Here is a 115343-nt window from a genome sequence, read left to right as displayed (position 1 = left end):
ACTGATCAAAAAACTCAAGTATCGTACGGTTCACCAGAATCTCGTTTTCCTTTTTCGAGAATCCGTGCCCCTCGTCTTCAAGTACAAGGTATTTCACGTCGTAGCCTTTTTCTTGAAGGGCTTTGACGATCTGGTCTGATTCTTGCTTCACGACGCGCGGGTCGTTTGCTCCCTGGATGATCAGCATTGGTTTTGTCATCGTATCCAGGTATGTGATTGGTGAATACTCTGTCAGCTTATCGAAGTCCTTGACCGGATCGCCGACCCACTGATTCATGATTGGTTTCCAATGTTCAGGGACAGAGTTAATGAATGAAAATAGATCGGATGGTCCGAAAATATCGACGACTGCCTTAAAGTATTCCGGATGGCGGCCGTGCAACAGCAGTGCCATATAGCCACCATAGCTTCCACCCATCAGTAATGTTTTATCCCTGTCGGCCATTCCGTTTTCGTAAAGGTATTCAAGGCCAGCAATGTTATCAAGTCGTGGCCCTTCACCCCAATTGCCCTCGACCATCTTGGTGAACGCCAGTCCATAACCAGTTGATCCGCGGAAATTTGGAGCGAAAATGCTATAGCCTCTGTTCACAAGGAACTGGAACATCGATCGGAAGAATTTACGCTCTGCAGCCTGCGGGCCACCATGCGGCCAAAGGATGACATGCCCATTGCTGACATCTTCCTTCGCTTTGAAAAATAAAGCTTCCATCATCATGCCGTCATAGGAAGGGTATGACAGGACTTCAGGATCTACAAGTTCCTCTTCTTTAACACCAGGAACAGCCAGGTTCGTCAGCTGTTTCCACTCATCACTGCCTGCTTCCTTCATGAAAATGTTATTAGGCTTCGTCGCTGATCCGGCAAGAATGTACACATTACCACTTTTAGCGACTGTGCCACCCTGGATGATTGAAGCTGGCAAATTACTGTTTTGATATGTTCCTTCAGCCAAATCGTACTGATATAAATAATCATTTACCCCTTTTGATGTGACAAAATAAAGGCTGTTTGTACTCTTATCAAATCGGAGAGGGCCAAACTCTTCTTTTTCAATAGAAAGAACCTTGGTAAACTCGTGAGTTTTAAGATTGAATTTTGCAAGATAACCAAAATCCTCACCATATGTAGTGGCAAAGTAATACTCGTCACCTACAAACACTCCCTCGCCGACAGTAAATTGTTCATCACTTTCAGGAGTCAGCGAGTATGATTTTCCATCCTGAAAAAGAAATCCAGGAACGTATGTATTGGCATATTGTTTTAGGTAGACAAAATTATTCTCTTCTTCGTCAACAGCTACTAAAAAGCAGCCCGCTCCCTCTCCCTCAACAACAATGCTCTCATCACCTGATTCGATATCATAACGATAAATATTCAGATAAGTTTCGTTGCCCTTGGTAGAAGTGTAGTAAAGTCGTTGATCGTCCTTTGATAAGAACGGATATATGTGGCGATGCCCTTCTGCCGTGCGAAGCGGCACCATCTCTCCACCCTCAGGAGGGATTGCGTATAACTGTCCATTTTCATCACCATCATTATCGAAACCAACCACCATAAAGCTTCCATCATGTGAGTAGCTCAATGCCTGGCATGTCTGGTCAATGAATGTAAGCGGATATGGATACTGATTAGGTAGATCCATTGCCCACAAATTGTACTTCCCTGTTAAATTCGTGCTGAACACCAATTGCTTCTCATCCGGACTAACCGTAAAACTTTGAATATTAAAGGTGCGATAAAAATTCTCGATATTTGGCTTCTTAAATTGGATCATTTCCCCAACCCCTATACTTTTTAAATTTTCTATCTATACTGAAAACTTAAACAGAACTAGGGCTAAATGTCCAGCCAAAACCAAAAAACAGTTTCGACATGTTTCTTATCCAGCCTTCACAATTAACCCAAACTGCCACAATGTCCAAAAAACCGACAAAGTCTGAAAATAAAGTCAAATCCTGCGCTTTCCCGAGAAATAATTCACACCTTTTTGCAGGATTTCCCCTAGTAAAATTGAATATTAAAACAGAGAAGAATGTCTGGAGGGTCACCGATTTGTTATTTTACTTTTGACTCATATCAACTGTCTAAGATAAAAACAAACAGGAGTTGATAGATGATGTTATACAAAAATTCACTTGAAGGTATTACGCCTGAAATGTTAGAAGGCTTCTTTGATGGATGGCCTACACCACCAAGTCTAGAGACGCACTTAAAACTATTAAAAAACAGCAGCAAAGTAGTCCTAGCACTTACTGAAGATACTGATCATGTGGTTGGTTTCATTACAGCAATCAGTGATGGAGTCCTATCCGCCTATATCCCCTTCCTAGAAGTGCTGCCAGAGTACAAGAATAGTGGAATCGGCAAGCAATTAGTCAAGCGAATGATGACAGAACTTGCTGATATTTATATGATTGACTTGTGTTGTGACGATGACCTCGTCCCCTACTACGAAAAACTGGGGATGGTAAAAGCAAATGGGATGATATTAAGGAATTATGAAATGCAATCAGGGATAAAAGCGGAATAAAGCACTCGAAAACACCTTGTTTTGTCCTTTCTAATACTTAGTAAAACTTGCCCAGAGTACAAAACTCTGGGCAAGTTTTTTCAATATTACTACATGAAAAATTGGTCCATTATTAGGACTAACTTCTTTTTTAAGACTATTTTTTTGTATCGTGTTTCCTTCTCTTCATATACTCTAACTTCATAAATAAGATTTTATCGTACTTTAGCAACCCGTTTTTTCTTTAAGTGCATTTATTCACAATGTCCAAGAAAAATTCAACATTAAAGTTCGAATTAGATTGTGGAATAAAACTATTGTCCCATTTTCAAGAAGTATTCTCTAATATCTTCAGGCAATTCTTCAACTGCAAGTATCTTTAACCTCGCAGTACCTGGTGAAGTCATTATAACAAAGGACTTCTCCTTATACTCAATGAGAGTAAATTGTCCTACTCTATTAGCGGATCTACCTTTAATATAATCCAAATCATCTCTTTCAATATTACTGTCGTACCCATCTAATATTAATTTTTGCACTTCCTCAAAATCATTTGCAAAAGTAACTTCTTGATATAGTTCAAGTGAGTTTTTAGGAGTGAAGAATGTTTCTCGAACCGCGATAGCTATAACCACTGTTAATAAAATGACTAATACATTAGGACCTATTTTCTTTCTCATTCCCACAACCGCCTAACTTTCGGATATATTAACCAAATTCTACTAAACTCGGATAAAGGAATTAGAACAACCTACCCAATAAATTATATGGATCTACATCCCAAGTTTCATATGGCACAAAGTTCTTTGCTTTTAAACAATCAATTGTACGAGACTTCATATGTGGCCGGGTTATGTAGTTATCTATATTTTCCTCGGTTAGTTGGATGAATTTTGCCTCTTTAATCTCTTCCGGTTGAATTTTAATATCTCCACTAACATATTTCGCCAAAAAAACTACGGATAATATATGTTTCGTGGCATTATAATATACTCCTGTTATGCCAATAGGTAAGATCTCTATCCCTGTTTCCTCTAATATTTCTCTACATACTGCTTTATCAAGTGGTTCTCCTTCTTCTACCTGTCCTCCTGGAGTTTCCCAAGTATCAGACCGCCAGTGTGTCTTGACTAATAGTGTTTCTCCATTTTCATTTGTAACATTTGCTGAAACTGCAATTATATGTTTTGGAGTCGTATCCAATATATATCCCTCCTTTGTTAATAACGTTCTTCAAATTTTTGAAGTTGAAAGCTCACTTCGATTAAAGTATTAATGATTTTACTGATAGTGTAGTACCTAAAACAAACACCAGGAAAGGCCCCTTGCTCTAGCTGCTCAAAAAGGGGCCTCATCCTGCACGGAGAAAGGCACACATTTAACTAAATTATGTTTCTTCACAATCAGATACTGATCTTTAGTTCTGATCCATCTTTTTTTCTTCAACCTTTATCTTTAACACTAACACCGTATCATCTTGTTTAATTATTTCTTTTACAGTCTCCTCATCTTGTAAATCAACCGTACGAAGTGAATTATTTTCCGTTTCTCTATAGACTGCTAGAATCTTTGATTCACCTAATTCTAGTTCTACTTCTTCTTCACCGATCGTATAATCCCAAGTACTAAGACGGTTAGTATTAGATGCTTCTTCAATGATAGTCGGTTGAGTACTTACACCAGGTCCATAAAGAAATACTAGTGGGCCATCAGAGTTTGGGTTAATTATTCCAAAACCCAATGACCCTTCATCGACTTTATTCGGACTGTTGCCGTAGGATAATTGCGTTATTGGTTGAGTCTCTTTTGTTCCATTCTGATACCTATCTACCCAAAGAGTAACCCAACTTGTATCTGCACTAGGTAATTTAAAATCAAAATCAAATAGGATTCCTAAATTTAAATCTTCAAAGGTGTTCACATATTCAGAATCAGAATTAACTGATATAGTCGCTGCCTTGTCATTCGAATTGGAACAACCAGAACCCAATATTAAAATGAGAATTAAGATAGAAATGTAAATTAAATAGTTTTTTATCAATGAGCCCCATCCCCCTATTAAATAACCTCGTTGTTAATTCCACACAATCATTTTTCCAGTGGCATTGGTTGTTTATTAATCATTCAATTAATTATAAGTTAATAAAGATAATCAAGTATTTTTTGATAACCAAAGGGTAAAAGGTAGGCTACTAATAAACCTATAACGATAGAAGAAGTTGAAAAAATAATTAATTTTCTAAATGAAATTTCTTTCCTATTAAAGGCGATGATGAGTACCTTCACCATTGAAAAGACAGTGATAAATATTATGATAGCTGAAAACACACTGGCTAAAATTACCTCCATAGTGACCTTCCTTTCAAGTTATCTAAAATTGTATTAATAAAAGCGCTTCTTGAATTGTCCTGCATCTTTTGCTAAATATAGAATCCAATAAATAATGTCTCAATTCTTCCCCAATCTGCGCAGCCTAAGTTTAATATAATGACCTAGGACTATCCGCCATCGTATTAACAAGTATTAAATATATTAGTATATTAGCACCAGGTAATAAAATAAATATTAGTCTTACCGCTAAAGAAGATATACCAAAATATTCAGCTATGCCTCCACAAACACCACTTATTGACTTATCAGTTGAAGACTTTTTCAACCTTTTTTTCAAGTCAATCCCCCCTCTTATCAGAATCTACCTAAAACAAACAATACCATATTTAACCAGCACTTTTATTGAACATTACTTCTCTTTAGCTAAAAGCTTCTTCCTATTTGTAAAATAAACAAAAGGGTTACATGCACTCACTGGCTGTTTGAGTTATCCTTTATTGCTCAATAATTTCTTTATTAAATTCAGTCTGTAACCTACACCTAAATAAACTAATAACCCAACAGAAATGGAGATGATAGAAGTAACTAAGGCACGATAATATAAGCTTACAACCTCTGGCAGCCATAGCTCTGTTAAAAATGCAACACACCAAACAGCTATAGACATTGCCAATACTAACAAGAAAACTTCCTTTAAACTCTGAAGTAAGGGTGACAACTTGAATTGAAGGGTTTTTTTAATGATAAAAATGTTATATAGAATTGAGACGATAAAACCAAAGTAGGTAGCTAAAATAGGCCCTGCTTCCTTTAAGTATGGAACGAGTATGAAGTTTAAAACGATCTTTAAACAGATCCCAAATATGATTCCAATGATTAATTTTTTATGCTCGTTAATTCCTTGCATAATTGCAGCAGTTACCGTAAACAAAGCAAAGAATACTGCGGCTAGAGAGTACCATTGTAAGATAAGTCCACCTATTACATGACTGTTTTCTAAGCCAAAAACCATTATATAAATCGGTTCTCCAAGAATACCTAAACCCATAGCAGCCGGAAGAGTAAAGAACAAAAGAATCTGCATCGTTTTAGAAATCTTACTTCGGACTTGTAGCATTCTTCCACTCGTAAAATCTGAAGTTATACCTGGTATTAAAGACAGACCGAATGCTGTAGCCAATGACACAGGAACCATCACGAGAATTTGAGCTAATCCAATAACTGAATTAATTGTCTCTGCTTCATCTAACTTATAGCCTATAGACTGAAACAATTTATTAATCGTAAAGGTATCGATGTTCTGATAAATAGGTATTGCTAGTCCTGTAATAACAAAAGGAATTGCATAGCCAATCAATTCCTTGAAAATTGATATAACTTTTATGTCTTCATTATTCGGACTCATATCTCTTTGTTTCTTTATTAATTCTCTTCGTTTAAAGAAAACGAATAATAAAACAATAAATCCTGCTACTCCACCTATAAAGGCGGCAAATGTGGCAATTCCTACAGCGTTTGTAAGCGAACTGTTAAATATGTGAATGGTTACATATGCACCTGCCAAGATAAAGACGATCCTGACTACCTGCTCTATCACTGTACTTAACGCTGAAGGCCCCATAGATTGACTCCCTTGGAAGTACCCTCTAAAAATACTAATTGCTGGAATAATTAATAAAGCAAAGCTGACAAGACGAATGACAAACTGAACATCCTCTATAGAATTACCTGTTTGATCATTAGGGTCGATTAATATTCCTGCTAAGAATGGTGCGGATAAATACAGAGCAGTAAATGAGATAATGCCACTTATGACCATCAAATACATTCCATATCTTAATACCGTCAAACCGACTCTATAGTTACCTATTTCATTATATTTTGAAACAAATTTGGAAACGGCAAGTGGAAGACCTATTGTTGAAATACTTAACAGAATTGTATACGGACCATAGGCATATTTATACAAAACGTACCCCTGTGTTCCTACGAGAGCCGTGAATGGGATTATATAAATGAAGCCCAGTATTTTAGAAATTAGGCTTGCTGCCGTTAAAAAGAAAGTTCCTCTTAAAAATTTGCTATCCACAAAAACACCTCTATTAATAACAACTGCTATGTAAGGTTTTCAAGCCACCTTTAGAATTCAACAAAAAAGGCGGTTAATCCTTCCTGGATCAACGCACCTCAAGTTGAATAAATGGTATTTAGGATGGAGGTAGATTGTTAAACCATTTTTGTATATTGTTCACAAGATCAGGCTTGGAAGCAGTAGATACTTTCTTTGGCTTGAACCCCCCCAGCTCAACCACTTCGATGTGGTCTTCCCCATCGATCTGCACGACGCAATAGTCTTCATATGGAGATGCTTCAATCTTTGTGACCTTTTGGTCATGGAAGAGTTCCTGGATTTCTTCAACATCTTGTGGCGTCGGGTGCCACTCTTTTTTCTCTTGTGGCTGTTCCTCATCAGACTCGTTGTTTGATGAAACTGTGTCCTTGTTTCCATCCTGATAAAGTTGAAGATGAATTTTTTGAAGCAAGGCAATGACTTCAGAGAACCCAATGAAAAGCATGCCTGTGACAAAACTGGAAAACAGGGCAGGCAAGGCGATTCCCCAATTTTGACCGACCTCTGGTGCTCTGGAACCCAGGCTCAATGCAATGAAAAAACCGCCAATCATTATTACAAACCCTATGACACGGAGCACTTTGGCAACAGTATTTTGTTTCTCCACTTATTCTCCCCCGATTCTTTCCTAGAAAATTTATATATAAATGACCTGAAGATAGTTAAATTTCTTATTCTCTCAATTGATCAGACAAACCGTCGTCGTTTCCGTATTCAAATTTCCCGATTTTCCCTTCTTCTTTTGCAGAGAAAGAAACTTTACCTTCTACATTCGCAGTTTGTTCTTCCTCTCCACTTTTCTTATATCCGACCTTTGCAATAAAGGTATAAAGACTTGGATTTTCCTGATTTTGCTCAATTGTGACATCCTTTAAGTTAATCTTATAATCAGCATTGTAAGCAAAAGTTTGGTATGAAGTCCCGCCAAATGCAGAGATGAAGGAATGAAGTCCAGAATCTGTAAAGTAGGGTCCGTATTTCTCTTCTAATAACTTATCAAGTTCTTTATTTTCTTCTTTATTGTTTACAACAGTCTTATATTTAGGATTCCACATTATATCCATAAACTTCTCATCCGGACCAGTAAACTCATGCTCAAGAACTTTTTTAATAGCTTCTCTATTGGCGTCTTCTGCATTAACGTTTGAGCAAGCAGCTATTAAAAAAACTGACATCATTATCATGAAACTTAGATAAATTGTGGATTTTGTTTTTCGCTTCTTATGAGACAATTATAATTCCCCCTTTTAAAGTAATACGTTTTATAATACATTAAAGATTCAGATTATTTTTTCTAATCATTCAACCTCTCTTGCAGTATTAATTGACTCATAAAAAGAGAAACTTCCAGCGTCAACAGGACTAATTCTAATAAAAACAGAACCATTATGATATCTGGCTCTTTACGATGTTATTACAATGATTAATAAGGAATTTCGAGAATTGTAAAGTATTATCCAATCTCTCCATCTCAGAGCTGAAAATCACTTCTTTCACATCTTTACGTATATTAATAGCTTCTTTTATAATGTCGTGCCATTCAACTGGCAGATGTGATAGTCCATATTCTCCAGCGTCCAACTTGGAAACAATATCGTATTCCTTTATTGTATAAAACTGACGTAGCAATCCGAGTACTGTCCATTCTATTTCAAAATCTATTTCGTCGGTCGGCAGCTTTACTAGATGTTCAATTGAAGTCTCAGCCATTTGGGTCCTATTTGCCCAGTACGTATTCATATTTCCAAGTACATAAGAAGATAACTCTTGAGGGTGAATATCAATCCGAAAGTCCTGTAGCTCTGGCCCGAAAACCTTTATTCCTTTACTCTTTAAAATCCACCAGGTTATCGGGTTAAAATTAAAGTAATCACCGAACAATAGTTCACCATTGTTGTAGAACGGATGTTTACCGGCATTGTTGAGTTTTCCACTATCCTCTCGAACAGCATATACTCCGTCCATTTCTGGCTTTTCATACTTGTTCGCTATTATTGTATGTATATAAGATAACGCTTCTGAATCTTCCTCTGTTAACCGACGATTCGTCAAAGTGATAAAGTCGATGTCACTTGAATCATCAACATAGGCATTCAGGGCAATGGAACCATGTATATATAATCCTTCAATGGTGTCAGGTAAATGTTCATTAAATAAGTTAATATAATCCTTTAAGACTTTTTCGACGATCATTGGTATTCCCATTACTAAATCCCCCTGAGAATGTCTGTTTATTTGTTCCTTACAGTTATTGAAAGTGCAATTAATGTTAGGCCTGAAAAAAGGGCTAAAGGAATAGCTTTAGCTATCATAAACTCAGGAAGTAGGTTTGAAAACATTGTTTTAAAAAATAAAAAAGTAGAGAGTAATGCAACGAATACCAAGAATCCTAAGAAAATTAAAGGAAAATTCTTTGTCATTTTAACAGCCTCCGTTTGTTTAAAATTGTACGCTATTTAACTTTGGGTTGCTTTTAATAAAAATTCTTAGAATAGTGATTCCAGTTGCCATAATACCCAGGGTGTAAAAGTTAATAAATAACGTATTTGTATATTGATTTAACCAAGGGTAACGATATATTTTTGAAGTTTCTATTTTAGGGCTGCCTCCTAAATCGTTAACAAGATCTATAATAAGCTTATATTCTAAAAACGATAGCAATAGCAAAATAGCAAATGCACCCCAACCGATCTTCATCCAAGTGCTAGATGCTAATTTGAGTGTGCCTAAATATCTCCATAAACTTCTTACAAACAAAATAAAAAACGCCAGTGCCGGCACTACAAATAAGAGACCTAAGTTACCATTGCCTGATATTACATGAGGCTTGATTGTAAATAAATCTACTAAATAAATAAAGACCACACTTAGGATTAACCACCAGACAATAGCCCTTGACCAAAAGCTCATACTACACCCCTTAAAGAAATTATTCATATGCCATGTTACTTCATTAATAAGTGGTAATGCGTCTCCATCAACGCACCCGGAAGTGATTATTAAATTTAAATCTCAATTTATAAATGGGTACCGTTCATTGAAATCAAAACAAGTTATAAACTACCACTTTTTCAGCTATATTTTCATTATCAGAGTTTGTGTTATACCATACTCTTACTTTTTGGCCCTGTTTTAAATCATTTATGTTGTCTAGAAAGAGGGTTTGAGGACCTACACCTGTTATTAGTGTTTCAGCTGTAATTTTCACTTCTAAAGGCATATATGAAGCTTCTGGCAAAATTTTAAGTTCAACCAGCACTAATGTATCTTCAGTAACTTCATCAATTAGTTTCTTCCCGTCATAATCTCCATATCTAATTAAATCAATAGCAAACCAGGTTACAATCACTATTGCGATTGATATGACTACCCCTTTTATTAATTTCAATTTGTAACCCCCTTATTTTAAGGTTACTGCCCCTTTAGTTAAAGATACTCCAGTATATTTTGGTTTGATCCGTGCAATAAAAGCCTTCTAGATTACATAGGTCTACAATGTTATTAACTGTCTCCTTATCGGAGCACAGTAATGAAAAATTGCTCAGTGGGTAGTCAGCAAAATACCACTAACTTGAGCCACTTGTTAAATAACCGTAAAGTCACCAGAAATTATCCTTCTTAAATAATCTATTTTTCTTAAGTCTTTATGATTATTTTGGTCTGCTCGATAACTATCCTTAGCCGAAGACTCGTAAACTCGTAAATATTGTTCAGGATTTAGTAAATAAAATTTAACTTCGCCTTCTTTATGAAGTTCTAAATCCTCTAATTGTACTCCCGCGAAATTTGGCAAAGTATCGATAATACCAAACTCAACTGATAGTCCATCTTTAGAAAATTCATGTTCATGCAAATCAATTAGCTTATATTCCATAGAATTCATTACGTTAAAAATGTCAATCCAGTTATGTATAGATAATTCAGCCGGTACTTCCCAGCCTCTTTCATCACCCGGTACATGAATATCCAAATCTTGAGCATCCCAATTAATTCCGGTAATGACCTCCAAACCTACAGAACCCATTAACAAGGGAATAATATCAATATCATTTAATTTTTTTGCAATTTTAATAAACTCGTCAAACTTGTGATTATCCATTTGCTCCTCCACATTTTAAAACAGGTTAAAACTTCATTGGATGTACTCATTTCTTTTAACTAGATTGCAGCATTTTATTCAACTACGACAGTCTAGTCCGCTTGCGATTCATCTCATACATCTTCCTGAATGCCAATAAACAACTTATTTAGACCTATAGTAAATGATCTCAGGGTCCCGTTCATCTAAATTTTCTATAAATCCACTTTCGATAAAGCCGTTAACCTTAAAAACTTCCTGCATTCTTTTATTTGATTTATTAGTTGAAGAGAATATTTTTCTAGTTGGAGATATTCCTATAAAGTACTCAATTAGTGCTGTTGCATAACCTTTTCGTCTTTCAGTTGGCCTTACTATTATTAGTGAAATGAAGCTACAATCGAAGAAATGGGTATCGAATAATAAAAATCCAACGATTAGATTTTTATCATAAGCAACTATACATCTCTCGTCTTCAATGGCTTTCTTAATATATTCACCCCTGCTATTGTTGCCAATTACCTCTTCATCTATATTCGCTATTTCATCTAAATTATGTAATTGAGCCATTTTCTGTATTCTCAAAGCTGTTCCCTCCTTAACTATTATTTCTGCTTGTTTTTCAATAACAACGCCCCTAGCATGCACCGATTAGTTGAAAAACTCGTCTTTAAGAATACTCATCCTTAATCGATCAACAAATTCACCGTTTCTTAATCTGTCTTGTCGTAATATACCTTCTTCTACATATTCCATATTCTTATATGATTTAATCGCATTTTCATTATCAATCTCTACTCTAAGCCAAATCTTGTTAAGCTCTAGTTGCTGGAATCCCCAAATAAGCATTTCGTTCATCGCAGATAAACCGTACCCTTTGCCCCAGTAGTTTTTATCTCCAATTGCTATTCCTAATTCTGCGTGCTTGTTTAACTTATCGATATTTTTAAAATCGATCCAACCAATGTGTTTACCTTCTTCAGTGATGATCGCTTTTTGTTCATATCCATTTGTCTTGTTTATACACATTTCTATCCAAGCCTGAGTTTCTTCTCTACTGAATGGAGGGTATTTCTCTGGCATATTTAAATGCTTTGTTACCTCTTTATCAAGACACCACTGGTAACGGTCCTCTGTATCATCTATAGTCAATTCTCTTAAATGAACCTTTGGCAATTTAGTTGTATTCATTTCTCTTCTCCCCGGCTGAACTCTTTATTTAGTTCTGTTGCTGAATAAATTCTTTTAATCTTGCTAAATTTTCTTCCAGAAATACAGCATGTTTTTCAATTCCCCGGCGTTTACACCATCCAATACTGTTAAAAGCATCTATGAATTGATAAAAAGGCAGGACAGTTTCTAAATTAATCAATGGTCTTATACTGTTATAGCCTTCATGAAAGGCCTTATATAGTGCAGTATCGAAAGATAAAAAATCACGATAAAGTTTGGTAAAATCAATTTCTGTTGAACCAAAGCGTACACTCTCAAAATCAATCATTCCTGAAACTTGTTCACCGTCAACAATTATGTTGGCAGGGCGAAAATCCATATGCACAAAACTTGGTCCATCTGGAGATGGCAGCTTGTGCTTCATTTGCTCAAATTTCTCAATCGCTTGAGTATATAATTGTGGATCCAAAACATTCTTTACGTCCTCAGCAAAACTATAAAATTGCTGCTCAACAAAATCAGACCAGTTTGTAAATTCATTTTGTATGCCAGATAACTTTCGGTTTGTAGGCGGGCCAATTGTGTGCATCTGAGCTTGAAGAACCCCAACCTGAAACGCAACTGTTGGCGAATCCTCAACTGTTAACGGTTTTCCTTTTAATTCAGATAATAAAAAAGCGCCCGGACATTCATCATCACCAGACCAATAATCCAACATCTCAGGAATGGAAACTCTACCTTTTAATATTTCATAGGCTTCCAATTCACGCTGAAACTTTAATTTTGTATAAGGGATTTTCAAAAATACATTTTGACCTTTCCTCAAAGTACATTTATAGACGGTAGAACTATGGGAATCTTCTACCTCGGTTAGTGAATCTATCTCCAATCCGAATTGCTTAATCACTTGATGTAACATTAAAATACCCCACTTTTTTATTAATTGGACTATCCCTATTTTTTAAATCAGTCAATTTTGTTAATTAATAGATACAAAAAGCCACCTTAAAGGCAGCTGAAAATATGATTTTTTTCTGCAATAGGAAACCTGTGTGATGTATCTCCTTACAAAACTACCTTATATCTTCAACAATTGAAAAGCTCGTGTCGTGAATTGTTTTTTCCATTAATTAGAATTCAACAAAAAAGGCGTTAATCCTTCTTATCGCAAATGATGGTATAATTTAAAAAATGCCCAAACCCATATATACCAAGGGTGTGGACATTTTATTACCGTTTTAAATAAAGCGTTAATTTGTATTATACGAATAATACGATTGAAAAAATCAACTCCCCTGCAGTTAGGGGAGTTTCAAACTTCTCCTGGCCTTCTTCTCTTATTTTTAATTATTCAATACTTCTCTCATTCTATCTTGGACTCTTTCAATAAATTGGTTAGGTGTGCTAGCGGTCGGATAAGCAATAAACGTTATAGTACATTTGCCTGAGTTTTTATCAAATTCCATATTGGCAGCATGTTTTTGTTTTCCAGAACTAGATTTGTATACTATTTCAACTGAAAACCCATTAACAGATGTCTCTACAAGACTATCCCGCATTTCACTTTCAACATCTTTTACAATGTCCTTAAATTCAGATTCATTCATTTTTTAAAACCCCTTCACTATTTATTTAATAATCTAGCAAAGAAAGCTCTTAGAAATTAATCTATTTGAAAGATTATTTAACATTCTAACAATTTTTTGCGCTAAAAGAATCATTTGAACATCCCTGTACCTTTACCGTCCTTACTCTTCCATTTGGAGAAATGGTTTTCGTTTCAATCCGGACCAGGTCGTACTCATAAGTAATGGAACGGCCCAGGGTATCTGTATAATATGTTACGTCATTTTTTTCGTTATAGGTGGAAGTGGTCTCATCCCCATTCGCATTCGGTGTGCCCTTACGGTTTACGGACTTGTGGTATTCATAGGTTGTCAAACGACCATTTTCATCGGTTACCTTTTTCAGGTTATCATTGGCTTTGTATTCATACTGGCGGGTATCGCCCCCAGCGGATTCTCCAGTCACATTGCCAATGGAGTCGCAGGAAGCTTAGGAACGGACGTACCCAATGCTTCCAAAAGAAGCACAGGGTATGTCCCCCACCTCACCACAATCTGTGATTAGTACCGAAGTTCCGTTAACTTGATTTCCGCCCTAGGTATGCCTCCATGATTCTTGGGTCGGTCAAAAGATCATTGGATTTTCCTTCTGCGATAATTTTTCCTGTTTCAAGTACATATCCATAGTCAGATACACGGAGAGCCTGTCTCGCATTCTGCTCCACTAGGAGAACGGTTGTCCCTGCTTCGTTGATCTCCTTGATGATTTTGAAAATGTCGGCTACAACAAGTGGTGCAAGGCCCATTGAAGGTTCATCAAGCAATAAAAGCTTCGGCCTGCTCAAGAGCGCCCTGGCGATGGCAAGCATTTGCTGTTGGCCTCCAGAGAGAGTCCCTCCCAATTGCTGATGTCTTTCCTTAAGAATCGGGAATCTCTCCATCACTTTTTCGATATCATGTTTAATTTCATTATCCTTTCGATGATAGGCACCCATTTCAAGATTTTCAAGCACGGTCATACCGGAAAGAATTTGCCTTCCTTCAGGCACAAGTGCGATTCCTGTTCGTACCAGCTGATCCGGCCGCCTTCCTGTTACATCCTCTCCAAAAAATTCAACCTTTCCCTCTTGCGGCTTTAAAAGGCCGCAAATCGTTTTCATCGTGGTGGACTTTCCTGCACCATTTGCTCCGAGAATGGTTACAATACTCCCTTCCTCAACCTCAAGACTAATATTTTTTAGCACATTGATTTTTCCATAGGAAGTAGAAATTCCCTGAACCTTAAGCATATAGTTCATCCTCCTCACTGCCGAGGTATGCCTCGATGACATCAGGGTTATTCTGTATCTCAGCAGGACTGCCCTCCGCAATTTTCCTGCCAAAGTTAAGCACCGCAATCCTGTCACACAAATTCATCACCAGCGGCATATCATGTTCAATCAACAGTACAGTAACCCCTTTAGCCTGAATTTTTTTTATCAGCTCAAACAAACTGCTTGTTTCTGTTTCGTTCATCCCAGCTGCCGGTTCATCAAGCAGCAGCAATTGCGGATCACTTGCAAGTGCTCTGGCAATTTCCAGTCTTCTTTGCTGTCCGTAAGCCAGGCTGTCTGCTATATTCTCGGCAAATCCAGTAAGGCCGACAAAGTCGAGCAATTCATTCGCCCTTTTTCGAATATGCTCCTCTTCCTGGCGTTGTGTTTTTGTTCTGAAAACACTGCTGAACACGCCCGACTTGCTCCGACAATGCTCCCCTACCATGACGTTTTCTTGAGCTGTCATCTGAGGGAACAGGCGAATATTTTGAAACGTACGGCATATCCCCTTTTTTGTGATAAGGTGTGGCTTGACTCCACTGATATTTTCCCCGTTAAAAACAATCTCCCCTGAAGTAAGCGGAAACATGGAGGTAACTAAATTGAACATCGTCGTTTTTCCTGCTCCGTTCGGGCCGATCAGCCCGAAGATTTCACCTTTGTTGATTGAAAAGGAGACATCGGAAACTGCGCTGATTCCGCCAAAATTTTTATGCACTTTTTTGATTTGCAGTACCATGCTCTTTCCCCCTTTTCTTCGTTTTCAATTTCATCCAGTTTAAAAGATGAACGTCAATGAGTCCCTGTGGACGGACTGCCATCATTACGAGGATGATCAAGCCGTAAATCATATAACGATACTCACTGATAAAGCGAAGGACCTCAGGCATTACTGTTAAGAATAATGCTCCAAATACCGGGCCCCAAATGACCTCGCTGCCACCGAACACAGCAAAAATCAAAATCTCAACTGCCCTGTGGTAAGCAAAGTCAGCCGGACTGATGTATGCCAGCACGTGGGCATACAAGGCTCCGGCAAACCCGGAAAGCAAAGCTCCTTGTGTAAAAGCAAGCACTTTATAGTAAGTGATGTTGATGCCCATAGATTCAGCTGCTTTTTCATCCAGTTTGATGGCAGCAAACGCTCGCCCAATCCGAGAGCGGTTTTGCCTTTTGAAAAACCATATAATCCCAATAACAATGAATAATAAGAGCAGAAAAACCATCAGAAAAATGAATTGGTTGTTTTGCAATCCCATAACCCCCGGATTGAAACCAAGTTCCTTAAAAGTTCTCAGAATTTCTCGTCCAAGATGAGGAATGCCAGACAAACCAATCGATCCCTTAGTCAAAGACTCCCAGTTTACTAAAATAACACGGAGGACTTCCCCAAATCCAAGAGTCACAATGGCCAAATAAACCCCCTGAAGTCTCAGAGTCGGAATGCCGATAATAATCCCAAACAATCCAGCCATAAGTGTCCCTGCTAAAATTCCAATCAGTATTGGAAAATCGAAGTTTAGCGTCAGAAGCGCCGAAGTATAGGCACCTACTCCCATGAACCCTGCATTTGCAAGTGAAAGCTGGCCGGTAGAAAGTGTTATATAAATACTTATACCAAGTATGACATTGATTAAAATAAATGAAGCGACCTGTAAATAGTACGGATTAATAAGTTCTCCAAGCATTTGTTCACCTTCTTATGCCGAAATTTTTTGGCCGAATAATCCTTGTGGCCTAACAAGGAGAATGACAATGATTGCTGCAAACGCAATCGCATCCCGGTAGCCCGAGTTTCCATACACCACAATGAAGGTTTCCGCCAATCCAAGGATCAGGCCGCCTGCCATCGCACCCTTGACATTCCCCATTCCACCGAGAATGATAATAGCCAGTCCTTTTAAGCCAATAGACAAGCCCATTTGAGGGGTGACCGAGTTAAATGCCATTCCGACAAGGATTCCTGCAATTCCTCCCATAGCCGAAGCAATAATCACAGTCATTGTGATGGTCTTTTTTGTATCGACTCCAAGAAGACTGGCTGTTTCAAGGTTCTCGGCAGTTGCCCTTAATGCTTTGCCAGCTTTTGTTTTTCCCAGCCAATACGAGAGTGTGTACATTAAAATAACAGAAATCATAAAAATGACTATTTGCACCAGATACACTGTAATTGATCCAATCTGGAAGCTGATTTCTGCAAAAGTATTATTGAACGGATGGTTTCCTGCACCAAATAAATGGTGTGATAAGTTTTCAAGCAGGATGGAAACACCAATGGTACTGATTAAAGGGGCAAGGTGTGAAACTCCTTGTTTATTTCGGAGCGGTCTTAACGCAAAGCGCTCCAGCAAATATCCCATGATCCCAGTCACCAAAATAGCGGCTGCGAAAGCAAGCCATAACGGTCCTTTGAAAGTGGAAGTTACAATAACACCAATGAAAGCTCCAAACATGAAAATTTCACCATGGGCCATATTTATGATACCAAGCACCCCAAAAACGAGTGTAAATCCGAGTGCCACAATGGCATATATGCTGCCCAGGGTTATTCCGTTGATTAACTGTTCGATTAACATGGCATCTCACCTTCTGATTCTTTATTTAAAAGAAATTTCCACCAGCGGAGTATTCCGCTGATGGATTACGGGCCTGACTATTCAAACACCGTGAACTTGCCTTCGTCAATTACTAGGACAGTAGGCTCCATTACAACATCTCCGTCCTTATCGAAGGAAAAGCTGCCTAGGATTCCCTGAAAATCTTTAGTTTCTGCTAATGCGTCACGGACCGCATCCCGATCTGCATCTCCGGCATTCTTTAACGCTTCAGCCAAGATATAGAGAGCGTCATACGCCTGTGCAGCAAACTGGTCAGGCTTTTTGCCGTATTTTTCTTCATACTTTTTCACGAAATCCTGGACTTTCTGGTCGTCTTTATCACCATACCAGGGAGTTGCCACAATCAAGCCGTTGGCAGCATCACCGGCAATTTTGATCACTTCAGGAGAGTTAAAACCATTGCCACCAACAAACGGAACATCAATTCCCATTTTGCGTGCCTGATCCATTATGACTGCGCCTTCGTTATAAAGAGCTGAAGCCAGGATCAGATCCGGTTTTAGACTTTTAATCTTTGTTAATTGTGCATTGTAGTCAGATTGACCTTTTTGGAAGGTTTCAATGGTCAATATTTCAAGACCTTTCTCTTCAGCGGCCTTTTTCATAGTATCGAAACCTGACTTCGTAAACACATCATCATTTCCATATAAGATTGCTACTTTTTTAGCGTCATACTTTTCAATCGCTTTATCGATCGATGCTGGAATAGCCAATGCTTCAGGCAGCGAGTTCCGGAATACATATTCACCGATTTGCGGAATCCCTTCAGCAGTAGTAGATGTGCCCATAATTGGCACCCCGTTTAAATCTGCCTCAGGACCAACTACGTTCATCTCTGTACTTAGAGTCGGTCCGATAATAGCAGTGACATTTTTGGAATTCATCAATTTCTGGGCAGCGGTTAATGCTTGATCCTGCTTGCCTGCTGAATCCTCAATGACAAGGTTGATTTCTACCTCTCCCTTTTTATTGATTTCTTCGTTTGCTAGCTTGAGTCCGTTGGTAATCGCTTCACCATACGCCGCTCCTGGTCCGCTGATATAGGATATGACTCCAATATCAGCGGTCACTTTTCCTGCCCCGTTTGCGTCCTTCTCCCCAGAAGATTGGGCACCCCCACAAGCCGACAGCAAAACCAGACTTGATAAAGCTGTAAACTGAGCAAATCTTCTAAAATGCTTTCTCATTCTCATTACTCCCTTCAATTTTTAGAAAAATAATAATATTCTAAACTATATAACAATTAAAATACAAAACTATTGTAAAGTAAAGGCAAAATAAAGATAAATTTCCCACTTAAAACTATAATTTTCTAACTACAAATCAAGTTAAATTGGCCCTTTGTACGTATCCATAACTTATCAATCGATTTTCTAGTAGATTCTCAAAAAAAAGAAGTCTTCTAAAATAAGAAGACTCCTTCACGACCGTTACTTTAATGTATACGTATAATTATATCCTCATCATGATGAACTCTATTATGCATGGATACGATTCTTTCAAATTCTCATCTCCGAATTTTGGCACTTCGTCTCCAAGAAACCAGGTTTATCATTCATAGATTATTTAAGTTAACCATAAAATCACATTTATAGACGGTAGAACTACGAGAATCTACAACCTTGGTTAGTGAATTTACCTGCTATCCAAATTGCATAATCACTCGATGTAACATTAATATAGATGGCTTAATATTAAACACCTACAAAAAAGTTTAGTTTTCAACCTGTTTGTTAAACCGTCTTCATATAGATGGGAGGTAGGCTCTCCACTCTCTCCAGGCCTCCATATATTCGTTTAGGTCGTGTGGATGAACTTTTATGCAAACCCCAATGCGTGTATATAATTGGAAAAGGACTTCACCCAAAAGCCTCTCCTTACTAAAGCAAGTGTTACCATGCCATAACGAAAAAGCGTTCATTAATGTATTTAAATCCAAATGATCAGGAGAAGAGCAGAAGGCATAAGTAAAATCATATATTCTTGGACCGATTAAAGGTGACGGATCAATAACTCCTTTTAACTCATTATCAGAGTATACAAAATTATGTACTCCAGCATCACCATGAAGATAATACTTTTCTTCTCGAATATGATATTCATTTAAGGCACTAACCAGCGATGCCACTCTTGAATGATCTTCAATAGAAAGAAGATCGCCTATATTCTCCTTTGCAGACTCTAAACTAATCTGGTTAAAATCTGACCATGATTTACTTTTTCGCCCATTCACTCTGCCCCAGGGAATATCCTGGTCTACCTTTAGATAATGATTGAATAGCTCATTTATTAAACGCGTCATCCATTTCAGTTTTGAACCACGATGGAAGTGCGTTTCTCCTGAAATATAAGCGTAGACGAGAAATCCTTTTTGATCGTCAATATAATGTAGATTTGGGAGCAACTGTACATCTTGATAAGCAAGTAGAAAGTCCTTAGTAGAGTTTATAATAGATGGATGATCAATTTTCAAAACATAAGTTGGTCTATTTTTAACAAATAGAATATATAAAACACCACTGGTTGTTCCACTTTTTAAGGTTTCGAATTCCACTTCATTGCTCGTTATTAAGTTATTTTTACTAAAAATATTTATTACTTCATTTATGTTTGCCATCTATATTCCTCTTATTTTTCATAGTAAATAAAAATTAACCCCTATACATTATTTCAGACTTCTTAAATACATAAGTTTTATAATCGCCCGTATCTGATGAAAAACTTAAAATATTCCCATCCGTTGGTATTCCTTCAAAATAAGCTCCAATACAGCCTGTTGTGCATCTGTGACCAGCAATAAGAATATTTAACTCTCTTGTTCCATGCTGATTCTCAAGTTCATTCATGAAACTAAACACCCTTTTTACAAACTCATCAGGATCTTCAATCCCTTTATAAACCGAGGAATCAGGTAAAGGACCAGCCATTTTAACCTCGTTAACGCTTAACCTGTCAGCTTCTCCTAAATCAAAAACATCCAGTCGTTCATCTATATGAGCTTTTAGCCCGGTAACAATTTCTGCTGTTTGGACTGCACGATCCTGTGGGGACGAAAAAACAATATCAAATTTTATGTTTTGCAGCCTATCTCGTAATGCTTTTGCCTGTTCTATTCCATGCTCGTTTAATGCCAAACCCTTTCTCCCTTGCATTTTTCGTTCTTTATTTAAGTCTGATTGTCCATGTCTGACTACATAAATCATGCCTGGTCCCCCCTTTGTAATGTGAAATCGCAACTTCGATTAAGGTTTGTTATTTATAACATTCAAATGGCGTTACACTATATCACCATATCAATGATTCTTTTAATATGGTCCTCATTATGTTCAATATTAACTTGATTGCTCAGGTGTTTATTAAGCCTGAAGACTTCCGGGATTATACCGTTGATTGTTTTCATAATCTTTTCTGGATTCCGGCCGCATTCCCAACTCTCCAGAAGTGATAAATGCCAATGATCTAACCTGCTTCTTTCGCCCTCAATCTTTGACCAAACACCGTAAGGGCTATCCAAATGTTGTTCCATTTCCATATACCATCCAGAAACGACTAACCATCGGACTCGATCTAAATTAGATAAGGCACAATATATTTCACCCCTCATCACCGCACGATAAGTTTCGTGTATGAAGGCTAAAAGTTTTCCTCTCCAAAACTCTACCTCATCCGCTGAAGGCTTGTAATTTTTATACGATGACTCGTTTATGACCTCACTAATAATGTTGCTAGGGTCATATAAAACCTTATATCCTTTAAGCCAAATAGATGGCACAACTTCCTCAGGTGAATGATACCAGCTGTCAATTTTCACAAAAGAATCATAATGAGTCACTACTACTGGTGATGCTGGATTGAAATCCTCGTAAAATAAAACATTTCCCCAATTAGCTGCTCTGTTCCGTTTTGCATTAATAAAATCGGCTTTCTTATCAAGAGTAACAATAATATGTAAATCGATATCCGAGTAATTGTCATAGTTACCTCTAGCCAATGAACCAGCCTGATAAATAGCCAAAACATTTGGATCTGATGTTAAATCATTTAATGCACTCTTCAAGTGAGCATCACGATATTTTGGCAATGATAAATCCCTTTCTAAATGTTTACTTGTAAATCCCACACACATTAACCATCTCCTTAAATTTTAGGGGGTTCATTAGTTGAACTGTTTCTTTTTTCCATTTAACCTTTTGTTCATAGAATTCAACAAAAAAGGCGTTAATCCTTCTTGGATCAACGCACCTGTAACTATTTCCAACTTTCAAATACAACCTGATAGGTGAATAAAATGAGTCATGAGATACGCTTTTCGTTCTAGAGTTTTATCCAATAACACCTTGGATTATGGACCTATTTGATCGACCAGTACTGGTTTAATTCTTCTTATTATTAATTTGATTGTAGATTGCTATTAGTACAGCCAAAATTGCTCCTAATAAAGCACCTATACCGGGCTGTTCTGAAAACATTCCTATAAAATATCCAAAGAGAGCACCGATTACTATAAACCTAATTAATTCTTGTGGCATTTACTTACCTCCAGCTTAATTTCAAATTAAACCATTAAATAATCAATTAGAACCCCTGAAGATATTAACATAATACCAACCAAGAAGTTTACTTGCTTCTCATTAATTTGTGTCTTTTCAAGAATATAAATAGGTATTGCTATTGAAGCCAAGAACTGGAGACTGTTTAGAAAGTAATTTTCTTGGAAGATTATTATATTGGGGTAATACTGATAAATACCAGAAACCAACCCGAAAATAAAAAGAATCATAGGTATTCTTAATTTCCATTTCATTCTTTGCTCATCTCCCAAATAAAAATAACCACTTTTCCACTGATATGATCTGTTTGATAAATCTTCATTTGCTATTGCTATTAATCTAATTTCTCAAAGATCTTATATAACAATAGTTCTACAATATTGGTAGAAATCCCTTGTTAATTGACCCAATAAAAAAAATGCACCACCCCATATGAGGTGATGCATGCTCTAATCAACTTTTTATCGTTTCTTTCAACCGCACTTTTGAAAGTACTCCTGCTATAAATGGAAGTAACGCAACTAAACCGATTGCCCAGTTGACACCTAGTAGGTCGGCAATGATTCCTGCCATTAATGCACCGAATGCATAACCGCTATCTCTCCAGAATCGGTATACTCCCATTGAGGAAGCTCTCCAGTCTGGTTCGGCTACATCACTGATCGCCGCTTGCAAGGTTGGATAAACCATCGCAGTACCCAGGCCCAACAAAAGAGCACCTAAAATCCATAGTGAATATTGATTGGCAGCGAGTATGAACCACAGTGCAGCGGCTTGTGTCCACATCCCGTAAGTGATTAGAACCTTCCTTCCAATCTTGTCGCTTAAGGTTCCCGTGAACAGCTGAAAAATTCCCCAGGCAGCTGGATATACCGCTACAATGGTCCCGATTTGCCCTACGGATAATCCTGCAGCAGCGAAATAGATAGGGAAAAGACCCCAGGCCATTCCATCCTTAAGATTCGTTGATAAACCCGCAAAACTAATGGTCGATAGATTCTTGTTTTTCCAGGTTGTCAACGCAAATACTTCTTTTGCCGATCGATTTTTTCCGGAACTGACGGTTCCACTATTCTTAATTTGAAGCTTCAAATGCTCTCCAGTATCCTTAACAATTAACGATAGGATTAATCCGACTATAACTATACCTATTCCAATGTAAAATGGCTCGGGTCTCAATGAATAGGATGAGGCAATATAACCAGAGACAGCCGCCATGATCGCTACTCCTGAATAGCCTGCAAACTCATTCAAGCCAACTGCCGTACCGCGCTGGTTCGCTTTTGAAATGTCAATTTTCATATTCACCGTCATCGACCATGCCAATCCCTGGTTAATCCCTAGCAGGATATTCGCGACAATGATGACCCACCATGCGTGTGCAAATATGATGAGGATTGGTACGAAAAGACCAACAAACCAGCCGAGCAATAATACTTTTTTACGTCCAAGACGATCTGCAATTTGTCCTGCGAAATAGTTTACAATTGCTTTAGAAAATCCAAAACTGATAATGAATGATAACGCAGCACTTGCAGATGCCAGACCGAACTGCTCTTCGCCAAGCAACGGAAGAACGGTACGCTCAATCCCGACCATTGAACCGACAAACAGATTTGTCACGACCAAAAGAATGAATTGCACGATGTTTTCTTTGATTCCGATTTTAGGTTGCAAACTTATCACCTCCAAATAAAAAGCCCGAAACCTTCAGGCTTTAAAAAAATTACATTCCTTGATTTTCTTTTCTCATTTCCTTAAAGTTATCTGGCTGTGGTGGAACATTTTCAGTCATGAATTTTACAAATTCATTTTTATTCCCTTTTTGAAGGGCAAGGTTATAGCGCTTTTCAAAACCTATTGTTGATGATGGCTTTCCGCTCAACCCTCTCCCACAAACTGAACCAGAAAAAGCACCTGGATAAACTTCAATATGTTCATCCAATTCCATCAATTTCTGAAGACTGTTATATAAGTCATCCGCACCTTTTTCAATAGAAGAAGCTAATTCTGTACGGCCAGCGTCGCCAACCATCAAAGTATGACCTGTCAAGACAAACCAAGGCTCCTCTCCTCTTCGAGTATCAGTGACGACTATTGAAATATGTTCAGGAGTATGGCCAGGTGTATGCAAGAAAGTTAGCTTTGTGTTTCCTGCCATAAGCACTTCTCCGTCCTCTACTGCGTTAAATTCATACGTTGTCTCAGCAGAGCTGTGAAGGACATATTTCGCACCTGTTTTTTCTGCCAGCTCTCTCGCACCCGATATATGGTCTGCATGTAAGTGTGTATCAATGACAAAAACAATATTCATTCCGAGAGTCTCTGCTTCTTTGATATAGAAATCGACCTCTTCTTTTAGCGGGTCAACAACAACTCCTTGTGAAAGGCTTCCACAACCAAACAAGTATGAAGCTGCGACTGGATTCATGTGTAAATACTGACGAAATAACATTTTTCTTCCCCCTTAATTAGTGCTGTATTTGTTTCCATTCATTTATTCCTGCATCAAGCAATGTAGCTCGGTATCCCCTGGATTTTAAAAGCTCTACTGCTTCAGTAGCATAGACACAGTATGGCCCGCGGCAGTATGCAACAATCTCTTTATCTTTCGGCAATGATTCCAGGTGGTCTTCAAGTTCCGAAATTGGTACTGATAAGGCATTCGGTAAATGTTCGTGCTTATATTCTTCAAATGGCCTTACGTCTAATAAAGTGACAGCACCCTTATTCAACTTTTCACCTAACTCCTCCAATGAAATAGGACTTAGTGAGTTTTCTCTCAGAATGTGACCTTCCCTTACAAGCTTCACATCTGAGATCCGATCCTCAGCCGTTCCTCTTAACGCCAGCACAAACATTAATACTTGTTCACTAGCCAACCGATAAATCACATAGTTTTTGTCCCTTGAGTAAGTGACAAGTTTAGAATCAAGCAATGCTTGAAGGTGCTTTGAGGTATTGGCTATACTCATTTTCGTATCAGCCGCCAGGGCTTCAACCGTTTTAGGACCTTGAGTCAATAAATCTAATAGTTCAATCCTCTTGGGACTGGAGATTGCTTTTCCAATCCGAGCAAACTCGCCGTAAATGAAATCCTTAAATTCCCGAGCTTCGATAAAGATCACCTCCAAAAACGCATTTAACTATTCAACTGATTAGTTGAATAGTAACATCCGAACAATCTCTTTGTAAATGCCTTTGCTTTAAATAAAATAAGAACCATGCCATAGTGTTCACCTGTTGGCATGGTTTTATTTTGGAAATGAATGATAAAGATCTTCAAGATTTCGTTATTGAATCTTAATAAGTAATAATTTTATCAGCCCAGAAGGACCATTCTGCAAGCTCATCCATTGTGCTTTTATGCGAGCTTTCATGTAACTCTTCTTCAGACATACCGCGAGCATCCATACAGCTGCCGCATACGCCAACGTCAATTCCCTTACGCTTTGCGACAGTGAGCATTTTTTCCAAGTTGTAATATCCATTTGGTGTTTTTTGATTCTTTTTGGCACACGCAGCTGCATCAGCGATCAGGAATACCCTTACTTCCGTGTTCTCTTTTCCAGCGATAGCGTTTGCCTGCCTTAATGCATTGTAGGCGCGCTCTGTTCCATATGGTGGGTCATTGACGATGAATAAGAATTTCATTTTTACTCCTCTTTTCTTCTAAGTTTTTAAAATATCAGCCTGTTACATTCTGTTTAGAGATAACAGGAATGATTTCCGCTTTGTTCGCTTTATGGAACTTTACAAAGATGATGATATAAAGAATTGCTGCAAATACAGTGCTAACATAATTCACGATTGATAGCACATTTCCAGGAAAGTAAATTCCCTGAACATAAACCCCCAAAACTTGGGAGCCAACGAACGCTCAAACCATCCCCCATTGTGTCGGGGCAAACTGACTCTTGAAAAAATCTCTTCTAAGATAGTCAAAAAGCAAGTATACGGTGAAAATTCCCCAGCCAATGGTGATAACGTAAGAAGCAGTAATCAGGAAAAATGAAATGACACTGGCATCAAAGGTAAAGATATTTTGAAAATGACCCATGATCCGGTAGAAACTTAACCCTAGCAAACAGGTAATTGGAATCACTAGAAAGAATGCCGGGAGTATAGGTTTATCAGGCAATTGGGCATTTTTTATCTGAATGTAAATCAAGAACGATAGCTTTGCCACAAACAAGAATACTCCAAAGACCAAAACGAACAATGATGTTACGGATGCGAAGGATGCAATGGCACTATTCTCGGCCATTGAGGCAATCCCCGTTCCAGCCAGGCTCACTAGGCCGAAAGCGAAAACATCAAGCAGCCAGACAAAGTTCAATTTACTGGCATCCATCGGGTTGATGAACCAGCTTTTTGCCACTTTAAATTCCAGAAAAAATAACGAAACCCACAGAATCATATAGAATAGTAGTGATCCCCACATGAGAGTCTGTATAGACAAACCTGGCAGATAGAAAGCAAATGGGCCCCATACAACGTTTGCGGTCATTGATAATGATGCGATTGGAACAAAAATCGTTATATTTGTAAGCGGGTTTTCTATAAAGGAATTGAACTGATTTTTTGTTATCAGCCATGAAGCCATTCCCCTTAAAAAGACAACAGTAAGAATTAGGTTGGCGGCAGTTGAACCAAGCATGATTAATACTAAAATCGCATTAAGAATGACTTGTGATGGACTCATTTGAGACCATAATAAGTCCGAGATTTTGATTAGGCCTTCTCCATGAGGGATGGCAAATTGCAGATAGTTGAACGCCATCAGGGATACGCCTCCAGCAGCCAGTGCTGCCTGGAACTTAATAGGAGCAAACTTTAATTTCATTCTTTTCAACCTCCTTTAAAACGTAATAACCTTATCTGCCCATTCGACCATTTCGATACAGTCCTTCATTGTTGAGATTGGACAAACCGTCTGGTCATCTAACTTCCGAGATTGAATGCAAGTACCACAAGCTAAAATGACACCATCATTCTCTAAGAAATTATTAAACTCTTTCGCGGTGTTATATTTTTCGTGGGTAACATTTTCACATTCCACACCTTCACCCATCAAAAAGATCGTAACCTCATGCCCATGCAGTAGCGATGCGTTTGCAAACCTGAATGCATTCCAGCTTTTTTCTGGTTCTTTCGTCTCAATGATTATTCCAAATTTCACTGTATGTTCCTCCTTAATGTTCTTTATATTGTCATTATAGAATCGATCAGTTTATAAAGGAAATGCATTATAATTATACTGTCATGAGTATTATGCATAGTTAAGTGAACATAAAAAAAAGAGTTAAGAACCATTAAGGTCCTTAACTCTCTATCCTGATTTTATTGATTGTTTCAATCTGGGAAGCTTTTTGTTCAACAGTCCTTCCAATTTCATATAAAGGAAGGCTTCTCTCAAGGAAATATCTTTGTAAATGAACAGCTTGGTCAGGCGAAACAAATATAAGCAACCCGCCAGAGGTTTGTGGGTCATACAACAAATATTCTTCTTCCCTAGTCAATGCATCTCTATGTATGACGTTTTTGTGGAAGGAGTAGTGATTTTTAATGATCCCCTCTGGAACAGCACCTCGTCCAAGCAAATGAAAAACATCTTTGAGATAAGGGAGTTTATCATTAAGAATCTCAACAGAAACCTGGCTTTTCTCTGCTACTTCCGAGAGGTGTCCTATTAGACCGAATCCAGTCACATCCGTACAAGCATCGATGTCTACTTTGAGAAAGGCCTCTGATGCATCACGATTTAAGGTCATCATCAGGTCTACCACTTCATTTACCTGCTGCTCATTCGCTAGCTTTTGGTCAATAGCAGTTGTATAAATACCTATGCCCAGAGGTTTAGTTAAAAAGATTAAGTCTCCTGGCTTAGCACCCGATTTGGTGATGAATTTACCACCCTCCGGGATGAAGCCTGTGACACTGAATCCATATTTAGGGGAATCATCGATCGTATGCCCGCCGACAATTGCCACACCAGCTTCTAAAGCTTTATCAGCTCCGCCTTTAATCATTGATTCAAGGTAGCTTAGCGGAAGTGATGAAATCGGGAATTCGATAATATTCAAAGCGTACTTCGGAATTCCGCCTTTAGCGTATATGTCGCTGAGGGCATTGGCAACTGCAATGGCACCAAATTGATATGGGTCGTCTACGATCGGAGTTATGATATCGACAGTTTGCAGGATAGTTCCACCTTGATGGTTAAAGGCAAAGACGTCTTCCCCAATTCCTGCAATAACTTTCTGATCGTCTGTTACAGGTATATCGCGCAACACTTGCGCTAGGTCCGAGGACCGGATTTTACATGCTCAGCCAGAGCCTGAAGAATATGAGGTTAAAGCGATATTAGGGTTATGCATACTCTTCTCCTTCTTATTTTTAGTACCTTCATCATACCATGTTAAGAATCCGAGGTGTAAAAATGGATTTTCACCAATTAAAAAGTTTTTATTATGTAGCAAACTACCTTAACTTCTCCAAAGCAGCAGAGAAGGTCTCGCTCAGCCAACCTGCCGTTTCCAGACAAATAGAAGCATTAGAAGTATATTATAAGCTGTCCCTCTTTACTCGTAGTGGACGGAAGGTAGAGTTAACTGACGCAGGACGAAGATTGCTTCAATATACCGAAAAAATCCTGTTGCTGACAGAAGAAACAGATAAAGCAATGACAGCATTGACGAATCTTGAAACAGGAGAAATAAAAGTAGGGGCATGCACAACAGTCGGTAATTATATTATGCCGCCTTTAATCATAGACTTCCAAAATAAATATGAAAATATTAAGGTGGATTTAGTCATTGATCAAACAGATATCATCCTTGAAAAATTAAAAAAGGGGAAATTGGATGTAGCAATAGCTGCAAAGGCAAATAATGATCCTGAATTCAACTATAAGGCGATTTTAAAAGATGAATTAGTACTCGTCGCTGGAAAAGGTGCGAGAATGGATGGGATATCCTCAATACACCAATTAAAAAACCAGGCATTCTTTTTAAGGAAAAAAGGATCGAATACAAGGGAACACATCGATCAACTTTTTGAACTGAATGAATTCAGGCCAACTAAGGTTTTTGAGTTCGATACAAACGAAGCTATATTACAATCAATTAAAAAAAGCCGAGGCATTGGTTTTTTGCCTCAGCATGTTTTGCATGATGAACTTGAATCAGGACAGTTAGAAGGATATGAAATTCAGGAAAAAAGCCACAGAAGCTTTTCCATCATCTCGCCAAAAGAGAAATTCATCAGTCCTTCTCTTTTGATTTTAAGTAACTATATTAAAAAGAACATTTTTGCTTACATATAAAAAGATCCTATTGAGCAGACAACAAAGGGGGAATTTTGTTATTTTCATCAGTAAAACTTATGAATTCCACTTCATTAACGTCATATATTTAGGGTCGTCCATTAATTCAATACTTTTGCAAACAATAGTGATGGTCTCAATTAATTCATTATTTCCATCTTATAATTCAGTGGTTTCTTTAAACACACTACTATTTTTGTTTGTTTTCTTTAATGGCATTATATCCATCATATAATAATAAAGTAGATATATTCCGAAAATAATTTTCTTCACAATCACAAACCAACTTTAAATGAAATACACATAATAATAAGCTCTCTCCTTCTAAAGACTAGTAGGTGTTATTTCCGTATTTTTATTTTAGCAACTCCAATAGTAATAAAAACACTAATAAATCCCGATAAAATGTACGCATATGAAAAATAAAATGCTTTAGTTTTCCATTGAATGAAAGGAACTACTGAAGTAATATCCCATCCTGATAAGAACCTTGGTACAAACAGTAATCCCAAAAGAAAAATGATTACCCTCTCACAGACAACAGGAACTAGACTGATCCATAATCCTTCTTTTATTGAATAGTGACTAATCCTTACATAGATTCCCGCAATCACGTAAGGTACCACAATCATCATTACAGAGACAAAATACTTTACATAAAGTCTATTCTCCTCGTTAAATCGATGCCTATTATTCCCTAAATACTCTGTTTCAGGAAATATTAAAAAACCTGTTACTGCAGAAAGATATAAGGTTACGAAATAAGAAAATGTAATAATAAACCAACCACCCACATACTTCATTTTCTCTCTCCTCCAGTGGTATTAGAATGTTTCACTACAAGTATAGTTTCTTCTTATAGTTTACCTAGTATTTCTAGGTATTTCAACAAAATTTACCAATTGCTTACTATAACAATCTGCTTCGTTTGTTTCATTAAGCATAAAAAAAAGCGTTGTTCTTGATTGGATCAACGCTCAGGTGCTATCTATCAAAATTAATTCTATTCTTTTCAATCCTCCATCTGTATGTTAATTAAACAAGTCCCTCTTTTTTCCGCTGAATTAAATAGACGATAAGACCTACTGGACCGGTGATAATTGTTAAAATCCAAAAAATATGTCTCTTTATACCGACAAAGTATCTGTCTGAATCATAATAAACCCACACTCCGATTATGATGAACAATGATAAAATAACAGCAATTTCGATTTGATAACCGCTAAAATCTGTATTCCTGGCTAAACTCCACCCCATTTTCCAAGCACTCCTTACTGTTTTTTATATAACGTTTTACGAATGCGCCAGAAAAAGGTTTCAATTTTCAGATTATTATACGTGAATGGATTTTAAAGCGATGCAAATAATTCTGCTTTCAAGCTTCTATAATAGGGAAGTCATCCGGAGGGTCTGTGATTTCTAGCCTTCAAGCAATTGCATATAATATAAAGTTTCTTCGTCCTCGGTTTCTACTATAATAACTCCTGTTTTGCCATCACCCGTATCATACAAAATCGTTCCTTTAGGTAACTTTGTAGCTGAAAAGTCACTAAAAAACAGGCTGGAAGTTGTTACTTTTTTGATTTCACCAATTTCTTTTCCTTTTTGAATATTACTCTTCATTTCCTCAAACCATTCAAGATCGGTGACATTATTGTACATAAACCCATTGTATTTTAAGACATCCACGTACTCATTCCTTTTGAGAACATCTCTTGCAGTTACCTTCCCACCATCGGCACTACATCCTGCTACCAAAATAAGAGAGACAAATACAATTAAAACCAGTAGTTTATTTATGATAACCTCCACCTTTTCCTTATAAAACTAACCCCTTCTATAAATATGACATTCAACAAAAAGGTGCATGAATCCTCCCTGGACCCATGCACCTGTGAGTTATGAAATGACCGAATAGAAGCATGTGTCGGTCAGTCTGCTGCCATCTGCTGATAAATCATCATTCCGTAAAATACCTTCTAATTCAAATCCAAGTTTTTCGGGGATGGCACGACTTTTTAGGTTGGTAGATTCACATCTAATTTCAATTCTCTTGAATATAATTTGATTTAGACCGAATTCTGTTAAAGCCTTTACCGCCTCAGTCATATATCCACTGCCGCTAAACTTCGTATTGATCCAATATCCTATTTCACATTTAGGAATATCCCAGTCGATCCCTTGAAGGCTGGCAGTTCCAATGAAATCATTCGTCTCTCTATGAAAAATAAGAAAACGAAAGCTTGTTCTTTTTAAAAAGTTAATATGCGCTTTCCTAAGGTTAATCTCGGTTTCCTCGACTGAAGGCAGCTTTTGGGCAAATGGCAGCCACGCTTTTAACTCATTGAATGAATCTCTTATTGCCTGGTTGACGATGCTTCCGTCACCTGTCCGATTCGGCGCTCGAAGCATTAATCTTTCTGTTTCTAACTGGGTTGGAATGTTTAGTAATATAGGATCCTTCATCTTATTTCTCCTCTCCGCTCTATTGATATCTCGAAAAAATGCAACAAAAAAACTCTCACCACCCAAGAAATGAATCTTGAGGACGAGAGTTTGACTTCGCGGTACCACCTCAGTTTGTTGATCTGTCACCAAACCAACCTCTTCGGGTACTAACATACCCTATCTTTATATCGGAAGAACCCGTCTTACGATCCCTGAATTATCATCAGATTGGTAAGAAGCTCCGAGACTTTATTCATTAAGCTCGATATTACTCCATTTCAGCAGCCAGGAGCTCTCTGTAAATATCAATCACTTAATTACTCTTCTCTTCAACGCTATTATTAATTAGAATTTTAAAATATTTTAGCGGTAATATTAACTGATGTCAATATATTCCTCCCTATAAAGAAGCCAAAAGCTCTGTAATATCCTCCAGAACATAATGTTTTTTTAAACCTTACAAAAACAAGACTTATATGCTCCAAGCTCTTTTGGTAACAAAACAGAGGGCTACCCAGTTTTACTAAAGTGAGCTTCAAGGTCAATTCCCATGTTCTCGACCCCACTTGTGCATTTCTTCTAAAAGAGGTTTTAGAGATAGTCCCATTTCGGAAATGGAGTATTCCACTTTTGGTGGCATTTCAATGTATTGCTTTCGTTCAATCAAGCCTTCTTGTTCGAGCTCCTTTAGCTGCTGACTAAGCATTTTGTGGGTTATGCCTGGCAGAAGTCGTCTCAGCTCGTTATATCTGTAAGTGCCTTCAAAGCCAGGATGCCAGAGAATGATGAGCTTCCATTTGCCGCCGACCTTATAAAATGGTGTACGTTGAAGACCCATTCGGTAATATTTTTTGAAATTTATACCCATAGCTATGAACTTACCTATTCGCAAGGGGCCTACTAAGATGAAGAAGTGAATGTTGCCTCCCTATCATTGAGACAAAATTAACTAGGAAACCCAGGGACGTTTCTACGTATGAGAAAAATCGTTGGGTACGTTCCCGTGTCTCCCATTAAACAACTTTTAATAGACATTTGTAGCTTCCTCAGTTTCCGAAATGTCCTTAAACCAATTTAATAGACATTTACAGACTGCCCAGCGTCCGAAATGTCCTTTAAACCACTTTTATTAGACATTTCAAGCTCCCACAGTCTCTCAAATGTCTATTAAACACCTTTTATTAGACATTTCAAGCTACAACAGTTTCCGAAATGTCTATTAAACACCTTTTATTAGACATTTCAAGCTACAACAGTTTCCGAAATGTCTATTAAACACCTTTTATTAGACATTTCAAGCTACACCAGCTTCTGAAATGTCTATTAAACCACTTTTATTAGACGTTTCAAGCCCCGTCAGCACCTGAAATGTCTATTAAACCACTTTTATTAGACAATTCAATACCCCCAGTTACTGAAATGTCCTTTAAATGCACGTGCATAAACAGCATCGGGACGTACCTGGTGCTTGCAAAAAGGAAGCACATGTACGTCCCCGGGGTTCTTTATTGCTTTGCTTTTATAAGGTGAGCCTCATATAAATCGATAATCTCTAAGAACCTCTCTGCTTCTCTAAATGTATGGTCTGCTAAGAGGGGATGAATATTGCTTTTAATTCGGCAAGCCTCTATTAATTCTCTGGCTGTTTTCTTAAAGTCTCTTAGTGAAACTACTGAAACTCTGTTTTGGTCCAGGAATTGATCCAAGATTGGGACTGTTTCAGATTGTGGACGCATGGTGTCTAAATCAACCGCCTGGAATACCAGCTGATCAAAATCATGACTAAACTCATTAGCTTGATCTACTAGCTTTCTTTCGGAAGGGTCTAAGAGATGTCCGATGAATTTTGCATGGTCGGCCATAATTTTTAAAAAGAAAAGATTTTCTTGAATGATTTTATCAGGTTGGGGTGCAAGTTTTCCTTCGTTAAGCTCTTTTAACCTGTTGGCAAAATAAGCAGCTTCTCTGCTAACATGGTCAACCAATAATGGAAAATTATTTGTTCGGATTTCACAGCGCAGAGTTAAGCCTAATACCTTTCTCTTGTAACTCCAAATCGCAACAGCCGCTTGATAAACCTCATTGTTAAAGGCCTGAACTTGGCGTATATCCGTGTCCGCGGAAAACCTTGAGAGCTTTTCCTCGATACGCTCAAAGACATTAATAAATTGTTGAGCCTCAGCTATCAAATGCTGTTGTTCGTAAGTAAATCCGAGGCTTAAAAACAAAGCATGTTCCTTCATGATTCTGGACCAAAACTGTATTTCATCCAACGACCTGACAACAATCGGATTTGCCATTTTCCCCACCCCTAATACAGACTTCCCCCCATCATATGTGCGTGTACATGTCCTTATTCTTGCTATTCAAACTAACCATCTTCACATAAAAAAATTAATCTGTACCAATAAAAAATACGGTCATCCTCCTGCTCTGGATCACCGCACGTTTTATTCACTCAATTAGCAATTAACGATTCTGTCACTCATATCAATGCTCTTCATCACTTTTATATTCCAATATATCTCCAGGCTGGCATTCTAATGCTTTGCAAATTGCCTCCAGTGTGGAAAGCCGTATTGCTTTTGCTTTGCCATTTTTCAAAATAGAAAGGTTAGCCATTGTGATTCCAACTCGATCTGAAAGCTCTGTTACGCTCATTTTCCTTTTTGCCAACATCACATCAATATTAATTATAATTGCCATTATTATCACCTCAGACTATTAAGTCGTTCTCTTCTTTGTAATCGATGGCTTCTTTTAAAAGTCGCTGCAGAACTGCTGCAAAAACAGCAACCACCAACGGAGCAAAAACCATCCCCATTCCGATGAGGATAAGGCCCGGAGCATCATCTACCTCCGCTAAAACATAGACAAATGGGAGGGCAACCACGAACAATCCGCTGATAATGATCGCACTATTTTTGATTTTCTTTAGAGCGATTACAGATAAGTCAGAGAAAGCCTCGTTTCTGTCGATATACGTTAAAAGGGTAAATGATTGATACAGAGCGAAGTAAAATGGAACGGCCGAAACATACAGAACCATTAAAATTGCGTAAACCGCAAAAGCCAGATCTGAACCTCTTTCCATTGCCTCATTCGCCTCAGAAGCGATCTGAGGCAATAAAAACAGACACAAAGCCAAAACCGGTATGCCGATAAAAATTACAGCTACCTTCAAAAAAAGTGTTGAACCTTTTTTCATCACAAGCACCTCATTCATTTAATGTCAATTTGAATTTATCATGTTATTTATTGATTTACAATAAATTTTTATTAAAAATAGTAATTATTTTATTGAATAACACAAAAAAAGCGTCAATCCATTTCTGGATCAACGCCTTGTTAAACTACAGTCACTATTTTTCAGAGGCTTCATCCTTTGAAGCATCTCCATGTTTTACACCTTTACTTTTGTACGGCTTGAAACTCTTAGCTTTATTTGCACTAGCTTGCCAGCGATTCCAGCCTTTCTTGCCAGTACCTCTTCCTGTTCCGCTCTTGCCCTTTGCTTTACTCAAAAAATCAACTCCATATTCTTGTACGTTCATTGTTTAGTTTTATCCATTTTCTTTGTGTAAAAACCAAATCATCATAAGTATTAATCATATACCAGTCAGCCATTTATTTCTACATATAAAAACAGTCCAACTCACTTTGGAATCGGACTGCAAACTGATGTGTTTTTAATGCACTCGAATGATTTCATATATATCTTCATCGTGATGAACTCTAGTATGTTTTGATTCGATTCTTTCAAACTCCTCATGTCCGACCTTTGGCAATTCACCAATCCACCAATTTTTGAATTCATAGATAAGGTCAGCTAACATTGCGATTCCTCCCGGAAATGAATAGTGTTTTATTTACACTCTTATTATACTTGTGAAGAGTTTCACATGTAAAGCGCTTTCATTATATCCGGAATAGCAAAATAATATAGAATTATGAGAAATTTAACCAGCTCTATTTAAAAAAATAGATTCATTTTTGCAGAATAATCCCCCAGACTTTGAACAAATAATACTCATGATAAGAAGGAGGTTTTTTTATGCCAAATCAAAATGACAACAAGTTCAGGAAAATCCAATCTGAAAGCTTCAAGCAAGGTAAATCACAAGAGGAATATGCAGCTGAACTGGAAATGAATAAGTTAAAAGCGCAAAAGAGAAAGTAAGCCAAAAATGCCGTGGCGACTGCACGGCATTTGGCATTTCTATTTACCCTTCAATAAAGGTATATCCACCTCAACACCCAGACGCGTCAAGACTTTCCCCAGTGTCTCAAGGCCCGACTTAGGATTAATTTTCGTTTCTAGATAATATACTTCACCTGTAAGTTGAGACTGATAGGTATGAAGCTGCGTAAATGGTCTTTGATCTGGATGGATTGGCTGGAGAGCAATACCATAACGCTTGCCATTATCGGTAGACCCTAGGATGATCCCCGCTTTTACCAGATCGTACAAAGGAAGACGATTGTCTTCGATCCATTTCAAGGCTTCCTTCCAGATCGCAGGAACGCTAGAGCCCTCAATAATAGATTGACAGCCATTCATCTTTACTTTTACATATAAAGATTCCCACTTCTTGAAGCTTTTCCGCTCTGTTGAAGTGTCGTCATCAGCATGCACGGACTTGTCTGTTACCTTTGCCTTCAGCTGGTCGAACAATTTTTCAACAGTCCCTACTCCAACATTGGCATACTTCGCTAAAATCACCAGCTCCATTGGCAGCTGGCCAACTGTGTAAATCTGGTCCTCATTCAATTGCCTTAGCAAACTTGGAATACCCGTGAAATCCTCAGCAGTTAACGGAACCTTTTTCAATTCTTCCGTCACAACAATATGACTCGCTTTGTAAAAGAAGAACAACTCCCCTTGACGCTTTAATGTCAGGTTTCTGCGAACTTTCTCCTCTTCAATAAAGGTTCCAAGCTCTTCGAAAAATTGCTCATCATTCTTCTCGTTATAACGCTTCACATTCTTGTGCAGGCCGTCGAGATCACCTGGGAGCTCACTCATGATCCGTGCTTCTTGTTCAGCACCAAGACGAATCAGAAAAGTTTCCGATTTATCAAATCGCTGCGGCAATAGAAACGCATCCCGCAGGAAATAAGGAATCTCAAGTGACCTTCCTTTATAAGTGATCGTCCGGATTGGTGTAAAACCAGGCGTTTCCTGAACTTCAACTGCAGGAGAAGCAACAGCCGCTGCAACCTCTGCTTTCGCTGGAGTTTCTGCTTGTTGCGGAGGATTTTTCAACAGATCCTCCAAACCCTTCAACCTGACCTCAAGCTCAGACATATCAAACGTTTTTTCTGCCTGGGGAGAAGGATCCTGATATTCCGGCACAGTTACATCCACAGGACCGTACACCTCAACATACCATTTCACAATGCTATACAAGGCTTCCCATGATAAAAGCGCCTCTGAGAAGCGGAACATCCGCGCATCATGTGCCGCCTGGTTTCCCATTCTACGTACCAAATGCAGCGCATCGCGAATCTCAGGAATCAAATAACCCTGATCATTAAGCAGATCTAGCCGTTCCTTCAAACCAGTCCGTGGGTCCTCTGGCATCCCCTCTGCTTTCGTTACCTGCTGCAAGATATTTTCAATAAACACCCGTGAATGAGTCAGCATCGTTCTCGGGCTGGAAAAGATACTATTATCTAATTCCTTAGCCAGCAATGCCAATTCCTTTGAAATCGGCTCTAAAAACTGATAAAAGTATGTATTTGTATTCATAAATTGGTCCCCCGATTGTAGTCTTCTAAGATTTTATCATAATAATAGTCTCTTTTTAGCTTAAACCGGAAAATGGAAGACCACCTATTTGCGCGGCGGGAACTTTTATTCGCTAATAACCGGAAGTTATTCGCAAAAAATGACTTTTTTGCAAAAAATGATTTTATTCGCAAAAACAACCCTTTTTTCGCAAACTGGAAATTATCTTCGATTTTTACGAATTTTTCATTTAAGTTACAAACGGTCTCCTACTCTAAAATAAAGACATAAAAAATACACTCCATGCGAATGAATATAAAACAAGGATTCAATTCCAGGAGGATAATTATGAGAAAAGTCATTTGCATCAATAACGAAGGTTTAGAGTTGGAATTCAACGTAGGTGATAAATATGATGTGGACAGAGAGTTTGACACAACTTATATAGTGACCAACAAACTTGGTAAAAGGCATACCGTTTTTAAAACTCATTTTGCACTAGTTGATGAATCAGAATCAGCGATCTAATATCCTATTGATGAGAGGACATTAACCACCAGTAGCAGTTTACTGCGTATAATTCATACAACTTCATCCAATTTATCAGGATTCCCGTCCAAAACCCAACAAAAAAATCCCTCGACATCTCGAGAGATTTTTTTATCATGCATATTGAATTCCGGCTGCTTTTACCTTATTGATATCCCCGGAACTGCATGGTGTGACGCCGTATGTCATGCCGCAGCTTGGGCAGTTTGTGATTACAGCTTCCATCGTGAACATTTCTCCGCATTCACATGCGATCTGGTGCGCGACGCGTGGCTTTATTTTTTCCTTACCTTTACTCTTCACATGGTCAACAATTGCTTTGCCATCTTCTAATCTAGAACATCCACAGCTCATGAGAAAAACTCCTTTATGTCTTAATTAACACTGTTAACATAGCATAAAGGGTTTACGAAGCAGTATAAGAAAAGTCACACCCATCAGGAACAATGTGATATACATGCTTCAAGATGGAGCTCTTTTTTTCCATTCTCGATTGTTAAAATCGTTAAGCTTGTACCATGAATAAATGGCGGGTCCCACAATTGCTTTATGGAAGCATCTCGGCAAAGAAGGTAAAGAGTCTTGATGACGACTCCATGCGTAACAATCAGTACATTTCCCTCTTTGAACTTCCTTTGCAGATCTTCTAAGAACTCCAACAATCTTTCCTGGACTTGTAAAAACGTTTCTCCACCTTCACCAGCAAAGGCTTCCGGTTCGTTCCAGTAGGCATCGTATGATTCCGGAAATTGTTCTCTAACATCGGAATCCGTTTTCCCTTGCCAGTGACCAAGATCAATCTCCATCAGCCTGTCATCTGTAGTCAAAGGAATTTGCCGCTCCCTTTTTACAAGTGTTGCTGTTTCCAACGTTCGGCCGCTTGGTGAAGAAATGATCTGGCAGAACTCGGTATCTTTAAGTCGTTCACCCAATGAGCGCGCATCTTCTATCCCCTTAACCGTAAGTGCCGAATCCAGGCGGCCCTGGCTTCTTTTCTCTTTATTCCATTCCGTTTCGCCATGTCTGATTACATATAATTGAAGCACGTTCTCACCCCAAATAATGGATTTCATGATAGTACCCGCCTGCCTCGGAAATCAGCTTTAACTGCATACTTTCCGGATAGACAGCAATAAAACAGGTTGATGGCCCTGAAGACTTTGACAGATTAAGATTTGAAACCAAATTTTCCTCAGTAAAATGTATATCTGCAAAAAGGCTATTAAGTTCAAAGAGAATGCCTTTCGAGCCAACCGGCATCGTCGCAACAGATTGAAGCCCGCAAATCCGTTCAAATACAGCTAACGGGACAACCTCAGCTTCCCTCTCGACTACTTCTTGCCCCACAAGCGGACGGCCAATAACTGCAATATTGGTTTGATTGGTGAAGGTCAGCTGATCAACTGCTTTTCTGCCTCTTGTTTTCCCGATTACAGTTATACCAACAGCCGACTGATTCATGGAAAAATTACTTTCCGTGCTTCCCGTGATGCTTATATTCGGCTTCCCCAGTTCAGCTATGCCCTGTTTTATTCCTTTTAAAAGGACGTCCCAGGCATCTTCACCGCAGAAGTTCTGCAGCGTGACAGCAATTGGCTCGGCACCGGCGCTCATACACTCCATTACTGCGACTCTGAAAGAATAGTAAGCAACGGTTTCATAAGGGACTTGAACCGCATCCCACTCCTTCAAGCCGATTGAGCCACTATTGTCACTCGCAATAACCAGATTTTCATTTCCAGTTAAAGGAATCATTAATATGTCTCTCAATGAAATGCCCTCCTTCAAGATTTGTAATCACTATCTATGTCTCTCTTGATAACGGAAGGCTGTGTTCCAGCAATTTTACAATCCTAGGTAAAACAATGAGAGCGAGTAAAGTATTTAATAATGAGCCTGCAAAAAGGGATGGCACAATTGCCAGATAAAAAGACTTACCCATTAAAAAGATAAAAGGAAGCGGAGCAGCGAAGCTATTTCCCATGATAAATAATACACCAGCTGACCAACGTTTACCATTTTTATACAACAACGCAAACAGATAGGCCAACAGAGCCATCTCGCCAGCAACTAATAAATGAAGTGGGCCGAGCGGCATTCCGCCGATTATAGCCGAAAGCAAATGGCCAAGCCCGCCGGCTGCCGCACCAGCAGGTCCACCCAACAAGCCAGCTGCCAACAATGCTGGAAAGGAATCCAATGCCACACTTCCAATGACGGCGGGTATTTTGATAGAAGCCCCAACAGCTGAAAGGGCGATAAACATGGCCATCCAGGACATCTTCCTACTCTTCACTCTATTTTTCCCCCTTGCGTTTTCCTTCTCTGAAAACTCTTCCGCTGCGGACATATTCAACATCCTTGAGGTTTAGACGGTAATTGATCACTCTTGCGAGAGCAAAGAAATAATCAGACAATCTATTTAAAAAATGCAGTGCAGTTTCTGAAACTTCTGGATCAGCCTTCAACAATGAAACAACCAATCTTTCAGCTCTTCTCGTAACCGTGCGGGCAATATGGATCGAAGCTGCAGCAGGGGCGCCTCCCGGTAAAATGAATCTTTCAAGCTCAGGAGCTTCAACAATCAGCTCATCAATTTTCTTTTCAAGATACTCAATTGAATCCTTTGTCAACTTAAGTTCCCTCGACTTTTTCACATTCGCTAAGTCTCCGCCACAGTCAAACAGTTCGTGTTGGATTTTTTCAAGGTCTTCTAGTACATCCTGAAAAATCGACGGATCTAGCTGGGTTACAGCCTGGCCGACAAAACAGTTGACTTCATCCACGGTTCCATATGCTTCAACCCGAATATCATCTTTTTCAACCCTGCCTCCGATTATGCTCGTTTTTCCTTTATCGCCTGTCCGCGTATATAATCTCATCGTCCATTCTCCTTTATTTTAGTTTTTGGCTGATACCATACCATATTACATCTGCCCGCTCAGCAACAGACATAATATCCTGGTAGATCCACCCGGTAATGTCGCGCCACCTGCGGTCCTCAGATACCATCGGAACAATTCCTTTTGAGATATCACAGCCGATTAAAATGACTTTCCGCTGACTGTCCTGATTTTCCCACTCAAGCCATTTCTGGATTAATGACTGCCATTTCTGCCGAGTCTCATCCAAACTTATGCTCACAGCCGATTCCCTGAGCCAGACTTCCAAGCCTTCGAAAACGACGATTTTCTCATTATCAGGCTCAAGAATGGGGTCTTTTTGATAGGCTGAATGCCAAGAGTGCTCGGTCTCATTTAGCTGATATTGCTCCCTGACCCATTTTGATTTGCCGTTAAATGCTCCTCCTGTAACGAAATGCAACGTTCACCCCTCCTTAATGCTTCGATGTCCCACATTAATTTATATCCATGGCCATATGGAATTCTCCATTCCCAAAAATCTTTCTTTTCAGCAGCATATCGGGCCAATAAATAACGGATAACTCCACCGTGAGTCACCAACGCTGAACTTTTTGATCCTAGGTCCAGAATCTCCTCGGTTAATTTCCGCCATCCTTCCTCCACCCGATGAGAAAATACAGCAAACGATTCTCCGTTCGGAGGTGTGACCTTGAAAGGTTCAGCAAGCCACTTTTGATACACTGGCTGGTCCTTGAGCTGTTCATAAGTTTGACCTTCCCAAACGCCAAAATTCAGTTCCCTGAACTCTGGCATAAGTATTGGAGTTTCTTGAGGGAAAAGAGTCTTCGCGGTTTCTCTGCATCTTCCCAGGTCACTTGTATAAATTCGGTTATAGCAAACAGGAAACTCTGGGAAAACCTGCGCCGGAATCAAAGGTGAATCGGTCCATCCCAGATATGCCTGGCGGTTATTTTTCTCCGTCATCCCATGGCGAAGTAATGTAATAACCACAGTGTCATCCATAACAAAACCTCCGTAAATTCGACACTTGCTCCAAGGGTATCACCCGTCATTCCACCAAACCATTCAATGATTTTTTTCCGCAGGAACAGAAAAATGAGAAAGGAAGCAAGGATATAGCTGGCAAAGCCAATATATAAATCGCTAACAAAAGAAACTCCGGCAAAAAAAAGAAGATAAACAGGGTAAATCCATAACGTACTTTTTGTTGAAGCATTTTTAAACAACGCACCCAGTCCTTCTTTTCGAGCCGGCCTTACCACAAGGAGCAAAAGGCCCATCAACATCCTGCTTAGAAATGGGATAGCAATTGCTAGCAGATAAGTAGCACTCTGCAACATCAGTATTATTTCATAAATAAAGAAGAATTTTGCGCTTAACAGAATGATTACCGATATGACTCCAAATGCACCTGTCCGCGGATCTTTCATAATATCCAGACGCTTGTCTTTGTCACCGTACGAGAAAAAGGCATCACTTGAATCAATCCAGCCGTCGAGATGGATTCCTCCGGTTACAAGGATGGCTGCAAGCCAAAGGGCAAACGCCGCCGCTAGAGATGAAAAGGGTGTCCATTCAACAATGGCATAAAGCAGACCTGCGTAAATTCCGCCTTGCAGTAACCCGAGTAAAGGAAAAGTCTGAATCGCTTTCTCCAAATGCTTTTTATCCATTGGCAATTCTAAAGGAATAGGAATCGTCGTGAAAAATTGCAAGTTAATGAGAATTCCCTTAAACCAACTCATGTCCGGTTCCCCACTTTTCAGAAATTTCCTTCAGCCCTTCCCAATCAAGATGACGCTTGATATGGGCAGCCAATTCATCGTACTTCTGATCCTTTAGCCTGCTGATATAAACAGGGTCACGTTCTGGTTCGCCTTTAGCCTTGCGAATGGAATTGAGCCAATGATTTCTCCATTCATCATTGTTGAAGAGATGGTGCAGGTATGTGCCAATTACGCGCCCATTCTTTCCATAATAGCCTTCTTCCTTACCGTCCTTTAAAAGTAAGAACCGCTGGCATTCAGATGATAGCAAGGTTTCGCCAAGATGGATTTCATAGCCTTCAACAGACAGATTGAATCCTGTATTCGGGTGAACCACGGCTTCCGTCCGAGTCGTTGTCTTGTCTGGCAAAAAGGCGGTGACTGCAGGAATGATGCCCAGCCCTTTTACCTGAGCAGAAACCAATCCGGTGTCACTTCCATATGGATCGATAAGCCTCTCGCCGAGCATTTGATACCCACCGCAAATTCCAGCAATAAAACCGCCATTCTCAGCATAGTGAACGAGCCAGGTGTCAAACCCCGCTGCCTTAAAATACTGCAGATCCCGTATCGTGCTCTTGGTTCCAGGCAAGATAACGGCATCAGGATGTCCAAGTTCATCCAGTCTGCTCACCCAGCGAATGGAGACGTCCGCTTCAAAATAAAAAGGCTCGATATCACTGTAGTTTGAAATGTATGGAGGCTTTATTACTGCAATATCCAGACCAGTTCTGTAGGTTGAGGCAGGAATGGATAAGGAATCCTCTCCGTCAATCATATGGTTTTCAATGTACGGAAGTACACCCAGAATAGGAATGCCCGTCTTAGATTCAAGCCATTTTACCCCATCCTCGAATAATGACAGGTCACCGCGGAATTTATTAATGATCAGCCCTTTCACGCGCGACCTCTCCTCAGGCGTCAGCAGTTCGAGAGTTCCAATGATGCTGGCAAAAACCCCGCCTCTGTCAATATCCGCCACGAGTACCGCAGGTACGTCGGCAATTTCGGCTACCTTCATGTTGACAAGCTCCCGGTCTTTCAAATTAATCTCCACAGGGCTTCCGGCACCCTCCATCACAATCATCTCAAACTCCTGATCAAGATTTTCAAAGGCTGTCTGGATTGCCTTTAGGCCCTGTTCATAAAATGCATCCCGATACTTCTTTCCGGACATCGTTTTCAAAGCTTTCCCAAACAGGATGACTTCCGAATGCTGGTCCGACCTGGGCTTCAGCAATATCGGATTCATCATTACGGTTGCCTCTGTCCTGGCCGCCTCAGCCTGGATTCCCTGTGCTCTGCCAATTTCTTTTCCATCTATGGTCACATAGGAGTTATTGGACATATTCTGCGACTTAAACGGTGCTACCCGTATGCATTCATTTGCGTAGGCTCGGCAAATACCAGTCGCTATCAGGCTTTTCCCAACATCTGAAGCTGTACCTAGTATCATGATCCCTTTCATGTATTGCCAGCACCCTTCATCAAAATCGGCACTCCAGCCTCTACTAAGTAAGCATGATTGCACTCTTTTACGAGAGCTTGATGAAGCTGGCCAAGAACCTTTGAGTAAGCAAAAACCAGCTCCTGAGCAGCCATTGGTTCCCATAGGACCTCATTGCTGACAACTATTAACGCCCTTGATTGCTTCGCTACTTGTTTAATCTCATCTAAAATCTTGTTGTATACCGTTTTTGCATATTCCCTGTCCTTCCACTGGCCTTCCTCATGAAAAAATTCATTATTCAATAAGGTTGTCAGACAGTCCAGGAGAACAATATCATTCTTCGAAAGTACACTTGAAAGCGGGGAGAGGTTCCTCGGAATCTCCCAGGTTCTCCAATTTAAACCGCTGTATTCACGATCCTGTTGGTGACGCACGATTCTCTCTTTCATTTCATGATCACTTGGTTGTCCAGCAGCGACATAGTGCAGCTGGCCGGAAACTTCGGCTTCCCATTTACCGGCAAGTATTTCGGCAAAACGACTTTTCCCGCTGCGAGCGCCCCCGCTTATAAAAATTAAAGACGACTGTTCAGCCATTCATCAACCGCCCCCATCAATTTGTCATTGTCACTGCGCCCCTTGATGGCAAAACGAAGCCATCTTCCCTCAAGCCCGGGGAAATTAACTGTGTGCCTTGGGATCATTCCTCTTGTAACCAGGTATTTCAGGAAAGGAAGCTGATCTTCCATAGAAGGATCCTTCAATAAATAAAAATTAATTCGTGAAGGAGAAACCTGCAGGTTCCGTTCTTTATAAAACTGAAAAAGACGCTGTCTTTCCATTTCGATAAATGTAATTGTTTCTGATATGTATGTTTCACAATCGAGGCACCATTCTCCTGCCTTTAAAGCAATGGCATTTATGCTCCAGTGTGGCTGGAACGAGCCGAGACTCTTGATCACGGATGGATCAGCCAGCAAATAGCCCAGCCTCAGACCAGGAATGGCAAACATTTTGGTCATCGACCTGATAATAATTAAATTCGGATATTCATTTATATATTGGGCGATTGATTCGTACTCCGCGAGAAAATCGTAAAAAGCCTCATCTACAATCAATAGACATTTATGCTTTCTGCACTCCTCCAGCAACTGTAGAACCATAGTTTTGGGATAGTAGACACCTGTTGGATTATTCGGATTGCAAAGAAATACAGCATCCGCGCCTGCAAGCTTTTCACATAAGCCATCGCCTATCCAATCCCAGCTGTCAGGCTGCAATTGATGGTACTCCACCTGGCATCCATTAACCCTGCACGCTTCTTCGTATTCGGAAAAAGCCGGCTGGACAATCACCACTTTTTTCCCAGATAGCATCCTCCCAAGAAGAGAAATGATTTCCGCGCCGCCATTACCAAGCAGGATCTGGCTTTCTTGCAATCCCTCCTGTTCGGCCATTTTTTTCTTTAGGACCGTTCCTCCGGGATCTGGGTATTCAGTAATAACCTTAAACAGACTTCCCCAATTTTCTTTTACTATAGGAGGTGGTCCAAGTGGATTAATATTCGCGCTGAAATCAACCCTCTCACTCGGAAAAGGCAGATTCATTGCTTCAAATAAATAGTGAGGATTGGAACCATGAGATGGCCATTTCATAAAGCGAACCTCCCAGCCACAGCAAGATGATAAAGAGTGGAACAGTCGCTGTAACGATTTTATTTGCTACTAAAATATGATTTTTTTCAAGTTTGATCAGCGCATCACCCATCGTCGCACGCTTGGAAATGATACCTTTATAATAATTTACGCCACCGAGCTGGACACCGAGAATGGCAGCAACAGCAGCCTCTCCCCAGCCGCTGTTCGGACTCGGATGCTTTTTGGCATCACGCCTTACCAACTTCCAGGCATCTGTTCGGGTCATGAATAGCGGACGCTTGCTAAGCAGTATGCAAATAGACGTAATCCTGCTGGGTATCCAGTTAGCAGCATCATCGAGCCGAGCAGAAGCCCAGCCGAATTCAAGATATTTTTCGTTCTTATAGCCAACCATGGAATCACATGTATTAATTGCTCGATAGATAATAGCTAGAGGAGCTCCGCCCAACAGCGCCCAAAACAGCGGCGCGGTAATTCCGTCGCTCGTGTTTTCGGCTACAGTCTCTACTGCCGCCCTGACAAGTTCCGGTTCTTCCAGCAATTCAGTATCACGGCCAACAATCCAAGAAAGCTTATGTCTCGCTTCTTCTAAATCTTCGTTTACGAGTGGATAATATACCGAAAGTGCCGCTTCCTTCAGGCTCTTTTGCGCAATTGTTGTCGAAATCAGTATGGCTTCCACCATGATTCCGGCAACCGGATGAAGAAGGTAGAAAACAGACGTCACCAGGAGGGCAGCGCTTCCGGCGATCAGCAGGACGACAGCGGTCATCGCCACTCCTTTTGACTTTCTATTAGGACCGACATTCAAGCGCTGGTCCAGCCTGTTAATCAGCGATCCCATCCATTTGACAGGGTGCGGCCAATCCGGGGGATCACCAATAATCAAATCAATGATGACAGCTATCGTCAAGGCGATAAGATGATTCAGAATCATTTGCTCACCCTTTTCCTGCTGTTCTTGATGGCGCTCACCGTACATTCATGAATACCATTGCCAATCACCATGCCCAATGGTGTAATACTGCCAGCATACTCCAGCTTTTTTCCTTGCTGGGTAGCTGCAATCAAGATACTGTCTGTAGATGTACCTGTTGCTATCGTCCCGGTAAAACGGTCCCTGACCTCCAAATCGTGCAACGCCTTTGTTTTCGCTTCTGTAGCCGTCATAATGCTTTGGATAAAAGCTTCCTCTGTCAGCTCTCCGTTAATAAATACCCACGTATTAATTGTTCCCTGGGATTTTTCATATGGATTTTGCCCACTCCTCGAGACGTCAACAGCATTACCAACCCCTGCGGTAACCACGATAAAAACAGAGAATCCTTCTTCCTGATATAGCTTAAAGCTTACATCCTCTAGCATTACAGCCGTCATCATCCCCACTGTTTTGGCTGGGTCGAATCCGTGCTGACTTAAATAGTGAATCATTTCTTGGCGGTGGTCACTGCAATCGTAATCTTTGTCCACATGCCGGTTGACGAAGGCGTTGTACCATCCGGTACCTGAGCCGACAACACCAGAAGACATTGCTTTTAAGGGAATAGGTGATTCTAATACAACGAACTTTTCAGATATACTAAGAAGAACTTGGCCTATTTTCACTTGCTCTGCCCCCTCTGAAATAGTTTCAGCTGTCTGGGTAACGGGATTTTTGGCAGTGAAGAACTTATTATTTAAAAATGTCCGGATAAACAGCTTTTGCAAGCTCCTCTACTCCCTCGGTAAGCCTTGGACCTGTACGCGTAACTTTATCAGAATGGACATCTACGACACGGTTTTCTTTAAGAGCCGTGATGGTCTCCCAGCCTTCTCGGCTTAAGACGTTCTTAATTGGCTCTGGAGTATAGTAGCCATATGTTGTTACAATCACGTCAGGATTGCTTTTAATGATCGACTCTGCTTCCATCTTTGGCCATCCTTCTTCTGTTACAGAGTTTTTAGCGTTAATGATTTGCAGCATTTCATCAACGAACGTATTTTTACCAGCAGCATATAGGTCCGGTGCCGGTGAAACCTCAACTAACACCGTTTTCTTGTCTTCCTCTTTTATTGCCTGTGCTTTTGCTTTGATGTCCTCGACTTTCTGTTTCATATCCGCAATTAATGTTTCCGCCTTTTCCTTCTCACCTGTAGCTGTGCCAATCAAACTGATCGTCTCGTAAACTTCATCGAAGTTTGTTGCATCGTTTACGACAAGAACCGGAATCCCAGCATCTCTTAGCTGTTGAAGTCCTGCTTCACTATTATGGGCACTGGATTCATGTGCCAGGACAAGATCAGACTTTAATGAAAGGATTTTTTCAACATTGAATTCCATTCCGCCAATCTTTTCTTTTTTTGTCACTTCTTCAGGGTAATTATCAAAATCAGAGACGCCGACAATTTGTTCTCCCAAATCCAATCCATAGGCAATTTCCGTATTGCTAGGTATCAGTGAAACGATTTTTTCTGGCTTCGCTTCAATGGTGACTTCCTTTTCCGTTACATCCGTTACTGTGACAGGGAATTTCATTTCTGCTTGCTGTGCTGTTTCATTTTTCTTTGCAGTGTTTTCCTTGTTCTGATCGGCATTGCCGCCACCACAGCCTGCCAGTGCAAAAATTGTTAATAATAGCGCAATCAAAAAGGCATTAAACTTCTTCATCTCTCATTCCTCCAAATAATCTTTTAATCAATGTAAATAGGCTTGCCTTATTGGCACCCTCTAAGAAATCTGTCTATTAAACTAAAAAAACACCTCCATTTTATACATGGAGATGTTTGTATCGGTTCCTCTGATAGAAAGCCAGAATCGTTCCAAACACCTCCTATCCTCGTAGGTTGTGGCGCTAAGAATCAGGCAGGTCTCCTGGCTCATGGTCATCGCTTTCAAGCGCCTTCCCATACTAAGTACAGTGGCATTGGCTTGAAGCTCCCATTTACAGTGGCGGGACCGCGTTGGATTTTCACCAACTTCCCTATTAAGTCTATAAACGACAACTCCGTCTATAAGACACCAGATTCTTTGTGTATTAAATTTTCCGCTGATTGTTATTATACACAAAATAATGTCGGCATAAGTAATAATTTGTATAAAATTTCCGCGAAATTTTTTATCAATCTAAAAAACTACGAACCATTTTTTTATCCGACGCTCCATATAAAGCAACCTTAGGACAAAGCAAATGGGAGTGAAAGTTAAACCTGGCGATCCACTTTTTTCAAATAATCCCCAATCACCTGCAAATACTCTTCCGGTTCTTCCATATAAGGCATATGGGCACTTTTTTCAAAAACATGGAACTCAGACCCTGGCGTTAAACGGGCATAATACTCAGTCGATTCTGGTGTTGCCTCATCAAAACGGCCGCATGTATAAAGCGTCGGACACTCAATCTCACCCAGCTGAGGTGTGCAGTCGAAAGTCTTAAGATTGCCCTTCACCGTAAATTCAGATGGCCCCCACATTGTTTCATACACAACAGGGTTCTTCATGCCAGCTCCAGCTTTCAGCCACTCTAAATCTGGCTCACCTCGGAATACGAATTGCTTATTGAACTCTTTGATTGCTGCCTTGAATTCTTCAGAATCCGTCTCACCGCTTTCCTCGCAGCGAATGATCGTCTCCTGTACGTCTTCCGGCAGCTTGGCAATATTCCTTTTCTGGTCCTCTTCCCACAACGGTGCACTCAGGCACGGACTTGAAAAAATCACGCTCTTCACTCCGCTCGGCTTTGTCAGCACATAAGCTGCTGCCAAAGTCGTACCCCATGAATGTCCAAGAATATGAACTTCATCTAGCTTCAGCGCCTCACGAACCTGTCCGAGCTCCTCAACAAACCGGTCAACATTCCAAAGCGACAGATCATCCGGACGATCCGACTTCCCGCAGCCAAGCTGGTCATACATGACAACAGGGCGATCCTTGCCCAGCGCCTTCAAACCTTTTAACGAATAAGTCGAAGACCCTGGCCCACCATGTAAAATAACAACCGGTGTCCCTTCCGCACCCTTATTATAAATTTCATACCAGACTCTCCCGCCGGTAACCTCTACAAAACCTTCTTCGTACATATGTAATCCTCCTACTTTGAAATTAATCCCCTACAGATTTACTTTTTCAAAAACCTTATGTATTCTAATTAACTTTCTCAGTCTGTTGCTCCAGCAAAGGTTCATACATCATGATCGCGTGATTTTCAGTAACGAACTCATCATCAATTTGTATTTTCTCCTTGTTGAATACCTTTCGGTGAATGGTATTATGTCTAACATATCCTCCCCAGTATTCCCGAGTGATTAAATGCTCCCGTTCATACACTTCATACGTTTGGATCGGTTGGGATTCGGACCTCCATTCACCAACTAAATGAGTGTCACTCAAATAAACAACTAATTGATAGGTGTTGTTCGTCTCATTTTTAATTTGCAGGTCAAGGTAATTATAAGCACAAGTAGCCCCACTGCCAAAAGGCTGACTTCTTTTGGAATCTGGAAAAACATCGTAGCTATGCCGATACCTTTCAGTAATGGTTAATGGAGTGTGCAAAGTCATCCAATAGATCAGGTTTGATAATTGGCATAGACCCCCGCCAACCCCTGTCGTAACCTTTCCATAATGAAGGATCATTCCATCAACATAACCTTTGCTCTTCGTTGTATTTCCAAGTAACCGCCAATAAGAGAAGGTTTCACCAGGCCGGATGATCACTTTATTCAGCTTTTTGGTAGCGATTTTGAGATTTTTCACCTTGTTATGCTGTAACCACATATCAACATCCTTCAATTCCCGAAGGAGCAAAGTTTGATGGGTGAATACCAGCTGTTTCAGCGGACGATCTTCTTTTTTCACAGAGAATTTCTTGTCCCCGAAAATCCAATCCAAATATCTTTTGGAACGGTAATACTTTTTCCCAAGATAAATTCTCACAGGGCTTCTTTTAATAGGCTTTAAAGACTCCATACGGCCTCCTTTTAGGGTTGCATCCTTTTAAAAAAACTAAATCCAATACCTAATAAGTTCGCCTCAACACGGAAATTTCCTTTTTAATAGTGATCCGAATGCAATCAAAAAAGAAAGTGTCCCAATCATCGAATTGAGACACTCCCTTACAAAACTATTAATAGCCGCTGTCAGGTCCAACAGGTACAATTCCATTATAATCCGTCATATATCCTGCAAGAGGGTAATACGGGATGTTATACCAGTCTTCTGGATTCACCTTTTCAACTTCTCCAGTTACATATCCGTGTACCAACGATTTCAAAGCCAGGTAATTCTGCTTTGTCAGGTATCCATTTGATTTTTGGCCAAGACTTCCATCAGTAGAATTTCCTTTTGTCTCAAAGAATACAGCAGGGTGACTATGGTTTTCCGGGTTCAGACTCTTGTAGTTCAGCCCCATCATCATCGCTGACACAACTCCGCCCTTGATATCGATATCGTAGGCTGTTCCTTTTTCTCTATCAATCCAGACTTGGTAGCGGTCAATATGTGTATAGCCATAATCTTTCAAATCATCATAGACATAAGCCATCATCTGCTTTGTGATGTCATTATATCCTGTACCAGGAAGTGTAGGTCCATCCGGAGCAAGAGAGATTCCAAGCGAGAATGAAGTGGACTCGTTCGTTCCATAGACTTGCTTAAGCCCCTGGTGGTGAAGGTCGATGGCGAAATCAGGCTTAACATCCGCCCAGTAGGCATAAACCACTTCTGATTCTTTTGCTTCAAAACCGTTAAGAGTCCAATCACGATTCAAATCAATCAATTTTCCGCTATCAGCCAATTTCGTATGGCGAATGTTCATTTCTGCTCCATCCGGATTATACATTGGGATGAAATAAAGTGTTGCCTCTTCAAGCACCTTTTCAACATCCTTGTCTCCGCTTTTCGCATACGTCTTTAAAAGCTGGAGTGCAGCTTCGGTAACCAATTTCTCGTTTCCGTGGATTTGAGCCTGAATCCAGATTTTTTGAGGTCCTGTCCCCACTTTTGCAACATAAATACTTCTGCCCTGTTCTGACTTTCCATACTGATCAAGCGTCGATACTTCTACCTGTCCCTTGCTGCTACTCTCAATGTCTTCAAGGATTTTGATAACTTCATTGTAAGAGAGGGTACTGTTAATGTTAGTATTACCATTTGCAGACGGCCCTCCAGGCTGTAGCGCTGCATATGCAGGTGCGCTGAACGCAAGCACAAGGATCAAGGCAGCCGTTGCGATTTCCATTAATCTTTTAACCATTTTATGTATCCCCTTTCTAAAAAGTCGTCGCCCCTTATTCCACCCCTCCTTCTCATACATTTCGGGACGCTAAATAAATGATATATTAACTTAGCAACATTTTAATAGTGTAAAAAGTATGAATGTTTTGACAATATGAGACAAGTACTTGAATAAGCCTTTGGACCCTTCATCTATTAAAAAAGTCATAGAAAAAGTAAAACAGGTACAACAAAAAAACAGCGAACAAATCGCTGTTTCAAAGTTTATATATTTTTTGCGCTGTCCACTCAATTTAACCCTCTTCAACCAACTGCACTGCTTTCTTTTTCGTAAAAGAAGTAATGAATACCCCAATAAAAACCAGGCATCCGCCAATGATTTGCGGAATGGCAATCACCTCGCCCAGGATAAAAAACGCTGCGACTGTACCAAATACCGGAATTAGATTCAAAGAAATCGATGCTTTAGATGGACCGATCATTGCAACCGCACGATTCCATAACAAAAACGAGCATATGGAGGGAAAAATTCCTATGTAAAATAGAGCACTCCACTCTGCAAGATTTACTTCACCGACCGGAACGAACGCCAACTCTATAGCCACAGCTGGAATCATCACCATAAAACCAAGCGCAAGCGTAAAACCGAAAATTGCAAGCGAAGGCAGCTTCCCGGAAATCTTTTTAATATAAATAGAATATAAAGACCACGAAATCACAGCCAGCACCATAATTAAATCGCCAATATTAAACTGCAAAGCTAGCATCCTCTCAACTGACCCATGCGTGATGACAATCAGCACACCGACAATTGAAATCACCATCGACACCCAGTACTTCAACTCCATTTTTTCTCCAATCAGAAGAGCTGATAGCAGGAAGATGAAGAGAGGACTAGTACTATTCAATAAAGTTGCATTGATCGCCGTCGTGTAATTGACCGCCCAATAAATCAGCAGATTAAATCCAACTACTCCGGTCACCGCCAGGAATAACAGCAGCTTGAAGTGCTCCCTTAAGGCTGCCCTTTCATGTCTGAACAGCTTGATGATAACCGGAGACATGATGAGAACGCCAATCCCCAGACGGGTGAAAGAAATCGTCACTGGCGTCAGCGACCCAGCAAGAAACTTTCCAGCAACCGCATTGCCGCCCCAAAATAATGCAGCACCAACCAGAAGTAAATATGGAGCGTTTCCAAGCCTCTGGATCAATCTGTCTCCCTCCTTACTTTCACCAATTAGTTTTATTCCGAACATGGAATCCTTTATTACTTCTACATTATTATTATAATACCCTTTTATATAAAAACCGCGAGCCGGGGTACACTCTTTTTCATTATTATATAAGATATGAATGAATTAATTATAAATAATCGTATTAAAAAGAGGAATGCCGCGTCGCCGCGGCATTTTTTTCTTTTATTATTCATTCCTGTAAAAAATTCGAAAGCCGTTAGCAGCTCTTCAGCCATAACTATCTATAATCCCGAATACCAGCTTCAAAAGCCTGTTCATCATCATTTTCTATTCCATGCAGTGCCTCCTGAAGGGCGAAGGTACTTTTATAAAAATGAACACGCTTAGCTATTTCTTTACCGTTCGGATATTGATCAATACACTTATTAAAGAAATCTTCACCATAACTGGAGAGCAGTCCCGCAAAGTCATACGCCGGGTCCCCTATACCAGACCCACCAAAATCGATGATACCAGAAATTTCATCAGTCCCTGAATTCCATAAAATGTTGGAAGCACCGAAATCCCCATGAATCAAGGCAAGATCTAAGTTTGAAAGTGCCTCTCCACTCAAGAAATCCTCGAACGATTCTGTTACACTGATTTGAGATTCCTTACTCATAAAAGGAAACAATTTATGTTGAATTTTTTCATAAAGATCACTCATTTCCTCACGAGGATGACTTGCCTCCAATTGTAATTCCCGACTTGCTAATTCTCCAGATATAGAATGCAATGCTGCAAGAAAAGAAACCAGTTGTGACGCCAGCCCTCTAAGCTGCTCATCACTCTTGATTTCAAGTAAACTTTTCCTCCACAAAGGATTGCCTTCAATTAAGTTATATCCAGTAAAAACTTTACCTGGTTCTAGCTCATCAAAGGCTTCGTATATTGGAATCGGGATGGGCACCTTTACGAAGTCTTTTATGTATTTTAAAATCTCGGTTTCTCTTCTTAATTGAATGATCCCTTGTTTATATTTGGGGAATCTGAAAACCAGCGATTCATTGACAATAATGACGTCATTATTCTGGCCCATTTCATTATCATAAAAATCGTTAATTATAAGGTCAGGATGTTCACTTTGTATCTGTTCAATTAACTTATGATTCATTCAATAGTTCTCCCTTTTCAATAACTGAAAATTTTTCTCCTATCATAACTCCAAAAAAAAACAATTTCACCTTGCTCTAAGATTCTATTAAGAAAATTATGATTCATCATCTTTTGAGGGCTTGCTATAATAGTAATTCTTAATGTTATTACCAGAATTATTGCCAAAACCATTTTTCGCTGGTGAAATTAAGAAACCCAAGACAATGCCCATTGAAAACGCGAATGCTGATAACGTGAATATTTCTCTTTTCTTCATACTTTACTCCTTCGAATTAGATTTGATCATACTTTAAGATGAAGCTACAAACTATAAGACGAACTTCCTCGTTGCAATAGCAATTCACCCAACTATTTACTCTAAAATTAGTTTTTTATATTTGCCAAGAACTCCCCTATATTAAATCCCAAATGATAGGAACCATACCAGATCCATAGGGTTATGAGTAATGTTGTTAGGATTGGAATCCTTTTTAAAATCAATCTCTTTTTAGGACCCTTCATACAGATAACTCCCTTTTACAGTAAAATATTTCCATTAAATTATCTCATAAATTTGCCCTATACTCAATATGTAATCTCTTTTCTACTAAAATATTACACTTTTAGAAACCTGAACCTCTCTTTGTTCCCTGGTAGACAAATTACGGATAACATTCTGGATAAAAATTAGCAGTATAAGCATTGTTCGTTAGGCTACATTAGGTTCAGAAACTCAGACAACGAAAATAAGTCCAAAGCTTATTGAGAACAACAAAAAAAGGAGCAAATCGCCCCTTACTGGTTTTTCAATATGTGTTTAAAATCTTTTATTTCGCTTTCGTGCTTAATAGAACGAGCAGCTAGCGTATCCATAACTCTTTGTTGATCTCCCAATAATTGACCGCTTTGCCCCGCAAACACCGAAATACTGCCCAAACCTGGGGCTACTTCGAAGCACAAGGTACGTCCCTTCGTTTTCTTAAATTAAGAAAAGCACAGGCAACCTACCCTGTGCTTCAACTCGTCATTTTACCTTTTCCTTATTATATATATTCAACTTCCCCCGTAGCACTCTCAACTGCTTCATCAACTGCTTGTACTCTTCATACTCGATGTTGCACAGCTTCAGTTCGGTGGCTATTTTTTGGACAATGGCTTCTTTTTCTTCCAGGGCTTTTGGCTGGAGTGAGATGCAGACTTTCCTTTCGTCTGCCGTCGACCTCTCCCTTTTCACCCAACCGCTGGCTTCCATCCTTTTGATCATCGGTGTTAATGTTCCGGTGCCAAGGTTCAACTTTTCTCCAAGTTCTTTAGCGCTTTGTCCATTCTCCTCCCACAGTGCCAGTAGGACTAGATATTGCGGGTAGGTAATTCCGAATGATTCAAGTGCTTTGGAGTATAGTTTATTGAACTGGCTTCCTGCTTCATAGACTGCAAAACAGAGTTGATTTTCCAGGGTTAAAAAATCATCCAATTGACTCATCCTTCACAAGCTTATAATAGATTTGCGATATCCTTCTCAATTTTACTAGGTTCAGTCGTCGGTGCATAGCGTTTTACCACCTTGCCATTCTGATCAACGAGGAACTTGGTGAAATTCCATTTGATATCTTTTGAAAGCAAGCCGCCTTTTTGATCCTTCAGGAACGTGAATAACGGATCTTCATTTTCCCCGTTCACATCAATCTTCGCAAACATCGGGAAGGAAACTCCATAGTTCATCTGGCAAAACTGCGTTGTCTCATCTATATCATTGAACTCCTGATCGTTGAACTGGCCACATGGGAAACCGAGAATTTCTAAACCTTTCTCCTGGTATTGGTCATACATTTCCTGCAACCCTTTAAATTGAGGTGTCAGCCCGCACTTACTAGCAGTATTGACAATCAACATTGGTTTTCCTTCATATTCAGTTAAAGATTGCTCCTGGCCATTTGTCTTCTTAACGGTAAAATCGTATACAGTTTTCATTTATAATTCCTCCTCAGAGTACACATATATATCGTGTACGATTTAATCGTATCAGATTTTATTTCCGTTTTCAAATGTGAGGAGCAATTAAATCATCTTTCTCTTTTTATTCTGTTAAAAATAAGATACAACATCTTCGGTCAACAGGGATTAATAGTAAAGTAATTAACATAACCATCCTGCCAAATCGGCTATCATTCCAAAACATAAGGATCAACAAGAACAAAAAGCGCAAGCGCCTCGTTCAGCCCCGACAAGCGCTGGAGGGCCGCCCAATGAAGTCGTTCTTTGACTTCAATGGGCGGATCGAAGCGACTCGAGGGGCTAGGCGCTGGAGCTGGATTAAGAAAACCACATGCAGTTATCCACACCTAAATAATTTTATAATTTCCTTAACAACAAAAAAGCCAATCATAAAGTGAATTGGCCTGATAGCAAACTAGAATTACCTTTTCACATAATCCACCAGCCACTTTTTTATAAAAGGTGTGTGGACCGAGGATTTGATTCACACACCTTTATTAATAACAGCGATTAAATGGTAATCCTTTTAATCTCTTTATACTCCGGCTTCCACATGGCCTCTGCCACTGCCTTTTCGTCATCAGTGATATCTGCCCTTGCGATTCCCTCAGTGATAGCAGCATCGATAACGGCCAACGCAACTTTTTCAGATACTTCCTGTAACTTGTCGATGTTTGGCAGGAGTGATGCGCCTGGCTGATCATTGCAGCACATATCAGCAACAGCGTCTGCAGCAGCAGTGAACATTCCTTTTGAAATAATTTCTGCTTTTGCCACGATGGCTCCGAGCCCTAGACCCGGGAAAATAAAGGCATTGTTAGCCTGGCCGATTTCATAGGAAACTCCGTTGTATTTTACATCCTCAAACGGACTGCCCGTTGCAACCAGGGATCGCCCTTCTGTCCATTGAATCAAATCAGCTGGGACTGCCTCTGCAAGTGATGTCGGATTGGACATCGGCATGATGATTGGGCGCTCAGTATGCGTCGCCATCTCTTTGATAACACTCTCTGAGAAGGCTCCGGCTTGTCCTGATGTACCGATCAGAATCGTCGGTTTCACCCTTTTGATCACTTCCATCAATGGAATGATGCCCTCGCCATTCCGATCCCAGCCTTCCACTTCATCAATTCCACGGACATATGGTTTTTGGAAGTTCAGGACATCTTGATGTTCCTCCGTCAAAAGGCCTCTGTAGTCAACTGCCCAGAACTGGTCATAAGCTTCATTCTTCGATAAACCTTCAGAAACCATGGCATCCACCATCTGATCAGCATTGCCAATTCCAGCAGCACCAGGCCCAAAGACAACAATCCGCTGATCCTTCAATGAACTCCCTGTCATCTTCAATGCAGACTTTAGAGCTGCAAGGGTGACAGCACCTGTTCCCTGGATATCATCATTAAAAGTGAGAATCTTCTCTCCATACCTCTCCATGATTTTCCGGGCATTTACATTGCCAAGGTCTTCCCAGTGCAGCAGGACATCAGGGTGAAATTTTCTTGCTGTTGAGACAAACGCATCAATGAACTCATCATAACGCTCTCCACGGACTCGCGGGAACTCGTTACCAATATAAAACGGATCGTCCGCAAGAGCCTTGTTGTTCGTTCCCACATCCAGCACCACCGGCAGAACCCGGCTCGGATTAATCCCTGCAGCAGCAGTGTAAACCGCAAGCTTACCAATCGAGATGTTGATGCCCCCAATTCCCTGGTCACCAATGCCAAGGATACTTTCCGAATCGGTGACGACAATCAAATCAATACCGTTTTTAGCATGTCCGAGGTTCTTAAAAGCCGTTTCAATCCCATCGTGGTCATCAATCGATAAATACAGTCCACCCGGCCGGCGGTAAACCTGCGAATATTGCTCGATCGCCTCTCCGACTGTTGGAGTATAAACAATAGGGAGCATTTCACTCAAATGGTCCTTTAGCAGACGGTAAAACAAAACAACATTGCGGTTATACAAGTCATAAAGGAGTCCATTTTTAAATAAATTGGTGGTCCTGATCGAATACTGCTCATAGACCCTGTTAACTTGCTCATCGAGCGTGAGCACCTGGGGTGGCAACAACCCTTCAAGTCCCAGCTCCTCCCGTTCTTTTTTGGTAAAAGCAGTACCCTTATTCAAAAAAGGATTCGACAAAAGCTCCTTTCCTCTTAACGTCGTCTGGATCACATTAGAATTCACCATCTATCTCCCCTCTTTCATGTGTAAGGTATGTTAATTATGTATACCCTTTTCACATGCTGATAAAAGTAGGAGAAGTGCTTACAGTTCAAACCTAACAAACCTGGAAGAACCATGAGTTTTTTATACATGCCCCCAGATTAGCTTCTTTTCTCAATGGCACTATGATATCCAACCTTCCTTTTAATTAAATTTAATACGTAAAAAATGCAGAATTAACGTAACAGGTTCAGTTATCAATTTGCGGACTAACTGACACTTCTGTAAGGGGCGAACCACAGTTCATTTTGACTAGCAATTTTGCTAGTAGAAATAATCTGGGGAATGAAAAAAACGCTTAACAGTAGCGTTAAGCGATTTTTATATAAAGATTGAGTCCATCTTTAACTAGAGCACCCGTTAGTTTAAGTGCATTGATTCACAATCCAGCTAATAAAATAAGCTCCGATAAATGAAACAAGGACCCAATTAAGGTCCTTATTTCTGAAAACACAGTAGTAAATTAGATAGTAAGCTCATCAGTCAGAACCTAAAATCAAATTCCCTTTAGAATCGAATTTAGACCAGCCATCTTCTAGACTTGGATAATGCATACCTTTTTCAATTGAACTCCCACCATTCATAGTGGGTGATTCAAATACAATAAGCAAAACGCTATTAGTATTTCTATCGTACTCGTATTCATATATCAGATTTGGTTCCTCAGCAAATTTATAAACAATCATCCATCTTCCTGTTTTAAAGTCCCTTGATGACCTTTTTTTGTATCCTTGCTCCAAATCTACTTCCTGAGCTTCCATATATGTATCGATTCTATCTTCTGCGATATTCTTATAACCAGGAAAATTCACATACCAAACAATAAAACAGACTAAAAAAATGACAATTGCACTAACCCCAACAAACACTTTTTTCTTCACAAGAATCACCCTTAGTGTAATATTACACTAATTGTAACATAAAGAGGGATTATGTACTACCAAAAAAATCCTTTTTTTATTATCCTGCCTCTTTAGTTCAACAACTTCCTTAAATCCATTCTTGTATAAGTTTTGTTATAAGTCGTACCATCATCATTATAAAAAATGGCTTTTTTCAAATATGGTTCTGAAATTGGTTCGTACCCGTGTTTGCCAATTAATTTTATCATTTTGGGATTTTCTAGTGGGTCAACACTCACAAATATCTCAGAATAACCCAAATCCTTTGCAAGTTTTTCTCTATACCTTATTAAACCTGAACCTATGCCATTACCTCGATAATCCTCTTTTACATAAAGGTCACTTAATTTAGGAAGAGTGATACCATGTAATTTAAGAACTCCAAAGCCAAATATAAGCGAATTTTGTTCAGCGATTGCTAAGTATGCTTCCTTTTTCGCATATTGCATTAAATATTTCGTAAATAAATCTTTATTGTTTCTAATTTTGCATAAACCAGATAAGTCTGTTTCATTAGCTAATCTTATAGAGTATTCCATTTAACTCCCCCTTGATCGCTTGCCCAACATTACTGCCCCGTTCGTTTAATAAGCAATTCAACAAAAAAGGACGTTAATCCTGCTGGATCAACGCACCACTTAGTTCAACAAGGAAAATTTATTTCCCCTCACTAATCCCAATAATTGAATATGACTTCGCCAATTCTTTTAGGCTGCCAATAAGCTACTTGTTCCAACTCAGCACTATTCAAATCATTATCGTTTTGTAAGATACCCTTTTTAGAACCAGGTTTTAATACTAAAGGTTCATTTAGTTCCTTTACACTCAAAACTTTATAAAGTGAACAAAACTGTTTTAGTTCGGGTACATCAATAAAATTTATCTTTCCAAACCTAACAACTGAAGCAAAAGCTAGATAAGGATAGTGTTCATTAAGTATTATATGAAAATGCTTATTAAAAACCTTAACTTCAGTGTCATAAAAATTCATTGGATATTGGGGTTCTTTAAACTCAAACAAATTACCTCCACTATTATTTACAATAGTAGCACACACCTGTTTAAATTGTTTTCCATCAACTTTAGGAGGCTTATTGTTCTTTGAACTATAAAACCCAGTTATACCATTATGAAGTTTCATATAATCTCCATTCAAAAATTTTGTCCTTTATTAAGAATATAATTCCCATGCATTCTTCCACTATCCTTCCCCGTTTGTTTAATAAGGAATTCAAAAAAACAGATGGATCAAGCCTTCCTGGAACAACACACTCGTTCAACAATGATTAATTATTATCTAAACACTTTATCTATTTCGTCCTTGTCGTAATCTAATATCCAATCATTGTATGTATTATAAATGTCTCGTATAGATTCAGGTGAGATAGCAAGCAAATCACATCCTCTATCATCGTACACATGAAAAATGGTTTTCCTTTTGATATTTAAAAAATATACCCTATGAAAAATACTTGGTTGGATTCCTAAATCCTGATTGCATACTGCTTTTAATAATGGTGTATCAGATACTTTGCATTCAAGGGTAAACCTATGTGTTTTATATTTTCCGTCTTCATCATCTTCTGGGAAAATATAAGGCATTTCTGTATACCTCAATTTATATAGGACTGATTTTTCATTGATATATGGAGAAAATATCCTCGCTTTCTGCTTGTAGGGTTTTCCATCTCCAAGATCTCTTACATCTACTACAACAAGAATTTTCTCGTCTTGTAAATGTAAGGATTCAAACAACGTGACAGCTCTCTTATAAACCCCTTGCACATAAGGACTATTTAAGTAATGATACTCTCTATCCCACTCTACTCCCAACTCGAACCGTATGCCGATTTTCCAGTTGTAAAACAAGGGTGGTCTAAGAATTAAGTTGGGGAAAAATTCATTCATATAGTCATTTAAAACCATTCTGTACCCCTATTTTTTCTTTAATTTTGCCATTCCTTCTTAAACTAAACTACTCCTAAAGTTCAATAAGGAATTCAAGAAAAAAGGTGGTTAATCCTTTCTGGATTAACGCACCCGGTGCCAACAATATACACAAGCAGTAATTAGTCATTCACGATATTAATTTCTTTTATTGGATAATAAACAAAATTTGTTGTACCAATGACCTTTTCCATTGGGATCGCCCCAATATCACGGCTGTCTTTGCTTTGCCGTCTGTTATCTCCCAATACAAACAAACTATCTTTAGGGACAGTACCACTACCAACAGCGGTCTCATTTAAAGTGAAAGAGTATGTTAAAGTTCCATCATTAAGTCTTTTCTTATATTTTTCTAAATAAGGTTCATTGTATGCCTTCCCATTTATATATAAGACATCATTTTTATATTCAATACTATCACCTGGGAGTCCGATTACACGTTTTATGTAATCCCTACCGTCTGGGGCGTGAAACACAACAATATCAAATCTTTTCGGTTCCCCAATTTTGGTTACAACCATACGTTCCTTGTCTTGGAGAGTAGGGTCCATTGAATGACCGTCAACAACAATGGGACTAAAGAAAAAAGTGCGAATAATAAATACTAAAACAATTGCAACCATAATGGACTTTACCCATTCAAACGTTTCACTTTTCTTCCTAATCAATACTTTCCCTCCCTTAATATGCTAAAAATTTATCCTTATTTTACCACAATTACTTGGATGTTTATTATTTTTCTTCAGCTATTCTGCTTCTTAATCTCAATAAGGGTTTCAATAAAAAAGTGGATAACCCCTCCTGGATCATCGCACCAGCTAGTAGAAGAGTGACACTAACAAATTATACAAAGAATGAATGATGATTACCGACCAAAGAGACTTACTTTTCTTATATATAAATCCAAATATAATACCCAATACAAAAACTGTTAATATGGAACTGAAAATATAAGGGAATTCAAACTGACCTTTATAAAACCAAATAGGAAAATGAATCGATACAAAGAGTAAAGCTGTAATTGCATTTGCTATCCAGAATCTAAAAGAATCCATAAGTTTTCTTAACAAAAAACCTCTAAAGACAATTTCCTCAGTTATTCCGACTAATAGAACAACATTGAGCCATTCGCGTAACTCTAGTTGAAAATCAATACTATTTTTTAAAAGTGTAATATTTAAAATCGAATAAAATAGCAAAACTAAGGATGCCCAACCTATCCATTTCAAACCATTTTTTACGTTATAAAGTAACCCTAAATAGGAAAACGGATTCCTTTTCTCCATAATTATAACTAATAAAATTACAGGAATGACCCAAATAATTATTTTTATAATGGCTGATGTTACAGCTCCTGGAACAGAATCTATCGAATCTAAATATAGATTCAACCATAATTCTCTGATACACCATAGGGTATAAAATGCTATGAAATATACCCAAATATAATTTTTATTCACTTTTAAATCTATTAGAAACTCCCCCATATCTTCTTCAATAATCCTGCCCCGTTAGCACAAAAAGAAAAAACTATATAAAATTGGCGAGACAATGATAGAGATTAATCCTGTGGTTCTTCCCAGTCTTCATCCAGAACCAGTTTTCCGTTTTCATCACGTATATATGCGGTGCCGGGTTGTGAATTCAGTAGTGGTATTATTTCTCTGTCGTAATTACAAATAGTATTAATTTGGTATACTGAATGGTTTTCGGGGTTTTCCATATATTCATCACTTTCATCGCCCGCCATAAATCTCCAACCACTATCTGGATTCCCGTTTTGGTATGGCTCTTCTCTATACATAAAGCCAATTTTACACCCATCAACGGTTATTCTGTCAGTAGCAATACATCCCTCATTAGAGTCAATTAGTCTTTCAATTTTGTCACTTGAGATAATGAATTTTTTACCTTTCTTTTTAAATCCAAACATTGATATGTAGCCCCCTTTTTTATTAGCACCACTTCTTCTTCGACTATCCTGCTCCGTTTGTTCAATAAGGACTTCAACAAATAAGGCCGTTAATCCATCTAGATCAACGCACCCGATAGTTTTGATTACCCTTCAACAATTGCTAGGTATTTCAAAATTTCTCCTTCTGATTCAACAATTAAAATATCTCCTCTTCCCTTGACTGAGAAAATCTTTGCACCAATTGGAAGTTTATTCGCCATTTCATCTTTGAAATCGGTGTTAGTATCATTTCTTGTTTTTATTTCACCGATTTGAACGTCTTTTATTAAAGACAATTCTTCAACCCAATCGATATTAGTTTTGTAGATTACTCCATCATATTGAAAGATATCAGCATGAGGGTCCAATGTTAAAACTTCTTCAGCATCAATATTATCGCTTGATACTCCCGTTGTTTCGCCTCCATTAGAGCAACCATTAATCGTAAATAATGCTAATGCAATTAAGACATAAAATAACTTTTGAAGCAACGTATTACCCCCTTTATTATATAGATGGTTATTCCTTTATCAAAAGCTCCTTCTTCAACAAAACTGCTTCGTTTGTTCAATAAGGAATTCAACAAAAAGAGCGTTAATCCTTTCTGGATAACACCCTATTAATACAAAAAGCTATTTACTCTATGGATAATCTTTTAGTTTCATTAACCAATGAAACTTTACCCAAAACTCCTATAACATCTATATCTAAAACATATGACGAATTTTCATAGTTACGATATTTCAGTTCTCTGTTCATTACAAATGCGCCTGGTGAATATCCTCCGCTCACAACTTGCATTGTAATTAGCTTGTTTTCCCCATCTTCAATAACTTTTAACTTAAATGCATCACAATTAGAATCTAAACAATTAACATCATAAGTCTGTTCCATCCACATTACAAAATCTGATTCATTTGGTTTTGTTATAAATAATGTTGTGCCAATAATCGCAATTACTCCAATTAAAGACAAGGTAATCACTTTTCTCTTTTTCATTAAACACTCTCCCTAAAAGCAGATATCAATTTATTTTTAATTTTTTCATACCTTTTAAATAATCCTGCTTTACACGGCGAACATTAATTAATCTTAATAAAATTAAAGAATCATTATTCAACTAAACTGCTTCTTTAGTTTAATAAGCAATACTGTTATTTCATTTACTTTCACCTAAAATTCTATATAAAATGGGTGTTTGCTATTATCAAGACAGTATTCAATTCTTTGCTTAAAGTTTCCCACGGTTACCATTTCTAATGCTTTCTCAATTGGATAGAACCCTACTTCTAAACTCTCTGATGAAGTTGTTAATTCTCCTCCGATTGGCTTAGCTAAAAACAACGTATTACATATTGATTTGTTCACATTCTGAAATATTCCACAGAATTTTAGAACTTCAATATCAATACCAGATTCCTCTTTAGTTTCTCTTACTGCTGCATCTTTCAAAGACTCACCTTCTTCAACTATTCCCCCTGGCATTTCCCATCCTCTACTAGGTCCCTTAATTAACAAAATTTCCTTTTGAACATTGATTACAATAGTTGCTGCTGAAACAAAATGTTTTGGTGGTGTGTAAATTTGTTGTGTACTATGTACCATAATAATCCCCCTTTTTCTTGTTATAGTTTTTTAACAAAACTGCTTCTTATGTTAAATAAGGATATTCTCAAAAAAAGGGTTTCCCCCTTCTGATCAAGGCACCCAATTAGTTCAAATGCTATAATGATTATTCAAGAATCTTGGTAGTGATCAAATGTGATGCTATTAGAGAAAGTAGTATACATACAGGTTCAAATTCGTCAAAAATCCCTTTAAATGAGATAGAATCAACAATAAAGTATATGGCTATTGTCAGAAATACCAAGGTGAAAAGATAAATTAGATTACGCTTAATTCCCAAAATAATTAATTGTTCTTTATTTAATCTTTCATTCAACATGATCACTCCTTTTTAATAAGCTTTTGTAACTATCCTACTTCGTTTGGTTAATAAGAAATTCTACAAAAGGTGGCAAACCCTTCCTGGATCAACTCAACCGATACCAGTAATATAAACTTTGCAAATACACTTCTATTCTAGTGGTTTTAGTAAGTCTCCAATTAATTCGTTTGAAATGTTTAATGCTTCTTTTCTACTTTTTGCTGGTCCAGATATTAAAAGCCCGGCTTCAGGATGCCAACTATAAGAAGCATTATCTCTTCCTGATTCAATGTGTTCATAAACAATAATGGATAGTTCACTAAAATCTTTGTTTATATAAAGAATGCCGTAGGAGGAATCCCCGAACAATAAAGAACCTCCGTTTTCAAGAAAAACAACTTCAACTTGTTTCTTATCAATTATTAAATTTGTCGGCACCTCTCCATTTATATCAATAGTTCCTTTAAATCGATCTTGGTTGAAAATTTTTCTATACAATTTACCTTTAATTGTTATTGTAACTTCTTTATTTATTTGATTGCTTTTACTTCCAACTCCATAAACAATTCCGTCAAATGCTTGATTGATTTCTTTTGGTACGGAATACCAAACTACAAAGCTAACTAAACCTACAATACATAGGAAGACTAAATATAACTTCTTCAGTTTTATTGGAATATACCCCCTAATCTTTACCAAGCTTTTTTTTCATGGCTTTTGATTTATTATCCGCTTTTTATAAAGACCTCATCATTCGTTTATATTCAACATTTACAGAGAATTTCCTTTATCGAGTAAAATGTACTGTTAATTTAAAATGAAATTCATCAAAAGTAATAATGGTTTTAAAAATGTCCTACAAATCAAAAAGGCCAAATCGCAAATGATTTGGCCTTTTGTTCCTTGGATTACCGCCTTCTGCTTCGCTTACGCAAGAACGATGGAGTATCAAGCGAGTCGTCTTGAAGCTGGGTACCCCGTTCGTAATTCCCAGGCTCTTCGTAGTCAGGTGACTGGCTGTAATTGCCCGATTGGTTGTAGTTACCGTATTGGCCATAACTGCCGGACTGGCTATTGTTTTGGCCTCGGCCGTAGTCCGCCGATTCTGCATGGGCAACAGGCTCTCGCCGTCTCGACTGAGACTGGTATTGCTCACGGGAATTGGCAATCATGCCTCCAGGTCGGCGAGATGTGTTCGACAGCGGAGCTTCCTCCTCATTAGGGTCGAAGCCGGTCGCAATCACGGTCACCATGATTTCTTTATCCAGATTTTCATCGATGACCGATCCAAAAATCATGTTAAGCTGGTCATCTGTTGCAGCCGCGACAATATCGGCTGCTTCCTGGACTTCATACAAACTGAGGTTCATGCCGCCCGTGATGTTCATCAGAACACCTTTCGCGCCATTAATGCTTGTTTCAAGTAATGGCGAGGAGATGGCCTTTTTGGCAGCTTCGACAGCACGGTCATCGCCTGAAGCTACACCAATGCCCATAAGAGCCGTTCCTTTGTTGGACATGATCGTTTTCACGTCAGCAAAGTCAAGGTTAATCATGCCTGGCACGGCGATCAAATCGGAAATGCCTTGGACACCCTGCCTTAGGACATTGTCCGCCTCACGGAAGGCTTCAATCATAGGTGTTTTCTTGTCGACGATCTCCAGCAATCGCTCGTTTGGAATGATGATTAATGTATTAACGGCTTTCTTCATCTCTTCAATTCCGGCTGCCGCATTTTGTGCCCGCTTGCGGCCTTCAAAAGTGAACGGACGAGTCACCACTCCAATTGTAAGTGCACCAAGTTCGCGTGCGATATGGGCAATTTCTGGCGCAGCTCCGGTCCCGGTTCCGCCGCCCATTCCGGCCGTTACGAACACCATGTCGGCACCTTGCAGGGCATCCTTGATCTGCTGCCTGCTTTCCTCGACAGCCTTTCTGCCGATTTCAGGTTTGGCACCAGCTCCAAGGCCCCTGGTCAGCGAACCGCCGATTTGCATCGTGACCTCCGCTTTTGACATGTTAAGAGCCTGCGCATCTGTATTTACGGCAATGAATTCCACTCCCTGCACGCCGTCCTCAATCATTCGGTTCACAGCATTATTTCCTCCGCCGCCAACCCCAATTACTTTTATAGTCGCAAATTGATCGATATTGTTTTCAAATTCTAGCATTTAAAGTCCCCCTAATTAGCTTCAGATCTTGCCCCCTATTTATCTCTATACCTATAACATTCGACACCGACTTGGATATCCTGTCTTTTCTAGCGATTTGTTAAAGAACTGTAATTTTAGAGTAAAAAAGTGTCATTCTTCATGGAAATGATGCAAAGGCTACTGTGCAGGGTTTTAGAGAAGTCAAGGAAATCACACGCTTGAACGACTTTTTTTAAAATCGGAGTTCCAATTTACTCTTTTACAAAAAGTTATATATAGAGTATCAGACTAGAAGTTAGCCGTTTTTCTTAAAAAAATTGATAAAGGGAAACATATCTTGATTATTTTTGGTAACAATAAGTCAATATGGCATTTATCGTTTTTCTACTGAAGATTCCCTCAACAATCACGAAAAGGGCTTTTAGCCCAACGATGAGGGAATAGGCAAATAAGGAGATTATTATATGATATTGTTCATTTATCTCTTATTAAACGGAATCGCTTTACTTTATTTCATTAAGAAAAAGAAAAATCTCCACATTCTAGAGCTCACGCCTTATTGGTTTCTTGCTTCTTACATCGCTCAGAATTACTCTGCACTATGTTATATGAATTTTAAAACTCTGCACATCCCTGAACATTTACCTCTTGAAATGTCGCATTTTTTTAGTCGAATCAACCTCTATCCAGTGATTATGGTTTTATTTTTGGATTATTATCTGGTCACGGATACATGGTACAAAAAGGGCTTTTTAATGATTTTGTTTGTAGCTTTATTAACAAGCGTAGAATGGCTGAACCATTATTTGGGTGTATTGATTCATGTGAATTGGCAGTTTTGGTGGTCACCTTCCGTTTGGTTTGGGGCTCTCATATTGCTGATTGGCTTTATGAAGGGATACCGCATTTTACTTTTTAAAGGAGGACCTTACAAATGAATGTAAAATACGATTGGAACGAATGGTTCTTTCTGATCTCTTCCGTTGCAGCATTATTAGCATTCTGGCCCATCCGAAAATACTTCCGGCCAGTGATCGTCCTTCTTATCTGGATGTATAATATTTTTCTCGTTTCATCGATTGACTACTTTTTAATCGCAACCCCTTTTAAGGCCTACTATTTTGGTGATAATCCTACATACGAACTTTCTGGTGCACTATTTCATTTATTCATGTATCCTTGTGCTTCTTTAGTATTTCTTTATTTTTACGACAAGTTCGAAATATACGGTAAAAAAATGGTTATGTATATTTTAGGATGGACAGGATTTTCAGTATTATATGAATGGATTTGTGTGAAAAATAACGCCTTAATTTATACAGGCTGGAAGCTCCTATATTCTATCCCCGTTTATCCAGCAGCAGCCATCCTATTAATCATTTTCTTTCATTTTATTAAAAATAAATATCAGGAATTGGCATACTAAAAAGGTACACGGTGAATAGTATCTTCTTTCATAATCAGGGGGAATCGCATATTGAAAAAGTTATTTGCTGTGATAGGTCTTGGGCGTTTTGGCGGAAGTCTTGTTGAGGAGTTTCATCATCTTGGTTTCGAAGTTCTGGCTGTGGATGTGAATGAAGAACGAGTGAACCGCTTTAGCGAATTGGCAACCCATGCAGTTGTGGCCAATGCCATTAACGAAAATAATCTTAAAGAATTAGGCTTAAAAAATGTAGACATTGCGATTGTATCCTTCGGTGGTAATATTGAGGCTAGTATCCTCGCAACATTGCTGCTAAAGGAATTGGGTGTCAAACAAGTTTGGGTAAAAGCATTAAGTGAGAATCACCAGAAAGTATTAGAGAAAATCGGAGCCGATCGTGTTATTCACCCTGAAAGGGAAATGGCCAAGAGAATCGCCCACCATGTTACTTCCGATAAGATTGTTGATTTTATTGAGCTTTCCAAGAACCACAGCATTGCAGAAATAATCTCTACAAAAAAGGTAACGGACAAAACATTAAACGAGCTGAATGTCAGGTCCAAATACGGCTGTACGATCATCGGAATCCAGCGAGGAGAAGAATTTATTGTTTCCCCTTCAATTGAAGAAGTCATTTGCCCCAATGATATTCTCATCGTGTTAGGTCATAATAATGAAATTCATGCATTCGAAGAAAAAGGAGTCTAATTTTGAATAGCTTGAATAAGAGGACAAAGGTTACTTTATTTCAAACATTTCGAGATAAAACGGGATAAATACCACATCTTTACGGCCGTCGAGTTGATTGTAATCAATTACCTTATAACCCAGCCCCAAGTAAACTTTTGTTCCTCCGTCTTTATAGGTATCTACTTGAATAGAGAAATTAGGGGGTCTGTCCTCCTTAGTCAAATAGTAGTCTCTTCCAATCATAATTAATGTGGCAATTACCAAAACAGTGCGCATAAAAACTTTTTTATTTTTCATCTACACCACCTCTCCCCTTCCTCAACTCTACTCCTACCTATTTTACCGGTTATTATCATCATTAGAATTTTCACGGACCAACTCCTCTATATAATTAAAGTCAATTGGCTGGTCTACTGAAGTATAGAAAAATCCTTTATACCTTATTGTGTCTTTTGAGTTTATGATAAGTTCCTTAATTTCTTTTCCTTTATCATTAAAAATAGAAGTGTTAAAACGATACCCCAAATAGCCGATTGAAGATTTCCCTTTTTGGAATGTTATTTCATTCAGGTTAGTGATGATATGATTAATTTTATTTTCATCAGTGATATCAATGCTATAACCAGTACTTCCATCAAAGACAGTGATCTTTGAAACGGTAGCAGGGTCTATGTTCAGGACTTTATGAGGTATATAAGTCCCTGTATAAAGCAAAATCAACATTAATGGAATAAGAATGAATATCCATATCCTTCTTTTCACTCATAAACCCCCACTATAAAACATTTTTCCGTGCGTTTATTTTATAAAATAATTCCACTAAAAGAACAAGATTTCCTGCAACCATATTTTTATCTTAAGGAAATGAACAAAGTGTTTTCGAAATAAGTCATATAACCTGTGAGTTATTATACAAATCTTCTGGCAAGTGGTCTTATAAATCTATATTTTTAATACATAGTTTATAAAAAAACAAAAGTGGTAGTTTCACCCTCACCCAGCTTTAACGTCGCCACTATAAAAAAGCTAATAATCAGTAGCATGAGTCATGACCTCCCCTTTCAAAAAGGTACGTGACTAAAACAATCCTAGAAAAAGCACAGGGTTCACCGTCCCTGCGCTTCTCTTATAACTGTTTATACTCTTTCAACTTCCCACGCAGCACTTCTCAACTGCTTCATCAACTGCTCATACTCTTCATAGTCTATTTCATCCTTCAATTTTAAGTACAGCAGCTTCACGCGACCTTTTTAAATCTGTCACAAATCCGTCACAAAAATCACCTTCCCTACCTGTCCCTTTTAATTGCCTCGCTGTATATAGACAGTGAAAGGGCGGTGCAAAATAATGACAATTAAATCAGGGGTCATTGAAGGATTTGAAGGGTATTCGCAGTTCGTTTCGCTGGAGGAGTTCAATCGTCATTTGGAAATGTGGCTTGCTGTCCATAAGCATGATTTTTCGAAGGGAGAATTGGTTGGTTTGAAGAGGCTGGCCCGCTTTGCTGCTAAAATTCCAGGTGTCAGCAACGCTAAAATCGGAACGGTGTTGAAAGCTATCCATGAGGAATACAACGAACTCGGCATTTCCCGTTCCACTTTTAAACGAATGATCATTAAAGCCAGCAATCTTGGTATCTTCACCGTACATGAAACAGAACGTAAAAACGGTTCACAATCCAGCAATCTATATGTATTCAATCGTTTTCCTAACAATGAACCACCGAAAAAGGAAAAAATGAACCACCAAAATAAAACTATTATTCCTTCTGAAACTAAAACTATAAAGAATAATAAACGTGAAGAAACAGCATTTCACAAGGCACCAGAAGATCATCTTTTCGTCAGTGACAGAATTCCAAAACCATTTGTCGATCTGGCAAAATACTTTTTCCCAAGCGCAAAGGCCATCGAGGAATTTTGGAAAATGACAACGATCGCTGCTTATAAAAATAACCAGGAAAACGAGGCAGAAACCATTCTGTCCGTCTCCCTGGATTCTTTTAAGCAGCTAATTAGAAAAATGAAGACCAAGGTGACAGTTAAAAATCCGCTTGCCTACTATACCGGCATTCTGAACAAGAAATTCCAGGAACTATACTTTGGGGAGCTATTTGAAATGGGGTTTTAACACTTTGACATGATGGACATTGATCTTATGCCAAATCGCTTTCCAGTTCTTTTTAACAATCCGCTCCTCATAAATCGCAGCACGTTCTTTTGTTTCTGTAAAAAAAGGAGTCGGTTTCACTTCAAGATTAAGGACATCTTCGATCCCGCTAGGAGCGATCAGAACCAAATTATTCTCCTTGTCCAGCTTTACACCGAGAGCCGTAGCTCTTTCCGGAAACTTCGAGATCGCATCTATACAAGAACTATAGGGCGGAATCTGATTGACAACATGCATCCTTGCTTGATTTTTAACAGACCAGGGTACATCAGGCAAGATCCTTCTCAACTTTTTTTCTAAGAGCTTTTCTACATTCTCATCAATGTTTGTTGGATCAAAATAAATAACATCCACATCCTGGGTCAGCGTTCGCTCTTTAAATTCGTGCAGTTCATCCCAAACTTTCGAGCGGACAAACCCTGCACAAATCCACCAGTCAGGCAAACTCAGTGTGCTGGCAGCTTGGATAATTTCCATCATTGTGTCGTCGCTTTGAATTAAGCGTATTACATCATTTTTGCTTTTCAACATACAACCTCCCATTAACCGAACGTATATTCTTATTGTAACACAATGAGTTGCTAAGGGAATATTTTCCTTTAAATATGTCGTAAGTGCCATCCCTATTGTAAAATAAAAGAAAAATAGATTAGTTCGCCGGAGGCCATATGAAAAAAGTTATTTTGGTAATGTTATTTTGGGGTATGATCATTTTCTCCGTTATAGCGCAAGTATCAGACAAATTCATTAATTGGCTGAGTCCAAATGCGCTTTCTCTTATTGATGAAAGAATGACATACACATTTGTTCCCATGATGATGAATTTCTTTGTTTTATTTTTAATGTGGAAAATAAGAATTCAAAAGTCCTGGTTTCTCTTTTTCTTCATTGTTAATGTGTTCTTATTCTTATTCTATATTTATTACCAATACGGGGATTGGGGTCTTGGGAGAGTCAGATAAGCGCTAACATGCCCCCTTTTACAAATCAAAAGCGCTAATAACAGATATCAAGTTAACACAGTTCATTTACATATGATTAATAGGTAAACAATTAATAAAATGGCATAAAATCACAAGTTAATCACATCCTAAAATCAAAAGATATTAGGGAGGATTACCTGTGCCAGAGAAAGCTTCCATTACTTCTTCCGAATTAGCCACTTTATGGCTTACCTATCAGGAAAAAACAATGATTTTACGAATACTGGAATACTTTATAGACAAAGCTGATGATGAAAAAGCCAGGGAAATTATGACAAGTTTGTATAGACAACTTGAGGTATATGTAGGCAAAATCGTAGAAATCTTTGAGCAAGAATGTGCTGTCATTCCAGTCGGATATACACCAGAAGATGTAAATAAACATGTCCCTAAGTTATTCGACAATGGCTTTGATATTATGTTTGTCCGTTTAATAAAAGAAATCAGTATGGGAATGCATGCATTGAATTTAACGATGACGTTTCGTGAGGATATCAATATCCTTATGGCAGACCTTACCGCTCTCAGCCAGAAGTATTACAGGATCTGCACGCAATATTTACTTGAAAAAGGGCTGCTTGTAAGAACTCCTTACGTACCGATGCCAAAGACCGTCGAATTTGTAAAGAATTATGATTACTTTGGCGGGCTACCCATCAATCCATTTAACCAGAAGAGGACCTTAAACACACTCGAGGTGGCCCATATTCAAAAAGGAATCGAAGCAAATCTTACAGGTTTGCAGATGATCTTAGGGTTTGCCCAGTGCGCCAATGATAGCGAGGTTAAGAAATTCTTTCATGAGGGTGCAGAGCTTGCAAAAGGGATTGTCAAAGAATTAAGTGAGTTAATGATCCAGGAAAGTCTTCCTGCCCCACAATCATCGGGAGGAAATGCAACTCAATCCACAGTCGCTCCATTTTCGGATAAATTAATGATGTATTGTACAAGTCTTTTCTGCAGTTTTTCCCTGGGAAGCACCTCACTCGGAACTGCTTTTAGCTTACGGAATGACCTGCCTGTAAAAATGACCATCTTTACGAAGGATGTTTTTGAATATGCTCATAAAGGTGCCAAAATCATGGTTAAAAACGGATGGATGGAAGAGCCACCGCAAATGGTAAATCACAAACAATAGAAAGCGCACGGTGGCACTAAATAGTTCGGTTGTGAAGTGGAAAATCCAAATTCAAAAGAGAAATAGCAGGTACTTTTATACAATTCAATCCCATAGAAAAACGCAGAGGTTTTTCAATCTCTGCGTTCTTCAAGTATTTTAATGACTTGTTCTTCAACAAACGCTTCCCAATAGAGGTACAGAAGAAGACTGGAAGGTTAATTTATTATTGCTTAGTTCCCCTAACCGCAACGGTATGATACCCCCTTGAATCTGGACCTTTGATTAAAGCAACGTCAGTAAATCCTGCATTCTTCATATACGGAATAACTTGATTTTCAGTAATGCCTCTTATGCCTTCCCAAGTTTCATCTTCTTTCCCGTCAGAAAAAGTAAGTATGACAACTCCGTCTGGCTTTAGAACCCTGAAAATTTCCGATAAAGTCGTATCTATATCAGTCCAAAAATAAATGGTTTGGATACTGAAGACCGTGTTGAAATATTCATGATCAAAGGGCAATTTATTGAGATTTGCTTGCACTAGTTTTGCTCTCTTTTCCCTTATTGCCTTTTTGTTTCTGAATTGTGCTGATACAATAATTGTTGGAGAAATGTCCAAACCGACTATTTCTTGAGTTAAATCCTTTTCTAAAATTAATTTAATGGCATAACCGGCCCCACAGCCCAACTCTAAAATCCTGTCTCCTTTTTGAACATCCATTAACTCTAATGTCCAGTTTGTTTCAGTCTTGTGCTGCCTTACCATTTTTTCACCAATATATGTACCTATTATTCCTTTTGGCATTTCATAATGTCGATCGATAAATTCTCTAGTTTTTTTAAGGAAGTCCATACATATCTCCTGTTTGAATTGTGTTATATATTTTAATTCGACAATCATGATTTACTCTTTATTCATCTTCTCAACCACATTATCAAGGACTGTATTTACATCCGCATAACCAAAATAATGTACATACATGACTTCTTTTCCCCTTGTAGCAAATACTTGCTTCAGCTCCTTTTCTTCACGGACAATCAAAAGATCGAGGTCGGGGTGCTTCTTTTCTACAAAATCACCCTGGTTGGTTTCAAAACTGTAGCGCTTGATCAAATCCGTAATCAAATGTTCTGCCATGTCAGGGAACCGGAGTTGATAATATTGTGTATGTATAGACGGTGAATACTCCCCGCTGCCATCTCCCCATAATTTATCCCGAACCAGCCCGTGTTCATCAGCTTCATATTGTACAGGTGCCAGAAGGCTCCAGGCAAATGAATATCGATTACTCCAATCCACACCATCCCCTAAATATGTAGGTTTTGGTCGCTCTAATTTAGGTTCCCTCTCAACATCTGCCAGTCTGACAATCGGCAAATTCACGTCTTTTTCCGGCAATGTTTTCGTATCCATTTTCATTAGGTGTACAAATGGAATAATAGCACTTAATCCAATCACCACCGTAAAAAGAAAAGTAATAGCTCTATGGAATGTATGTCTCTTTTTCCACGGAGAATGGTGGTCAATTGGTATACCTTCAGCTAATCTTTTGCGCAAATCACGAATGGAAAAAGCAGCTTGTACTGAAGCATAAGCGATATAACAGATGTAAATAGCCAAAAGCGTTTGATGGACCATGATTCCCTCCACCATTACCAACGTTGGTGTCCCGTCCAGGAACAAGCTAGAAGCTAACATACCAATCATGAGAAGCAGGCCAAAAACGATGACAGCAGCATTAAATACCAATTGTTTATCCAGTTCCTTCAAGGAATACGATTGCTCTGAAGGGTCAGTGTATAGCTCCGGCGCATTCAGCTCAGCAGGTGATGAAAACGCATGAAAAGAACCATAGCTGGTGACAAAATCCCAGCCTTTATCGCCATACATATCAACTTGCTCAGCCGATATCTCTTTACTGATCGACACCACTACCCTGTACCTCATGTTTTTCGGGTCTGCTTTTTCAAACTTGACAAACTGTCTCCCCAACTTTTTCAGAAAGAGCCCCTCAGCCGCCATATCTGACAACCAGCTTTCAAGCTCCCCGATTCTCCAATAATCACTAGGACTGAGTTTGTATACTGTTTTCATTCCCCGTCCCCCTCATCTAGTATCACACGATTTTAAGCAAAGCTTTTAACCGACCACATTCTAAAAACATCTATTCTGCCTATTGTTCGGTTATTACTTATGAATATCAAGAGCCATGATAATGTCGATTTGCTCCTCATCGCCCATATAGAAGGAATGAGATCCAACCTCTACAAAACCCATTCTCTTATAAAAAGCAATCGCATTTTCGTTCTTCTCCCAAACACCCAGCCAGATTTTAGTTTTAGTATGGAACTTCGCAATCTCCACCGCTTTATTCAGCATATATCTGCCAAGCCCATGTTTTTGAAAATCGCTTTTAATATAAATCCTTTCAACTTCAAGCGCTTCACTTCCCATATCCTCAGACTGCGCCTCATTAATATTAAGCTTTAAATACCCGGCTAGCTTATTGTTAAAATACACAAAGAAAAACTCAGAAGAAGCGTTGCTCAATTCTTCTTTCAATTGTTTTAAGTTAAATGCTTTATCCAGATAGGCCTTCATATTCTCGGGAGAGTTCTGTTCCTTGAATGTCTCATCAAAAGTTACATAACTAATTTCCTGCAGTGTGAGTAAATCATCAAGAGTGCATTTGGTTATTCTGATTGTCATGTTTCCACTGCCCCATTCATATAAGCGCAGTGACGTTAACTGCGCTTCCAGTTATTGAATTTATAAAAAAGAAATATAGAGGTTTCTTCAAACTTAGTCCTCCATCACCAACGGTGCATCCTATAATAATTCCATTCTTCAAGAAATGCCACGGGGAATCATGTATAGGAATATTAGAACAGAATTAAGAATAATACAGAGAGTGGTAGCAATGATGAGAAACCACCTAATACCTCTAACTGTAGACCTCACACCAAAAACTAAAATGAGGACAAATCCTATTTCTATTGAAACATAAATGAAAGTCCATATATCCCAGAAAGGAAACATTCGAAAAATCGGATAGAAAACCACCGCTGAGATTGCCAATAGCAATGTCAATATAATTAGTAATAGATCCGTTGTGCGGTCCTGCCCTTCATTTTGCACCAACAATCTCACCTCATATTAGTAACATGATTGGGCCCATTGGACAAAAGCATCTCTACTTACAGTTATGTAAATCCCAACTTCATTGGCAGCACAAGAAAGCTCTTTGGCCTATGAATTTTTCTAGATAACTACTATTCTGATGGAAACCTATATGTTCCCTCCCAGACTATCCAAAAATTACATCCTTCCAAGATTTATGTTGGGATATGAATACCTCAATTTTTATTCACTATATTCAAATTCTAGACGTTATACTTTCAAAGTCTGCTAATTTACTCCTATATTTTTCCTATAAAAAGAAGTTCGACATACTTTGCAACATTCCTCCTATTTAAAAATACCACCTCTTTAGTCGACAGTTAATAGACCGGTTAATATACAATGACAAAAAATGTCCGAAGCAGTTAGGCCCAATTAGGTAATAGATAAACGCATCTTTAAACTAGAGTGTATAAATTACTTCACTAATCTTGAAATGACCGGCTTTAAAAGATGCAAGTTTACGTACAAGCTATAACAGGAATAAGTCAATATAACTAAGATTGGGTGATAGTAATGTTTAAGGATTATACATTGGATATTTATTTGGTGGAAATAGCCAAGTATTTTGGATGGGTGATTTTGATTTTAGGTTTAAATTTAATCCTCCAAAGGCTGGCTAAAAGGTTTGCTGGCAATAAACCGGAGTTCAAAGCAAAATTTCTGCCAAGTTTTATTTCGATCCTGAATTGGGTTTCCTTCTATGGGATCATTCTGTTATTTTTATTTACTTTTTCAAGATCTCGATGGTTTTTATCCCCAATCTATACTATTGGGGATGTAGAAATAACTGTGGCACTTATCATTATTTCTTTTATGGTCATTTCCATTGCCCACAGATTCTTGAGAATCTTCACTAGATCGATCCTTTCCTCCTTTTTCGAATACTATGAAGTGGACAAAGGAGTTGGCTATACTTTAAGCAAAGTGATCTATTATACATTTATGATTGGTGCCGTTATATTAAGCTTTTCTTATGTCGGTATTGATTTAACTTCGCTGGCAGCTGTTTTCGGCGTTCTGGGCATTGGGATCGGGTTTGGAATGCGTAATGTGGCAGGCAACTTTATCTCTGGAATTATCATCCTGTTTGAGCGGCCTTTCGAAATCGGGGAAGTCATTCAAGTGGATGATAAAGTCGGCCGAGTAGAAAGAATTCGGCTTCGCTCGACTGTTGTGCGGACAGTCAAAGAAGGAAAACTGATCGTACCGAACCAGTATTTTATTGAACAAATCATCAAAAACCGCTCTGGGGCGGAACGACTCGCACAGGTGAATGTTTGTGTTTTATACGGAACGGAAACAAGTACAATAAAATTGTTGCTGGAAGAGTCAATTAAGCTCGTAAAAGAAAGGTCGAATGGTTATTTGCCCGCTCCTTCACATTCTGTTAGATTCGTAGACTTCCGAAACAAAGCAATGGAATTTGTAGTGGAAATACCGGTTAAGACATTAGAAGCAAAAGAAGAAATCGAGAGCGAACTACGCTTTATCATCGCCGACATTTTTTCAGAACAAGAAATCGAAGTACCCGATGTTTTTGTTCAAAAGGCCGCTGAGTAGAACATTTGTAATATAGATATCAAGTTAAGTACATTCAATTTTGAAAAATAGCCTATCCTTTCTATATATCCATAGAAAGGTAGGCTATTTTTGTTACTTGTTAAACGAATCTGAATGGTACATTAAGGAATTCAATAATAAAATATGTTATTCCTTCGTTGAGCATTCATTAACTTAATAGGATATTAATTACGCAAGATATGGTAATCTATTATTGGAAATATTTCACTATGAAAGGTCGATCATTAATGGAAGCATATTTTTTTCCCGTATTGATGTTAATAATTGTAATGATTTTAAACCGCAATTTTGCCAGTATCAAGGGCTGGTTGGAGAAAAGCGTGTGGCCAACATTCTCTCTTCTTTAGATTCTCAGGACTACACCCTCATGAACGACCTCTATCTACCGAAAGAAAACGGACAAACTACCCAGATTGACCATCTATTAATCTCCCCTAAAGGTATATTCGTGATTGAGACGAAAAACTATAAAGGCTGGATTACTGGTTCTGAACATAGCCAGTACTGGAATCAGACAAACTACAAACGCAAAGATAAATTATATAACCCTATTTGGCAGAATTCAGGCCATATAAAAGCTCTACAGGCACAATTAGGTGAAGTGGCAGCAGAAATACCCATCCACTCAGTGATCGTTTTCGGAAAAGAAGCAACACTGAAATTCAAAGAACCATTCAAGAATGCCTATGTCATAAAAAGCAACGAGCTTTTGGCTACAATTGATAAAATCCAGGTCAAACAGGAAGTATCCCTTTTTAAACGCGGTAAAGTGAAGCAATTACTCGCCCCATTTCTCATCCAGGATAAAAAACAAAAGAGAGAAATAAAGAAAAAGCACGTCTCCGATATTAAAAACGAGCTTAAGCAAAAGAAAACAATGGTGACAGAAAACATATGCCCTCGCTGTGGAAGTCCCCTTGTGTCCAGAACAGGTAAAAAAGGTAAGTTCAAAGGCTGCAGCAGCTTCCCAAAATGCAGATTCATAGCATAAGAGTTATTCAAAAGGGCGCTAAAATAGTCTGGTGTTACATAGTCATTTTATTCGTTACAATCTATGACCTTATAATTATGAAAAGGTGAAAAACATGAATTTCGATATGATAATAGAAGATCCGTTACAAGCAAACGTTGAGAGAACCATCGAGAGAGTAGCAATCAGAGCAATCATAATGTCAAATAATCGTATTCTGTTAGTTCATTCCAGTAGAGGAGACTTTAAATTTCCGGGAGGCGGACTTGAGGAAAACGAAAGCCATGAGGAATGTCTAATACGAGAAGTGAGAGAAGAAACCGGTTATATTCATTGCACTGTCAACGACAAGGTTGGCACAGTCACTGAACGGAAAATGGACGAGTATATCGACAATGCCCTATTTGAAATGACCTCGCATTATTATCTTTGTGAATTAGCATCTGTTGAAAAAACGGCCCAACAATTGGAAGGGTACGAAGCTGAACTGAATTTCACACCCAAATGGGTTACCCTGGAGGAAGCCATTAAGCAAAATGAAAGCTTGATAGAAAGATACGAGCAAAATGGCTGGTTGAGGCGTGAGACATTTGTGTTGAAACAACTTGAGAATATGCTGATTGAGGAATGTATATAAAGCACTGGTAAACAGCTTATCATTTATTGGTAAACTATTTGTCACTCCGTGGTAAAAACAATGGCAGTAGTGGCAGTGATCATTAAATTTCATGTTGATTTATGATTCGCATTGTGTGATAAACTATGACTTCCCTGGTGAATAAAGCAAGAAGCGGAGGAACGTCCCTGCGCTTCTACTTGCTTTCGTTTAAGATCTGGATGAATTGAGGCAATCCTTTATCTAATAATAGTTCAAATATTTCTAGCATGTCTTCTTCGGTGTTTTCATTTACCTCAAGAAGGTTTTGCAATATGACGCCGTCTACTGCTCCTAATAACCAGGATGAAAGTGCTTTGTTTAAAGGTGTCTCTTTAAGTCCATACAAATTGATTAGAATTTCCTCAATACGGAGATTCCATTCTTGGTATTTTTGAGTGAATTTTTCCTGCAGTTCTTCATTGCCTAATAGAATTTCATGGGCAAAATGGTATTGAAGACGATTTTCCGTGTCTTTTTTTAATCGTTCTTCCGTTTTTTGGACAATTTCCTTGATCACCCTGTCTTTTGCTAATTCTTCATTCAACATTCCCTTTGCGATGCGAGTTGAATCCGAGAGACTATCATCAAGCAGATCATAAAATATATCGTCTTTGTTTTTATAATAATGGTAAATCGCCCCTGTGCTCATCCCGGCTTCTTCAGCAATGGCCCGCACTGTTGCCCGATTAGCTCCATGCTGGCTGATGACTATTCTTGCCGCCGCAAGTATCTTTGACTTTCCATCCACTTTCATTGTCATCCTCTCCTCATTACTTTTAGAATACCATAGCACATCAATAAAGAAAATTTTCGTTTGTGATACTTTTCACATTGACTGTTTAGGGATTTGGTCCTATACTAAAAACATAACGAACGTTCGGTTTGTTATAAACTTAAAAAAAAGGGTGAGATAAATGGTTATTTGGCCACATGTTTTGTCAATGCCAATCTACATGGCGCTATTGTTAGGGATTATTGTATTCTTTCGTAAGCACTACAAGCTTTCTGCTTATTTTTGGCTTGCCTCCCTGTTGACTATTCCTTTTTGGTTAATGGGAAATGTAGACGGATGGTTTCGTTGGGCAAAAATATTAAGCGTTATCATTCCTACGATTATTGTCGGCTTCTCACGAATTGCTGTTTATGAAGATAAAAAAGGCCCGATATGGAACTTCCTAAAAAGTAACAAATTCTTATGGTTCTTTTATGCCATCCTGTTCCTGAATATTGCTGAAGCCACGATTAAAGATTTAACTTTAGGAAACTACTTTAATGCTGCTTGTGGCTTTCTCCTATGTGTAACAATTCCTTTTGCTCCAAAATTCTGGAAAATCACAACAGAGTCCTATGGTGATTTAGTAGCCTATACAACAGGATCATGGAATTTTATATACACTTCCTGGAATGCTTGCTTTGTATATGCAGAATCACCAATGTATTTTGCCAGCTCTGTTTGCATCCTGTTAGCCGCGGAACTTTATCCTGTCATCAAGAAGCGACCTGAATTATACATCACTGCCCGTATATACACATTAGCTGCACATTTGTTATTAAGAGCTTGCTTTGATATTTTCCCACTTGTTATGGACTCCTCATCTTGGTTCAACCCTGAAGTATTAAAATTCTGGGGAATGATTAACTTCATACTGATTGTCCCTTACGTTTTCTGGCATATGTGGCAGCTGCACAATGACCAGGCAAAATATAGCTTCAAGCGCCTTAAATCAGCATAAACCAAACGTTTGGATATTTCGTACTACTATCACCAAAATTATGCTCACTATTGAGCAATCCAAGGAGGCAAGTGTGATGGGCTTGTTATATGAATCCACTGGGTTTGTTGGTTGGGGAATATGGGTGTTTGTTCTTTTTGCTCTAATGGCATTTAACGAATTTAGCCGTACGACCAAGTGGGGAGGAATTTTTCTTTTCCTTATTGTTCCGGCCGTATTGACCATCTTTGTGTGGCCAACAACAGCTGCCCCGGGCAATGAATACGGCACTGGAACTTGGTTTAACTGGGTTAAGACTTATTCTGCTCTTGCAGGTTGTCTTGGTTTCATGATTATTCGCTATTATCCATCGCTTACAAAAAAGAAGTGGGTGCTATGGTTTCCTCCTGGAATCCTTGCACTAAACATTCTGGAGGCATGTATCCGAGATTTTCAAGTATACACTTATGGAGTCTGGAACGGAGCCTATATTGATCATTTATGGGTAATGTCCGGCCCATGGAATATCATGAATGGAATAGCAGGATTGCTGAATATTGTCGCAATCTGTGGATGGACTGGTATCTATATCTCCAAAGATAAATCCAAGGATATGATTTGGCCAGATATGATTTGGCCATGGATTATTGCATATGATTTATGGAATTTTGCTTATACGTACAACTGTATATCTGATCACTCATTTTACAGCGGATTGGCGTTATTGCTTGCATGTACCATCCCCACCTTTTTCATCAAGAAAGGGGCATGGCTGCAGCACCGGGCTCATACACTGGCATTATGGATTATGTTTGTCATGACGATTCCTTCTTTTGCAGATAGAATCGCACCAGTGCCAACTACCCATAATCCAACGGCATTCTTCATCGTAAGCTTGGTATCATTGATTGCAAATATTGCATTAGTAGTTTATCAGTTTTACAGAATACGAAAATATAGACTCAACCCCCTTAAGGATGAAATCTATATAGAAACCAATTCATACCAACAAGTGCTTGAAGATAATCGAATTGCCGTATAGGCAAACTAGGAGAAGGATAGGGTTCGATCCCTGTGCTTCTCCTTCAGCTTTTAAAGAAAAAACAGGACAGGGAACGTCCCCGCGCTTCTGCCTATCGAAAAAGACATATATTATCCCTCCTTCCTAACTCGTAACATAGTCAAAACTAATTGCTTTAGTTCTCTATTCTGACTACCTGGCACCATCTTAACAGCACCCATCCTGAACTTCTCTCGAAACTCCACATCAAAATACCTCATCGAATCCGCTTGATCACTCGATGTAGGAGTCATAATGTATACTTCTTTGACTGCCTTTTCCCCAGATTCTCGATGTATAATTCCATCTCGGTATTTATGCATTTCTCCTAATGCGGTTCCTATGTTACCAGGTACCCTGTACTTCGGATCGAACACAATAATGCGATTCTCTCCTTCTATTACGATATCCGGAATCATTCTCTGCGTATAGGTATGGAAGGTCTTAGAGTTATATTGATAGGATTGCTGAAAGTATAGGGTCATGCCGTTTAACAAGGGTACAGAACTCTGTTTGTTTTCAGCTAAGTTCAAGAACAATCCATCTCTTGTTGTCTTAAAAAGATTGCTAGTGTCTTTAATTAAATTGGACTCTCTCAATATTTTAACAACATACATATAACACCACATTTCATACAAGAAAAAGGTGTCCTTCAAAGCGATGGGATAAGACAACCCTATCCCTTCCCTCTTATGCTTATAAAGCTTATCAAACCACTCATACCATAATCGATAAACAGGATGCTTCCTAAAGGTCTGTGTTATGTTGTATGGACCCTTATTCTCGTCAATCTCAGTTAAAAATGGGCTATTCATCCAGTATCGAATAACCGATACATATCTTTTGGCTTTTAATGAAACAGAATCAATTTCTGCTTTTTCATAGCTTCTTAGCAGCCTGAATAAATCTATTACTTGCTGCTTTAGGATCTGATTCTCATATAGGTTTATCGTTTCGTATGTTTTAGCCGTTTCAACATGCGTAGGAATATCTCGACCGTGCCCTTTTCTGTCCAACCAAGATAAAGTCGTCTGTTCAGCTCTCTGAACTTTTTCTCTTTTCATGATGGTAGTCTGTTTCTTTAATTTTCTGATTGGCTTGCTTTCTATCTTCGAAAAAATTTGTCGTAGCTGCTGAAAGTTCCGCTCGATATAACTCCATTGCGTCCAAGATGGCTCTCGACCCCTTCCGAAAGTGTTAACCTGTGTTTCCAAACCAGATAACTGAAAACAAATATTGGCTTCCTCCAAAATGCCTTCAATCATTAAAGTATATTGCTCTTCAGTTAGCTTACGTTGATCAGGATAAATATAAGACTCAAACTCCTGGCCATTAATGGAGATTCTTAAGTTTCCACTTTGAAACGGAGTAAGCATAGTTGCATAGAGAACATCCTCTTGTCTATAAAATGGTAAAGGTACATCCTGGATTGTGACATCGATGCTCTCTCCTTTATAACGGAGTTTATACTCAGCGGCTTCTGTTAAATACGCATCGGTAATATGGATCCATCCTTGGTTTACATCCAATATTTCAAGGTAGTTATCTCCAGAACTGAGTGGCTCCATAATACTCCAACTCCTCTTGCATTCGTTTGACATGTTTTAGTGAGATGGAATCAGCCTCAAGGTTTTCCTTAAGCCAAACTTCCATCATTCTTAACATTTCAGCAATCCTTTCATCACCACGAACCTTCGTTAACACCTTTTCAGAAATAACGCGATCCAAAGCTTTTAAAGACTCCATTTGGTGTTCCTCAGGCAACTGATGATTAACAAACAGTTTGCGCAACATTTCCCCCATTGTTCGATATCCAAAATGAAGTTCATACGTTAATAACATCTGATGCAATTCCTTTAGCATCGCAAACTCTCTACCAAGCACTTCCTTGATATCCTGGTCCGCTCTATCCCAGTATGAATTAAAGTCAACATCAGACAAGGTCATGACAAATGCACGATCAAGCACCTTATCAGAAATTGAATGAGTCGTTTCATCTACATTAATCGTACCTAGTAGATAAACATTTGGCGGAATTAATAGCTTTTTAGGGATTTCATCTACATGGTCATCTTGATGCAACGGTATTTCTTTTCTTGATTCAACCGCACTAAGATAATCACTTAAATAGTATTCAACTCGAGCGAGGTTCATTTCATCAAGTAAAATAAAATGAGGTTTCTCCCGCTCCTTCAAAGCATTTAGGATAACATTAAGAAACTCTGTTCTTACATAGCGCTTCTCAAATGAACTATAGTATCCAAACAGAGCACTCGCATCAGTCCAATCAGGCCTTACTGGAATAATCGTGAAGTACGGATTTTCATCCTCATACTCCAGACCATAGACAGCATTAGTATACAGTCGGCATAATTGAGTTTTTCCGGTTCCAGAAATGCCGCTTAAAAGAACAAAATGCTTATCATCAAGGGCAGTTAAGTTCAGATGCAGGTCCCGGATAATTTCTTTTGAAAAGGTAAAAATACTATTTGTTATAGTCTGATATATTTCCTCAAACTGAAAATTCGGTTCAAGTAAATCAGTATTCTCAGCCGGTGCATCCACTAAATCCACTTCTTCATCCTGTTCTTCAGTAGGCAATTCAAGTTTTTTGCTTGCATGGGCAAATAACAAAGCAGCGTCAATGAAGTTTTTCTTAACTTGTTCATTACCTTCAACAAAGGTTCTAGTATCATTATTAAAACTACCAACTTTATAAACATTGCTTCCTGCTTCAATTCCATGTTCGTTCAATAATTTCATTGCCTCTGCCATTACTTGATGGTTATCCAGGGTTTGTGTGGTAAAGGATTTTGAAATCCGCCATTCTTTAATACCGTTACCTAAAATTTCACGAGCATTTGTAAATATATGATTATGCCCTTCTATCTGTACCATGATGGTTTGGAAAGGAGAAAACTTCTCATGAAACTCAAAATAATATAGAAAACCCTTTGTAACCATCTGATCGCTTTCATAGATATGAAACGATTGTCGCTTGGCATTTGTTTTGTACCCTTCCACAGAAGAGATATCAACTGAATATGTACGCCCTAGTAGTTCAGTTTCCTTTATATTTCTAGTTGAAGCCACTGCCATCAACGCGTTGTAAGTTTTATGAGAAATATCAATTTCTTCATTAAAATAATTTCTATATTGCTCCAACTGATTCCACGTTTTCAGTAAGTTATCAATTAAGAACTGTTCCTCTAGGCTCCCTTCTAAAGGGAGACTCATTCCAATTTGAAACCACGGTCGTCTTCGTGGTTTAATACAATCTTTTATATACTTTGCGAAGTCCTCTCTAGGAATTTTCTCTTTTTCTTTCCAACCAGTCAGAATATCGAATTCCAGGGGAATAGAGTTTAGTACACTATGTATCTTCTCATTTTTATACCAGGCCCAAAACGGAATAAAGTTAATCTCATGGTGGATAAGTATTAATTGGCTGAATCCATTAAGTTCTAAAGTAATTAAGTTATATTCCTTATCGTTCACTTTGGTATACAAACCGACAAAATATTTGCGGCCAATATCCGAGACTTTTTTCTTCTCAGCATAAGTTGGATTTCTCGCATCATGATAAGTTGTAGACAGCGTAGTATCGTAGCTACGAATATATACATTTTCATTTAGTTGAATATCTAACATATCTACAAAACGTTCAAACAATCGTTTAATAACTGGAGAAATTTCATCCAATGCCTTTCTGCATCGGAATTCTGTATTATCCATATTTAAAATAGATTGAAAATGATTGAGATTAAGCACAGAAGCACCCTCTTTATTTATTGATGGCTTTATTAATTTAATACTACTAAAGATGGTATGGAAATAAAAGGCTGTGAATAACTCTAAATAGACAATATTCTTCCTCAATAACAAATATAAAAGCGTTCCCGTTTCATAGAGATAGGATTACCTTTTTATTGAAAGCAGCAAAATTGAAGCATCCCCTTCAACAAAGGGGATGCTTCATTTCATTTATACTGGCTGCTCCACTATAATCCCATAGTACTTGCATATCCAGGATCATTGCAGCGCTAACCACGTTTAAGTATTTGTCGACATGGACAAAGGAATTTCTTTTTATGCTGAATCCTTTGTTCTGCAATATTAATTCAACACTCTAATAGCGTAATTGGCAATCTAGTAATTCCTTGCCGGATGATTTATACTGTAATTACAAATTTGTAAAAAATACCCTTTTGATACAAAAGCAATCTAGTTAATGATAGAGGTGATTGATATGGAATACTTTACTTTGGAAGAACTAGTGGAGAAAGCGCACGAAGCAGAGGGGAAAACTTTTGGAGAAATTGATATTTATGACAGGTTGGAAAATAAAAAAGCGAAAGGCGGGTTAGGGCAAGTTATTGAAGAAAGTTTTTTTGGTTACACCGTAAATTCAAATGCCCAGCCAGACTTTGAACATTTAGGTGTCGAATTGAAGGTTACACCATTCAAACGTAATAAAAACGGATCGCTATCGGCCAAGGAACGCTTAGTCCTTAATATCATCAATTACATGGAAGAGGTACATACTTACTTCTACACATCAAGCTTCTGGAAGAAAAACGAGAAATTACTGCTAATGTTTTATGAATGGCTTCCTGAAATTGACCGGAATGATTATCGTATTTATAAAAGTATACTATTCACATACCCCAAAGCTGACTTAGAAATAATAAAGCAGGATTGGGAAACCATCATTAACAAAATCAGGAATGGCAATGCACATGAAATATCAGAAGGTGACACGAATTATTTAGGCGCATGCACAAAAGGGGCAAATAATAAGCAACTACGGACACAACCTTTTTCTAATAAGTTGGCTATGCAACGTGCATATTCCTTGAAGCAGTCGTATATGACCGCCTTAGTCCGCAAATATATTAAGAATGAGGATTTGGTAAGTTTCGCTTCTGCGGATGACTTGGAAAAGAAGACCTTGAAAGATTTGCTCGTTGAAAAGTTCTCTCCGTATATAGGGTGGACTGACGAACAAATAGCTGATCAGTTCAATATAAAATACAATCCAAAATCAAAAAGTTTTGTACCAAGTATAGTCAGTTCTTTTTTAGGGATTAAGGGAACCAAGCTAGATAATATCGAAGAGTTCGCTAAGGCAAATATCCAGTTTAAAACCATACGCCTTGAACCGAATGGAAAACCTGAACAGCATATGTCTTTTGAAAATATCGATTTCCAACAGTGGATACAGGAAACTTGGGAAGATAGCTATATCCGGCAACGTTTCCAGGAAACCAAATTTTTGTTTGTTGTATTTGAGTTTAGAGAAACCAAAAAACAGAACCCGGACAGGAAGTTATATTTCAAGGGAATCAAGTTGTGGAATATGCCATTAAAAACAATCGAGACTAAGATAAAAGAATTATGGAGTAGTGTAAATAAAGTGATCAATGAAGGTGTAGTGATTGAATACAAATACTATGGGAAGAAGTTAGTTGAAACGAATAACCTTCCCAAAATCGGATTCAATGGAGTTACCCACCTCAGGCCAAAAGGAATAGATGGAAGTGATAAAATCGTCTTGCCGGATGGACAAAAAATGACGAAACAATGTTATTGGTTAAATAACAGCTATATTGCAGAAATAGTTAAGAAGCTAGATTGATTTCTTTTTTTGAAACTTAAATTGTCTATTATCGTCGTCTCTTTCAAAGTAATTATTCTACCTGTTCCATGTTTAATTTCCTCTCTAGTTGGTAGAACATAGTAACAATGCCCTGGGAAGGAGATAAACGATGGTGGACCAGCAAAGAAGTAAAATCATGTCTTCAATCAAGGCTGTTTCAAAATTGGAATCCCTTGTCACACAGGAGCTCTGGAAAAAAGGTTTACGATTCAGAAGGAATGTACGTGGAATGGTTGGGACTCCCGATATAGCTATTAAGAAATATAAAGTAGTCATTTTCATAGATTCTTGCTTCTGGCATTTTTGCCCAATCCACGGTAAAATGCCAAAAAGTAATATTGATTTCTGGAAGAAAAAACTTGAAAGAAACCAGGAGCGTGATAAGGAACATACCCAATTCTACCTACAAAAAGGGTGGCATATTTTAAGGATTTGGGAGCACGAAATCCGGCAAGATTTTGATAAAACAATCGAAAAAATAGCCACTTTCATTGAAGATGCGAAATCAGTAGAAGCCATATAAGAATAAGGGCCTTGACTAGTCAGTCAAGGCCTTTCTCTTATCTTTAAAATAAACTTAGTTGCTGCGGATCATTCTTGATTGCTTCTTGCTCTTCTTGCTCAATTTCAAGAATGCGTTCGCCCATACGCTGTATCAAGCCCACAACAAGAGCGTTACCCATGCAAAAGTACCTCATTCGATCAGACATTCCTTCTGTCCAGTTATCAGGAAAACCATTAAGACGTTCGCACTCCACCGGAGTCAAAACACGAATTCTCTTGGTTTCTGGGTCTTCAATAACATGGCTGCTCCTGTTAATTGTACCCTCGCTTGTCAACATAGTCCGGCCTGGCTTATCCAAAGTTTCTGGAAAAGCCATTCCTCCCTCTGAAAAGACATAACTATGACCACTCGCAGAAGTACGTTCTATTTTCTTGGGACCTTTCAGATACTCAAACTTTTCGATTTGAGCTTCTGATAAATAATACTTCTCATCTACATTTGATTCAATTATATCATTCAGGGTAATCGGTGATTCAAGCTTAGGCGTGACTTCTTCTGTATACACAACTCCATCCCTCATGATACCCGCGTTCATATATTTGCTGTAGAAGTGTTCTGAGATTTCAACTAAATCCCGTGGCAGTATGAATGAATCAGGATTGTATTTCGATGGATCATCCGTAACCGGGAAAGCTCCGGCGAAGAAACCTTCTCTTTTAATCATAAGTTCATCTTCAATGTTTTGTCTTACCTTAAGATACGGAGAGTCATTTCGAATAGCGAAAATGAACACTCTTCTCCTTCTCTGGGCCTGTCCATACTCAGCAGCATTAATCACACGCCATTCTACAGAATAACCCAAATCACGGAAACTAGCTAGCATGACAGAAAAGTCTCTCCCCCGTTGTTTTGAAGGAGATTTCAATAGACGATCGACGTTCTCTAAAAGTAAGTATTTCGGGCGCAAATCAGTCGCTAATCTAATAATCTCCCAGAATAAGACACCCTTTTTCCCTTGGATTCCTTTTTCTCCAGAAAGTGTTCGAGCAACTGAATAATCTTGGCAAGGAAACCCACCTACTATCATATTAACGTTTAAATCTATTAATCTACTCGCATCAACTTTTGCGATATCTTCGTTTGAATGAATTCCCTTTCCATCGAAACGTCTAGAATAGCAAGCAAATGCATCCTGTGCTTTCTTGGATGGTTCCCATTGATTACCCCAAACAACTTCGAATCCATTTGTTGCTTCCAAACCTAGCCGGAACCCACCTACACCGGCAAACAATTCTGCTACCTTTAACATATTGAACATCCTCTCGGTATTACGAATTCCCAAGATATATTATAATAAAGATTCTTCCTTCGATCAATCTTTAAGTTGATTTAACTCAATCTGAATTACTTTCTCAATTAAAATATTTTAACATAATTCTCTACAACTATGTATGGTAAACTGTCGAATTTTATTATATAACCTATTAATATATTGTACCATGAACATGATTGCAAACGAACATTAGTTCTTTATTTTTATTTCCTACAGGAGAAAAAACAGTACCCAAATTAATGAGTACTGTTATTAGCTCTCCTTTCGAAATGCGCATGCAAACGATATTCTGCTATTTCTCTTGTCCATTTATAGAGAGTCTCTTGGTCCTCTTCTAAAATATCAAAATTAATCCTAAACATCCCATTTAAAAAGCTGGTTAATCCATCGTTTCCACGATTCCACAGGGTCATTGGCATCGTTTCAATGAGCTTGCTGACTGCTTTCTCATTGTATTCCCATAGTTTTTTCGATGATTTATCCGAGAAATCAATCCGCTTTCGATATTCAGTTTCAGTTAAGTACCTATGGAAAAATGGAGCTACTTCTCTTGAGGTAATCGGTTTATTCCATTCTGTGACCCCAAGATTAAGCATTGCCAACAGCAATACCATTTTATAACTTTTTGACATACTGGTTTTCTCAACCTCAACCAACCAATTCTCATAACGCTTATAAACGGCCTTTTCCTGTTCCGTTAGCTCATCAGCCCAGCTTAAGAAACCAACATATGAGTTAAACTCTTGCTTATAGTGTGTTGAGTCAGAGTGCCCTTTAAGATGTAACTCAAGGTAAGTTGGCCTTCTGCCAAGGTCATTCTTAAGCTCCAGGTAATCATTTAGCAACTTTTCCTTGCGTGGAGATCGCTTTCTTGTCATTTCCTTGAGGAGATTAACTACCTGCAAGTCCAAATTTAGTTCGCAACTTGCAGGAACTCTTGGTTCGATTTTCTTTGATGTCTCTTCACTTCTTGCCGTATCGAACAAACTTAGCTTAACATCCGCATTACGATAGTTCCCGATTAAATCGATAATCACGCAATGCTCTTTTCCAGGAGCTAATCGGAGACCACGTCCAACCTGTTGAGTGAAAACAGTCAATGACTCTGTAGGCCTTACAAACAGAAGTGTATCTACCGGTGGAATATCTACCCCCTCATTGAATAGATCAACAGTGAAGATTACATCCAACTCCCCAGCTTCCAGCTTATTTATGGCGTCAGCTCTTCCAACTTCCTTTTGTTGAGAATGAAGACTGACTGTTTTACATCCTTGTTTATTAAAATAGCTTGATAGAAAGTTTGCCTGGCGAATCGAAGAACAAAAACCAATTGTCCTTGACTGCTTTTTATCTTCCCAAGCACCCAGTATTTTCGAAGCCATTTCTTCTTTTAACTGTAAGTGTAGAAGTTCTTCTTCATCATAACGTGTTCCCAACCAGGTGATTTGGCTGTAATCCGTTTCATCGTACACTCCATAATACTTAAAAGGAGCAAGCCATTCACGATTAATTGCATCAAGAAAATCAAGTCGGTATGCGACATTTCCATCACAAATCGCATACACATCCTTATTGTCATTACGATCAGGAGTTGCCGTAATTCCAAGTAAGAATTCAGGTTTAAAGTAGTCCAAGACCCTCTGATAAGATTCAGCTGCTGCATGATGAAATTCATCCACTATGATAAGGTCAAATTCATCTGGACTGAATCTCTCAATATGCGCCTTCATACTCAAAGTATAGATGGAAGCAAAAATAGCATCTGATTCGCTATCCTTGTACTTTCCGTTATATATCCCATAATTTTTGTTAGGCATTATATTTTCGAAAGATTTCCTTGCCTGGTAAAGAATCTCTTCCCTATGTGCTATAAATAAGACCTTCTTAAAATCTTTAGCAAAGAACCCAGCGAGATAAGTTTTTCCCAATCCTGTCGCCATTACCACAAGTGCCTTTTGGTATTCTTCTTCCCTAGTCTTATCAAGCTCTTCAAGTGCTTCAATTTGTGCAAACCGTGGCTTGATATCTCCATACGTTTCACTTATCGGTGGATCATGGATAATTTCAGGCTGGACAGGCAAGTCCTTTTGAGTAGGTAACATCATATCCAGCTCTTCAGAAAGAGACACAGGGACGGTTCTTGTGTATCAATCAAGAATCGAAAGATTTTTTTATGAAATCTAAAAGGCCTTATCCACCAAGGGATAAAGCTTTATGAGAATATAATCTACGCAAAGGCTTCACAGTGTGTAGAGTGTACCCAATAAATAATAATATTGTTTTCATTAAACTAAATAGGTTACTAATTCTTTTCCTCACCATATGCTTCCAAATATAATCCTTTTAATGCCTTCCTAGCCGCTCTCCTCGCACTCCTTATATCAGTCCCAATACCACTAAAATCCTTATAAGGCGGTTCTTCCTGGCATATTGTCACGACTACCTTATAATGATCCTGATACTTTATGATTTCCATCTCAATTTCATCATTATACTCATTAATGAGTCGGGAGACGCTGCGGTCAATATACTCTAATGGATTCATATAGGGACTCTCCATTCTATTGGGGCCTTTTGTTCTTTTTATTAATGACCTTCATCTCTTCTACTTCCCTTTTATATACATTAATGTATTCATCGTTTTCTTATACTTCTTCTATTTTCTCTACTAATTCTGAGGACTTCATTTCTAGTACAACAGCTAATTTAAAGATGGTTGGAAGTGTAGGATGATATTGGTCTCTTTCTAGGTTGCTGATTGTGTTTCTGTCTTTTGGGCTAAAGTCGGCTAAATCTTCCTGACTAAGCAGATGTTGTTTTCGCAGCGCTTTAAGAATTTTGCCAACAATAATGGTCTCTTCTTTTTTCAAGGGAATGACTCCCTTTTTAAGACCATTACAAACTTATTCTTCAAATAGATACACGTATATAACTAGGCATTTGTTTCCTTAGTGCAACATTTTTTTATTCGCATAGAAAAGCGGCAGTTCAAGATAACTGCCGCAAATTTCTATTTATTATTTTTAGAAGGAAGCAAATGAAGAACCTCCTATTTAAATTCCAAAATCAATTGAGGCAAGCAGATGCCTGGTTGTCTTTTGATAGAGGACACATTCAACAGCTCACTGTCCTACTCCCACTTAAACACATAACTTGCCACGATGAATCCGCCAATTAACCAACAACCAAGGATAAGTGTTTCTGTCCATAATTGGAGGAATGGTGTACCGAGGTTCATCGTCTCCCTCAATGCGGAGCTCAAATGGGCGATTGGCAGGATTTTCACGATTGGCTGGATGATGTCTGGCATATTGTTAATTGGGAAAAAGACTCCTCCAAGGAACAGCATCGGGAAGGTGATGAATCCTGCAATCGGGCCTGCGCTTTCCGGGTTTTTTGCGATTCCGGCGATAATGAAACCGAGTGCCATGAAGGCAAGTGTGCCAAGGATTATGAAGAAAATCAATGCAAGCCAGGAACCAGCGACGTGAATGCTAAAAACAAAATGAGCGATCAGGACGACGAGCAGTGCCTGGGTTCCGTTGAGCAGCAGGCGTGCGGTGATTTGTGCGGCGATAAAGGTGGAGGCTTTCAGTCTCGTTCCTTGCATTCTTCGCAAAATTCCTCTTTCACGCCAGGCGGAGATTTGGCCAGCGACTCCGTTCATGTTATTGCTCATGATCATCATTGCGACGATTCCTGGGACAAGGAAGTCGACATAACGGATGGTCAGCGCTTTGATACCTACTTTTTCAACCGTTACGACCGGCTTATAGTCTGCAAGATCCTTGCTGTATTGATCAATGATTCCATTCACAACCGTTAGGCCAAGCTCTGATGTTGTGAGATTTTTTTCATTATAATAGACAGAAAGTGTTGAGGGTTCATTCTGCTCCTCCAGTTTTGCTTCGTATCCTTTGGGAATCTCCATGAATAGCTGGATGTCTCCATTTTTCAGTGCTTCTTTCCCGCTTTTGACATTTTTGAACGTTATCGTTTCAAGTCCGTCATTTTTGTAAAATCGTTCTGCTAAATTCTTTGAAGCATCACTTTGATCTGAGTCGATCAGCCCTACAGAAAGGGAAAGATTGTTTCCATTTCCGGCAAAGGTTCCGAGGGCAAGCATCAAGATGATCGGAAAGAGTAAGGTGAAAAATAAGACCTGCTTGTTTCGGGCGAAAATCCTTAATTGTGCCAGCGTTAATTGCCAATAAGCTCTCATGATTCCCTGATGCTCCTTCCCGTCATATGAATGAATACATCCTCTAATGTCGCTAAGCGAGTCTGTAAATCCTCAATTTTGAACTGATGTTCTGCAGACGCATGAATCAAGGAGGTCAATGTAACTTGAACATCATCCGTATACAACTGAACAAAGTTGTCTTTGATCGACACTTCCTCGACTCCATCCATTTTCAAAAACCAGTCTTGTTCTGGAGGGTTGCTCAAATGGAATTCCACAGAACTTGTGGACTGCAGTTTTTTGACGAGATTCGTTGGCGTGTCAAGAGCGATCAGTTCACCTTGATCCATGATTCCGATTCGGTCACATAGTACGTGGGCTTCATCCATGTAATGCGTTGAGAGAATGATTGTTTTTCCTCGCTCTTTCAACCGGAGGACGATGTCCCAAAGAGTCCTTCTTGCCTGCGGATCAAGACCGGTCGTTGGCTCATCGAGGAACACGATGTCCGGATCATGGATTAGTGCAAGTGCAATGGCAAGACGCTGCTTTTGCCCGCCTGATAGTCCTTTGATTCGGTCATTCCGCTTCTCTGTCAGAAGCATATCTCCGATTAGTCCATTGATGTCCACATGAGTCGGATAAAAGCTTCCGTACAAATGCAGGATTTCTTCTACTTTTAACAATTCAAACAAGGAGGTGGACTGAAGCTGTACCCCAATTACCTCTTTGACTTTGTTCACTTCTTTGATCACATCGTAGCCAGAAAGTGATGCGGTGCCTTCATCTGGCTTTCTCAGGCCAACTAACATTTCTATCGTTGTCGTTTTGCCAGCACCGTTGGGACCAAGCAGACCGAAGATTTCACCTTTTTCAACTTGGAACGAAACTCCCTTAACAGCAGTAAAGCTGCCGTATCGTTTTTTCAACCCTTTTACATCTACTATACTTTCATTATTCATGACAAGCCTCCATTGAATGGCAGTTGTGATTAGTATGATTTCATTATTTCCTGTGACTCCATTTGGAATCAGCTTATTTTCCAAGGTTCCTATTTAAATTCCATAAAAAGATTTGTATTCCTTCAATGACTCGTCTCAAATGATATTGAAGAAACAACATTAACATCAAAATAATTATATTCTATTTGGAGAGACTGCAGTTTCAACTTGGGAAAGTTGCAATTGAGGTCTTATTATCGGGCTGTTAAATACGTCTAGAAAGTGGCCTAGTGAATAAAAAAATTAATTAAAAAAACCTTAATATTTAAAAAACAAAAGCTAGAATGATTGTAATAGAACAATAAAAAATAAAAACAAATCTTATTCATAGAGGAAGGATGATATTTCTGTTAATTTTCTATAGGAATTATCAAGGGGGGAACAATAATTTGGTGGTTGTCGAAAGTTATGGAGTGATTACCACCAGTTTAAAGGATAAGCAAACAGCTATAAGAACACATAAGAGAAAAATAAAACGATTAAAGGCGAAACAGAAGTGAACCATAAAATTGAGCAGCAGATTTTTCAAGACCTTATTTAAGGTCTTATTTTAATGGCGAAAAAACCGCTTTCCTATCTGACCAACAAGCTTAAGAAAAGTAATATAATCCCCCTTACACCTTTTATTAAAACGTCCTCAAGTACATCGACAAAAAAATAGTCCTGAACGGGATGTTCAAGATCAGAATCTACTTAGTATACTTGTTCGCATAGCTCGACGCTACAAATGAATCAGGTTTGATTTCTGCTTCCAGCCCGATTGATTCAATTCGCTGAATCATCTCATTCACATACACTCTTGTTTTGTTTTTCGTGCTTCGGCCAAGGTCTAAATGGCCCACCATCCTGAAGCTGGCTCCTTCATTGACGTAAGGCAGCAATAGATCGATAATTTGGTTTTGCTTCTCCGGAGTGAACATATAGGCAACTTCCTGTGTATAGGTTGTCTCCATCGAAATTTTTTCCTGTAGGGATTCAATTCGCCTTGCTATATTAACAGACCGGTAACATGCCCACACACCTTTGCCTTCCCGCTGTATGACAACACCTGTTATGAAGCGCGTGTACGTACTATGAACTTGGGAGTCTGTGCCTATGATCAATCGATGGCTGCCACTTGGCTGCACTTTGATGAATGTCAGGATATGCTGGAAAACTTCTTCAAAATCCATGTTCCGCTTTGACAAATTCTGAAAACCTTTTTGTACTTCCATTTCAATCACCTGCAATTCGGAAAATAGCTGCACCCATTTATATGCCAAAATAGCAACCATTATCCACATTTTCACCTTTCTAATGGGATACAATGAGGAAGCATAAAGAAAGACCAGCCCCTTGCTGATTAAAGGGCTGACCTTGTCTACGGCATTTATTCTTCTAGAAAATATTCTTCATTCACTACTGTAAATTCATCGATGACCTCTCCGTCTGATGTAACCGTCGTAAAGGTGATTTGGTCTTTATCAACCTTTGCCTGCATGGAAACAGCGATGTACTCCATGTTTACATATTCAAATTTCTCATCAGCAACAGCGTCGTAGTGTTTTTTGCCAGTTGTTCCGGCTACTACATAAACAGTACCATTTGAATCTTCCTTGCCGGCCTTCAATTTTTTCGTCCTGCCATATGAGTGGTCATGGCCTGAGAAGACGATATCAATTCCTAGCTCATCCACGACTGGAGGCAGTTTTTCATTCATGATGTCATTTCCGCCAAACGGATTTGTAAAATACGGCGGCTTATGTGTCACAAGGATCTTCCACGGCTTGTCTGAATTCTTCACATCCTGTTTCAGCCATTCAAGCTGCTGTTCCAGCACTTCTCTTTCGCTCGTGTACCCTAACACGCTGATATGCATGTTATTGTAATCAACTGAGTATGTCCCGCCTCGATCGATTTCAGGCCCGTTTTCAGGTGAGTTGAAAATCGCTTTGGCCAGACTGCCATCTGCGTCGCCCATGTATTCATGGTTGCCTAAGGTTCCGACAAAATCGGTTGTGCGAACCTTATCGTACTGGCTCAGTGATTTCAAAGCGCCATCCCACTGCCCAAACTTGGACGATTCATCAATCAGGTCTCCGACATGAATCATGAATGATAGGTCCTTTTCATTCAAATCTCCAAGGATTTTATTAAAATCAGTCAGGTCTGAAGGAGACTGAGTATCCCCGAGGACAGCAAACTCGAAGCTTTGCTTTCTTTTCAATGTCGTGAATTCATCAAAATCTGACCAGTTCTTCCCATCACCAACTCGATAGATGTAGGCAGTATCCTGCTGCAGTTTTTCCAGTTTCACTTCATTCACTCTGACAATCCCGTTCTTCTTGATATCCTGCTCGCCTGAGAAGACCTGGCTGCTTGACGATCCATTAATCGTTTCAAGAGCCGTTTCACCCTTTCTTTCATAGTCCTGTTTTCTGGCAAATTGAATCAAACTTTCTCCTTCTACCAATGGACTGGACATCCAGGTGAACGCCTTTTCCTTATATGGATTTCCTGTTGGAGTCGATAGGATGTTCTTCATTTCGTCGAGTTCTGCAAGTGCAGGATAGGTTTGTGTATTCCACTTGAACGAATACTTGCCATCCTTGACAGCGTAAAGGGCAACTTTCTTTACGTCACTTGTCAGTGATTCAATCACGAGCTTTCCTTCGTGATCCGTCTTTCCTAACAGAACAGGCTCATTTGCACCACCGACTAGAGCATATACTTCCGTGTCTTTTTCCACTGAGTTTTGGTCATTTTTGACCGTCAAGGTGAATGGCTTTCCAATCAGGATTGGCTCAGCTTCAATGGCATAGGCCCCTTCCACATTTACGCTTACTGGTTCCATTGAAAAGGTGGAAACAAAGTTTTCACCCCGTGGAGTCTGGTAGATTAGCTCAGCTTCCAAAATTTCGTAAGTTAACTTGCTTCCTTCCTTCACTGAAGCAGGAATCCTGATTTTGATGGATGCCGCGTCTGCATTGGCAGCAGGTTCACCACTCTTGACAATGTTCATGGTCAGCAAGCCCGTCTCTTCTTCATAACTGAATGTACTCGTCTTAAAGGCATCCGCAAACTGTACATCGTCTACTGGGAAATTCTTGTCTACTTGAAGCTTAATAGCAGATCCGGTTATCTCATTCGGATTTGTCGCCTTAACCGCCAGCTCAAACACATCTCCGAGAAGCGCTTTTTCTTGCTTCTTCATCAAATCGATTTTTGCTGAACCAGTATTAACCGTAAAATACACCCTCTTTATTGCCTGGTTGCCAAACTGATCTGGTACCATTAGCGTTACTTTATGCGTTCCGTCTGCCCAGTTCAGTCCGCTTAAAGATATGCTTCCGTCCATATCATAGGAGAAATGTCCTTCGGTGCCGCCATAATTCTTGCCGTCCACAAAAACATTTATTTTTTCCCAGTCAATTCCCGTTTTGAATGGATCATCATCATACTCATTGACTTCTGCTTTCAGTTTCACTGCACTGGTCGTAAAATTCTTGCCTTCCACGTTAATGGACTGAATCACCGGTGGATACAAATCATCCATTTTTTCACCGTAGACGGCACGGATATTATCAACATAGATAGAGCCTTTCGTCATCGGGCCGGTAATCCCTGATTTTGTAGACATCAACCTGATTGTCTGTGTTCCTGATAGTTTGAAAGGACCAGTAAAGGAGTCCGGGATTTCCGCCTCAACGTATTTCCAGCCCGTCCAGTCGATGCCTGGCTTCTCACCAGTAAAATTGAGGGCCTGACTTTTGTTATTGCCGTCAACGATGAGCATGCGCAGCCAGTAGCCTTGAGCTTCAGGCGTCCCATAAACCCACATTCCGATTCCTGTAGGATTATCACTGATCGTTGTATTCGCACCCGGACCAGCATAAACTCCAAGTGTCGTCCCAACCGGTGAATTGGTAAAATCAAAATCTAGCTTTAATGACTGATTGCCGAACCTTACTGGGGAAGGATATTTCGAAAGGCTCACAGCCCCTTTTTCACCGCGGTTGGCAGTGGCCGTCCTCCAGCTTCCAAGGTCTTTTTCAAAATCGAACACCACTTCAGGAAGCTTCCCGACTGAAACCTTCATTTCAGCAGAGAGATCCGTACCCTTGAGACGGGCTTTGATCATCCCGGTTACATTATGCTCCCCCGTATGCAGTACGCCCGCTTCATCAATGGCTCCCATTCCTTCTGGTATCTCAAATTCAATATCGTTTAAGTTCCAGTCTACTTCCCGTTTTTGAAACTTAGTGACGAGTCCAAGACTCACTTCGCTGTTTCTTGCCGCGGTCAGTTCAGCAGCTGAAAAGGTCATTTCATCCGGCTGGGCAATTTCGATGATGCTTTTGCCCACTTCTCTCCCTTCATGCTTTAAGAGAACATGAAATTGTCCTGTTTTTCCATTGGAAACAAATGTGCCATTCTCAAGTATTGTACCGAATGAAGGATCGGACAGCTCCCAAGTTAGTCCTGCTTCTGGCAGAGGAGCAGAAGCCATTGACTTATCCCTGCCTTTTGCGGAGAAGGCTATAGTTGATCCGGGTGTGAACGATTGGTCATACGGCTGTACATAAGCTGATTCAAAAACATGATCAGCAGGGGTATTGGAAACGATCAGCCACGAGTTGGCAACGCTTCTTTCTGCCCTGTCAGATGGTTTATTATCAACCTCAAGCTGGTCTCCCCCTAATTCACGTGTTGTGAAGGTTGATGATCCGCCGCCATCCAGATTAAGTGCACTCACCGCTCCAAGGTCTATCATCATTTGGGCCAGGTCAGGCATTGAAATCCCGGCTGAATACGGCTCTTGTCTCCCGTCTACAACTACAAAAAACACATCTCCATCCTGTTTGATTCCGACCGCTGTCCTCGGCTCTTTATCCGCACCGGTTTGCGGAGTCTGATAGACTTGGCCGTTTTTTACTAGAATCGCATTCCCGCCTAAAGCCTCTTTGATTTGGTCTTTCATTCCTCCAAATTCGCCTGGAGTACCAATCACAGCCTCGCCGGATTTTTTAATCGCAAAAAATTCCTGTGATGAAAGCGACGTGCCCTTAATGGCCTGTCCATCTTTATAGACATAGCCAGAAGGCTCTCCAGTTGCCATATTGTAAAAGTCAGCATTCACTGCAGCGACCACAGTATGGTTTTCACCGTTTGCCGCTTCCGCCTGTTTCCTGACCGGCTGCAAACCGAAGGCAGTGCCATCATTGGGTGTGCCAGCCTCAATGGCAACAGTTGGATCTTGCATGTCTACCTCAACAACAAAACTCTCAAGCTTTTTCCCTTCCTTGCTTTCAAAACTGTAATGCTTTTCCATGACTCCAGAGGCCAGATCGGCGTTGTACTGATTGATCGGCGTCTGAATGACCGGCGAATTCAAATCAAAGTTTCCAAGTGCTAACGTTGATACTGGAGAAATCAACGTGCTTACCATAACTGCGGAAACTACAGTGGCTTTGAGTCCTTTTTTCCATTTTTTCTTCATCGTTCTCCCCCTTCAAAGGATGTTTTAACCGATATGTAATGCTTCTCTTTCCTTCTCAATCATATTTTGCTTCTATTAATCTAGTATTAATTAAATATTAAGTTATTAACATTTATGGAAAAGGGAGGAAAGACCTATTAGGAGTTGGGAAATTAGTCGATGAGGATCAATCAGTTAGGTTCTTTGCTTCAAAAGAGAGATTATGAGTAATAACTTCTAATTTATGATAAAATAATTCATTGAAACTTAAGCATCAATAAAATGGTATTATTGGTATATATTCCATTTCGAAAGGTGATTTCATGACTATTAAATATAAACACATAATTTCTACACAAAAAGAATTTGAAGAGTTTCGTTCTGCTATCGGAAACCCTAGCCCAAGGGCAGCCAATAAAGTCATTTCTTTTGTTGATGATCATTGCAGAAACTTCATTTCAAAATCCCCCTTTTTATCTTTATCCACTTCCCATATAAGCGGTAAATGTGATGTTTCACCACGTGGAGACGCACCTGGCTTTGTGGCGGTACTTGATGGAAAGCATTTGTTTATTCCTGAACGGCCGGGAAACCGAAGAATGGATTCTGTGCACAATATCATTACTAACCCTAATATTGGCCTGCTCTTTCTAATCCCTGGATTAGGTGAAACCTTACGAATAAATGGTAAAGCTTATATTAGTCGTGATCCTGAACTGCTTGAGAAAAGTGCTGTGAATGGAAAAGCTCCTTTGTTTGGTATTTTAGTAGAAGTTGAAGAATGTTATGCTCATTGTGCAAAAGCATTTATCAGATCTGAATTATGGAAGCCTGATACATGGCTGCAGAAAGAGACTCTTCCCTCTGTTCCCAGCATGTTAGTCGCTCACTCAAAGATTCCGAATGTTTCTGCTGAACAAGTAGCAATGGAATTGAAAGAAGGTTATACAAATAGGCTTTACTGACAGGAACTTTTTTAATGTATAAAGAGATTTCTGATTCGATGATTTAGAAGAAAGAACTAAAGGTGATCAAAAGATCTGCGTTCATTCATTGATATGCATTTTCGGTAAAATAAAAAGGCTGAACCAGCACCTTACCTGGTTCAGCCTATTCTTGCTAGAAGCCGTTTTCTATTAGCTAATATATATAAGCCAAAAACTCCAAGAAGTGCTTTGATGGAGTCAGCTAATACATGGAAGCATGGGACGTACCTTTGCTACCCATTTACTGAAAAGTTCCATTTGATTCCTTGTGATTTTTTGGTCACGGAAAATCACTAAATTTGTTCGTTTTTACAATTCACGTCCTGTTACTTTCTCCTGACAGCCTGCGGGACATCTACCTAAAATGCTTCATTTATTCTGCTAAACTCAAGATCATTCATAAAAGTAATACTCTTATAGAGGGTGGGTTCACTCTGTTTTCATAGTAGTCATCCATGACAATGCAAACAGACGACAGTGAGTTAACTGCCGCCTGTCATATCTTTATTATTTCGCTTTTGCAAAGGAGACACAGGGACGGTTCTTAAGTATCATTCGAGAATCGAAACCAATCTAAATAGGGGAATATAAAATCACGGCAACAAAGTTAAAACCGCAAAAAGTACATATTTGACCCAGCTAATAAATGCCATATTGCTTGGAGTTAATGAAACTGAAACCAACTCCATATATAACAAATGGCTCTACTGTAAACAAGACTTCTCGATCAACAGGAAAAGCAGTCCCTGAGTTGATACATTTCCATTAAATGTCCCCAGAAAAAGATGATGAGCCATCCCATAACAACATATAACACAGTGGATGTTTGCAATTATAAAAACGAGCAAAAATATGCTTTCTCAGTGATTTCTTCAGTTCAATTTTTACTGATTGGGCAGCAAAGAGTTCGGGATACATTTTGGCAAGTCCAGGTTTTTATTTTTTAATCCAGTGTCCAGCTAACCATATACTCCTCTGTCAAACTGTTCGGGAGCTCTATTCCGGGGTCTGCAACTATCCATCGTCCCTTGATTTCCAGTTCATCGCATGCTAACTCGAACTGAGCCATAGTGATGCCAATATCGAGTATTTGCATGTCATATCCTAGCCTTGTACTGTAATTGGGGGTATGTTCAATATAAAAATGGCACTTTTGACGATCTTCAGACAATACTAGTCTCCATGGCTGTTTGTTTGATGCTGAAGGCCCCAGCCTCACCATCTCGATGGGAATCTCAAATTGAGCGGCATTTACTTTATCAAGCGGATCTGCAAAACTCCCGTCAAAAAACAACTGATCCCACGGTTTTTTATTATCGGCTTTCACCACATAACGAAGCGCTTTATCAAATACTCTTTGCTTTTGTTGAGGATAGCCTGATGGCGTGATACATGGAATAAACTCTCCTTCTGCAAGCTGAATTTCTCTTTCAAAGGAATTCCTGCTGAAGGTCCCGCCCATCCAGCATGTTCCCAGTCCAAGCTCTGTCAAATAAATCACCAGCTTATGAAATGTAAAGGCGAATTCAAGCAAGGAGTATTTCTTATTTTCACACAGACCGACCAGATAGACCTGCGGATTTTTAATAAATCCATAAGTTCCAAGCTTGATTCCTTTTTCTGATACATTGTTGGTAATCTGAACAAGCTCAATTCGGCCTTTATTGCCAAAAGGCCCTATTAAATTGTCTTCAGATGCTATGTATTCTTTGATCCTTTTGTAATCAATTTCAGAAAACTTTTTTGTATCATATGCTCTGATGGATTGACGATATTTCATTGTTTCAATAGCCGATTTATCATTACTCATTATGCACCTCTTTTAACGTGAGCAAAGGGACGTACCTAATGCTTCCAAGCAGAATAACAGCAGGACTTCTTCCAATGAAGGAAATCACCTCATTTTACATAACTAAACTAGATGCAGATGATACGTCCCGCTGCTTCTCCCCATCTCAATCTTAATCCCCAAGCAAATTATTTCGCCACTAAACTCTTCAAAACTAGGTTCAAATTTTGTGGGCGTTCTGCCAGTCTTCTCATGAAATAACCATACCAGTCATGCCCAAATGGTACGTAGGTACAGAAGGAATATCCTTCTTTCACTAGTTCTAGTTGCATATCTATTCGGAAACCATATAGCATTTGGAATTCAAACTTATCTGTCGGAATATCATTTTCAATTACAAATTGTTTAACTGCATTAATAATATTATGGTCATGTGTTGCGATTGATGTGAAACCTGGATGTAGCAATCGTTTCTTGATAAGTTTCAAGTAATTCGCATCAATCTCTTCTTTTTTCTGCAGAGATACTTGTTCATTTTCCTTATATGCGCCTTTTACGAGTCGCAGCCGCATATGCTTTAAATTATCAATATCCTTTTCTGACCTGTAGAGATAGGCTTGAATGACTGTACCGATATTGTCGTATTCAACTTGAAGCTGCTTTATTATATCAAACGTCATTTGGAGATGACTGTAATCTTCCATATCTATATTTACAAAAATTCCGTATTCTTTTGCTGCTTTCATGATATCCTGCATATTTTTTAGGCAAAATTCTTGATCAACATCTAATCCCAGTTGTGTTAATTTAATCGATAAATGTGCGTCTACACCTGATTGTTTAATGGCTTGCAGTGTTATAAGGACATTCTCTTTGGCTTCTATTGCTTCATGCTCATAACGAACAAATTCACCTAGGTGGTCTACTGTTGCGCTAATACCATAAGAGTTTAGATTCTTTACTGATTGTATCATTCCATCTGTGTCAATTCCTGCTACAACCTTCCCCGCCCCGAGTTTAAATCCCCATTTTTTTGCACTAGCATTTAATAACTGATTTTTTGACAACGCCATGAAAAAATCTCTCGCTATAGCCACTGCACATTATCCTTTCTGCTTTTTATTGGGAAGCTTTCTTATATGTTAGATACCCTTTTCACTTGTACTATAACTTATTGTTCTATTCTCTAGATTTAAGGGTGTTTCCTTACAACAAAATGACTGCAGCAATAAAAAAACAAGCCTCTCTATTCAACACAAGGCTTGTCTGTTCTATTTGACGCTAAAAAGGAGTCGGCTACATATATTTATGGGCAAGAGGCCTTCAATATAAATCCTATTCTTGTTCCCTGATTTCCACTTTCCAAATCATATGGTCAAAATTTTCGCCCCAATAATCCTTTAATAGAATATCTGGTTCTCCAAATTTCTTTTTCCAGATAAGTTGTGCTCTTTTATATCCACTATCCAGGCAAAATTCTTCTATCCCTTGATTTCGCAATGTTTCATACATTGCCTTCAATAGTAAATTTCCTACTCCATTCCTCTGGTGGTCAGGATGGACAAATACTGTACCTACCTCGACAAGTGCTTCAAAAGCATGATCTGAAGCATTTCTTATGATTTCATTTGCTGGGCCAAATTCAATTGAACCAATAATTTTGTCACCATATAATGCTATTAAAAAATATCTTTCCAAACCATTGCTTTCAAAATCACTAGTTAAGTATCTTTTCTTCACTTCTATTTCTTCATTGATATCATTTAATTGATCACCAATCCCCTCTTTATTAAATGTATCGATGATCACCGTTCTAAAAAAATCATTCAACTGTTCACGATGTTCAGTTGTCGGTCTTCTAATATTCGCATGAAGCATTCAAAACGCCTCCAAACACGGAATTTATTGATTTAGGGCAACAAACTCAAAACCGCAAAAAAGTGCATAACGGATCCTGCTAATACAAACAAATGCCATATCGCATGGTGGTAATGAAATCCGCGCCAGACGTAAAAGATAGCTCCTACTGTATACAGGACTCCTCCAATCACCAGGAATAACAGTCCTTGTGAGGATACATTCTGTGTCAGTGGTCCCCAGGCAAAGACGATCAGCCAGCCCATGACGACATATAACACTGTGGATGTATTCAGGAAACGTTTAACGAACAGGGATTTGAATACTGTTCCGGCAATGGAAAGGCCCCAAACGATTCCGAACAGAGTCCATCCTAATGCTCCTTTTACGGCTATGAAAAGGAATGGTGTATAGGTGCCGGCAATGAAGAAATAGATGGATGAGTGGTCCATGATTTCAAAAAAGTCCTTTGCTCTCCCTGGTGGGAAGCTGTGGACGAGGGTTGATGATGTGTATAGCAGTACCATTGTAACACCGAATAAGGTGAAACTCACGACATGCCATGCTGTTCCGTATAGGGAAGCGAATACGATCAGGATGACGAGGGCTGCGATGCTTAATAGTCCACCGATTCCATGGATGATCGCGTTTGCGATTTCCTCTCGCTTAGTAAATACATGTACATTGGCCATACTATTGACTCCTTTGCTCTATATAACAAACGGTCGGTCTGATCCGTTTCTTCTATTATATTAGAACAATAGTATATCACTTATGACTTTAATAACTGAAATGAAAAAGGAGCGGAAATTTCCCGCTCCTTTCATATATCTCTATTTTCGGTTCCCTTTTAGATCTACTCCAATAGCTGCGCCATTTCTGCTTGAGTCGGCGACTCCCTTAAAAGTACCGTTCTCACGGTCGACCAGGATGCTTTGGACATTGCCGATGGTCGTTGGGCTAGGTCCAAATTTATGGCCCATGGCATTCAGTTCGTTAAGAGTGTCAGAGCTGATACCATCTTCATAGCGGTAGGAATTTAGATTGTTAGTGTATATTCTAGGCTGCTCGACTGCTTCCTTGAGCTCCATATCATACTCAATGGCATGGATGATGGTTTGCAACACTGAGGTAATGATCGTCGGGCCTCCTGGTGAGCCAACCGTCAAGACTGGTTCGCCGTTTTCAAAAACAATGGTCGGTGTCATACTGCTCAACGGGCGTTTGTTCGGCTGAACTTCATTCGCACCGCCAGGGACTGCATCAAAGTCGGTCAATTCATTGTTCAGCATAAATCCGTAACCAGGCACCATGATTCCCGTTCCAAACACCTGTTCAATTGTTGTTGTGTAGGAAACAACATTTCCCCATTTGTCAGCAACAGTAAAGTGAGTTGTTTCTCCATACTTCCTGTCATTTGGCTGGCTTGTTGGTGTAAAGTTCGCCTCGGAATTTTCATACTTCCAAGGGTCACCTGCCGTAGGAGACTGATTAACAGAGTCCATGCTGATTAGCTCCTGGCGCTCCTTGATGTAATCAGGGTTGAGCAAACCATTCACAGGAACATTGACGAATTCAGGATCTCCAGCGTATGCTGCTCGATCAGCATAGGCAAGATGCATGGCTTCAGCCAGAAGATGATATTTTTCTGCAGAGTTGACATCATATTGGGACAGATTGAAATCGTCCAGTATTTTCAGCATTTGCAGCAGGAAGACACCGCCAGAACTTGGAGGAGGCATGCTGGCAATTTCGTAGCCTTGATAGTCTCCCCACACTGGCTCATCGACAGTTACATCATACTTTGCCAGATCCTCAGGAGTCATCGATCCACCAAAATCCTGGACAACATCCGCAACTGCTTCTGCAATCTCTCCTTTATACAGTGCATCAGCTCCATGTGAACGGATCAGCTTAAAAGTTTTAGCCAGGTCGTCCTGAACAAGGACATCTCCCTCTTGAAGTGGCTTTCCGTCAGGCAGGAAAACCTCACCAGCTGCTGATTTTGATAACTTGTCCTGATTATCGGCAATCGCATCTGCAAGGACTGAATCAATTGGAAATCCCTTGTCTGCTAGCTTAATAGATGGACCGATCAGCTGCTGCAGTGGACGTGTTCCCCACATTTCAAGTGCTGTCTCAAGCCCTTTTAACGTTCCCGGCACTCCTACTGCCTTACCTCCTGTTGAACGTTCTGAAAAAGGAATCGGCTTCCCGTTTTCATCCAGGAACATGTCTGGCGTCGCGCCCTCAGGAGCACGCTCACGGCTGTTCACGATTGTGGTTTCCTTTGTTTTTCCGTCATAAACCATCATGAAACCACCGCCGCCGATCCCGGACATCATCGGCTCTACTACGTTCAGCGCAAACTGAATGGCAACAGAAGCATCTATCGCGTTTCCGCCCTTGCGAAGAACCTCAGCACCAATCTCTGATGCAAGCGGGTGGGCCGTCGCAACCATTCCATCCTTGCCCACATCCACCTGGCTGTACTGGTCGTAGCTGAATTGCGGTTTTTTTGCCAGTCCTGCTGCAGGCATTGTACCGGCCAGTAACAGAACACTTAGCAAAGCAAACAGCCCGGTACGTAAGAAGTTTTTCAAAATGAATCCCTCCTATTTAATTTGATTTCAATATTATGGTAGTGGAAATAGAAGAGTAATAGCAAATATTTAACCGAATTTTCCCAATTTTAAAACTATAATACTAACTGTTTTAGCGTAAGGGGTAAATTAGGCACAGAAATGGATAGTACGAAAGGATGATGGTGTATGAAAAATTTATCCCCTTGAGGAATTAATACATTAAGAATTAATCAACAGCATTTCAGAACCCTTGCATACTCCCGACAAAAAAAGAAGCAAAGGATTACCCTGCTTCCATTCAATAATCAAAATAACATCGTGCTACCTTCTTCTCCCTCTCCATATACCCAACTGAAAAATAATCACTGTATATGTAACGAAAATCGAAGATGAAATGATGATTTGCTGATGATTAGACCAGATTGTAAGAATGTTTTTTTTAAGGTGGCCTGTCAGGTACAGATAGTAGACATACACTAAGAAGAAGGAAAGAAATAGTAAGAAGACAAAGCGGAGCATACGAAAGAAAGTGCTTCCTTCGAAAAACGTTCTAGGAACTTTACTTTCTTTGTTAGAAAGTATTGTTTTAGCCATCAACCACACCCCATTACGCACGATTCACATTCATATACTTTAATATTCTTCCCCATCGGTCTATTTCCTTTTTAAAAACAAAAGCTCGTACCTATAAATTAAGAGAACCCTCTATTTCTTGAATTAATTGACCGTTATCACGTTTGTACGGGTCTATTTTTCGTACTATAATGAAGAAAACAATTAACAGGGAGTTGTAACATGGCTAAACATAAGATCTACACAATGAGTTTCGCAAGTGTCTATCCTCATTATGTGAATAAGGCGGAAAGAAAAGGACGGACGAAAGCTGAAGTTGATGAAATCATCACTTGGTTGACAGGGTATAGCCAGGAAGAAGTAGAAGCAATACTTGAAAAACAGACAGACTTTGAGACCTTCTTTGCAGAAGCTCCCCAACTGAATCCTTCGAGGGATTTGATCAAAGGTGTGATTTGCGGTGTCCGAATTGAAGAGATCGAGGAACAAACCATGAGAGAAATCCGCTACCTGGACAAGCTGATCGATGAGTTGGCAAAGGGAAAAAAGATGGAGAAGATTTTACGGAAATAAAAGATAAACACTGACCCTATATATAATGGTCAGTGTTTTTTTAAATTTATATAAACTAGTATAAGTCCTAATTAATAAATCCAATTACCGGTGCATATCTGCTTATAGAACATACGAACCGGTGAGTGAAGGATAATTGTACAAATTTAAATGATATGCCATAACTTCAGTTGTACCTGTACAGAATTATCCAAAGAGGAAATTGTACTTCTTCATTCATTTTGATTAATGTTCTAGTCTTACTCACCTACCATACCGTCGTTATCACGATCGTCCATATATGGGTATAACCAATGATCACTTGTTATTGGCATACTGAAACCTGCTGCTTTTGCCTCCTTGATCGTCACCTGTCCATTACCGTTTGTATCAACACTCGAAATATCATCGTTTGTATTTGAACTAGTATCTGAAGGCTCATTGCCTGTTAAACCGAGTGATTCATTTACTTCATCAGGATTGACATTGTCAAATGTATCAACGATCACATTACCCATTAAAGTATAGGTATACTGATAACTTGAGGGAATATGCGTTTCCGTATTGTGATATGTGATAATTGCTTCAAAATTAGTGGCTCCGCCTGCGCTACGGATCACTTCTTCCATATAAGCTTGATCACCATGTCGGTTGAGCGTACTATCTTGTGGGGTAATGTTATAAGCATTTGATACCCCTCCGAGAGAATCAGCAATGATATGCCCCTCATCTAAAACGTCACTTTCGACGCCAGGAACCTTTGCCTCATCAGAGTAGTATCTGCCAGAAGATAATACAGGTTCGTTAAGGTCATCTTGTAAAATGATTTCGTCAGCAATGACACGTACTAGTTGCCCGTATTCATTAGTAAATGCCCAATATTCACGGTCCCCATAACCAATGTCAACGACGACGTTAGGTTCACGAAATCCTGACAAATCACCACCATCAACTTCAATTAATTTGTATCCCGAGAACAGTTCATCATTTGATTGGCTTGGTTTTTCCTCTACTACTGGTTCATTGACAACCGCAGCTTCTTCTTTTTCACTATTTTCATTTGTATTAACTGTGGTTACTTCTTGTGGATTTGTTTCTCTATCTGGTTTGGATGTATCTTCTACGTTGGTACAACCAACCATTAATATGGTTGTTAAAAGTAAGGTTAAATAATTCATTTTCTTTTTCATTTCAGGACTCTCCTATAATAGTTTCATAACCTAGATTAACATTGTTAACCCATTGATAATAGTACATTCCAGAAATAACTTATTTCAGTATATACTTAGTTCCAAGTGCGTAGTATTAAAAATTTCTATAAAGGCTTGTATAGTCTCAAATTGAAACTCGAACTTTTGTCATACAGTTTAAAAATTGATAAGGAGATAAAAAAAATCCAATTCGCATTATGTGAGTAAACCGTTCCATTTTAGGGTGCATCTCCTTTAAATGACAATGAAAATGGCGTGTAAACTGATATCAGTTTTGACACGCCATTTTTCTAATTTATTGTATTTTCGGAACCATAAATATAATGGTTCTTATTTAAGATAAGCACCCTTATCTTTAAGTGCTTTTTTTCACAAAGGTTGCTTTACTATATAAGAATGCTGCCTCTTTAGTGAGAAAGAGCGACTGCTTTTGTTCAGCAATCGCACCAGTAATCAGAGTATAGAAATTATGTTTTTATAAATAACTACTCAGGTGTAAGTTTGTAAATAACTTCACCATTTGCATTTAGAAACTCCATTCTTAGTACATCGTTCTTGTATACAGCCATTTTTTTTATAAGGGGTTTTCCTTTCGAATCCTTTGAGATTATTGTCATATCACTATTTTGATTTTTGCCCATAAATGCTCGGTGAGCGTTTCCTTCATACAATTTATCAAGTTCTATTTTTTCCTGATCACTTAAATCAGAGTTGTCATTTTCTTTTTGTTTCTCAATTACCCAAGAGATTGGAGTATTACGTCTATCAAAAACTGAGAACCCATAAAATTTCTGTAGAACCTAAATTCGCTGGTGAATTAGCAGCACAATTAGTTTATATTTATTTTATTTATTTTTATAGAATTCTATAAAAATAATCAATTCTTCTTTTTCAAAAGTTGTTTTTAACGGTTTTTTGTCATTGAACACATAGTATACCGGGAGAGCAGCTGCAGTTAAGTCTCTTAATCCCGGAAACTCCTTCTTGACTTCCTCAAGATCATCACGAACTTCGAATGTATTAAGCAATCCCTTTATTTCAGGGTCGGAATCGGTTAATTCTTTTTCTCCAGGCGGGACGACCGCAAGCACCCTGATTTCCCCGTCCCTTGGTGCCAGCAGGCCTAGATAAGGTGGCTTTGGAACAGCCTCCAGGTACTGGATCATTTGTGCCTTATCCTTTGCAGTATAAGTCAAGTATTCATTATTGAACACAAAGTACATAGGAATGGTTGAAGGTGCCCAGCTGCTTAACCCTGGAAACTCTTCTTTGACAAACTCAATATCATCGTATATTTCAAACCTTTCAAGCGGCTTTTTCGCTTCAGCAGGCAAATCATAGTTTGCGCCTTCTCCTGACGGAACAACCGCCATAGCTGTAAGTGCTCCTTCTTTTTTTGCCAGCATGTCGCCATAATAATTCTGCTCAACGTTCAGCTTTAAATAATATGAAACAGAGTCATTTTTCCATTCCGCATTGATAATTAAATAGACAATTCCCCAGCTTTTATGGCTGTAAGGTATAGGAAAACCCTCCAGGTAATCGTAATCGGTTTGCTCTTTTGAAAAGCTGTCCCATTCACTGACCGTTATTTTTTTTGGCTGGCCGCCTTCTGGAAAGGCGATTGTCAGGGTGTTATCTTCCTTTACCTTATCACCAGGCAACCCTGCGAGCATCTCTACTGGATTTTCAGTACTCTTCTTTGAGCCGCGCCAGTCATATGGGCCTGGATGAGCGTTGATGGAGACGCCTTCAACAGAAATATCCGGAATCGGAGGCTCTTCTTCTTTATAAATCTTATATTTGTCCAGAGCAAACAGGATCAGAAACAAAATCACAAAGCTAGTGCCATACATTAACATTTTCTTTTTCATATGAAGCTCCTATCTATCATGACGGAATATATTCGATAATCAATTCGCAATCTCCTTTTCTTTGGCTGTTAAATCCGGTTGATCCTGCAATCGGGTTCACGGTATGTTGGAAAAATATTTTTAAGGTAAAGCCGGATTCAGCATAATTTACTGCGAAATAAAGAATCCCGGCGACTGCCAAGGCTTGGAAAGGTGATAAAAGTTGTACATTCATTTTTGCACGCGTCGAATGAGCTTCACTGCTATACTTTTTTAAACTAAACACTCTGTTAAACGTGGCTGTTGATTTCCGCTCCCGTACAATCCTCTTCTTCAACATAACTGCCCCATTAGCTCAATAAGGAATTCAACAAAAGGTGCCTTAATCCTTCTTGGATCAAAGCACCCTTACCTTAAATTATAATGGTTCACAAACTTTTTCAGTCCTGTTAACTCACAGAATTAATTTATACTCCAAGTAATGCATCGGCAATTATTTAAGCAGATAATCAATTCTAAAATCTAACATTTATCTTTCAACCTCAAAGTTAAACAAGTTGGCAAGTCTGACTAACTCCTCAGAATCACCCTGCTTTTTATTCAACAACCCCTGATTAGTCATATAGTATACATAATTTTTGGTAACGATATATAACGCAGCTGATCCATATTCTGTTGTAGGTTCATGTAGAAATGCCCGTTGCCCTGAAACATTTATTTCCGTGACTTTTGTTCCGTAGAGGGGATATTCGGGTAAAAAATATCTACTCATTTCTTCAACTGATCCCGTTTCATTCTTTGAATAATGTACTGAAATAAACCTTCCTTCTGAAGTCGGGTAAATCGCCTGTGTATATATTTGTTCTTTACTACCTATTTTTCCAACAGATACTCCAAGAAATGGTTCTCCTGAGATTGTATTGATCTCCTTGTGGGCATCCATTGGATAAACAACATATTCCATCCCTTTTTCGGTTAAAACCGGTCTCTCTTTCCCGTCGATTACTTCCATTGTATACAGCTTTTCTTCTTTTGATAGCATCCCTGAAACAAATGAATCTTCATTCCCCAATTGAATAACAAGCAAAAAAAGGAGAGAAAAAGTGATACTTATAGTTGATAGGTATCCAAAAATTTTGAAAGCCCGAGATTTAACCTTTTCCTTATAAATTTGCCTCTCCAGTTTTCTCCTGACTAAATCGGCTTGCTCCTGACTCCATTCCAAATCATATTCTACTTTCTGAAGAGCACGATTATAAGTGTTCAATTCACTTTGTATGTTCATTTAACCCCGACTCCTTAATTAATCTTTTTTCCAAAGCTAACATCCCACGATGCAATGTGGACTTTACTTTACTTTCCGAACAATTCAATATCTCCGCTGTTTCGGTAATTGAAAAACCCTTGATCTTTCTAAGGATGATAACTTCCCGGTGCGAATGTTTAAGCGCACTTAATGCTTCGTGAATTTCCTTTGAACTTTCTTTAAGCTGGACCACATTTTCTGGCAATAGTTTAATGTCAATTTGAGGTTGGAATAACTCTTTAAAAAAGCGAATTGGCTTTTGTTTTCTCATGTGGTCAACAGTCACATTATGAGCGATACTGAACAACCATGTTTTTTCGCTAGAATCCCCTTTGAAAGTATGATGGTATTTATAGGCCTTAAAAAATGTTTCCTGAGTTAAATCCTCAGCTTGCTGATAATCTTTTGTAAGCATAAAAATAAATTTAAAGATTGTTTGATGATACAGATTGTACCACTCATGAATATCCTCTTCCCTGTAGTCAGCCATCTAATTTCTCTCCTTGTTAATTCACTTAATTCTTAGACGTGTGGGTTCGAAAAAGGTTTTGGTTTGTTTTATTATTTTTCTTTATATTTTTATCGGCTCCTATAGCAAAAAGAAGGAGCTGGCATAGCAACTCCTTCTTAAATATAACTTTATTGATAGTTTAATTACTTTGAAAATAACGTTCGAGTGACAATGTTAAGTCTTTAAGTTCAGCTATCTCTTCGCTGCTCCACTTATTTCTTTCAACAGCTCTTAGAACCTTTTTTGAAGCTGTAAGCAGACTGTTCCCCAGCTCCTCTAATTTGCAAATTGCGGTGAATTCCAATACCCTTTTTCCCTTATCAAATTCGAACGATAATTCAATACGAGATGGACATACTTTTTTCCCGAGAATAATAGGAGTTCCATCCATAAAGTCAAACTTGAATGTTCGGCCTATAGAAGAAACTAACAATCCTTTAAATGATTTAATCCACCAAGATAAAATAATTACTACAAAATCAGACCATCCTTCATCGGGAAAATAACGATGGTAATCAACAACAAAAGAAATGTTCCCAATAATATTTTGGTTGAATTCTAGTTCTAGTGAATCTACTTCTACCTCTATAGAAATGGTTTGTTCCATTTATATCATTCCCTTATCATAAGGATACCGATAATATTCGACTCCTTACGATGCCAATCCTTCTTCAACATTCCTGCTTC

General features: G+C 38.9%; 127 protein-coding genes, 1 pseudogene, 1 riboswitch and 1 other annotated feature (1 of these 130 running past the window's edge). Of the genes and pseudogenes, 18 read left to right on the top strand and 110 right to left on the bottom strand.

The features are described 5' to 3' along the window. Positions 1-1777: the 5' portion of a S9 family peptidase gene (locus TY49_RS01940; RefSeq protein ID WP_041964197.1), read on the bottom strand. The gene continues 29 nt to the left of window position 1, outside the view; the window shows 1777 of its 1806 coding nt (coding positions 1-1777); the start codon lies at positions 1775-1777; its stop codon lies beyond the left edge, outside the window. A gap of 342 nt (positions 1778-2119) precedes the next feature. On the opposite strand from TY49_RS01940, the gene TY49_RS01935 reads away from it, so the two are divergent. Beyond that, on the top strand, positions 2120-2533 hold the full coding sequence (locus tag TY49_RS01935; protein ID WP_041964233.1) for a GNAT family N-acetyltransferase: 414 nt from the start codon (positions 2120-2122) through the stop codon (positions 2531-2533). A 293-nt stretch (positions 2534-2826) separates the two neighbouring features. On the opposite strand, the gene TY49_RS01930 is transcribed toward TY49_RS01935, so the two are convergent. The 35 genes from TY49_RS01930 to selD all read right to left on the bottom strand — a co-directional run bounded on the left by TY49_RS01930 (position 2827) and on the right by selD (position 28594). After that, entirely contained in the window at positions 2827-3192 is a 366-nt protein-coding gene (locus TY49_RS01930; protein WP_041964196.1) for a hypothetical protein, read from the bottom strand. Positions 3193-3253: 61 nt separating this feature from the next. Further along, positions 3254-3715: an NUDIX hydrolase gene (locus tag TY49_RS01925; RefSeq protein WP_439646147.1), complete on the bottom strand. Its 462-nt coding sequence runs from the start codon at positions 3713-3715 to the stop codon at positions 3254-3256. A 214-nt stretch (positions 3716-3929) separates the two neighbouring features. After that, the gene (locus tag TY49_RS01920; protein WP_052442050.1) at positions 3930-4553 is read right to left on the bottom strand and encodes a YgaN family protein; all 624 of its coding nucleotides are present in this window, start codon (positions 4551-4553) and stop codon (positions 3930-3932) included. 98 nt (positions 4554-4651) lie between these two features. Continuing rightward, positions 4652-4861: a hypothetical protein gene (locus TY49_RS01915; RefSeq protein WP_041964194.1), complete on the bottom strand. Its 210-nt coding sequence runs from the start codon at positions 4859-4861 to the stop codon at positions 4652-4654. Positions 4862-4991: 130 nt separating this feature from the next. Next, positions 4992-5180, bottom strand: coding sequence for a PspC domain-containing protein (locus tag TY49_RS01910; RefSeq protein WP_041964193.1), 189 nt, complete (start codon positions 5178-5180; stop codon positions 4992-4994). Between the two features lie 150 nt (positions 5181-5330). Continuing rightward, the gene (locus TY49_RS01905) at positions 5331-6932 is read right to left on the bottom strand and encodes a putative polysaccharide biosynthesis protein (RefSeq protein ID WP_041964192.1); all 1602 of its coding nucleotides are present in this window, start codon (positions 6930-6932) and stop codon (positions 5331-5333) included. Between the two features lie 118 nt (positions 6933-7050). Further along, the gene (locus TY49_RS01900) at positions 7051-7581 is read right to left on the bottom strand and encodes a hypothetical protein (RefSeq protein ID WP_041964191.1); all 531 of its coding nucleotides are present in this window, start codon (positions 7579-7581) and stop codon (positions 7051-7053) included. A 64-nt stretch (positions 7582-7645) separates the two neighbouring features. After that, a complete protein-coding gene (locus tag TY49_RS01895; protein ID WP_041964190.1) occupies positions 7646-8206 on the bottom strand; it encodes a hypothetical protein in 561 nt (186 codons plus the stop codon). Between the two features lie 154 nt (positions 8207-8360). Beyond that, positions 8361-9179, bottom strand: a complete 819-nt coding sequence (locus tag TY49_RS01890) for an aminoglycoside adenylyltransferase domain-containing protein (protein WP_041964189.1) — start codon at positions 9177-9179, stop codon at positions 8361-8363. A gap of 26 nt (positions 9180-9205) precedes the next feature. Next, on the bottom strand, positions 9206-9394 hold the full coding sequence (locus TY49_RS01885; RefSeq protein WP_041964188.1) for a hypothetical protein: 189 nt from the start codon (positions 9392-9394) through the stop codon (positions 9206-9208). A 19-nt stretch (positions 9395-9413) separates the two neighbouring features. After that, positions 9414-9884: a hypothetical protein gene (locus tag TY49_RS01880; RefSeq protein ID WP_041964187.1), complete on the bottom strand. Its 471-nt coding sequence runs from the start codon at positions 9882-9884 to the stop codon at positions 9414-9416. Between the two features lie 133 nt (positions 9885-10017). Continuing rightward, positions 10018-10362 (bottom strand): hypothetical protein, encoded by a 345-nt coding sequence (locus TY49_RS01875; protein ID WP_041964186.1) that lies wholly within the window; start codon positions 10360-10362, stop codon positions 10018-10020. 34 nt (positions 10363-10396) lie between these two features. Beyond that, positions 10397-10519 carry a DUF2711 family protein gene (locus TY49_RS25630; RefSeq protein ID WP_500778254.1) on the bottom strand — a complete coding sequence of 41 codons (123 nt, stop codon included), beginning with the start codon at positions 10517-10519 and terminating at the stop codon, positions 10397-10399. 38 nt (positions 10520-10557) lie between these two features. After that, the gene (locus TY49_RS01870; RefSeq protein WP_041964185.1) at positions 10558-11073 is read right to left on the bottom strand and encodes a nucleotidyltransferase domain-containing protein; all 516 of its coding nucleotides are present in this window, start codon (positions 11071-11073) and stop codon (positions 10558-10560) included. 144 nt (positions 11074-11217) lie between these two features. Then, the gene (locus tag TY49_RS01865) at positions 11218-11622 is read right to left on the bottom strand and encodes a GNAT family N-acetyltransferase (protein WP_041964231.1); all 405 of its coding nucleotides are present in this window, start codon (positions 11620-11622) and stop codon (positions 11218-11220) included. An 81-nt stretch (positions 11623-11703) separates the two neighbouring features. After that, on the bottom strand, positions 11704-12243 hold the full coding sequence (locus TY49_RS01860; RefSeq protein ID WP_041964184.1) for a GNAT family N-acetyltransferase: 540 nt from the start codon (positions 12241-12243) through the stop codon (positions 11704-11706). A 28-nt stretch (positions 12244-12271) separates the two neighbouring features. Next, entirely contained in the window at positions 12272-13144 is an 873-nt protein-coding gene (locus tag TY49_RS01855; protein ID WP_041964183.1) for a phosphotransferase family protein, read from the bottom strand. Between the two features lie 424 nt (positions 13145-13568). Continuing rightward, complete coding sequence (locus tag TY49_RS01850; protein ID WP_041964182.1) at positions 13569-13832, bottom strand: hypothetical protein; 264 nt, start codon at positions 13830-13832, stop codon at positions 13569-13571. Between the two features lie 85 nt (positions 13833-13917). Beyond that, complete coding sequence (locus TY49_RS01845; protein ID WP_041964181.1) at positions 13918-14256, bottom strand: hypothetical protein; 339 nt, start codon at positions 14254-14256, stop codon at positions 13918-13920. A gap of 112 nt (positions 14257-14368) precedes the next feature. Continuing rightward, positions 14369-15079 carry an ABC transporter ATP-binding protein gene (locus TY49_RS01840; RefSeq protein WP_041964180.1) on the bottom strand — a complete coding sequence of 237 codons (711 nt, stop codon included), beginning with the start codon at positions 15077-15079 and terminating at the stop codon, positions 14369-14371. Beyond that, positions 15072-15845, bottom strand: a complete 774-nt coding sequence (locus TY49_RS01835; protein ID WP_041964179.1) for an ABC transporter ATP-binding protein — start codon at positions 15843-15845, stop codon at positions 15072-15074. Before TY49_RS01835 ends, TY49_RS01840 begins: the two co-directional genes overlap by 8 nt. Then, positions 15817-16794: a branched-chain amino acid ABC transporter permease gene (locus tag TY49_RS01830; protein ID WP_041964178.1), complete on the bottom strand. Its 978-nt coding sequence runs from the start codon at positions 16792-16794 to the stop codon at positions 15817-15819. Before TY49_RS01830 ends, TY49_RS01835 begins: the two co-directional genes overlap by 29 nt. A gap of 12 nt (positions 16795-16806) precedes the next feature. Continuing rightward, positions 16807-17682 (bottom strand): branched-chain amino acid ABC transporter permease, encoded by an 876-nt coding sequence (locus tag TY49_RS01825; RefSeq protein WP_041964177.1) that lies wholly within the window; start codon positions 17680-17682, stop codon positions 16807-16809. Between the two features lie 77 nt (positions 17683-17759). After that, on the bottom strand, positions 17760-18911 hold the full coding sequence (locus tag TY49_RS01820; RefSeq protein WP_041964176.1) for an ABC transporter substrate-binding protein: 1152 nt from the start codon (positions 18909-18911) through the stop codon (positions 17760-17762). Between the two features lie 557 nt (positions 18912-19468). Further along, the gene (locus TY49_RS01815; protein ID WP_041964175.1) at positions 19469-20341 is read right to left on the bottom strand and encodes a hypothetical protein; all 873 of its coding nucleotides are present in this window, start codon (positions 20339-20341) and stop codon (positions 19469-19471) included. Positions 20342-20375: 34 nt separating this feature from the next. After that, on the bottom strand, positions 20376-20927 hold the full coding sequence (locus TY49_RS01810; RefSeq protein ID WP_041964174.1) for a histidine phosphatase family protein: 552 nt from the start codon (positions 20925-20927) through the stop codon (positions 20376-20378). Positions 20928-21004: 77 nt separating this feature from the next. Next, positions 21005-21850, bottom strand: a complete 846-nt coding sequence (locus TY49_RS01805) for a nucleotidyltransferase domain-containing protein (protein ID WP_232310352.1) — start codon at positions 21848-21850, stop codon at positions 21005-21007. A 247-nt stretch (positions 21851-22097) separates the two neighbouring features. After that, entirely contained in the window at positions 22098-22253 is a 156-nt protein-coding gene (locus TY49_RS24480; RefSeq protein WP_156972577.1) for a hypothetical protein, read from the bottom strand. 474 nt (positions 22254-22727) lie between these two features. Continuing rightward, entirely contained in the window at positions 22728-23951 is a 1224-nt protein-coding gene (locus TY49_RS01795) for an MFS transporter (RefSeq protein WP_041964172.1), read from the bottom strand. A 49-nt stretch (positions 23952-24000) separates the two neighbouring features. Continuing rightward, a complete protein-coding gene (locus TY49_RS01790) occupies positions 24001-24729 on the bottom strand; it encodes an MBL fold metallo-hydrolase (protein ID WP_041964171.1) in 729 nt (242 codons plus the stop codon). Positions 24730-24745: 16 nt separating this feature from the next. Continuing rightward, complete coding sequence (locus TY49_RS01785; protein WP_232310350.1) at positions 24746-25402, bottom strand: ArsR/SmtB family transcription factor; 657 nt, start codon at positions 25400-25402, stop codon at positions 24746-24748. A 175-nt stretch (positions 25403-25577) separates the two neighbouring features. Next, positions 25578-25928, bottom strand: coding sequence for a DsrE/DsrF/TusD sulfur relay family protein (locus tag TY49_RS01780; RefSeq protein ID WP_041964170.1), 351 nt, complete (start codon positions 25926-25928; stop codon positions 25578-25580). Positions 25929-25962: 34 nt separating this feature from the next. Continuing rightward, positions 25963-27120: a selenoprotein TsoY gene (gene tsoY, locus TY49_RS01775; protein WP_376797733.1), complete on the bottom strand. Its 1158-nt coding sequence runs from the start codon at positions 27118-27120 to the stop codon at positions 25963-25965. Positions 27121-27135: 15 nt separating this feature from the next. Beyond that, the gene (locus TY49_RS01770) at positions 27136-27456 is read right to left on the bottom strand and encodes a DsrE/DsrF/TusD sulfur relay family protein (protein WP_041964168.1); all 321 of its coding nucleotides are present in this window, start codon (positions 27454-27456) and stop codon (positions 27136-27138) included. 142 nt (positions 27457-27598) lie between these two features. After that, positions 27599-28594, bottom strand: a complete 996-nt coding sequence (gene selD, locus TY49_RS01765) for a selenide, water dikinase SelD (RefSeq protein WP_084135347.1) — start codon at positions 28592-28594, stop codon at positions 27599-27601. Between the two features lie 122 nt (positions 28595-28716). Here selD and TY49_RS01760 point away from each other — a divergent pair, with 122 nt between their 5' ends. Further along, positions 28717-29601: a LysR family transcriptional regulator gene (locus tag TY49_RS01760; RefSeq protein WP_041964167.1), complete on the top strand. Its 885-nt coding sequence runs from the start codon at positions 28717-28719 to the stop codon at positions 29599-29601. 341 nt (positions 29602-29942) lie between these two features. Here TY49_RS01760 and TY49_RS01755 read toward each other — a convergent pair whose 3' ends face one another. The 10 genes from TY49_RS01755 to TY49_RS24475 form a co-directional block, all read right to left on the bottom strand. Then, entirely contained in the window at positions 29943-30404 is a 462-nt protein-coding gene (locus tag TY49_RS01755; protein WP_041964166.1) for a hypothetical protein, read from the bottom strand. A 232-nt stretch (positions 30405-30636) separates the two neighbouring features. Next, entirely contained in the window at positions 30637-30858 is a 222-nt protein-coding gene (locus TY49_RS01750) for a hypothetical protein (RefSeq protein ID WP_041964165.1), read from the bottom strand. Positions 30859-31020: 162 nt separating this feature from the next. Continuing rightward, entirely contained in the window at positions 31021-31413 is a 393-nt protein-coding gene (locus tag TY49_RS01745; protein WP_041964164.1) for a hypothetical protein, read from the bottom strand. Between the two features lie 87 nt (positions 31414-31500). Further along, positions 31501-32067, bottom strand: a complete 567-nt coding sequence (locus TY49_RS01740) for a GNAT family N-acetyltransferase (protein ID WP_041964227.1) — start codon at positions 32065-32067, stop codon at positions 31501-31503. 75 nt (positions 32068-32142) lie between these two features. Continuing rightward, positions 32143-32391, bottom strand: a binding site (T-box leader). Between the two features lie 199 nt (positions 32392-32590). Continuing rightward, positions 32591-32917, bottom strand: a complete 327-nt coding sequence (locus TY49_RS01735; protein WP_041964226.1) for a winged helix-turn-helix transcriptional regulator — start codon at positions 32915-32917, stop codon at positions 32591-32593. A gap of 637 nt (positions 32918-33554) precedes the next feature. Next, on the bottom strand, positions 33555-34349 hold the full coding sequence (locus TY49_RS01730; protein ID WP_041964163.1) for a DUF2935 domain-containing protein: 795 nt from the start codon (positions 34347-34349) through the stop codon (positions 33555-33557). Positions 34350-34539: 190 nt separating this feature from the next. Continuing rightward, positions 34540-34755, bottom strand: coding sequence for a helix-turn-helix domain-containing protein (locus TY49_RS01725; RefSeq protein WP_041964162.1), 216 nt, complete (start codon positions 34753-34755; stop codon positions 34540-34542). Between the two features lie 10 nt (positions 34756-34765). Next, positions 34766-35257 carry a DUF2975 domain-containing protein gene (locus TY49_RS01720; protein ID WP_041964161.1) on the bottom strand — a complete coding sequence of 164 codons (492 nt, stop codon included), beginning with the start codon at positions 35255-35257 and terminating at the stop codon, positions 34766-34768. A gap of 154 nt (positions 35258-35411) precedes the next feature. After that, entirely contained in the window at positions 35412-35573 is a 162-nt protein-coding gene (locus tag TY49_RS24060) for a DUF3934 domain-containing protein (protein WP_084135345.1), read from the bottom strand. Positions 35574-35738: 165 nt separating this feature from the next. Beyond that, complete coding sequence (locus TY49_RS24475) at positions 35739-35885, bottom strand: hypothetical protein (RefSeq protein ID WP_156972576.1); 147 nt, start codon at positions 35883-35885, stop codon at positions 35739-35741. A gap of 218 nt (positions 35886-36103) precedes the next feature. Between TY49_RS24475 and TY49_RS25360 the strand changes: the two genes are divergently transcribed. Beyond that, on the top strand, positions 36104-36229 hold the full coding sequence (locus tag TY49_RS25360) for a hypothetical protein (RefSeq protein WP_023614463.1): 126 nt from the start codon (positions 36104-36106) through the stop codon (positions 36227-36229). A 39-nt stretch (positions 36230-36268) separates the two neighbouring features. Here the strand turns inward: TY49_RS25360 and TY49_RS01715 are convergent, their stop codons facing one another. Further along, on the bottom strand, positions 36269-37801 hold the full coding sequence (locus TY49_RS01715) for a DUF4145 domain-containing protein (protein ID WP_232310344.1): 1533 nt from the start codon (positions 37799-37801) through the stop codon (positions 36269-36271). A gap of 327 nt (positions 37802-38128) precedes the next feature. On the opposite strand from TY49_RS01715, the gene TY49_RS01710 reads away from it, so the two are divergent. Continuing rightward, positions 38129-38308 (top strand): hypothetical protein, encoded by a 180-nt coding sequence (locus tag TY49_RS01710; RefSeq protein WP_041964160.1) that lies wholly within the window; start codon positions 38129-38131, stop codon positions 38306-38308. 135 nt (positions 38309-38443) lie between these two features. Here TY49_RS01710 and TY49_RS01705 read toward each other — a convergent pair whose 3' ends face one another. The 35 genes and pseudogenes from TY49_RS01705 to ftsZ all read right to left on the bottom strand — a co-directional run. Then, entirely contained in the window at positions 38444-38683 is a 240-nt protein-coding gene (locus TY49_RS01705; RefSeq protein ID WP_041964159.1) for a hypothetical protein, read from the bottom strand. A gap of 83 nt (positions 38684-38766) precedes the next feature. After that, positions 38767-39402 (bottom strand): histidine phosphatase family protein, encoded by a 636-nt coding sequence (locus tag TY49_RS01700; protein WP_052442048.1) that lies wholly within the window; start codon positions 39400-39402, stop codon positions 38767-38769. Next, a complete protein-coding gene (locus TY49_RS01695) occupies positions 39380-40099 on the bottom strand; it encodes an AIR synthase related protein (RefSeq protein ID WP_041964158.1) in 720 nt (239 codons plus the stop codon). Before TY49_RS01695 ends, TY49_RS01700 begins: the two co-directional genes overlap by 23 nt. Before the next feature lie 34 nt (positions 40100-40133). Further along, positions 40134-40625 carry an ECF transporter S component gene (locus TY49_RS01690; RefSeq protein WP_041964157.1) on the bottom strand — a complete coding sequence of 164 codons (492 nt, stop codon included), beginning with the start codon at positions 40623-40625 and terminating at the stop codon, positions 40134-40136. A gap of 1 nt (position 40626) precedes the next feature. Beyond that, positions 40627-41211 (bottom strand): cob(I)yrinic acid a,c-diamide adenosyltransferase, encoded by a 585-nt coding sequence (locus TY49_RS01685; RefSeq protein WP_041964156.1) that lies wholly within the window; start codon positions 41209-41211, stop codon positions 40627-40629. Between the two features lie 13 nt (positions 41212-41224). After that, a complete protein-coding gene (locus TY49_RS01680; RefSeq protein ID WP_041964155.1) occupies positions 41225-41653 on the bottom strand; it encodes a bifunctional adenosylcobinamide kinase/adenosylcobinamide-phosphate guanylyltransferase in 429 nt (142 codons plus the stop codon). After that, positions 41587-42216, bottom strand: coding sequence for a histidine phosphatase family protein (locus TY49_RS01675; protein WP_041964154.1), 630 nt, complete (start codon positions 42214-42216; stop codon positions 41587-41589). The genes TY49_RS01680 and TY49_RS01675 overlap by 67 nt, the downstream gene beginning before the upstream one ends. Next, positions 42174-42959 carry an adenosylcobinamide-GDP ribazoletransferase gene (gene cobS / locus TY49_RS01670; protein WP_041964153.1) on the bottom strand — a complete coding sequence of 262 codons (786 nt, stop codon included), beginning with the start codon at positions 42957-42959 and terminating at the stop codon, positions 42174-42176. Before cobS ends, TY49_RS01675 begins: the two co-directional genes overlap by 43 nt. Continuing rightward, positions 42946-44448: a cobyric acid synthase gene (locus TY49_RS01665; RefSeq protein ID WP_041964152.1), complete on the bottom strand. Its 1503-nt coding sequence runs from the start codon at positions 44446-44448 to the stop codon at positions 42946-42948. Before TY49_RS01665 ends, cobS begins: the two co-directional genes overlap by 14 nt. Beyond that, on the bottom strand, positions 44445-45026 hold the full coding sequence (locus TY49_RS01660) for a bifunctional adenosylcobinamide kinase/adenosylcobinamide-phosphate guanylyltransferase (protein ID WP_041964151.1): 582 nt from the start codon (positions 45024-45026) through the stop codon (positions 44445-44447). The genes TY49_RS01665 and TY49_RS01660 overlap by 4 nt, the downstream gene beginning before the upstream one ends. Next, complete coding sequence (gene cobD / locus TY49_RS01655; RefSeq protein ID WP_041964150.1) at positions 45005-46084, bottom strand: threonine-phosphate decarboxylase CobD; 1080 nt, start codon at positions 46082-46084, stop codon at positions 45005-45007. The genes TY49_RS01660 and cobD overlap by 22 nt, the downstream gene beginning before the upstream one ends. After that, entirely contained in the window at positions 46041-47024 is a 984-nt protein-coding gene (cbiB, locus tag TY49_RS01650; protein WP_041964149.1) for an adenosylcobinamide-phosphate synthase CbiB, read from the bottom strand. Before cbiB ends, cobD begins: the two co-directional genes overlap by 44 nt. Next, a complete protein-coding gene (locus TY49_RS01645) occupies positions 47021-47692 on the bottom strand; it encodes an adenosylcobinamide amidohydrolase (RefSeq protein ID WP_232310342.1) in 672 nt (223 codons plus the stop codon). Before TY49_RS01645 ends, cbiB begins: the two co-directional genes overlap by 4 nt. 67 nt (positions 47693-47759) lie before the next feature. Further along, entirely contained in the window at positions 47760-48734 is a 975-nt protein-coding gene (locus tag TY49_RS01640) for an ABC transporter substrate-binding protein (protein ID WP_041964148.1), read from the bottom strand. A 177-nt stretch (positions 48735-48911) separates the two neighbouring features. Then, a riboswitch (cobalamin riboswitch) is annotated at positions 48912-49105 on the bottom strand. A 162-nt stretch (positions 49106-49267) separates the two neighbouring features. Beyond that, entirely contained in the window at positions 49268-50143 is an 876-nt protein-coding gene (locus tag TY49_RS01635) for a proline iminopeptidase-family hydrolase (RefSeq protein WP_041964147.1), read from the bottom strand. A 64-nt stretch (positions 50144-50207) separates the two neighbouring features. After that, positions 50208-51032 carry a VanW family protein gene (locus TY49_RS01630; RefSeq protein WP_041964146.1) on the bottom strand — a complete coding sequence of 275 codons (825 nt, stop codon included), beginning with the start codon at positions 51030-51032 and terminating at the stop codon, positions 50208-50210. Positions 51033-51189: 157 nt separating this feature from the next. Continuing rightward, entirely contained in the window at positions 51190-52317 is a 1128-nt protein-coding gene (locus TY49_RS01625) for a M14 family zinc carboxypeptidase (protein WP_041964145.1), read from the bottom strand. Positions 52318-52591: 274 nt separating this feature from the next. Then, positions 52592-53512, bottom strand: a complete 921-nt coding sequence (locus TY49_RS01620; RefSeq protein ID WP_052442046.1) for a DMT family transporter — start codon at positions 53510-53512, stop codon at positions 52592-52594. Positions 53513-53774: 262 nt separating this feature from the next. Next, positions 53775-54650, bottom strand: coding sequence for a phosphotransferase family protein (locus TY49_RS01615; protein ID WP_041964144.1), 876 nt, complete (start codon positions 54648-54650; stop codon positions 53775-53777). Between the two features lie 96 nt (positions 54651-54746). Further along, positions 54747-54908: a hypothetical protein gene (locus tag TY49_RS24470; protein ID WP_156972575.1), complete on the bottom strand. Its 162-nt coding sequence runs from the start codon at positions 54906-54908 to the stop codon at positions 54747-54749. 747 nt (positions 54909-55655) lie between these two features. After that, complete coding sequence (locus tag TY49_RS01610; protein ID WP_052442045.1) at positions 55656-56105, bottom strand: MarR family winged helix-turn-helix transcriptional regulator; 450 nt, start codon at positions 56103-56105, stop codon at positions 55656-55658. A 20-nt stretch (positions 56106-56125) separates the two neighbouring features. Continuing rightward, complete coding sequence (locus TY49_RS01605) at positions 56126-56602, bottom strand: glutathione peroxidase (protein WP_041964142.1); 477 nt, start codon at positions 56600-56602, stop codon at positions 56126-56128. 534 nt (positions 56603-57136) lie between these two features. Further along, a complete protein-coding gene (locus TY49_RS01600; protein ID WP_041964141.1) occupies positions 57137-58825 on the bottom strand; it encodes an NAD-dependent malic enzyme in 1689 nt (562 codons plus the stop codon). 515 nt (positions 58826-59340) lie between these two features. Further along, positions 59341-59742: a DUF3139 domain-containing protein gene (locus tag TY49_RS01595; protein WP_041964140.1), complete on the bottom strand. Its 402-nt coding sequence runs from the start codon at positions 59740-59742 to the stop codon at positions 59341-59343. 92 nt (positions 59743-59834) lie between these two features. Beyond that, complete coding sequence (locus TY49_RS01590; protein WP_041964139.1) at positions 59835-60302, bottom strand: GNAT family N-acetyltransferase; 468 nt, start codon at positions 60300-60302, stop codon at positions 59835-59837. Between the two features lie 131 nt (positions 60303-60433). After that, complete coding sequence (locus tag TY49_RS01585) at positions 60434-60904, bottom strand: hypothetical protein (RefSeq protein WP_041964138.1); 471 nt, start codon at positions 60902-60904, stop codon at positions 60434-60436. Positions 60905-61056: 152 nt separating this feature from the next. After that, a complete protein-coding gene (locus TY49_RS01580; RefSeq protein WP_041964221.1) occupies positions 61057-61671 on the bottom strand; it encodes a DUF3885 domain-containing protein in 615 nt (204 codons plus the stop codon). 161 nt (positions 61672-61832) lie between these two features. Next, positions 61833-62378 carry a signal peptidase I gene (lepB, locus tag TY49_RS01575; RefSeq protein ID WP_041964137.1) on the bottom strand — a complete coding sequence of 182 codons (546 nt, stop codon included), beginning with the start codon at positions 62376-62378 and terminating at the stop codon, positions 61833-61835. A 150-nt stretch (positions 62379-62528) separates the two neighbouring features. After that, a complete protein-coding gene (locus tag TY49_RS01570) occupies positions 62529-63101 on the bottom strand; it encodes a CPBP family intramembrane glutamic endopeptidase (protein WP_198135569.1) in 573 nt (190 codons plus the stop codon). A 170-nt stretch (positions 63102-63271) separates the two neighbouring features. Beyond that, positions 63272-63643 (bottom strand): DUF2185 domain-containing protein, encoded by a 372-nt coding sequence (locus TY49_RS01565; RefSeq protein ID WP_041964135.1) that lies wholly within the window; start codon positions 63641-63643, stop codon positions 63272-63274. Between the two features lie 125 nt (positions 63644-63768). After that, positions 63769-64155, bottom strand: coding sequence for a hypothetical protein (locus TY49_RS01560; RefSeq protein ID WP_052442044.1), 387 nt, complete (start codon positions 64153-64155; stop codon positions 63769-63771). Positions 64156-64300: 145 nt separating this feature from the next. Next, positions 64301-64663, bottom strand: coding sequence for a hypothetical protein (locus TY49_RS01555; protein ID WP_041964134.1), 363 nt, complete (start codon positions 64661-64663; stop codon positions 64301-64303). A gap of 174 nt (positions 64664-64837) precedes the next feature. Beyond that, on the bottom strand, positions 64838-65269 hold the full coding sequence (locus TY49_RS01550; protein ID WP_041964133.1) for an NUDIX hydrolase: 432 nt from the start codon (positions 65267-65269) through the stop codon (positions 64838-64840). 472 nt (positions 65270-65741) lie between these two features. Then, on the bottom strand, positions 65742-66290 hold the full coding sequence (locus tag TY49_RS01540) for a hypothetical protein (protein ID WP_041964131.1): 549 nt from the start codon (positions 66288-66290) through the stop codon (positions 65742-65744). 508 nt (positions 66291-66798) lie between these two features. Beyond that, positions 66799-67762: pseudogene (ftsZ, locus tag TY49_RS01535) on the bottom strand (cell division protein FtsZ); the annotation flags it as partial. A 446-nt stretch (positions 67763-68208) separates the two neighbouring features. Between ftsZ and TY49_RS01530 the strand changes: the two are divergent. Genes TY49_RS01530 through TY49_RS01520 form a run of 3 tightly spaced genes read left to right on the top strand, consistent with a single transcriptional unit; the run spans position 68209 to position 69878 of the window. Continuing rightward, a complete protein-coding gene (locus TY49_RS01530; protein ID WP_041964129.1) occupies positions 68209-68682 on the top strand; it encodes a hypothetical protein in 474 nt (157 codons plus the stop codon). Beyond that, positions 68679-69170 (top strand): hypothetical protein, encoded by a 492-nt coding sequence (locus TY49_RS01525; RefSeq protein ID WP_041964128.1) that lies wholly within the window; start codon positions 68679-68681, stop codon positions 69168-69170. Before TY49_RS01530 ends, TY49_RS01525 begins: the two co-directional genes overlap by 4 nt. A 51-nt stretch (positions 69171-69221) precedes the next feature. Next, on the top strand, positions 69222-69878 hold the full coding sequence (locus TY49_RS01520) for a potassium channel family protein (protein ID WP_041964127.1): 657 nt from the start codon (positions 69222-69224) through the stop codon (positions 69876-69878). A 30-nt stretch (positions 69879-69908) separates the two neighbouring features. On the opposite strand, the gene TY49_RS01515 is transcribed toward TY49_RS01520, so the two are convergent. Together TY49_RS01515 and TY49_RS01510 are read right to left on the bottom strand one after the other, a co-directional pair. Then, on the bottom strand, positions 69909-70157 hold the full coding sequence (locus TY49_RS01515; protein ID WP_052442043.1) for a hypothetical protein: 249 nt from the start codon (positions 70155-70157) through the stop codon (positions 69909-69911). A 42-nt stretch (positions 70158-70199) separates the two neighbouring features. Next, positions 70200-70622: a hypothetical protein gene (locus TY49_RS01510; RefSeq protein ID WP_041964126.1), complete on the bottom strand. Its 423-nt coding sequence runs from the start codon at positions 70620-70622 to the stop codon at positions 70200-70202. Between the two features lie 585 nt (positions 70623-71207). Here TY49_RS01510 and TY49_RS01505 point away from each other — a divergent pair. Beyond that, a complete protein-coding gene (locus TY49_RS01505; protein WP_041964125.1) occupies positions 71208-71990 on the top strand; it encodes a hypothetical protein in 783 nt (260 codons plus the stop codon). Here the strand turns inward: TY49_RS01505 and TY49_RS01500 are convergent. Continuing rightward, a complete protein-coding gene (locus TY49_RS01500; protein ID WP_041964124.1) occupies positions 71970-72560 on the bottom strand; it encodes a nucleotidyltransferase family protein in 591 nt (196 codons plus the stop codon). The genes TY49_RS01505 and TY49_RS01500 overlap by 21 nt on opposite strands. A 591-nt stretch (positions 72561-73151) precedes the next feature. Here TY49_RS01500 and TY49_RS01490 point away from each other — a divergent pair. Next, positions 73152-74150: a DUF3231 family protein gene (locus TY49_RS01490; RefSeq protein ID WP_041964122.1), complete on the top strand. Its 999-nt coding sequence runs from the start codon at positions 73152-73154 to the stop codon at positions 74148-74150. Positions 74151-74355: 205 nt separating this feature from the next. Here the strand turns inward: TY49_RS01490 and TY49_RS01485 are convergent, their stop codons facing one another. The 3 genes from TY49_RS01485 to paiA all read right to left on the bottom strand — a co-directional run bounded on the left by TY49_RS01485 (position 74356) and on the right by paiA (position 76839). Next, positions 74356-75030: a class I SAM-dependent methyltransferase gene (locus tag TY49_RS01485; protein WP_232310340.1), complete on the bottom strand. Its 675-nt coding sequence runs from the start codon at positions 75028-75030 to the stop codon at positions 74356-74358. 3 nt (positions 75031-75033) lie between these two features. Continuing rightward, positions 75034-76224 carry a DUF2812 domain-containing protein gene (locus TY49_RS01480; RefSeq protein WP_041964120.1) on the bottom strand — a complete coding sequence of 397 codons (1191 nt, stop codon included), beginning with the start codon at positions 76222-76224 and terminating at the stop codon, positions 75034-75036. Positions 76225-76317: 93 nt separating this feature from the next. Next, positions 76318-76839 carry a spermidine/spermine N(1)-acetyltransferase gene (gene paiA, locus TY49_RS01475; RefSeq protein WP_041964119.1) on the bottom strand — a complete coding sequence of 174 codons (522 nt, stop codon included), beginning with the start codon at positions 76837-76839 and terminating at the stop codon, positions 76318-76320. A 987-nt stretch (positions 76840-77826) separates the two neighbouring features. On the opposite strand from paiA, the gene TY49_RS01465 reads away from it, so the two are divergent. The 3 genes from TY49_RS01465 (at position 77827) to TY49_RS01455 (ending at position 80501) form a co-directional block, all read left to right on the top strand. Beyond that, complete coding sequence (locus TY49_RS01465) at positions 77827-78873, top strand: mechanosensitive ion channel family protein (protein ID WP_041964118.1); 1047 nt, start codon at positions 77827-77829, stop codon at positions 78871-78873. A 214-nt stretch (positions 78874-79087) separates the two neighbouring features. After that, a complete protein-coding gene (locus TY49_RS01460; protein ID WP_084135343.1) occupies positions 79088-79885 on the top strand; it encodes an NERD domain-containing protein in 798 nt (265 codons plus the stop codon). A 94-nt stretch (positions 79886-79979) separates the two neighbouring features. Continuing rightward, positions 79980-80501: an NUDIX domain-containing protein gene (locus tag TY49_RS01455; RefSeq protein WP_041964117.1), complete on the top strand. Its 522-nt coding sequence runs from the start codon at positions 79980-79982 to the stop codon at positions 80499-80501. Between the two features lie 175 nt (positions 80502-80676). Here TY49_RS01455 and TY49_RS01450 read toward each other — a convergent pair whose 3' ends face one another. Beyond that, complete coding sequence (locus tag TY49_RS01450) at positions 80677-81276, bottom strand: TetR/AcrR family transcriptional regulator (RefSeq protein ID WP_232310338.1); 600 nt, start codon at positions 81274-81276, stop codon at positions 80677-80679. Between the two features lie 160 nt (positions 81277-81436). Between TY49_RS01450 and TY49_RS01445 the strand changes: the two genes are divergently transcribed. Continuing rightward, complete coding sequence (locus TY49_RS01445; RefSeq protein ID WP_041964116.1) at positions 81437-82255, top strand: hypothetical protein; 819 nt, start codon at positions 81437-81439, stop codon at positions 82253-82255. Positions 82256-82331: 76 nt separating this feature from the next. After that, a complete protein-coding gene (locus TY49_RS01440) occupies positions 82332-83276 on the top strand; it encodes a DUF5692 family protein (protein WP_041964115.1) in 945 nt (314 codons plus the stop codon). A gap of 110 nt (positions 83277-83386) precedes the next feature. Here the strand turns inward: TY49_RS01440 and TY49_RS01435 are convergent, their stop codons facing one another. Next, a complete protein-coding gene (locus TY49_RS01435; RefSeq protein WP_041964114.1) occupies positions 83387-84862 on the bottom strand; it encodes a DUF2357 domain-containing protein in 1476 nt (491 codons plus the stop codon). Next, positions 84837-87065, bottom strand: a complete 2229-nt coding sequence (locus TY49_RS23745; RefSeq protein WP_052442040.1) for an McrB family protein — start codon at positions 87063-87065, stop codon at positions 84837-84839. The genes TY49_RS01435 and TY49_RS23745 overlap by 26 nt, the downstream gene beginning before the upstream one ends. Positions 87066-87543: 478 nt before the next feature. On the opposite strand from TY49_RS23745, the gene TY49_RS01425 reads away from it, so the two are divergent. Together TY49_RS01425 and TY49_RS01420 are read left to right on the top strand one after the other, a co-directional pair. Then, positions 87544-88932: a Sau3AI family type II restriction endonuclease gene (locus TY49_RS01425; RefSeq protein WP_041964113.1), complete on the top strand. Its 1389-nt coding sequence runs from the start codon at positions 87544-87546 to the stop codon at positions 88930-88932. Between the two features lie 130 nt (positions 88933-89062). Then, positions 89063-89476: a very short patch repair endonuclease gene (locus TY49_RS01420; protein ID WP_041964112.1), complete on the top strand. Its 414-nt coding sequence runs from the start codon at positions 89063-89065 to the stop codon at positions 89474-89476. Between the two features lie 43 nt (positions 89477-89519). Here TY49_RS01420 and dcm read toward each other — a convergent pair whose 3' ends face one another. The 8 genes from dcm to TY49_RS01380 form a co-directional block, all read right to left on the bottom strand. Then, on the bottom strand, positions 89520-90767 hold the full coding sequence (gene dcm, locus TY49_RS01415; RefSeq protein WP_041964111.1) for a DNA (cytosine-5-)-methyltransferase: 1248 nt from the start codon (positions 90765-90767) through the stop codon (positions 89520-89522). Positions 90768-91027: 260 nt separating this feature from the next. Next, the gene (locus TY49_RS01410) at positions 91028-92896 is read right to left on the bottom strand and encodes a DEAD/DEAH box helicase (protein WP_084135341.1); all 1869 of its coding nucleotides are present in this window, start codon (positions 92894-92896) and stop codon (positions 91028-91030) included. Between the two features lie 197 nt (positions 92897-93093). Then, positions 93094-93336, bottom strand: a complete 243-nt coding sequence (locus TY49_RS01405) for a hypothetical protein (protein WP_041964110.1) — start codon at positions 93334-93336, stop codon at positions 93094-93096. A gap of 100 nt (positions 93337-93436) precedes the next feature. After that, the gene (locus tag TY49_RS01400) at positions 93437-93661 is read right to left on the bottom strand and encodes a helix-turn-helix domain-containing protein (protein ID WP_232310337.1); all 225 of its coding nucleotides are present in this window, start codon (positions 93659-93661) and stop codon (positions 93437-93439) included. A gap of 260 nt (positions 93662-93921) precedes the next feature. Continuing rightward, positions 93922-95013 (bottom strand): ABC transporter permease, encoded by a 1092-nt coding sequence (locus tag TY49_RS01395; protein ID WP_041964109.1) that lies wholly within the window; start codon positions 95011-95013, stop codon positions 93922-93924. Next, on the bottom strand, positions 95010-95936 hold the full coding sequence (locus tag TY49_RS01390; protein ID WP_041964213.1) for an ABC transporter ATP-binding protein: 927 nt from the start codon (positions 95934-95936) through the stop codon (positions 95010-95012). Before TY49_RS01390 ends, TY49_RS01395 begins: the two co-directional genes overlap by 4 nt. A gap of 728 nt (positions 95937-96664) precedes the next feature. Beyond that, the gene (locus TY49_RS01385) at positions 96665-97249 is read right to left on the bottom strand and encodes a ribonuclease H-like YkuK family protein (RefSeq protein ID WP_232310336.1); all 585 of its coding nucleotides are present in this window, start codon (positions 97247-97249) and stop codon (positions 96665-96667) included. Between the two features lie 95 nt (positions 97250-97344). Continuing rightward, complete coding sequence (locus TY49_RS01380; protein WP_041964108.1) at positions 97345-101454, bottom strand: phosphodiester glycosidase family protein; 4110 nt, start codon at positions 101452-101454, stop codon at positions 97345-97347. A gap of 302 nt (positions 101455-101756) precedes the next feature. Here TY49_RS01380 and TY49_RS01375 point away from each other — a divergent pair, with 302 nt between their 5' ends. Beyond that, a complete protein-coding gene (locus TY49_RS01375; RefSeq protein ID WP_041964107.1) occupies positions 101757-102398 on the top strand; it encodes a pyridoxamine 5'-phosphate oxidase family protein in 642 nt (213 codons plus the stop codon). A gap of 964 nt (positions 102399-103362) precedes the next feature. Here the strand turns inward: TY49_RS01375 and TY49_RS01370 are convergent. The 5 genes from TY49_RS01370 to ggt all read right to left on the bottom strand — a co-directional run bounded on the left by TY49_RS01370 (position 103363) and on the right by ggt (position 108605). Then, a complete protein-coding gene (locus tag TY49_RS01370) occupies positions 103363-104229 on the bottom strand; it encodes a nitroreductase family protein (RefSeq protein ID WP_041964106.1) in 867 nt (288 codons plus the stop codon). A gap of 167 nt (positions 104230-104396) precedes the next feature. Next, entirely contained in the window at positions 104397-105305 is a 909-nt protein-coding gene (locus TY49_RS01365) for a proline dehydrogenase family protein (protein WP_041964105.1), read from the bottom strand. 238 nt (positions 105306-105543) lie between these two features. After that, positions 105544-106086, bottom strand: a complete 543-nt coding sequence (locus tag TY49_RS01360; RefSeq protein WP_041964104.1) for a GNAT family N-acetyltransferase — start codon at positions 106084-106086, stop codon at positions 105544-105546. 32 nt (positions 106087-106118) lie between these two features. Continuing rightward, the gene (trhA, locus tag TY49_RS01355) at positions 106119-106757 is read right to left on the bottom strand and encodes a PAQR family membrane homeostasis protein TrhA (protein WP_041964103.1); all 639 of its coding nucleotides are present in this window, start codon (positions 106755-106757) and stop codon (positions 106119-106121) included. A 141-nt stretch (positions 106758-106898) separates the two neighbouring features. Beyond that, positions 106899-108605, bottom strand: a complete 1707-nt coding sequence (gene ggt / locus TY49_RS01350; RefSeq protein ID WP_084135348.1) for a gamma-glutamyltransferase — start codon at positions 108603-108605, stop codon at positions 106899-106901. An 840-nt stretch (positions 108606-109445) separates the two neighbouring features. Between ggt and TY49_RS01345 the strand changes: the two genes are divergently transcribed. Next, positions 109446-109796: a DUF2200 domain-containing protein gene (locus TY49_RS01345; RefSeq protein WP_041964101.1), complete on the top strand. Its 351-nt coding sequence runs from the start codon at positions 109446-109448 to the stop codon at positions 109794-109796. 239 nt (positions 109797-110035) lie between these two features. Here TY49_RS01345 and TY49_RS01340 read toward each other — a convergent pair whose 3' ends face one another. The 6 genes from TY49_RS01340 to TY49_RS01310 all read right to left on the bottom strand — a co-directional run bounded on the left by TY49_RS01340 (position 110036) and on the right by TY49_RS01310 (position 115263). Beyond that, positions 110036-110965, bottom strand: coding sequence for a DNA/RNA non-specific endonuclease (locus tag TY49_RS01340; RefSeq protein ID WP_041964100.1), 930 nt, complete (start codon positions 110963-110965; stop codon positions 110036-110038). An 866-nt stretch (positions 110966-111831) separates the two neighbouring features. Continuing rightward, positions 111832-112860, bottom strand: coding sequence for a hypothetical protein (locus TY49_RS01330; RefSeq protein WP_041964099.1), 1029 nt, complete (start codon positions 112858-112860; stop codon positions 111832-111834). A gap of 16 nt (positions 112861-112876) precedes the next feature. Next, entirely contained in the window at positions 112877-113179 is a 303-nt protein-coding gene (locus TY49_RS01325) for a hypothetical protein (protein ID WP_041964098.1), read from the bottom strand. Between the two features lie 189 nt (positions 113180-113368). Then, a complete protein-coding gene (locus TY49_RS01320) occupies positions 113369-114064 on the bottom strand; it encodes a hypothetical protein (RefSeq protein ID WP_156972573.1) in 696 nt (231 codons plus the stop codon). 43 nt (positions 114065-114107) lie between these two features. Further along, on the bottom strand, positions 114108-114635 hold the full coding sequence (locus TY49_RS01315; protein WP_041964096.1) for an RNA polymerase sigma factor: 528 nt from the start codon (positions 114633-114635) through the stop codon (positions 114108-114110). 160 nt (positions 114636-114795) lie between these two features. Next, positions 114796-115263: a hypothetical protein gene (locus TY49_RS01310; RefSeq protein WP_041964095.1), complete on the bottom strand. Its 468-nt coding sequence runs from the start codon at positions 115261-115263 to the stop codon at positions 114796-114798. Positions 115264-115343 lie beyond the last annotated feature (80 nt).

It is taken from the genome of Mesobacillus selenatarsenatis SF-1 (assembly GCF_000813125.1).
Classification (GTDB): domain Bacteria; phylum Bacillota; class Bacilli; order Bacillales; family Cytobacillaceae; genus Mesobacillus; species Mesobacillus selenatarsenatis.
This window is presented reverse-complemented; position numbering and strand designations above follow the sequence as displayed.

Bases quoted from the DNA above. Each gene is read 5' to 3' on its own strand.
- TY49_RS01935 (WP_041964233.1), top strand. From the start codon at position 2,120: ATGTTATACAAAAATTCACTTGAAGGTATTACGCCTGAAATGTTAGAA.
- TY49_RS01930 (WP_041964196.1), bottom strand. From the start codon at position 3,192: ATGAGAAAGAAAATAGGTCCTAATGTATTAGTCATTTTATTAACAGTG.
- TY49_RS01915 (WP_041964194.1), bottom strand. From the start codon at position 4,861: ATGGAGGTAATTTTAGCCAGTGTGTTTTCAGCTATCATAATATTTATC.
- TY49_RS01890 (WP_041964189.1), bottom strand. From the start codon at position 9,179: ATGGGAATACCAATGATCGTCGAAAAAGTCTTAAAGGATTATATTAAC.
- TY49_RS01885 (WP_041964188.1), bottom strand. From the start codon at position 9,394: ATGACAAAGAATTTTCCTTTAATTTTCTTAGGATTCTTGGTATTCGTT.
- TY49_RS01880 (WP_041964187.1), bottom strand. From the start codon at position 9,884: ATGAGCTTTTGGTCAAGGGCTATTGTCTGGTGGTTAATCCTAAGTGTG.
- TY49_RS01870 (WP_041964185.1), bottom strand. From the start codon at position 11,073: ATGGATAATCACAAGTTTGACGAGTTTATTAAAATTGCAAAAAAATTA.
- TY49_RS01865 (WP_041964231.1), bottom strand. From the start codon at position 11,622: ATGGCTCAATTACATAATTTAGATGAAATAGCGAATATAGATGAAGAG.
- TY49_RS01860 (WP_041964184.1), bottom strand. From the start codon at position 12,243: ATGAATACAACTAAATTGCCAAAGGTTCATTTAAGAGAATTGACTATA.
- TY49_RS01855 (WP_041964183.1), bottom strand. From the start codon at position 13,144: ATGTTACATCAAGTGATTAAGCAATTCGGATTGGAGATAGATTCACTA.
- TY49_RS01850 (WP_041964182.1), bottom strand. From the start codon at position 13,832: ATGAATGAATCTGAATTTAAGGACATTGTAAAAGATGTTGAAAGTGAA.
- TY49_RS01840 (WP_041964180.1), bottom strand. From the start codon at position 15,079: ATGCTTAAGGTTCAGGGAATTTCTACTTCCTATGGAAAAATCAATGTG.
- TY49_RS01835 (WP_041964179.1), bottom strand. From the start codon at position 15,845: ATGGTACTGCAAATCAAAAAAGTGCATAAAAATTTTGGCGGAATCAGC.
- TY49_RS01830 (WP_041964178.1), bottom strand. From the start codon at position 16,794: ATGCTTGGAGAACTTATTAATCCGTACTATTTACAGGTCGCTTCATTT.
- TY49_RS01825 (WP_041964177.1), bottom strand. From the start codon at position 17,682: ATGTTAATCGAACAGTTAATCAACGGAATAACCCTGGGCAGCATATAT.
- TY49_RS01820 (WP_041964176.1), bottom strand. From the start codon at position 18,911: ATGAGAAAGCATTTTAGAAGATTTGCTCAGTTTACAGCTTTATCAAGT.
- TY49_RS01815 (WP_041964175.1), bottom strand. From the start codon at position 20,341: ATGGCAAACATAAATGAAGTAATAAATATTTTTAGTAAAAATAACTTA.
- TY49_RS01810 (WP_041964174.1), bottom strand. From the start codon at position 20,927: ATGATTTATGTAGTCAGACATGGACAATCAGACTTAAATAAAGAACGA.
- TY49_RS01805 (WP_232310352.1), bottom strand. From the start codon at position 21,850: ATGTGTGTGGGATTTACAAGTAAACATTTAGAAAGGGATTTATCATTG.
- TY49_RS24480 (WP_156972577.1), bottom strand. From the start codon at position 22,253: ATGCCACAAGAATTAATTAGGTTTATAGTAATCGGTGCTCTCTTTGGA.
- TY49_RS01790 (WP_041964171.1), bottom strand. From the start codon at position 24,729: ATGTTATTTCGTCAGTATTTACACATGAATCCAGTCGCAGCTTCATAC.
- TY49_RS01780 (WP_041964170.1), bottom strand. From the start codon at position 25,928: ATGAAATTCTTATTCATCGTCAATGACCCACCATATGGAACAGAGCGC.
- TY49_RS01760 (WP_041964167.1), top strand. From the start codon at position 28,717: ATGGATTTTCACCAATTAAAAAGTTTTTATTATGTAGCAAACTACCTT.
- TY49_RS01755 (WP_041964166.1), bottom strand. From the start codon at position 30,404: ATGAAGTATGTGGGTGGTTGGTTTATTATTACATTTTCTTATTTCGTA.
- TY49_RS01750 (WP_041964165.1), bottom strand. From the start codon at position 30,858: ATGGGGTGGAGTTTAGCCAGGAATACAGATTTTAGCGGTTATCAAATC.
- TY49_RS01740 (WP_041964227.1), bottom strand. From the start codon at position 32,067: ATGAAGGATCCTATATTACTAAACATTCCAACCCAGTTAGAAACAGAA.
- TY49_RS01735 (WP_041964226.1), bottom strand. From the start codon at position 32,917: ATGGGTATAAATTTCAAAAAATATTACCGAATGGGTCTTCAACGTACA.
- TY49_RS01730 (WP_041964163.1), bottom strand. From the start codon at position 34,349: ATGGCAAATCCGATTGTTGTCAGGTCGTTGGATGAAATACAGTTTTGG.
- TY49_RS01725 (WP_041964162.1), bottom strand. From the start codon at position 34,755: ATGGCAATTATAATTAATATTGATGTGATGTTGGCAAAAAGGAAAATG.
- TY49_RS01720 (WP_041964161.1), bottom strand. From the start codon at position 35,257: ATGAAAAAAGGTTCAACACTTTTTTTGAAGGTAGCTGTAATTTTTATC.
- TY49_RS24475 (WP_156972576.1), bottom strand. From the start codon at position 35,885: ATGTTAGCTGACCTTATCTATGAATTCAAAAATTGGTGGATTGGTGAA.
- TY49_RS25360 (WP_023614463.1), top strand. From the start codon at position 36,104: ATGCCAAATCAAAATGACAACAAGTTCAGGAAAATCCAATCTGAAAGC.
- TY49_RS01715 (WP_232310344.1), bottom strand. From the start codon at position 37,801: ATGAATACAAATACATACTTTTATCAGTTTTTAGAGCCGATTTCAAAG.
- TY49_RS01710 (WP_041964160.1), top strand. From the start codon at position 38,129: ATGAGAAAAGTCATTTGCATCAATAACGAAGGTTTAGAGTTGGAATTC.
- TY49_RS01705 (WP_041964159.1), bottom strand. From the start codon at position 38,683: ATGAGCTGTGGATGTTCTAGATTAGAAGATGGCAAAGCAATTGTTGAC.
- TY49_RS01700 (WP_052442048.1), bottom strand. From the start codon at position 39,402: ATGAAATCCATTATTTGGGGTGAGAACGTGCTTCAATTATATGTAATC.
- TY49_RS01685 (WP_041964156.1), bottom strand. From the start codon at position 41,211: ATGAGATTATATACGCGGACAGGCGATAAAGGAAAAACGAGCATAATC.
- TY49_RS01675 (WP_041964154.1), bottom strand. From the start codon at position 42,216: ATGGATGACACTGTGGTTATTACATTACTTCGCCATGGGATGACGGAG.
- cobS (WP_041964153.1), bottom strand. From the start codon at position 42,959: ATGAGTTGGTTTAAGGGAATTCTCATTAACTTGCAATTTTTCACGACG.
- TY49_RS01665 (WP_041964152.1), bottom strand. From the start codon at position 44,448: ATGAAAGGGATCATGATACTAGGTACAGCTTCAGATGTTGGGAAAAGC.
- TY49_RS01660 (WP_041964151.1), bottom strand. From the start codon at position 45,026: ATGGCTGAACAGTCGTCTTTAATTTTTATAAGCGGGGGCGCTCGCAGC.
- cobD (WP_041964150.1), bottom strand. From the start codon at position 46,084: ATGAAATGGCCATCTCATGGTTCCAATCCTCACTATTTATTTGAAGCA.
- cbiB (WP_041964149.1), bottom strand. From the start codon at position 47,024: ATGATTCTGAATCATCTTATCGCCTTGACGATAGCTGTCATCATTGAT.
- TY49_RS01640 (WP_041964148.1), bottom strand. From the start codon at position 48,734: ATGAAGAAGTTTAATGCCTTTTTGATTGCGCTATTATTAACAATTTTT.
- TY49_RS01635 (WP_041964147.1), bottom strand. From the start codon at position 50,143: ATGTACGAAGAAGGTTTTGTAGAGGTTACCGGCGGGAGAGTCTGGTAT.
- TY49_RS01630 (WP_041964146.1), bottom strand. From the start codon at position 51,032: ATGGAGTCTTTAAAGCCTATTAAAAGAAGCCCTGTGAGAATTTATCTT.
- TY49_RS01625 (WP_041964145.1), bottom strand. From the start codon at position 52,317: ATGGTTAAAAGATTAATGGAAATCGCAACGGCTGCCTTGATCCTTGTG.
- TY49_RS01615 (WP_041964144.1), bottom strand. From the start codon at position 54,650: ATGAATCATAAGTTAATTGAACAGATACAAAGTGAACATCCTGACCTT.
- TY49_RS24470 (WP_156972575.1), bottom strand. From the start codon at position 54,908: ATGAAGAAAAGAGAAATATTCACGTTATCAGCATTCGCGTTTTCAATG.
- TY49_RS01605 (WP_041964142.1), bottom strand. From the start codon at position 56,602: ATGAAAACTGTATACGATTTTACCGTTAAGAAGACAAATGGCCAGGAG.
- TY49_RS01600 (WP_041964141.1), bottom strand. From the start codon at position 58,825: ATGGTGAATTCTAATGTGATCCAGACGACGTTAAGAGGAAAGGAGCTT.
- TY49_RS01590 (WP_041964139.1), bottom strand. From the start codon at position 60,302: ATGGAATACTCTATAAGATTAGCTAATGAAACAGACTTATCTGGTTTA.
- TY49_RS01585 (WP_041964138.1), bottom strand. From the start codon at position 60,904: ATGAAACTTCATAATGGTATAACTGGGTTTTATAGTTCAAAGAACAAT.
- TY49_RS01580 (WP_041964221.1), bottom strand. From the start codon at position 61,671: ATGAATGAATTTTTCCCCAACTTAATTCTTAGACCACCCTTGTTTTAC.
- TY49_RS01565 (WP_041964135.1), bottom strand. From the start codon at position 63,643: ATGTTTGGATTTAAAAAGAAAGGTAAAAAATTCATTATCTCAAGTGAC.
- TY49_RS01555 (WP_041964134.1), bottom strand. From the start codon at position 64,663: ATGAAAAAGAGAAAAGTGATTACCTTGTCTTTAATTGGAGTAATTGCG.
- TY49_RS01550 (WP_041964133.1), bottom strand. From the start codon at position 65,269: ATGGTACATAGTACACAACAAATTTACACACCACCAAAACATTTTGTT.
- TY49_RS01530 (WP_041964129.1), top strand. From the start codon at position 68,209: ATGATATTGTTCATTTATCTCTTATTAAACGGAATCGCTTTACTTTAT.
- TY49_RS01525 (WP_041964128.1), top strand. From the start codon at position 68,679: ATGAATGTAAAATACGATTGGAACGAATGGTTCTTTCTGATCTCTTCC.
- TY49_RS01515 (WP_052442043.1), bottom strand. From the start codon at position 70,157: ATGAAAAATAAAAAAGTTTTTATGCGCACTGTTTTGGTAATTGCCACA.
- TY49_RS01505 (WP_041964125.1), top strand. From the start codon at position 71,208: ATGACAATTAAATCAGGGGTCATTGAAGGATTTGAAGGGTATTCGCAG.
- TY49_RS01500 (WP_041964124.1), bottom strand. From the start codon at position 72,560: ATGTTGAAAAGCAAAAATGATGTAATACGCTTAATTCAAAGCGACGAC.
- TY49_RS01485 (WP_232310340.1), bottom strand. From the start codon at position 75,030: ATGATTGTCGAATTAAAATATATAACACAATTCAAACAGGAGATATGT.
- TY49_RS01480 (WP_041964120.1), bottom strand. From the start codon at position 76,224: ATGAAAACAGTATACAAACTCAGTCCTAGTGATTATTGGAGAATCGGG.
- paiA (WP_041964119.1), bottom strand. From the start codon at position 76,839: ATGACAATCAGAATAACCAAATGCACTCTTGATGATTTACTCACACTG.
- TY49_RS01465 (WP_041964118.1), top strand. From the start codon at position 77,827: ATGTTTAAGGATTATACATTGGATATTTATTTGGTGGAAATAGCCAAG.
- TY49_RS01455 (WP_041964117.1), top strand. From the start codon at position 79,980: ATGAATTTCGATATGATAATAGAAGATCCGTTACAAGCAAACGTTGAG.
- TY49_RS01450 (WP_232310338.1), bottom strand. From the start codon at position 81,276: ATGAAAGTGGATGGAAAGTCAAAGATACTTGCGGCGGCAAGAATAGTC.
- TY49_RS01445 (WP_041964116.1), top strand. From the start codon at position 81,437: ATGGTTATTTGGCCACATGTTTTGTCAATGCCAATCTACATGGCGCTA.
- TY49_RS01440 (WP_041964115.1), top strand. From the start codon at position 82,332: ATGGGCTTGTTATATGAATCCACTGGGTTTGTTGGTTGGGGAATATGG.
- TY49_RS01435 (WP_041964114.1), bottom strand. From the start codon at position 84,862: ATGGAGCCACTCAGTTCTGGAGATAACTACCTTGAAATATTGGATGTA.
- TY49_RS01425 (WP_041964113.1), top strand. From the start codon at position 87,544: ATGGAATACTTTACTTTGGAAGAACTAGTGGAGAAAGCGCACGAAGCA.
- TY49_RS01420 (WP_041964112.1), top strand. From the start codon at position 89,063: ATGGTGGACCAGCAAAGAAGTAAAATCATGTCTTCAATCAAGGCTGTT.
- dcm (WP_041964111.1), bottom strand. From the start codon at position 90,767: ATGTTAAAGGTAGCAGAATTGTTTGCCGGTGTAGGTGGGTTCCGGCTA.
- TY49_RS01410 (WP_084135341.1), bottom strand. From the start codon at position 92,896: ATGATGTTACCTACTCAAAAGGACTTGCCTGTCCAGCCTGAAATTATC.
- TY49_RS01405 (WP_041964110.1), bottom strand. From the start codon at position 93,336: ATGAATCCATTAGAGTATATTGACCGCAGCGTCTCCCGACTCATTAAT.
- TY49_RS01395 (WP_041964109.1), bottom strand. From the start codon at position 95,013: ATGAGAGCTTATTGGCAATTAACGCTGGCACAATTAAGGATTTTCGCC.
- TY49_RS01390 (WP_041964213.1), bottom strand. From the start codon at position 95,936: ATGAATAATGAAAGTATAGTAGATGTAAAAGGGTTGAAAAAACGATAC.
- TY49_RS01385 (WP_232310336.1), bottom strand. From the start codon at position 97,249: ATGGTTGCTATTTTGGCATATAAATGGGTGCAGCTATTTTCCGAATTG.
- TY49_RS01380 (WP_041964108.1), bottom strand. From the start codon at position 101,454: ATGAAGAAAAAATGGAAAAAAGGACTCAAAGCCACTGTAGTTTCCGCA.
- TY49_RS01375 (WP_041964107.1), top strand. From the start codon at position 101,757: ATGACTATTAAATATAAACACATAATTTCTACACAAAAAGAATTTGAA.
- TY49_RS01370 (WP_041964106.1), bottom strand. From the start codon at position 104,229: ATGAGTAATGATAAATCGGCTATTGAAACAATGAAATATCGTCAATCC.
- TY49_RS01360 (WP_041964104.1), bottom strand. From the start codon at position 106,086: ATGCTTCATGCGAATATTAGAAGACCGACAACTGAACATCGTGAACAG.
- trhA (WP_041964103.1), bottom strand. From the start codon at position 106,757: ATGGCCAATGTACATGTATTTACTAAGCGAGAGGAAATCGCAAACGCG.
- ggt (WP_084135348.1), bottom strand. From the start codon at position 108,605: ATGCCTGCAGCAGGACTGGCAAAAAAACCGCAATTCAGCTACGACCAG.
- TY49_RS01345 (WP_041964101.1), top strand. From the start codon at position 109,446: ATGGCTAAACATAAGATCTACACAATGAGTTTCGCAAGTGTCTATCCT.
- TY49_RS01340 (WP_041964100.1), bottom strand. From the start codon at position 110,965: ATGAAAAAGAAAATGAATTATTTAACCTTACTTTTAACAACCATATTA.
- TY49_RS01330 (WP_041964099.1), bottom strand. From the start codon at position 112,860: ATGAAAAAGAAAATGTTAATGTATGGCACTAGCTTTGTGATTTTGTTT.
- TY49_RS01325 (WP_041964098.1), bottom strand. From the start codon at position 113,179: ATGTTGAAGAAGAGGATTGTACGGGAGCGGAAATCAACAGCCACGTTT.
- TY49_RS01315 (WP_041964096.1), bottom strand. From the start codon at position 114,635: ATGGCTGACTACAGGGAAGAGGATATTCATGAGTGGTACAATCTGTAT.
- TY49_RS01310 (WP_041964095.1), bottom strand. From the start codon at position 115,263: ATGGAACAAACCATTTCTATAGAGGTAGAAGTAGATTCACTAGAACTA.